Here is a 103,552-nt window from a genome sequence, read left to right as displayed (position 1 = left end):
CAAGGAGAAGGCAGAGGACTAATGCGGCAGTTAAGTCGTAAGCTTTGCACGAATCATAGTTCACCTCTGCTTTCCTTTGAATAAATTTAATACTTTTTTAGCAAACTCAAAGTAAAGGCACGAATCCCTTCGTGTGGCTTAAAAAAGAATTATTAAATCCAAAAAACAATCTAAAACCTTTTCATCTTATATGCAGAATTGTTTTCTTTCATTACAAAAAAATAAATGGATTGTTATTAATATTTTACTTCCAATTCAAATATAATAATTTATGTATTATGTGACCACTCAAAAGGATTCATAAGAAAACAAAAAATGCTCCAAATAGCGTTAACTTTTTGGAGCATTTTATCAATAAAGAGTATGTTTTACTTTACTTTTTTATTAATCTTTTAACAGAAGTAAGATTATTTTGAGTGGTAATTTCAATCATATACATTCCAGAAGTGAGTGGAGAAACATCTAAAGTATGAATCGGTGCTTCACTTGTTACTGACATGATTTGTTTGCCTAACAAGTCATAAACGTTCACTTTTTTAATGGTTTCATTTGCATCATATAACGATAATTGAACAGTTGAACTCGTTGGATTGGGATACATCTCAAAATTTCCATTGACAAAACTAGGGCTACTCAACAAAGGAATAAATTCGGTGTCAAACGTATTGGTAATAATCGGCGGATTAAAATCAAAAAAGATACTGGCAGTATTCGGTACAATATCACCTACCGAAATGCCGGGTTTTAATTTAACTTTAAACAATACAAATCCATTACTGGCTTCTTCATTGACGATTTTTGGTACCAAATTGATATTTCTAAATTCCCATTTTAAATCATTTTCAACACGAGTCATTATATAATTATGACTGGCATTCACCATTTCAATAGAAGTTTCATCAATTTGAGAGTGTAATTCATCTTCAATAATTACAAATTCAGCATTGGCTGTTCCTTCATTCTGAAAACGAATGGTATAAAATAAGTAATCGCTTGGTTCATATTCGGTAATTAAAATTTTACCACCATGTGATTCCATTTTGTCGTTTGGATCCCATGAGCCAACAATTATTTGTGCATTAGAGAAAGAATTGTTATCCAAATCAACATCATCAGCAGGAGCAGAAATAGAGACAACATTAGTCAAAACATCACCTAGAGCCACAGTTGGAATGGTAGGAACTGTCATGGTTACATAAAAAAAGCGGGTCTCATTTGGAGCTAAATTGGTAAATGAATAGGTAAAACCATTTTCATTCGCTACGGTTCCTTCTTGACTGATAGCTGTAATAGTTACCAATGGGTCTTTTGTAAAGGTTAAAGTACCGGATGTTGGTGTTAAACCTAAATTTTTATACACTATTTTTTCATTATACGTAAAGCCTGGTCTTGGTGGAGGATTTTGAGATACGATAGATGTGGTCACATCATTATATCCTTGTACTACAGTGATCGGAAAATAATATACTTGATAATTACTTCCTACCGGAATGGTTAAGTTACTGTAATTGGTGGTTCCGGCACTATAATAAGCACTATAATTGGGTTGAATTTGATAACTGATATCATAAGAATTCACAGGGTTTGTATCGTATAAAGAATACATTCCAACAGGAGAATAGGCCGAAGTTGGATTTCCGGCATCATTTAAATCAATCATAAAGGAACCATTTGAAAAAGTTGGTTCATTTTCATCTTTACTACCATTATTGTTTGTGTCTGTAAAAGCAATTAAGACAATTTTGTCGTTATCTGGAGCACAAGTTACATTGGCAGACCATCCGGCTCTAGTAATTGAAAAATCACTAATAAATCTAAAGGTTAAACAGCCATCAGGACTTGAGGAAGTAAAAGGTCCAGGACTCGTTGTTCCCCAAAAAGCTCCGGTAAAGTTTACCAATGCCAAAAGACCTGTACCGTTTGTACTTGAAATTTGTGGTGAGTTGGTTGAATTTCCATCATATACTAATAAGCCATCAAAGTTGGTTTCAACATCGAATTCTGTAAAAGTAACTGTTACCAATTCACCCGGATTATTAGGACAAATGGTTACTACATAATCTAAATTGTTGGCATAGTTAGCTGAAGGGCCCGAAAGATCATAAAAAGTATTACCACAGACCAGCGGAGCATTTAATGTGTTGATGGTAATTGGTCCGGCCCATGAACTTTTATCACTGTCAGAACATATGGAACGCACATAAACTTGATAACAAGTAAATGGATTTAAATTATCAACAGTTAATGAATTAGTGGCGGAAAGTGTTCCGTTAGAAGTAAGAGTAGGTGCCGGTGATCCGCATGGTTGTGCAATTACTTCCCATGAAGTGGCAGAACCGGTTTCAAACCAATCCAAAGTAAAGGAGTTAGTGGTAACGTTGGAAGCATTTACTTGTTGCGGACTAGGACACGTAACCAAAGTCGTGAAAGTTGACGCAACGGACCATTGGCTTGACTCTGTATCGGAACATATTGCTTTTACATATACATTATAACAGGTACCCGATGTTAAATTTTCTAATACATGTGGATTTGTATTTGTAATTACTCCGGCTGTATTTGGAGTAGGTGTGGTTCCGCAAGGTAACGCTACAATTTCCCAAGATGTTTCATTAGAGCCTGAAGTCCAACCAATCACAGCAGAGTTGGTTGTGATAGCAGTTGCCGCTACATTTGTTGGTCGTAAACAAGTGGTGGGTGTCGCACAAGTTACATTAGCAATCCAACCTGCTCTATTGACTGCATTATCACTTCTAAATCGGAAAGTCAAACAACCATCCGCACTGGTAGAAGTAAATGGACCAGGTATGGTTGTTCCCCAGAAAGCACCGGGAACTCCACCCGGAATGCTGTTCCCGGGATTACCACTGGAAATTTGCGGTGCATTGATTGAATTGCCATCAAATACATATAAACCATCCCAAATTGTTTCTATATCAAATGAGGTAAAGGTTACCGTTACAACTTCTCCGGGATTAGTTGGGCAAATCGTATAGGTATTATCGGAATTACTGACATAATTTGCATTTGGACCGCCATTATCGATGAATTGTTCGCCACAATTAGGCGAAACAACCGGGTTTTGAGCAGTTAAAAAGTAGGTTCCTGATGACCAATTGCTGTTATTTCCATTACAATTTGATCTTGTGAAAAAATTATAGGCTGTAGCCGCATTTAAACCTGTAGCAGTAAACGTTGGGGAAGTTACAGTTGTTCCAACCGAAGTTGGAGAGGGTAAACCTCCGGTTGAGGGTAAAACAATTACTTCCCAATTTGTTGCTGCATTATTGGCAAAATTTAAGGTTGCACCCGTATTGGTAACATTGGAAACTTGAAAATTAGTTGGAGGCAAACATCCATTTGATAAAGTAGTAAAAGTCATAAAATTAGACCAATTACTCACATCGCCCGGTACATCACTACAAATGGATCGGATATAAACCCTATACGTGGTACTTGCATTTAAACCCGTAGCTTGAAAAGTTGTACTGGTGGTAACTGTTCCTGTAGCATCAAATGTTGGAGCAGGTGAAGTTGACGGTAAAATGATGATTTCCCAATTGGTTGCGTTTCCGGTTTCAACCCAATTTATGGTAGCACTTGAAGTGGTAAAATTTGTGCCTGTAATGTTGTTTGGTGTTAAACATGTTCCGGGAGCACCACACGTTATATTTGCTATCCAACCGGGTTTATTTACGGAACTATCACTAATAAATCTAAAAGTTAAACTTCCATCCGAACTCGTTGAAGTAAAAGACCCCGGATTTGTGGTACCCCAAAAAGCACCTGGCAAAGTTAATGAACCTGTTCCTGTGTCATTTCCACTTGAAAATTGTGGGGCATTGGTACTATTACCATTGTATATGTATAATCCATCAAAATTTGGTTCAACATCAAATGAGGTAAAGGTTACAGTAACTACTTCATTTGGATTAGATGGAAATATGGTTACGGTATAATCCATATTATTAGCATAATTTGCATTTGCACCTTGTGGATCAGTAAATAAACCTCCACAGGTTGGATTTTGTGCAAATAATGAAATTGGGGCAAAAACTAGGGCAATGAATGCTAAAAGTAATTGTTTATTCATGTTTGTTTTTGTTAAAGGTTATATCAAATGTATATTGATTTTTAATAAGTTGTATAAAAAAATTAAAAATTTTTGTTTGTTATTACACAAAGTGCAATAAAACCGAATAACCAATAATAATGAACAAAAAAATTGCAGAAATTAATTACACCAAAAAAATAGTGAACAATTTTGAATTAATGCAATTGTATAATCTATAATTTGAATAAACTTTCAATAATTAATTTTTCATAGTAAAGAACTTTTTTTTCCTTTTTTCATGTTTTCTTCCGTACAAGTTGCACATTTGTTCGGAAAACACCCCCTTTTTCCGAAGCCCTTTCGAACAAGTACCGAACAAATACCGAATAAAACCCCTTTAAATTTCAAAAGAATTGTCAAACCTATTCAAACGCAATCAAAAGGATTCAAAACCGGTCAATGGATCAAATTTAAGTAGTACTTACTTAGCTTTTGGACTACTCTCTATTAGTAGGTGTTTAATTCATATTATCGTCATATCATCGTCATGTCAACGTTATGGTTGTGGTACCCATGAAGAACTAATTAGTATCAATTTTATTTATAAAAAACAAAAGCGTTTACAATCCAATCGATTATAAACGCTCTTAATACAGATAGGAAGTGAATTACTTTCTCTCCAACAAAACAATTCCCATCTGACTATCAATCACAACTTTTCCATCTTTTACAGTAGTTGAAATTCCTGAAAAAGCATCGTGAACTTCCGTTCCATCTTCAAAAATGGATGAAACATTGATTTCTTTTTTTCCGAATGGTAATTCCAAACCAATGACTACTTTATCCGTAAAATCACCTTTGGTAAAGGTTCTGCTGAATGTATAAAACGGAGCTTTTGAAATTTCTTTGTGGATTCCTGCTCCAACCGCCGGATGATTTTTTCTAAACTGCCCAATTTTTTGGAAATGCGTCAATACATTTTTGGTGTTTCCATTGGTTTTGAGGTCTTCCCAATTCATAAATGAACGCAAAGTAGCATCGCCTTGTGCTCCTTCAATTTCCAGAGAACGTGCGGTTTCATCACCATAATACACTTGCGAAATTCCTGGAGTTAGTAGTAATTTGGTTCCGGCATCAAAGGTTTTTTCTCTTTTTTTGTCAAATGGCCAGCCGTCATCGTGAGACGTCACATAATTCATCACACTTAACCCTTTCAAATCGGAATGTAAAATAGAAGCATAGTTACTGAAAAGTTCTTCATACGGCTTATTCGCATCGCCTTTAAAATCAAAATTGATAAGTGAAATAAAGCCGTTTTCAAAGTAGTTTACTTTTTTGTCGCCAAAATTATAGAATTGTTTGCCACTGATACCATAACCATAAACTTCTCCTACTATAAAAAATTCGTTGTTATCTAACACTTTATTCGGATTATCTTGTTTGAATTGTGCAAAAGCATCTTTACACACTTTAGCAAAATCTGACCAAACGTCTTCAGTAGTGTGTTTCACGGTATCTACACGATAGCCGTCAATGCCAAAATCGCTAATGTAATCCGACAACCATTTCATGATGTAATATTTCGGTGCTCTTGGGTAACCGGTACGTTTGAAAAATTCATCCAATTCGGCTACTTCTTGTTCGTAACGACCTTCTTTTTTCCATTTTTCTACTAAAGCGGGTGGCAATTCTACGTTTTCATTGCTTTCCGTTTTAACGTCCGGAAGGTTTTCTACCAATGTACAATCGATAAAGTTACGATACGTATCATACGAACATTTCGGTCCGGTTCGTACCCAACTTTCCGGCCAAACGGGGTCTAATTCGGTAACCGGTCCGGTATGATTAATCACGGCATCCAACACAATTCGGATACCTTTAGCGTGAGCTTTTTCAACCAATTCTTTCAAATCTTCGCGTGTGCCATAACTCGGGTCGATGTTCGTCCAATCTTTGGTCCAATAGCCATGAAAACCATAGGAGTTTCCGGTTCCTTCATCCACAGAACCGTGAATTTGTTCCACAACCGGTGTCATCCAAATGGCATTAATACCCAAGTCAGTAAAATACCCTTCGTCAATTTTTTGTGTAATTCCTTTGATATCGCCACCCATAAAATTCCGAAGTACTCCGGTTTCTTTGTCTCTTGGAATAATCTTGTCGTTATCCGGATTGCCATTGTTGAATCGGTCAATTAATAAAAAATATAAATTGGCTCCTTCCCAAACAAAAGGGGTTTCAGTATGTACGATTTCTTTTTTGGGTGAACATCCTAGAAACATAGTAGTTAGGATTATGGTGAAAAGTATCTTTTTCATTATAATTTTATTTTAATATTGGATTTGTTAGACGTCATTACATAGTTAAAAGTTAATTTTTTAGCTATTTTATCATATTGAAACTTAAGTTTTTTACCATCCATCAGTACAGATTTCGGTTTTTTAGATAACAAAAAAACATGAATCATACCTTTTTTACCTTTGGAAGGAAATACTTTGCTTTCCATTGAAATGAAGAGTGATTTTTTTTCGATTTCCGTTTCGCAAGTAAGCAACTCAGGATTGTTTTCTTTTGAATTATCACCTTCATCAAAATAGAATTGACGTTCGCTTGACGTTACTTTTTCATCAAAATAAAGTTGAAAATCTAAGTTGGAATTGTTATAATTTTGAGTGGTATGAACCACTTTTGTTATTGGAATCAAAACACCATTTCGCACAAATGTTGGAATGTGAGAAGTAACAACATTTATTTTTTCAGTTGAACCGCCACTATATTTTTTTGTGGAATAAATATCCGTCCAATTACTGTTTTTAGGAAAATAAATTTCTTTTGATTTCTGATTTGCTTCCATAATCGGATAAACCAGGTAATCTTTTCCCCATAAATAACCATCCGATTTAGTAAGCAAAGTTTCATTTTCCGGTTCTTCAAAAAACAATGGACGCATTAATGGTTTTCCCGATTGCGAATTTTCATAAGCCAAACTATAATTGTACGGTAGCATTGAATAACGCAATTCAATCGCATTTTTTGCTAAGCTTTTCGCCCAATCACTTCTAAAAACCGGCTCAGAAGCCACATCGGATTGAGCATGCGGACGAAAAATCGGATTGAAAACACCGTATTGCAACCAACGCACATACAATTCGTCATCTAAATTCGCTCCGGCAAATCCGCCTAAATCGGAATGCATGTACGCCAAACCTTGCATTCCCATTTGCAATGAAATTTCCACTTGACCGGAAAGTCCTCCCCATGTTCGGTTCACATCACCACTCCACGGAATCATTCCGTAACGCTGAGAACCTGAATAACCGGAACGCATCAAGATAAATGGTCTCTGAGTAGGGAAGTTATTCTGATAGCCTTCAAAAACAAGTTTTGCCCAATTATGTCCGTAAATGTTGTGCACTTCGTCAGCTGTTCCGCCAAAAGTTCGAGCAGCGGCCGGAAACACTTCGGGTTCACCCAAATCGCCCCAAACACCGCCAACGCCTTTGTTGGCCAATTCTTTATAAATGTTCCAAAACCATTTTTTGCCATCTATTTTAAAAATATCAATAATACCTGTATTTCCAAAATAAAAATCATATGTAAAAGGATTTCCGTTAGAATCGGTAGCTAGGATTTTTTTATCTACCGCTTCCTGCCATTTTTTGGAAGTGGTTAAAATAAACGGTTCCGTAATCGGAATGGTTTTGATGCCCATTTTATTAAAATCATCCACCATTTTTTCAAAAGTGGGAAAACTATCGCGATACACTTCCAAATTTCCCATCGTGCCTTGAACTTCTTTTCCAAACCAATACAAATCTAAAATAATAGCATCCACCGGAATGTTTTCTTCTTTGAATTTTTGAATGGTTCTGCGTGCTTCCGCTTCGGAATGATAACCAAAACGGGAGGAGAAATTACCCAAAGCCCAACGAGGAGGTAAAGGTTGTTTTCCGGTTAATTCGGTATAATTGTAAATTAAATCTTCCCACGTATTGCCCACAATCACTTGATAGGTTTTGCGGCCGGAAATGGTTTCATACTCTAAAATATTTTCTTTTTTACTGTCTAAATCCAAATAACCAATGGGAGCATTGTCAAAATGAACCATATATTTTTGGGAAGAAATGACTATTGGAATCGTAAAATTCATCAATTCCGATCGTGTTTCATAACCGTAATCGGCTCGGTTGTAAAGTGCCAATCGATTGCCGCGACGGTTCATTCCCAAAACTCTTGCCCCACCACCCAACAATTTTTCAGTTGCGTTGAGGTTGAATTGAATCACTTCGGTGGAATCATAAACGATATTTCCCTTAACTCGTTCTAATGGTTCGTGTTTGCGTTTGAAGTACCCTAATTTTTCGGAAAGAATGGGTTTGTTTTGATGAGAATAGGTAATTTGAAATGGCGACTTTATGATTTTTATGCCCAATTCATTGGTTTTCATTTCTATAAAATCGTCATTTTCCTGAATTTGAAAGGGATGGTTATTAGTTTTAAGCACCACGGCATGTGATTGCGAATTGAACTTTTCTCCTTTGGGAACAAACGAAGTTTCGGCTATTTTGTCATTGAAAAACTGAATAAAATAGGTTCCGTCTGTGGTTTTTAATTCTAATTTGTAACCCTTCCAAGAATGAGAAAAGTATTCTCTTTTAGTGTTTTGAGCAAAGCCAAAAGTAGTAAGGAATAAAAGAAAGATTAGTTTTTTCATTCGTTAATTCGTTTTTGTCGTAAAAAGATACGCTCCTTTTTGGTTTAAAATCCATTCGTTATCCCAAATAAATTCTTCTCCGGTGAGGATGTTTTTGAATTTTTTACCATTCAAATTCAGTTCTTTATAAATCGATAAATCTACTTTTGCCGATTCATTTTTGTTTAAAAAGAAAACAACAACTTCATCATTCAACATTCTAAACAGAGTATAAACACCATTGTTAGGAGCAAAATGCATGGTTTTACCTTCATGAATGGCTTTGCTGTTTTTTCTGTAATTTAAAATCTTTGCCAAATAACTTTGCATGTCTTTTTGGTCGGCAGTAAGTCCCTCTCCTGTAAAAGCATTTACTTTATCGCCTTTCCATCCGCCGGGAAAATCGGTTCTAATTAAGCCGTGATCACCGGGTTTGGCGGTGTTTTGCATCAAAATTTCTGTTCCGTAATAGAATTGTGGAATTCTTGGTAAAATCAAATAGGTTGCCAAAGCCATTTTAGTATTGACTACGTTTTCTTCCAATTGGGTAAAAATGCGATCCATGTCATGATTATCCGGAAAAATCATAATATCTTTTGGCGAAGCATAATGAAAATCATTGGCTAAACCATCGTAAAGTTTAGCTAATCCTTTGTCCCAACTTTCCGTTTCTTTCAGAGCTTGAGGAATAAGTGTTTGCATGGCGAAATCCATCGTCGAACGCAAATTGGATTGGTAACCATCTTTGTTATTGGCTCCTTGTTGCCAATAGCCAATCAGTAGCGGATTCGAACTCCATTCTTCGCCCACAATAGTAAAATTAGGATATTCAGACATAATTTCCCTCGCCCAATTGCTCATAAAAGCTTTATCCGGATAAGGATAGGTGTCTTGACGGATGCCACCCAATTGTAGCGTTTCAACCCACCAAATGCTGTTTTGAATGATATACCTGGCTAAAAAAGGATTACGTTGATTAATATCCGGCATGGTTGGTACAAACCAGCCATCGGCCATTTCTTTTTTGTCTTTTTCAGACGCATACAAATCTTGGTTGCTTGTTCGTCGGTGATTGGAAGTAGTATATTTTTTTTCTTTTTCAAATAATTCTTGATAATTCACCCAATCGGAAAAGGGTAAATCTTTCATCCACCAGTGTTCGCTACCGCAATGATTGGCTACTTGATCCATGATAAGTTTCATCCCATTTTGTTGTAATTTTTCGGACAGATTTTTATAATCCGTTAACGTTCCAAAACGAGGGTCAACTTGATAAAAATCGGTCATGGCATAGCCGTGATAAGAACCACTTTTCATGTCATTAGTCAAAACAGGAGTAGGCCAAATAGCAGTAAATCCTAAGTTTTTGATGTAATCAATATGATTGATAACACCTTGAATATCACCACCATGACGTTTGTAATCGTGCGTTCGGTCTAATTCGGTTTCGTTCATGGTTTTAACGATATCATTGGCTTCATTTCCGTTGGTAAAACGATCCGGAGTGATGAGATAAATGGCATCAGAACTATTGAATCCGATGAAGTCTTCAGAAGCTTTAGATTTCGGTTTTAATTCGTAAGCTTGTGTAATTTTTTTACCTTTCTCCGATTCAAAAATGATATTGAATTTTCCCGGTTTTGTAGATTGATCAATTTTTAAATCGATAAACAAGTAATTCGGACTTTTCGCTTGATGTACTTTTACAATTGAAATTCCCTCGTAAGAAATCTTTGGCGTTGCTTTTCCGATATTGGGATGCTGCACAAGCAATTGCAGATTTTCATTTTTAAAACCCGTCCACCAATTGGGTGGTTCAATGCGATTGACTTGAGCTGATAAAAATGAAAATGCGAGACAAAACAGTAGTAATGAAATTTTTTTCATAATTGATTGTTTTATCTCGCAAAGTCGCAAAGACGCTAAGCAAACCTTTGCGACTTAGCGTCTTTGCGAGAAATTATTATACCGTAACCAGACTATTCGGTTCCACCAAAACCTCTTTTCCGTTTACAAAAACAGTAATTGGTTTTTCGCCTTCCAACGAAAATTTGGTTTCATTGGCATGAACGGAAACTTTCAAGATTTGATTTCTGAAATTAATTTTAAACGAATAGCCTTTCCATTGAGCCGGTATTTTCGGTTCAAAGTGTAGCGTTTCATTTTTTACACGCATTCCACCAAAACCTTCCACTATACTCATCCAAGTTCCGGCCATCGAAGTGATATGTAAACCTTCGTGAACTTCTTTGTTGTAATCATCTAAATCCAAACGGGAAGTTCGAAGATAGAAAGTATACGCTTGTCCCATTCTACCCAAAACGGCCGCTTGAATCGAGTGAACGCAAGGTGAAAGTGAACTTTCATGAACGGTAAATGGCTCATAAAAATCGAAATGTTTTTCCAATTGTTCTTTACTGAAATGATCTTCAAAAAAGTAGAAACCTTGTAACGTATCGGCTTGTTTGATATAAGGTGAACGTAAAATTCTATCCCACGACCATTTTTGGTTAATCGGTCGCTGACTCTTATCTAAATCATGCACTTTTACTAACTCTTTATCCAAAAATCCATCTTGTTGCAAATACACGCCATGTTCTTCAGAATAAGGGAAATACATGTTATCTGCTACTTCTTTCCAATGGTTGATTTCTGTTGTTGAAAGTTTTACTTTATTTAAAATTCGGGTGTAATCTGATGAATATTCTTTTTCAATTTTTTGGATTTGTTCAATCGTATAATCAATACACCATTTTGCAATATAATTGGTGTAAAAATTATTATTCACGTTATTTTCATACTCATTCGGACCCGTTACACCTAAAATCACATATTGATTTCGATACGTAGAGTAGGTGGCTCTTTGATGCCAAAAACGAGCAATTCCGATTAATACTTCTAACCCTTTTTCGGGAATGTAGCTATAATCACCGGTGAATCGGTAATAATTAAAAATGGCAAAAGCGATTGCTCCGTTTCGGTGAATTTCTTCAAACGTAATTTCCCATTCGTTATGACATTCTTCACCATTCATGGTTACCATCGGATACAAAGCGGCACCGTTTTTAAAGCCAAGTTTTCCGGCATTTTCAATCGCTTTATCCAATTGATTGTAACGATAAGTCAATAGATTTCTCGCCACTTGTTGGTCTTTAGTTGCCATATAAAAAGGAATGCAATACGCCTCGGTATCCCAATACGTTGAACCGCCATATTTTTCGCCCGTAAATCCTTTCGGACCGATATTTAAGCGAGAATCTTTTCCTAAATACGTTTGGTTTAATTGGAAAATATTGAAACGAATCCCCTGTTGAGCTTTTACATCGCCATCAATAGTAATGTCGCTCATTTCCCAAATTTTTGACCAAGCTTCAATCTGATTGGCTAATAATTGGTCATAACCAATAGAAACGGCTTTTGAAACTACATTTTTAGCTGCCTCTTCTGTATTTTCATGGTTCATCGAAACTGTGTAACCACCTATTTTTTGAATGGTAGCCGATTGATTTTGGGCAACTGAAACTTCATACGAAAATTCAATTTTATCATTAGATGATGCAACGTTGGACGGAGAAGCATTCACATTTTTTCCACCCACCAAAATCGTATTGTGCATGAATGTAGTTGCGGTAAAATGTGTTTTGAATGTTCTTGCGGTTACAAAAGCTTCGTTTGCGTTGTTTCTTACGTTTAATGGTTCCCAGAATTTTTCTTCCCAGTTAGCATCTTCGTTGTGGACACCAGCATCAAGATAAGGTTTGAAAACAATCTTGGCATCCTGATTCAAAGGGGTAACTTGATAATTGATGACACCTACTTCATCCAAATCCAATGAAAGAAAACGACGCACTTGCACTTCAATTTCAGTACCGTTTTGAAGCGTTGCGATAAATGAACGATGGTACCAACCTTCTTTCATATTCAATTCTCTACGAAAATTCTTCACTGCTACACAATTAGCCAAATCCAAATTTTCACCGTTAATTTCGATGTTTATTCCAATCCAATTGGGAGCATTAAGTACTTTGGCAAAATACTCAGGATAACCGTTTTTCCACCAACCCACTTTGGTTTTATCGGGATAATAAATTCCGGCAATATAACTTCCTTGGAAGGTTTTTCCGGAGTAATATTCTTCAAAATTCGCACGTTGTCCCATCGCACCGTTTCCAATGCTGAACAAACTTTCGGAAGACTTAACCAGGTCTTGCTCAAATCCTTCTTCAATAATCGACCAGTTATCTGGTATGATATAATCTTGGTTCATTAATTTTAGTTTAAAAGTTTCAAGTTTAACGTTTCAAGTTTTGTTGATTTTTAAAACTTGAATCATTAAAATTTTACTATTTATTTATTAGGTTTTGTATAAAATTTAAATCGATGTGCGTAAAATCAGTGAATACGAATTGAGCTTCGTGCAAAATAGTAGCTTCTCCAATTCCCACACTCGTCATTCCGGCGATGTTTGCAGCCTGAATTCCGGCAACAGAATCTTCAAAAACGATGCATTTATCGTTTGAAAAATTCACTTTTTTGGCTCCCTGAAGAAATACTTCCGGATCCGGTTTGGCATTTGACACATCGTTTCCATCCACGATAGCATCAAAATAGTCAATAATTTTTGCCTTTTCTAAAATAGGCTTAGCATTTTTACTGGCAGAGCCTAAAACAATTTTTTGGTTATTTTCTTTCAAATAAATCAAGACCGATAAAACACCAGGCAAGATTTCACTTTCGTCCATGTTCACCAAATAGGAAAGATAGTCTTCGTTTTTTTGAACGAGCCATTTGTTTTTATCTTCTTGCGAAGCTTCCATATTTCCTAAAGCAAGAATAAGGTCGAGTGATCGAACACGACTCACACCTTTGAGTTCTTCATTGTGTTCGGGTGTAAATTCGATACCCAATTGGTTGGCAATCTTTTGCCACGCTAAATAGTGGTATTTAGCCGTGTCAACGATTACACCGTCGAGGTCGAATATGAAACATTTTTGATTCATTAGCTTTGTACTACATCATCTACATCTTGTACCTTGTAAACCAAAGCAGCAGCGATTAAAAAACTGACACCGCTGGTTACCAAAGCAAAAATGGCATGATCGTTATATAAATATTTAACCAATAATCCTCCAATGAGGGCATTAATAATCTGTGGAATTACGATAAAGAAATTGAAAATCCCCATGTAAACTCCCATTTTCTTGGGATGAATGGAACCTGCTAAAATAGCATAAGGCATAGCAAGAATGCTTGCCCAAGCTATACCAACACAAACCATTGAAAAAATTAGTGTTTCTTTATTTGGCATAAAATACATTGAAATCAAACCAATTCCTCCTATGACTAAGGAAATTGAATGCGTTTTTTTCCGGCCAATTTGTTTGGCAATGTAGGGTAAAGTAAAAGCGAATAGAGCGGAAACAAGATTGTAAACTCCAAAAATTACACCAACCCAATCGCCAGCACTTTGAAATGCAGCACTAGAACTGTCATTTACGGGTAAACCATAAATATGTTGTGCGATTGCCGGAGTTGTAAAAACCCACATTCCAAATAGACCAAACCATGAAAAAAATTGAACCCAGCTCAATTGACGCATGGTTTCAGGCATTTTTTTGAAATCATCAAGAATATCGATTAAACGAGATTCTTTTTCTTCGTAATCTTCAGCAATTGCTTCTTGATGTGCTATTTCATCTTCAAAATTCTTTAGTTCATCAGGAGAATACTCTTTGGTTGTAAATAAAGTAACTAAAATAGAGCCTACCAGTATGATTGCTCCAATAATGAAAGATAGAATTAGATTTAATGGTACTGTGCCGTTTTCTCCGCTATTAGAAATTCCAAACCAATTGGTCAACACATAAGGCAACCAAGAACCTATAACAGCACCAAAACCAATTAAGGCAGTTTGAACACTAAAACCTAATGTTCTTTGGTCAGTTCTTAAATTATCTCCAACCAAGGCTCGGAAAGGTTCCATTGCAATGTTGAAAGAGGCATCCATAATCATTAGCATTCCGGCACCCACCCAAAGGGCAGGTAAAATTGCAATAAAAATGTCAGCTTGCGGCATTAAAATTAATCCGATGGAAGCCAATACTGCACCAGCCAAGAAAAAAGGTTTTCTTCTTCCAAAACGGCCCCAAGTATTATCGCTGTAATGACCAATAATAGGTTGAACAATTAACCCCATCAAAGGAGCAATTATCCAAAACCATGAAAGTTCATGTACATCGGCACCAAAAATTTGAAGAATTCTACTGGCATTTGCATTTTGAAGGGCAAAACCCATTTGTATTCCCAAGAAACCGAAACTCATGTTCCAAATTTCCCAGAAACTTAACTTACGCTTTTCCATTATCGTAATTAGTTGATTAATAATACGATAAGCGGTTTATGGCTTATCAAAACTTTGGTTCGAAGTAAAAATACAAGCTTTGATAATGAGTACAAATATAGTTTTTTTTTAAAGCGAAATTATTTTTTTGAAATTTTTTTGAAAGTCATTTTTTGATTTAATGATTTCCAAAGTCAATAAAAACAATTGTTTACAACCACTACAACGTTGGCGTAGATTCTCGTTCTACTAAGTGGGTTTCAATAACTTCTGTTCTGTAATGTTCATCGTCTTCGTCTTCGCTTTCTAATCTTTCGATGAGCATTTTAGCCGCTTTTCCACCCATTTTAATTCCGTTCTGACTCACAGTGGTGATGCTTGGAGAGGAATATTTGGAAATAATTCCGTCTGTAAAACCAATAACGGCAATATCTTCCGGAATTTTTAATCCAATTTTTAAAGCAGATTTAATAGCTGTAACTGCAAAAAGTTCGTTTACGGCAAAAATGGCGTCAATTTTTTGACTGTTAATCAAATTGTCAATGGCTTCATCACAATGTTCAATATCTTCAATTTTAAGAATTAAATTTTCATCAATTTTAATATCATTTGATTTTAAAGCTTTCAAATAACCTTCGGTTCTTAATTTTCCCACACTCACATAATCAACAGTAGTAATAAGTGCAATTTTTTTAAATCCCTTATCTATTAAGGTTTGAACCGCTTGAATGGCGGATAAAAGATCATCAATAATTACTTTATCACATAAAATATCATTGGTCACACGATCAAACATCACAACAGGCATTCCTTGATTTATGACTTCAGTAATGTGATGAAAATCTCTCTTTTGTTGGGTCTCTTTTGATAAGGACATAATGAATCCATCAATGCTTCCATTGGCCAACATTTCCATGTTAATAACTTCTTTATCAAACGATTCATCCGATAAACAAACTATTACGTTGTAGCCGTGTTCGTTGGCTACATTTTCTACACCGCTGATTACAGTAGCAAAAAAATGGTGAACTATTTCGGGGATAATAATTCCGATGGTTTTTGTTTTTTTGTTTTTTAAACTAAGGGCAATATTGTTGGGTTTGTAGTTGTATAATTTAGCAAAGGCTTGTACTTTTTGGCGAGTATCTTCACTGATTTCAGCACTGTCTTTTAGCGATTTTGAAACGGTAGAAATGGAAACATCTAATTCTTTGGCAATTTGCTTTAATGTAACTTTTCTTTTCATGTTTTTTGGACTTATTAATGATTTGCGAATAAAGATAAATTTTATTTTTTAGAATCGGAATTTTTAGCTTAAAAATACTGTTTATTCCAAAAGTTTTCAACACGAAAACGTTTTCGGGGACTGTTTAACAAATGTTTATTCAAAAAGATAAATATTTTACTTAAATTTAACATTCGAAGTCAAAAATACAAGCAAAAAACACAATTTTTAACCTAAACAAACTGTATGAAAACAATTTCTAAAAAGTTGTTATTTTTATTGCTACTACTGCCACTTAGTGTGCTGGCTCAGAGCACTGTAAGCGGTGTTGTTTCCGACAAATCGTCAGGACAACCCCTCCCGGGAGTAAACGTAATTATCAAAGGTACCTCTAAAGGTACTACAACCGATTTTGATGGTAAGTATGTACTATCAAATGTTACTAGTGGTGAGGTGATTGAATTTTCTTATGTAGGTTTTACTACACAAGACGTTCCTTATGCTTCCCAAAAAACAATTAATGTTTCTCTAGAAGAGGAAACCGCCAAGTTAGATGAAGTAGTTTTGGTAGGTTATGGTGCTGTTAAAAAGAAAGATGCAACAGGATCTGTAACACAAGTTACTACGAAAGATTTTAACAAAGGAGCCAATGTGACCGCAGAGAGTTTGTTAAATGGTCGTGTTGCCGGGGTAACCATTAATCAAAGTGGTGCTCCTGGTTCAGGTTCTGAAATTAGAATTCGTGGGGGTTCTTCTTTGTTAGCATCCAATGATCCGTTGATTGTTATTGACGGCTTACCTGTTTCTAATTCGACAGGTGAAGGAGCAACATCCATCTTGTCTTCGATCAATCCAAATGATATTGAAAGTTTTACGGTACTTAAAGATGCTTCTGCAACAGCTATTTATGGTTCTAGAGCGTCGAATGGTGTAATCATTATTACAACCAAGAGAGCCGGAAAAAATCTACAAGTGGATTATAACTTTCAATACGGTTCTGGAAAAAAATTCAACCAAGTTGATGTGTATAATGCTGACCAATTTAGAACTGTTATTAATACAGAGTTTGAAGGAAATGCAGCAGTAATTGGAAAATTAGGGTCTGCAAATACCGACTGGCAAGATGAAATCTACAGAAGAACCGATTTTGTTGACAATAATTTATCAATCAAAGGAAATCTATTCAAAACAATTCCTGTTCGTCTTTCGGTGGGTAACACTTATCAAGAAGGTTTGCGTTTAACTAATAAATTTAACAGGAATTCTGTTTCTTTAAATTTATCTCCTGAATTTTTTGAAAATCACTTAAAATTCAGAATTGCAGCCAATTTTACTAATCAAAAGAACAGATTCGCTGCAGGTGTTGAAGGTGCGGCAATTCGTTTTGACCCTACGCAACCTGTTTACGATGCGGAATCACCTTATGACGGATTTTTTGAATATAGAAATGGTCAGCCAGGCACTGCTAACTTTTTAGCTCCTGCAACCCGCAATCCTGTAGCTCAACTTTTACAAACATATGATACGGGTGTAAATAATAGATTTTTTGGAAATTTTGAAATCGATTATAAACTCCATTTTTTACCTCAACTAAGAGCAGTTGTTAACATGGGTTATGATCAACAAAAAGGAAACAGAAATATTCAAGTTAGTCGCAATGCTTTAACAGGATTTATAAATGGTACAACCTTATTTGGCAATGATTCTTATTCTGAAAGTACTGTTACGAATAAATTGTTAGATTCTTATTTGGTATACAATAGTGAAGTTGGAAATTTGGTATACGAAGTAACAGGTGGTTATTCTTATCAAATATTCGAAAATGAAGGAAGTTTTACCAGAAACAGAAATAATCCTCAAGATGTTCCTGGATCTTATGTGAATGACGATATTGTTTTGATTGGTTTCTTCGGAAGAGCTAATTTAAATTTCAGTAATAAATATTTATTGACCTTAAACTACAGACGTGATGGAACTTCACGTTTTGGAGAAGAAAATCGTTGGGGTAACTTCCCATCGGTGGCATTTGCGTGGAAATTAAAAGAAGATTTCTTTGCTGAGAGCACCAAGCTTTCCGATTTAAAACTTCGTTTAGGTTGGGGTATAACCGGTCAACAAGATATTGCAGCGGGTACTTTCTATTTGCCTAAATACAATATTGGGGATCCATTTTCACAATATATTATTGGTGGTGCAATTTACCCTGTTGGAAGTCCTGAATCTTATGGACCTGTTAAATGGGAAGAAACTTATTCCTATAATGTAGGTTTAGATTTTGGATTTATGGGTAATAGATTAACCGGAGCTTTAGATTTATTCTATAAACAATCGTATGACTTATTTCAAACAGCTCCATTCCCTGATGGCGGTAACTTTAGCAACCAAGGTCCGCAAAACATTGGTGATATGAGTACTAAAGGTATAGAATTTTCGATTGCTTATGATGTTATTAAAAAAGAAGATATAACTTGGAATGTTTCTTTTAATGCTACAAAATATGAGAGAAGAATTGATGAATTAGCATTAGGACAACCATTGTTTACTGGGTTTACAGGTGCTGGAACAGGAGGAACTTCTCAAATTTTACAAGAAGGATTTACACCAAATTCATTCTTTGTTTATAAGCAGTTATACGATGTTAGTGGTTCTCCTATTGAAGGTGCTTTTGCTGATTTGGATGGAAATGGAATTATCAATGGTGAAGATCGTTACATTTATAAAAACCCGGATCCTGACTTTTTACTGGGTTTTGCAACAAATCTTAATTATAAAAACTTTGATTTAGGATTTAATTTAAGAGCAAGTGTTGGTAATCGCATTTTAAATACTACCAAATCAACTAGATCTTACAGCAGTACTTTACAAGAAGGACAGGCTTTAGAGAACATCTCTACTTTTTATGAGTTTACCGGATTCCAACAACAAAACGGAGAGAATGTTTTGTCAGATTTGTTTGTTGAAAACGGTTCTTTTTTACGAATGGATTATGCAACTTTAGGTTACACTTTCCCGAAATGGTTAGAAGGAAAAGCTTCAGTTAGATTGTTTGCTTCTGTTCAAAATCCGTTTATTATTACGGAATATGATGGTTTAGATCCTGAAATTACTGGTGGAATTGATGCGACAATATATCCAAGACAAAGACAATTTTTGTTTGGTGTAAATGTTAAATTTTAATTAAAATACTATGAAAAAAATGAATGTTAAATTTATCGCTTTACTTGGCTTTGCATTTTTAATGCAAGCTTGTATTGACGATTTAAACGTGACACCGGAAGATCCGCTGTCTACGACAGTCGACCAGTTTTATAGTCGACCAAACGCTTATGAAGAGGCAATTTCCGGAGTTTATGGTAATTTATCATTAACTGGTACGGATGGTGCAGGATCATCAAACATCGGTGGAATCGATGCTGGAACAAGTCAATATGGCCGTACTTTATGGTACATGCAGGTATTGGCAACAGATGAAGTAATTTGGAGTTACGAAAATGACCCGGGAACTCGCGAAATTCAAAGAAATATTTGGAATGCAGCAAATCCTATTTTTAGAGGAATGTTTAGTAGAGCAATGTTTCATGTTGCCTTAGTAAATGAATTTTTGAGAGAATCTACACCTGAAAAATTAGCATCAAGAGGAGTTTCTGATCCTCAGCGAGTTGCTAAAATTGAGGAGTATAGATTAGAGGCTCGTGCACACAGAGCGTTAGCCTATTATCACATGATGGATTTGTTTGGTAAGGCTCCATTTGTTACAGAAAACGACCCAATCAATACAGCAGGGCCGGAGTATAACAGACAACAATTATTTGATTTTGTAGAGTCAGAATTATTGGAAATTCTCCCAAATTTAAAAGCTCCAAGAACAAATGAAGCTGGTCGTTTAGATCAAGGATTCGCACGTATGATTTTAGCAAAAATTTATTTAAATGCTGAAGTATATGTTAACGAAAACAGATATGCAGATTGTTTAGAACAATGTAATGCAATCATTACGGGAGGCTATACTTTGAATCCAAATTATTTGAACAACTTTAAAGCAGATAACAACTTGTCGTCTGAAATGATTTTTGCAATTCAATCAGACGGTAATGTAACTCAAAATTTTGGGCCAACTACAGTAATGATTAATGGAAGTGTTGGTTCTATTGAACAAAACGGTGCATCTCTTGGCGTTGGTGCCGGAGGTTGGGGTGGTGCTCTTCGTTTGAGAAAACAATTTGTTCAAAAGTTTGACGGGACAGATTTTGAGAATGACGCCAGAAACACAATTATTGCAGGTTCAAGAATCATTGAAATTACAGATGTTGCAGACAGAGATTCAGGCTATATTTTAGCAAAGTTCTCCAATGTATCATCTACAGGAGTACCAGGTCCAAATTCTACATTTGTGGATACAGATTTTCCATTGTTCCGTTTAGCAGATGCGTATTTGATGTATGCTGAATGTGCTTTACGAGGTGCAGGAAGTGAATCTATTGCTCTTGGTTATGTAAATTCTTTGAGAGAACGAGCAAATAATGGGTCAAGTGCCGCTAACATTACTGCCTCTGAAATGACGTTAGATTTTATACTAGATGAAAGAGCAAGAGAATTACATTGGGAGTCTCACAGAAGACAAGATTTAATTCGTTTCAATAAATATACCGGCGGAATTTATAATTGGGCTTGGAAAGGTAATGGAGCGAACGGAATTTCAATACCTTCTCATTTGAAGTTATATCCTATCCCAGAAGCTTCACTAGCATCAAATCCTAACTTAACTCAAAATCCTGGATATTAATCCAAATTGTATAACTTAAATAATAATTAAAATGAAAAATAAATTTAAAATAGTATTAATTGCCCTTTTATCTATGGGTTTTTGGTCTTGTGAAGATGAACAAGAACTTTTATTTTCAACACCTTCTGCTGAATTTGCTATGTTGACACCTGATGCTGGGACAGCTGTTGTATTAACTCCTGAGCTAGGAACTAACCCTGCATTAACAGTAACATGGGAAGATGCCAATTATGGTACACCTACAGCTGTGACTTATACAGTAGAGATAGCAGAAACAGGAACAGATTTTTCTGATTTAATTGAAGCGGCAACAACTAATAACACCACCATTACTTGGTCTGTTTTAGAATTAAATGGTGCTGCTGTTGCTGCAGGTTTAATGCCTTTTGAGCAAGGAGGATTAGATATTAGAGTCCGTGCAAACACCGGAACAACAGGTTCACAGCCAACATATTCTGATGTACGTACAGTATTAATAACAACTTACTCTACGGAATCACCAAAACTAGCAGTTCCAGGAAACCACCAAGGATGGAATCCTCCAACTGCTCCAAGATTAGCTTCTTCTGGTTTTGGAGAAACAGATTATGAGGGATTTGTATGGTTAGATGGTGGTTATAAATTTGTTGGACCAGACGGTTCAGGTAATTTTAATTGGGGTAACACTGATTGGGGTGATGATGGTTCTTTTTCGGGAGTATTAGCTGAAACAGGAGAGTCTGATTGTACTGCTACTGCTGGTTATTATAGAGTTCAAGCGAACACTTCAACACTAACCTATTCTACTACTCCAACTTTTTGGGGAATTATTGGAGCGGCTACTCCAGGCGGTTGGGATAATAGCACTGCTTTGACCTATAATCCGACAACAATGAAATGGGAAGGAATTGTTACAATGACTGCAGGAGAATTTAAATTTAGAGCTAATAATGCTTGGACAATTAATTTAGGTGGAGATCCAGTTGAGATGAGTTATGATGGTTCAAACCTTTCTGTAGATGCAGGAGGTGATTATTTAGTTGAGTTAGACTTGTCTAATCCAAGAGAATATACTTACACGTTAACCGCACAATAAAGGTTATACTTTTAGAAAAGGGCTGTATTCCTACAGCCCTTTTTTATAATTAAAAAATTACTACTATGAGAAGAAATTATTTTTTTACCTTTTTTTTAGCTTTGATTTCATCATTATCCTTTGCTCAAGTGACCATTACACCGGCAACGTTTAATGTTGATGATCAAATTACTATTACAGTTTCTACAGCTGCTCAGTCTTGTAACCAAATTGGAACTAATCCTCCTAAAGTATACATGCATGCCGGAATAGGCGATGATGTGAATGCTTTTGGGTTTTCTGTAATAGGGAACTGGGGGCAAGACGATAGTATCGGATTAATGACTAATAATGGAAATGGTACATGGTCTATTACCTTAACACCGAGTACCTATTTTGGTATAAATGCTACGCAACAAGCTAATGCTACCAAGTTAGGAATGGTTTTTAGAAATGCTAATGGTTCTCAAACTTTAAAATTACCACCATCTTGTGGCGATTTTATTTTTAACGTTGGTACATTTCAAGTTAATTTATCCTCTCCAGTTAATAATAGTTCTACCATAATAAACTCGGGAGGAAATATTTCAGTAGCAGCCACTAACACAGGTGGTAACGCAAGTTACGTGTTAAAAGCAAATGGTGTAACGATTAATTCAAATGCTTCTACTTCAAGTTATGCTTTCAATCATACAAACATAACCTCTAATCAAAGTTATGAACTTCAAATTACACTTGGCTCATCAACAATCACAAGAAGATTTAGTGTTATTGTAAATCCCGGGACATTATCACAAACTATTCCATCAGGATTAGAAGATGGTATAAATTACAATCCTTCTGATCCAACTAAAGCAACATTAAAATTAAATGCTCCTGGAAAAGATTTTGTTTATGTAGCCGGAAGTTTTAATAACTATCAGCCTGATGGTTCTTATGCCATGAAAAAAGATCCTTCGACAAATATTTTTTGGTTGGAATTAACCGGTTTAACACCAGGTCAAATTTATACCTATCAATATTGGGTTGTCGATCAAACGCCAGTGGCCAATTCTCCTGTTTTAGTGAAAACAGCTGATATGTATTCCACATTGGTTTTGTCACCATTTGACGATCCATGGATTCCTTCAACATCATATCCAAATTTGCCCACATATCCTGCCGGGCAAGAAAGAGAGGTTACAGTACTGCAAACTGGTCAAGCCCCATATAATTGGAGTGATGCCACTTTAAATTTTGTTAAACCTAATAAAGATAATCTAGTAGTTTATGAAGTTTTAGTAAGAGATTTTGATGCAAATAGAAATTATCAAGACCTTATAAATAAGATTGATTATTTTAGAGATCTAGGTGTTAATGCAATTCAATTAATGCCCGTGATGGAGTTTGAGGGTAACGAAAGTTGGGGTTACAATACATCTTTTCACTTGGCATTGGATAAATTTTATGGAACTCCGGCCAAGTTTAAAGAATTAGTAGATGTTTGTCACCAGAATGGTATTGCCGTAATTTTGGATGTTGCCTTAAACCATTCTTTTGGAAGAAATCCAGGCATCAGAATGTGGATGAATGATCCTGATGGAGATGGATGGGGACTACCTTCAACTGATAATCCTTATTATAACACAACTGCAAGACATAGTTATAGTGTTGGTGAAGATTTTAATCATCAATCGGCGTTAACTCAGTATTATACAAGAAGAGTTGTTAAACAATGGATCGAAGAATTTAAAATTGATGGTTTCCGATGGGATTTAACCAAAGGGTTTACACAAAATTGTACTGGTGGTGATGACGGTTGTACGAATGGTTATCAAGCCGATAGAGTTCAAGTTCTAAAAGATTATGCCGATTATTCTTGGAGTTTAGATCCAAATCACATCGTAATTTTTGAACATTTAGGTTCTGATAATGAAGAGCAGCAATGGGCCAATTATAAACTAGGTGAAGGTAAAGGTATTTTAATGTGGGGAGAAATGTACACTCAATACAAAGAACTGGCCATGGGATTTGCCAATCAAAATATTACCCGAATGGGACATGTCAGTAGAGGTTTTACCGGTAAACGTTTAATTGGATACCCAGAAAGTCATGATAAAGATAGAATGATGTACGAAGCCATAACCTATGGAAATGGTGGAGGTTCTGCTCCTGTAAATGGTAATTTAACCAATGCTTTAGCCCGAATGGGAGCTATTGGAGCGACAAGTATTTTAGTGCCCGGTCCAAAAATGATCTGGCATTTTGGTGAGCTAGGTAGCAATCAATCAATTTTCACTTGTGCTAATGGCTCAGTAAATGATGAAGGTGCCAACCCACCGGGTGATTGCAAATTAGATACCAAACCACAAGTGCAATGGTCTGAAAATTGGCTAGCAGATCCAAGAAGAATAGCAATCTTTGACGATTGGTCAAGAATGATAAAACTTAAAATTAATGAACCAGTTTTTAACGGTGATTATGCTATAAGTCCAAACGGAAGCAATATCCGTCAGCGAATATATGTTTTCAATAATTCTTTACCTGCTTCTCAATTGAAAAATGTTGTCATATTAGCTAATTTTTCAGTAGCTGCACAAAATATTACTCCAGATTTTCCTTATACGGGAACTTGGTATAATTTGATGGATGATACACCAATTACGGTTACCAATACAACTACCGCAATCAATCTTCAGCCGGGAGAATTTAGAGTATATGGAAATCAACCTTCTACTTTGTCTACCAATAATTTTGAAATGAATTCAAATGTTACATTGGCACCAAACCCTGCATCCGGTTCGTTTACCATTTCAGTTGCTACAACGAAAGTAGAAGTTTACTCTGTAACCGGTCAATTAGTAAAATCTTTCAATAATTCGTTTAGTTCAGATTACTCTTTTGATGTAAGCGATTTAAATAAAGGTATATATTTTGTGAAAGCTGCCGATGTAAACGGAAGCGAAAAAACAATGAAGTTACTCAAAAATTAATATTTAGAGTTAGTTAATTATATTGTAATGCCATTAAACCCAGTTATTTGACTGGGTTTTTTGTTGTTACATAGACTATTGTAAATTCAGTCGGAAAGCTATAATTTCGTAGCATGAAAAAGTCCAAAAAAGAAATAGTTTTTAAAGTTTTAAAAATCACAGGAATCACTTTAGTAGTTTTAGTGCTTTTGCTTTTTTTGTTGCCCACACTTTTCCCGGAAACCATTACAAATAAAATTAAATCATTTGCAAATGAAAAACTGAATGGTGAGTTAAGTTTTAAAGAAACAGATCTTTCTTTTTTCACTCATTTTCCTTCGTTAACCTTGACGTTGGATGAGTTTTTGTTAAAAGGGTCTGCACCATTCGAAAAAGATACTTTAATTTCGGCCAAAGAAATTGCTTTCGGGATTAATTTAAAATCAATTTTTTTTGACGAAAAGATAAAAATTGATAAGATTTTTGTTTCCGAAGGTTTTATCAATGTAAAAGTAGACACAAAGGGACAGCCAAATTATAACGTCTATGTTTCTGAGAGTAAAGAAGTTCCCTCCGATTCTACTTCTGCATCCATTAAACTGGAACGAATTGATATCAAAAAGATGCGGTTATTATATGATGACAAATCTACCAAAATATTAATGAAAGCCAAAGATTTCAATTATTTAGGTAAAGGCGATCTTCATGAATCTATATTTGATTTAAAAACGAAAGCACAAATTGAAGGATTCGATTTCTCTTTTGACAACCAAGATTATTTAACAAATAAAAAGGTTAATGCCGAACTAATTACAAAAATTAACACCAATTCGCTTGCCTTAATTTTTGAGGAAAATAATCTGATGATTAATAAATTGCCAGTTGAATTTAAAGGCAAGTTTGATTTCTTAAAAAATGGTTACGATTTAGATTTTAATGTAAAATCGGAGAATAGTCAACTCAATGATTTTTTTACAGCCTTACCACCTCAATTTGTCACATGGTTGACTAAAACTACTATCAAAGGAAAAACAGATTTACTTTTTTCTTTAAAAGGAAAATACATTGCAGAAGAAAATAAAAAACCGGATATTCATTTCAATATGAAAATAAGAGATGGATTTATCTCTTATAATAAGACACCTCTTCCGGCAGAAAATATTTTTTTGAATTTCGACACCAAACTCCCTTCTTTAGATGCCGAAAAATTGGTTTTAAAAATTGACTCCATCTATTTTGATGTTGGAAAAGATTTTTTTAACGGAAATATAAAATGGAAAGGAATGGCTAATCCGGATATCGACGCAAGAATACGTTCGAAATTAGATTTAGCCAAATTAGATCAAGCAATAGGTATTGAGAATATGATACTTAAAGGAATATTTTCAGCTGATATTGTTTCAAAAGGAAAATACATAAAAGATAAAAATCAATTTCCGGTAACAAAAGGAGATTTAGAGCTCAAGAATGGTTTTATTCAATCAAGCTACTATCCAAACCCGATAACAAATATAAATTGTAAGGCTAAGGCAATCAATGAAACAGGAAAATTAAAAGATTTATCAATACAACTCTCTCCGGCCTCTTTTTCTTTTGAAAAGAAACCATTTGCTTTAGTCGCTTCTTTTAAAGATTTTGAAGATATTAATTATGACATTAAAGCAAATGGCGAATTAGACATTGAACGAATATATAAAGTTTTTTCTCATAAAGGATTAAATGTAACCGGTTATGCAAAAATGGATTTGTCTTTAAAAGGCAAACAAAGTGACGCCTCAAACGGCCGATATGCCAACCTTCAAAATAGTGGTGCTCTAACGTTGAAAAAGATAAAAATAAATAGTGAATTTCTTCCGTTACCTTTTGTAATAGAAGAAGGAGATTTCTCGTTTTATCAGGATAAAATGAATTTTACAAATTTTAAGGCTACTTACGGGAAATCCGATTTCAAAATGAATGGTTACATGGAAAATGTAATCAATTTTGCTTTATCGGAAAATCAAGTTTTGAAAGGGAATTTTAAAGTAGAATCTGATTTTATTCAGGTCAATGAATTTTTAACTTTATCAGGTAATACTAATATTGAAGAGCAATCTACTACTGAGTTTGGGGTAGTTGTTATTCCTTCTCAATTTGATTTTACTCTGAATGCAAATGCCAAGAAAATCAATTTCGATGAATTAAATATTGAAAATCTAGCAGGAAAAGTGAAAGTAAATCAAGGTAAATTAGCTTTACAAAACACCGTGTTTTCACTAATTGGTACACGAGTGGCTATGAATGCCCTTTACTTTCATGAAACGCCTACAAGAGCAAATTTTGATTACAAAATCAAAGCCACTGATTTTGATATTAAAAGAGCATATAATGAAATTCCATTATTTAGAGAAATGGCCTCAGCAGCTGAATATGCTGAAGGAATAGTATCATTAGATTATAAAATTGCCGGAAAGTTGGATGGCAATATGACACCGGTTTTTCCTTCATTATTAGGGGGCGGTACGCTTTCAGTGAAAAACGTGAAAATGAAGGGATTTAAATTATTTAATACTGTAAGTCAAAAAACGGAGACGGAAGCTCTAAAAGATCCGGATATTTCCAAAATTGACATTAAAACAACTGTAAAAAATAATATCATAAAAATTGAACGCTTCAAATTTAAAGTATCCGGTTTTAGACCCAGAATCGAAGGCGAAACCAGTTTTGACGGAAAAATAAATCTGAAAATGCGAATCGGACTTCCTCCGCTGGGAATTATTGGTATCCCAATTAAAGTGACCGGAACACAAGAAAATCCAATTATTGGATTAGGTAAAAAAACAGAGGATTTGGAGGAAACGGAATATGAAGAAGGAATGGAAAACTTACCCAAAACTCCAGAAGTCATTCCTACAACTGAATTACCGGTTGTTACACCAAAAGATAGTATCAAAAATTAGAAAACAAAAAACCCGAATAAAACTATTCGGGTTTAAGTGGTACCTCCAGGGATCGAACCAGGGACACACGGATTTTCAGTCCGTTGCTCTACCATCTGAGCTAAGGTACCTTTGCTGATGCGGGTGCAAATATAGAACGATTTTTATTTTATACAAAACAATTATTAAAAAAAATCTATTCGTACCTTCGTCGGCAGAAATGTAAAAAATGGTTTTAGTTGTTGATATAGGAAATACGCGAATTAAATGTGCTGTTTATGAGCTGGATACATTCAAGGTAGCATTTGTGTTTACTGAAAAGGAAGCCGAAAATAATTTTAAAAATATTTTATTTTCCTATCCTAATGTTACCGATTTAATCGTTTCCTCTGTAGCAAAAACGTTAACTTTTGATTTTCAAACAATTTCAAACGACTTAAACATACATTTTGTTTCCAATTTAGACTCGTTTCCTTTTGAAAATAAATATGCCACACCCAAAACATTAGGAGTAGATAGAATGATTTTGGCAGCAGGAGCAACCTTGTTGTATCCAAAACAAAATCGCTTAATTATTGATGCAGGAACTTGTGTTACCTATGATTTTGTGGATGAAAATGATAACTATTGGGGAGGAGCAATATCTCCCGGATTTAGACTCAGGTATGAGTCACTTCATCAATTTACAGCAAAATTACCGTTATTAACTTTAGAGGAACCCGAGGGACTCGTTGGAAGTTCAACCAATCAATCCATTCATTCGGGAGTTGTTAACGGATTAATTTGCGAAATAGACGGTTTTATAGAACGCTATAAACAGCAAAATGAAAACTTTACCATAATTTTAACGGGTGGGGATGCTGTTTTTTTGGCAAAAAGATTAAAAAATACCATATTTGCCAATTCAAATTTCCTTTTGGAAAGTTTGAACCAATTTTTTCAATATAAAATCAAAAATGATTAAAAAAATTCTGATAGGCTTTTGCTTATTTTTTTCAGCAGTAATCTGGGCTCAGGAAGGAACGGCTTCTCCTTATTCTTTTTATGGAATTGGTGATGTTAAATTTAAAGGTGCAGTTGAAAATCGTACAATGGGAGGTGTGAGTGTTTTTAGTGATTCCATTCATGTTAATTTGCAAAATCCGGCATCATTTTCACATTTAAAATTTACAACGTTTACGGTTGGGGCAAACTATAATAATGTAAATTTAAAAACCGAATCACAATCTGAAAATGCCACCAGAACCACAATTGATTATTTAGTGGTTGCTGTCCCGGTATCAAAAAAGTTTGGAGCTGCACTGGGTTTACTTCCTTTTTCTTCTGTAGGATACAAAATTGAAGATGTTAACGAAGATAGAACACAACCAAGTTCTAAGTATTTTGGAGAAGGTGGAGTTAATCGATTTTTTGGAGGATTAGCATATAAGTTTAATGACAATTTAAGTATCGGTGCTGATGTAAGTTATAATTTTGGAAACATTTCAACCAATTCCATCGAGTTTATTCCGGATATTCAATACGGGACAAGAGAATTGAATGCTAGTAGAGTAAATGGTGTGAGCTATAATTTTGGTGCGATGTATAACAGAAAAATAACCGAAAAGATGACACTTTTTGGTAGTTTGGCATATTCTCCCGAAAGTACTTTAAGTATTGATAATGAACGAAATATTACTACCGTTTTAGTGACTAATGATTTTAGTGTTATTCCACAAGAAGATGGAATTACACAAGAAAGCACTTCTAAACTAAAATTGCCTTCAAAATTTGTCTTTGGAGCAGGAATTGGAGAAGTAAGAAAATGGGTGATTGGTGCAGAATTAACAATGCAACAATCAAGTAATTTTGGTAATCGATTCAATGATATTGATAATGTTGAGTATGAAAATTCCACAAAGTTTAGTTTAGGAGGATACTATATTCCAAAGTATAATTCTTTTAACAGATATTTGGAAAGAGTAACCTACAGAGCCGGTTTCAACTATGAAAACACAGGTTTAATCATTAACAACGAGTCTATAAATAATTATGGCATAACTTTTGGATTAGGTTTGCCACTTGGAGGAAGTTTTTCTAACATTAACATCGGTTTTGAGTATGGAAAAAGAGGAACAACCAATGCCGGATTGGTAGAAGAAAACTACACCAATGTATTTATCAGTCTATCATTAAGTGATAGATGGTTTGTAAAAAGAAAATATGAATAATACAGAAATTTTATAACTATGAAAACTAAATTAATTATTGTATTTGCGTTTCTTATCGGAATGACTAATGTAAATGCCCAGAACGCCGCTGATTGTGCTGAAAAACTATCCATTTTTAATGAGCTTTGCAAAGCAAAAGATTTTGTAGCAGCCTATGAGCCATGGATGTATTCACGTAAAAATTGTGCTTCTTTTCATGAGGCCATCTACATCAGAGGAGAGCAAATATTAAATTACAGAATAGAAAATGCCAAATCTCCTGCAGAAAAAGAAACGGAAGTTCGTGATTTGATAAAAATGTATGGTGAGTATGACACTCATTTTCCTAACAATAACAAAGGGAATAAAGTGAGAAAATCAATGGCATTATTCGAAAACAATGTAGGTACACCAGAAGAAGTTTATCAATTAGTGGACGAAGCGTTCAAAAATGATAGAGCAAACTTTACCAATGCCAAAGCACTTTATGTGTATTTTGAAATTTATGTAAATGATTTTGAAGCCGGTAAAAAAGGGATTCAACTACAAGATTTATTTAATAAATATGACGAAATTTCAGATAAAATTGATGAAGAAGAGAAAAAACTATCTGACGAGTTGGACGTAATTTTACAAAAAGAAGAGGCTGGAACAGAATTAACTAAGAAAGAATCTAATGTTAAAAATGCTAATCAAATTAACTTAGATGCTTTTCAAACTATTAGAACAAGTATGGACACTAAAATTGCTCAGTTGTCAACTTGTGATCGTTTGATTCCATTCTTAGGAGGAAGTTTTGAAGAGAAAAAAGGAGATGCAGAGTGGTTAAGAAGAGCTGCAGATCGTTTAGACAAAAAAGGATGTTCTTCAGACCCATTGTTTTCTAAAATATCTGAGACATTACACCAGTTGAATCCTACAGCTAAGTCCGCCTACAACTTAGGCGTTTCTTACTACAACAAAAAGAATACAGCTAAAGCATTGGAGTATTTTAACCAATCCGCAGAATTACACAAAGACAGTGGAGAAAAAGCAAAAGTATATTACACAGTTGCCAGAAATATTTATGGTAGCAGCAATAAATCACAAGCGAGAGCATTTGCCGAGAAAGCAATTGCAGCAAAACCTTCATTTGGAGAAGCTCATGTGTTTATTGCTCAACTTTATGCCAATAGTGCTAATGAATGCGGAAGTGATCCATTTGAAAAAAGAGCAATTTATTGGTTAGCTGCTTCAACTGCAAGAAAAGCGGGAACTTCTGCCGGTAACGCTGCAGCAGCTTCGTATGATAAATTGGCTCCAACAAAAGCTGAAATTCATACATCAGGTAGAGCAGGCGAGTCAATCCGTTTTAACTGCTGGGTTGGAAGAAGTGTTACGGTTCCTAACTTATAAACAATGCTCAGCATTAATAAAATAATCAATTTCAGTGTCACAGTTTTTGCTGTGACATTGTTTTTTGGTTGCCAAAGCAATTTTAAAGACATTCAAAAAATAAATGTTTCAGAGTTTATGGCTTCCGGCGAAGCGGATTCCGTTAATCTGAAATACACCGATTCCGGTAAAATTAAAGCTATTTTGGTTAGTCCTAAAATGTTAGATTACGCTACCGTTCTTTATCCATTCACTGAATTTCCAAATGGAATTGAAGTGACTTTGTTTGACCAAAATGGCAAAAAAAACTTTATCAAATCAGATTATGCCATCACTTTCAAGGGTACAGATATTATAGACATGCAAGGAAATGTAAAAATGACTTCAGAAGGCGGACAGTATTTGGAAACAGAGCAACTTTATTACGACCAAAAAAACGAGTGGTTTTTTACCGAAAAAAAGTTTAAATTTACTGACCCTTATAAAGGTGAAACAAAAGGCGACGGACTTGATTTTAGCAAAGATTTTAAACGAATCAACTTTCAAAAAGTTTCAGGTGTAATCAACGAAGCAGAATAAATTAGTGGGCAGTAACAGTTCTCAGTGAACAGACAACCGATAACAGACAACAGTCATGACATATTTAAAATATATTCAATATTTTTATCTTTTTGCAGCCGGATTTTTTATTTATCAAGGTTTTTCCAATTTGAATTCAGAGGAAAAAAGCCCATGGTTAATGTTCTTTTTTGCAGCCATGGCTATTTTTATGTTCTTTTTTAGAAGACGATTTTTGAATAAAATGGATAACCGAAATAAGTAATTAGCAACGATGGAAATCAGTATCATTTTCATTTGTTTACTGCTTTCGGCATTTTTTTCCGGAATGGAAATTGCATTTGTTTCTTCCAATAAAGTTTACCTTGGAATCGAAAAAATGCAAGATGGTTTTGTAGCTAAGATTCTAACCAAAATCACGCAAAATCCCTCTAAATTCATTGCCTCGATGTTGGTGGGAAACAACATCACTTTAGTTGTCTACGGATTTACAATGGGTGATTTAATCATAAAAATGATTTACCCTGAGTTCATCGATAATGATGATTTGCCTTTTCAGGTTTTAATGATTCAAACGTTGATTTCTACAGCTATCATCTTGATTACGGCAGAGTTTCTTCCGAAAGTTTTTTTTCAAATTTACGCGAACACCTTTATCAAAATTTTTGCCGTTCCGGCTTATTTTTTTTATCAATTACTTTATTATATATCTTCTTTTGTCATTTGGATATCCGATTTTTTTCTTAGAAAACTGTTTAAAACAGAGGGTGACGAAGCTCAACTTTTTTTCAGTAAAGTTGAATTAGGGAATTTTATTACCGAACAAATGAATGCCGTGGAAGACCATGAAACGGTTGATTCTGAAATTCAAATTTTTCAAAACGCACTCGAGTTTTCTGGTGTAAAAGCCAGGGACATTATGATTCCTCGCACTGAAATCTCTGCGGTTGAAATTCATGATTCTGTGAAAGAATTGAAATCACTTTTTATTGAAACGGGATTTTCCAAAATAATGGTTTATCAATCATCTTTAGATGATATTATTGGTTATGTGCATTCATTTGAATTATTCCGTAAACCTAGAACAATCAAGTCCGTCATGATTCCGGTTGAATTTGTGCCGGAAACGATGTTTATCAAAGATGTGATGAATTTATTGACCAAAAAAAGAAAAAGTGTAGCTATCGTTTTGGATGAATACGGAGGAACTTCTGGAATGATTACCATTGAAGACATTGTAGAAGAACTTTTTGGTGAAATTGAAGACGAGCATGATTCAGATGAAACACTGATTGAAGAACAATTAAGTGAAAAAGAGTTCCGGTTCTCAACCCGGTTGGATGTGGAGTACATCAACGACGTATATAAATTAAATATTCCTGAAGAAGACTCCTATTCAACTTTGGGTGGATTTATTGTAAATCACGCCAAGGAAATTCCTCAAAAAGGAGAAGTTATCGAAATCAACAATTTCCAATTTATTATAGAAGAAGCTTCTACCAAGAAAATTGAGCAGGTTAAAATGATAATTGACCATTCTGATTAAAGAAAAACACTACAATTTTTTACATAAAACAGAATATAGTTCTGTTTACTACCAGATTATTTTTTTTGAGATAAAAAATCAACAAAATATCTTAAATTCTTTATAATTATTTCACAGATAATTGTATTTTCGCAAACTGAAATAAAATTAAACATAAATAGAAATGGCGATTTTAGGAAAAATTAGACAACGTTCATTTATTCTTATAGTGATTATTGCGTTGGCATTATTCTCTTTTGTATTAGCAGATGTAATTCAAAGTGGCGGTTTTAGCCAAACTTCAAACAATGTAGGAAGCATTAATGGAAAAGACATTCCGTTTGAAGAGTTTAGAATAAAAGTTGGAAATGCAGAAAAATCAGGTCAAGGGATGTCTAACATTCAAGCGGTTAATCAAGTTTGGAATCAAGAAATCAATTTGGCTTTATTGTCCGAAGAATTAGAGAAATTAGGTATCAGAATTGGTGAAAATCACTTGATTGAAACGTTAAAAGCGGATCCTAACTTTGGTCAGAATCCTTCTTTTCAAAATGAATTAAAACAATTTGATATCAACAAATACAGAGAGTATATTAAATCCAGCTCTAACCAAGACGAGGTTAAGTATTTTGAAAACGTTGAAGAAAATGCAAACATCAATGCAAAATATCAATTGTATAGTAGTTTGGTTAAATCAGGCTTTTTTACCACTCAAAATGATGCCAAATTCAAATACAACTTAGAAAACAAAAAAGTTACATTTGATTTTGTTGCGGTTCCTTATTCTTCAGTAAAAGATAGCGACGTAAAAGTTACTGATGCTGAAATTATTGAATACATGAAAAAGAATGAGAAAAAATACAAAGCTGATGAAACACGTGAGATTGAATACGTTGTTATCGAAGATCAACCTTCGGAAGCAGATAAAAACGAAATAAAAAATAAATTAAATTCATTTTTGTCTTCACGAGTTGTTTATAACAAAGAAACAAATGCAAACGATACACTTCCAAGTTTTTCAGCAACAACAGATGTTATTAAATTTGTAAATGAAAATTCTCAATTCCCTTACGATTCAACCTATATCGGAAAATCTGATTTACCTGCTGAGCATTCGGAAGCTATTTTCAATTTAGCTGATGGTCAAGTTTATGGTCCTTATCAATATGGAGATTATTTTGCTTTGAGCCGTTCAATGGGAAGAAAAGCGGGAGCAAAAGCCAGAGCAAGTCACATTTTGATTAGCTTCACCGGATCAAAAGCACAACCTAAAGAAGATAGAACAAAAGAAGAAGCAAAAGTAAAAGCGGAAGGGATTTTAGCAGAAGTTACTGCAAATCCTGATTCATTCACTATGCAAGCTTTTACAGCTTCGGAAGATCAAGGTTCTGCTCAAAGAGGTGGAGATTTAGATTTCTTCGGTCCCGGTCAAATGGTTCCTGCATTTAATGATTTCGTTTTCAACAATCCAATTGGAAAAGTTGGTTTAGTAGAAACTGAATTTGGTTACCACATTATTAAAGTAACCGATAAGCAAGACGCTATTCGTTTAGCAACCATTGCTCAAAAAATTGAAGCATCTGAAAAAACATCTGAAAATGCGTATACAAACGCAGTGAAATTTGAATTAGCAGCGAATGAAAAATCGTTTGAAACTGCTGCAAAAGAGGCTAAATTAACAGTTAATCCATCAGTTCGCGTTAAAGCATTAGATGAAATGTTGGGTCAGTACGGTTCACAAAGACAAGTAATCCGTTGGGCGTTTGAAAAAGATACGGATGTGAATGATGTAAAACGTTTCGAATTACCTAAAGTAGGTCATTTAATTGCAAAATTGAAAAAAGTTAATGAAGAAGGTTTATTAGCTATTGAAGATGCAAGAATTCAAGTAGAACCTATTCTAAAAAATAAGAAGAAAGCAGAAAAAATCATGGCCAAAATGAAGGCTACTTCCTTGGATGCGATTGCAAAAGCAAATGCTGTACAAGTGCAAACGGCTACAGATGTTACGTTAGAGAATCCTTCAGTAGCTTCTGCGGGTTACGAACCTAAAGTAGTTGGTACAGCTTTTGGTACGGCTGCTAATAAACTTTCTGCACCAATTGAAGGAAATGCGAGTGTGTTTGTTGTAAAAACTACCAAAGTAACAGAACCGTTACCTTCGAAAGATTTTACTACACAAGTGAATGCTTTAAAATCTCAAAATGCATCTGCAGTAGGTAGAGTGTTTGGTGCATTAAAAGAGAAAGCAGATATTAAAGATAATCGATTACAGTTTAATTATTAATTCAAACTGCATTGAATTTAAAAATCCCAACCTTTTAAAGAGTTGGGATTTTTTTATTTTAAAATCATTTCGTCATAACGAAGAATAGTTTCAAAACCTCGTTCGTTAAAATAGTGACTTGGATCATCTTTTGAGATGACAAGCACAAAATCCCCGCCCCAAGCTCCTAAACTCTTAATAACTCCTTTAAAATCGTCAAACAAGGCTTCTTTGATGGTAATGGTTTCCAACACTTCGCTCATAATACTTTCGTGTTTTTCCATTTCATATACAAATGATTTTAAATCGGAAGACGAAAGGATAGAATTCGTAATCTTATTGATTTTATCAATAGTTTTTCCAACGTTGTGTTGGTTGTTGATATAGTTAGCAATGGCCGATTTACTACTTTGTTTTCTGTTTAAATAGACAAAATACAAATGGTTTCTAAATTCAGGATAAAATTCAACCGTTTTAAATTGAGGTTGATTGTTGATTAATTGATATACGATGGGCGAATCTCTTTTTGCACAAGCAATATCATAACCACTCCCGCCAAAACTTCGGTTTAACAGTTCAAAAGCATCAATATTTAACCATTGACCTATATTGTTAATTAAGGTAGAAGATGTTCCCAAACCCCAATTTTTTGGAAATGTCAAATTGGTTTCGATGTTAAAACCATTTCTATCTAAAAAATCCGGATTCATTTGAAAAGCTTCATGCAAAATTTCCAATAACGTATTTTTTACTGAATTTTCTGCATCAAACTGTTTATTAATGATTTCGTCAAACGTAAAGGCATCTTCAAACCAAACACTTCCGTCTTGATCAAAACTTTTCCATAGAATTTGTTCAGACGGAATTGGTTTAACAATTAAATTCTGTCCAAATTTAGTCGGTAAAGCTAAAGCTAAGGCTCCGTCAAGAACTACATATTCTCCGGTTAGGAGTAATTTTCCGTTGCTGTAAAAGGTTTGTTTCAAGGTGATTTATTTTCTAATTTCCTCCAAAAATCCCGCCACAGATGCATGTGAAATCGTATTGTCTTTAAAATATTCCGCTACTTTTACTCTTTCTTCTGCAGTAGCATGATATTGATTTAAAATATTGTTGATGTGCATTTTCATGTGACCTTCCTGAATGCCTTTTGTCGTCAATGATCGTAAGGCGGAAAAATTTTGAGCCAATCCAACAGCGGCCACAATTTGCATTAATTCACGAGCCGATGGTTTTTCTAAAATCTCCAAATTTAATTTCACTAAAGGATGTAGCGAAGTTAAACCGCCCACAGTTCCTAACGCTAACGGAATTTCTAACCAAAATTTAAAAACACCATTTTCAATTGTAGCGTGTGATAAACTGCTGTATTTCCCATTGCGGGAAGCATAAGCATGTGCTCCGGCTTCCACGGCTCTAAAATCGTTTCCTGTAGCTAGCACAACTGAATCAATTCCGTTCATAATACCTTTGTTGTGTGTTACCGCACGATACGGTTCGATTTGAGCAATTTGAACAGCTCGAACAAACTTTTCGGCAAATTCTTTTGGGTTTTCGATTTGTTTTTCAGCTAATTCTTCAATTGAACAGGAAACTTCTGCTCGAACGATGCAATTTGTCACATAATTCGACAAAATACTCATCACTACTTCAATGTTTTTTTCTTCTTCCGAAAAAGATTCAAAAATGTTAGCTTCGTGTTTCAAGGTTTTTGCAAATTGCTCCAAACAAGAATTGATAAAATTCGCACCCATGCTGTCTTTGGTTTCAAAAGTAGAATGCAATTGATAATAATTGTCTAAATCAGCAGTTTTATCATTCAAAATGATATCCAAAATCCCACCACCACGTTTTTGCATATTTTTAGTGATGCTTTCCGTTTCTTCGTAGAATTTTGATTTCGTTTGATTAAAAAAATCAACTAATTTTGATTTATCTCCTTTATAAATAAAATGAACTTGTCCAATTTTTTCGGTATTCAAAACCGTTGTTTTAAATCCGCCACGTTTTGACCAAAATTTAGCCGATTTAGCTGCTGCTGCCACGACAGAACTTTCTTCAATCACCATCGGAACAGTATAATTTTTTCCGTTGATGTTGAAATTTGGTGCAATTCCCAAAGGTAAATAAAAATTGGAAATCGTATTTTCGATGAATTCGTCGTGCAATTGTTGCAGTTTTTCATCCGTATTCCAGTAGTTTTTGACTAAGGAAATAGCTTCTTCAGGTTGTGAAAAATACTGTTTGGCAATCCATTCAATTTTCTCGTTTTTGGATAGTTTTGAAAATCCGGAAATTTCGTGATTCATATTTGTGGCTTATTGAAGTGCAAAGATACTACTTAGGTAAATAAAACTTAAAGTGAATTTTTGTATTTTATTAAACCAAATACTATGATTTCGTTAGTTTCCATTTTTACTTTATAAACAACAGTATAACCTTTGAAAATATAATCTCTGATTGATTCATCTTCAAAATAAATTGATTTTCTGTAATGAAAAGGTTTTTTTAAATCTTTAGAAATACTTCTCAATAAATCTACTTTGAATTTTCGGGCTGCTTTTGGTTTGTCTTTAGAAATGTATTCAATAAGTTCAGAAAGTAAGTTGGTAAATTTTTCTGAAAAACTAATCTTCATATTTTGTAATTATTTTTTCCATAACCAAATCCAATTCCTCCATAGAAATACATTTAGATTTTCCATTTTCAATATCTTCTAATTCCTTTTCCAAAATGGCTTTGTTTTTCTCAAAATAAGGATCTTCTTGAATGATTTGAACTTCATCTTCAGGAAATGAGCGAAGTAATTCAAGAATTTTTGATTTTAAGTTGGTTTGAAATTGAATACGAATGGTTTCCATAGCCTATTGTTTTGTAAACAAATTTAATAAAAATATAAATCGAAATAATTTTATTCTCTTTTCTTTCAATCACAGAGAAACTAAAATCGCTATTTAACAGAAAAAAACTCGTTTTATTCCAATTTTTTCACTAAAATTGAATCTTTTTTTAACGCATTTATAATGAATCAATTTTCAAAACTCGTTTGTTTCTTACTTTTAGTATCCGCTACGGCTATTGGTCAGCAAAAAATTACCTTAGAAGACATCTGGTCTTCAGGTACTTTCAGGGCAAAAGGAATGGATGCCTTGCAAGCCTTAAAAAACACAAACCAATATACGGTATTAAATGTAGATAGAACTTCACGCACTTTTCAAATTGATTTGTATGATTTTGCGACGTTAAAAAAAGTAAATACATTGATAGACACAAAAAATCATTCAGAATTAAAGTCCATTGATAGTTACACATTTAATGCGGCAGAAACTCAGTTGTTAATCGCGATGAATTCAGATGCAATATACCGCCATTCCTCTGTTGCCGATTTTTATATCTACGATATCGCTTCTAAAAAATTACAAAAAATAGCCGATTATAAGATTCAAGAGCCTACCTTTTCTCCTGATGGAAAGAAAATCGCTTATGGTTATCAAAATAATTTATATGTGTATGATTTAGCTTCTGCAAAACATACTCAAATTACATCAGACGGAAAGAAAAATCATATTATCAACGGAATTACCGACTGGGTGTATGAAGAAGAATTTGCGTTCGTAAGAGCGTTTGATTGGAATAGTTCGAGTACACATTTGGCTTACATTAAATTTGATGAAACCAATGTTCCTGAATTTTCAATGGATGTTTTTGGTAAAGATTTATATCCGTCACAACAAGTATTTAAATACCCAAAAGCCGGTGAGAAAAATGCATTGGTTTCTTTACATACGTATGAAGTAGCTTCAAATCAAACACAAAACATCAATTTGAGTCAGTATAATGATTTTTACATTGCTCGAATGAAATGGACCAATGAGGCGAATGCGTTGAGTATTCAAGTCTTAAACCGTCATCAAAATAAGTTGGATTTACTTTTTGTGGATGCTAAAACCGGAACGACAAAAGTAGTTTTAAACGAAAAAGATGCTGCTTATGTGGACGTAACGGATAATTTGACCTTTTTGAAAGACAATAGTTTTATTTGGACTTCCGAAAAAGATGGATTTAATCACATCTATCATTATGATAAAAACGGAAAACTTCGCAACCAAATTACCAAAGGAAATTGGGAAGTAACTTCCTATTATGGTTTTGATGAGAAAAACGGTCAAGTTTATTATCAATCGGTTGAAAATGGTTCCATCAACCGTGATGTGTATAAAATTAAATTAGATGGAAAAAATAAAGTGCGTTTAACGAATAAAACCGGAACCAATAAGGCAACTTTCAGTCCTAATTTCCAATTTTTCATTAATTCTTTTTCAAGTTCAAGTGAACCAACTTCTTATACTTTACACAATTCTAAAGACGGAAAGCAAGTTCAATCCATAGTTGATAATAAAGAATTAGCTTCCAAACTAGAAAGTTACAATCTTCCTACCAAAGAATTCTTCGAATTAACGACCGAAAAAGGACATAAATTGAATGCCTACATCATCAAACCGAAAGATTTTGATGCGACAAAAAAATACCCGCTATTATTATTTCAATACAGCGGACCGGGTTCGCAACAAGTGGCGAATCAATGGTTGGGTGCGAATGATTATTGGCACATGCTTTTGGCTCAAGAGGGTTATTTAGTTGCTTGTGTAGATGGAAGAGGAACTGGATTCAAAGGAGCAGCTTTTAAAAAAGTAACCCAAAAAGAATTAGGTAAATACGAAGTCGAAGACCAAATTGATGCCACAAAAGTATTTGGAAATTACCCTTATATCGATAAAACCCGCATCGGAATTTGGGGTTGGAGTTACGGCGGTTTTATGTCGAGCAACTGTCTTTTAAAAGGGAATGATGTGTTTAAAATGGCTATTGCGGTGGCTCCGGTAACCAACTGGCGTTTTTATGACTCGATTTATACGGAAAGATACATGCAAACCCCACAAGAAAATGCGAGTGGTTATGATGATAATTCACCCATAAATCACGTGGATAAACTAAAAGGAAATTACCTAATTATTCATGGTACAGCCGATGATAATGTACATTTTCAAAACGCAACCCGCATGATTCGTGCGTTGCAATTGGCCAACAAACAGTTTGATCAAGCCATTTATCCCGATACGAATCACGGAATTTATGGTGGAAAAATACGATTACAATTATATACAAAAATGACTAACTATATTAAACAAAATCTTTAACTAACCAAAACAAATTTTATGAGTGAAGTAGCAGTTAAATCCGGACATCCAAAAGGATTATGGGTACTTTTCGGAACCGAAATGTGGGAGCGTTTCAATTTCTATGGAATGAGAGCCATCTTAACCTTATTTATGGTAAATGCCTTAATGATGAAAGAAGATGAGGCATCCATAATTTATGGTGGATTTCTCGGGTTGTGTTATTTGACCCCTATGTTAGGAGGATTTATAGCCGACCGGTTTTTAGGAAACCGAAATTGTATCATGATTGGTGGTGTGATGATGGCAATCGGACAAATTATGTTGTTTTTTAGTGCTAGTATTTTTGGTTCGAATTTAGGTTTAGCAAACGGTTTATTATGGGGAGCACTAGGAATTATTGTATTTGGTAACGGATTTTTTAAGCCAAATATTTCCTCAATGGTTGGAAGCTTGTATCCTAAACAAGAAAAATCAAAGTTAGATACCGCTTTTACAATCTTTTACATGGGAATAAACATCGGTGCATTTTTAGGACAATTTATTTGCCCTTGGGTTGGAGATGTGAAAAATGAAGTGGTTATGGCTGACGGGTCTTTAAATATGATTCGCGACGTTCATGCCTTCAAATATGGGTTTTTAGCTGCCGGTATAGCTATGATTTTAGGGACAATTATATTTTATATCTTAAAAAACAAATACGTTATAACTCCTGAGGGAAAACCAATTGGGGGATTGCCATCCGGTCACGATGCCTCTGATTATGAAGAAGGAGAATCCATGAAAGCTGAGTTCTCAATGGGTTCTATCATGATTACAATTGGTGTGTTTCTTGCAATTTTTGCCGCTTTTTATTTTAATACTGACGGTACCAATGTGGTGAAATTATATATCTACCCATTCATTTATGCAAGTGGTGTAGCCCTTGCTACCTTAATTTTGTTAGATAAAACATTGACAAAAGTGGAAACGCAAAGAATTTGGGTAATCTACATTATGTCGTTTTTTATCATTTTCTTTTGGGCAGCCTTCGAACAAGCGGGTTCTTCGCTAACGTTTATTGCAGATAATCAAACCGATAGAGATATTTTTGGTTGGAACATGCCGCCATCGATGGTACAAATTTTCAATGGAATTTTTGTGGTAATGTTAGCGTTTCCATTTAGTATGTTGTGGGACAAATTAAGAGCAAAAAACATTGAACCACTTTCAACGGTTAAACAATCATTAGGATTATTGTTGATTGCTGTGAGTTATTTTATTATCGCCAACAATGTTAAAGATCTAGGTAATTCAGGATTATTAGCAATCAAATGGTTGATTTTATTATACTTAATCCAAACAGTTGCTGAGTTATGTTTATCACCTATCGGATTATCATTAGTAGGTAAATTGGCACCAAAACGTTTTGCTTCTCTTGCTTATGGAGTATTCTTTATTTCGAGTGCAGCGGGCTACGCATTGTCAGGAACGTTAGGGTCAATTCTTCCGGCTACCGGCGATAAATTTAAAAAAGCAGAGGAACTAGGAATTGATTTGCAAGGGGTTTTAGATAAAACCATCACACCAACTCCGGAACAATTAAAACTTTTAACTGAAAATCAAATAAATGACCATTACAAATCTTTTGCAGGTTTTGAAATTCAAAATTTATATGATTTCTTTATGGTATTCGTCGTACTTTGTGGTATAGCAGCATTAATTTTGTTCTTATTAACACCAATGATTAAGAAGATGATGCACGGTGTTCGATAATAACGGCATCATTTTTGAAAATAAATTTTAAAATAATATTTTTATGAAAAAGATAATTTTGCTTTTTGCTTTAATAGTAGTTTCTTTCGCACAAGCACAAGAAATTAAGTGGATGACTTTTGATGAAGCAATGGCTTTGCAAAAGAAAAATCCAAAACCAATTTTTATGGATGTCTATACCGATTGGTGTGGACCATGTAAAATGTTGGATAAAAATACGTTTCAAACCAAAGAATTTGCTGACTATATCAATGCCAATTATTATGCTGTAAAATTCAACGGTGAAGGAAATAATGAAGTTAACTATAAAGGTAAAAAATATTCCAATCCGGGATATGATGCTAACCGAAAAGGGAGAAACAGCATGCATGAATTTACAAGCTTTTTAAAAGTAGAAGGCTATCCTTCGATGTATGTAATGGATAAAAAAGGAGAAATTGCCAAAGTAATTGTTGGTTATTATCAAGCAGATCAATTATTAGCTGAACTAAAAGAAGTTAAATAATGAAAAAAACATTTTTATTTTTGTTTTTTCTTGGTGTAGTTAATGGTGTTTCTGCACAAGAATTGACTTGGCATACAGACATCAATAAAGCCATTGGAATATCATCGCAAACAAACAAACCAATGCTTTTGTTTTTTACCGGAAGTGACTGGTGTGGATGGTGTATCAAATTACAAAAAGAAGTTTTTTTAAAACCGGAGTTTAAAGAATGGGCCAATAATGTTGTGTTAGTTGAACTGGATTTTCCCAGAAAAACAAAATTAGAACCTGCTTTGGCTCAACAAAATGCCCAGTTGCAACAAATTTTTCAAGTTTCCGGTTATCCAACAATTTGGTTTGTAACTCCACAGAAAATAGGTGAACAAATTAATCTTCAACAGCTTGGAAAAACAGGTTATGTTGGTGGCGGGCCATCAAAATGGATTGAAGTGGCAAATCAGTTTATTGCAAAAAAATAAATAGTTAGTCGAGACTAATTCGATAATATCCCTTTTCGCTGGTTGAGTGAAAAGGGATATTTTTTTGCCGACAGGTTCTTTCCCACTTTTCAATTAACGTTTTGTAATTACTACCGTCTGCAATAATAATTTTGGGATTTATTTCAGTAATTAATCGCTCAAAATTAATTTTTGGAGATTGTGTCAATAAAACAACTTCCGGTTTTTTAGGAAGTTTATAAATCCCTCTTTCATCAATCACTAGCAGTTTAGTCTGATGAATTAAGTATACATTTTGTAGTCGGGTAATACTATCAATTGTACCAAAATTATTTTGTATGTAATTTTTCACCACATAGTTTGAATTGACCAAGGAATCATTGCTATGCAAAGTGATTGAGTTGTTAACTTTACTTGCTAAAATAGTCTTTTTTGGGTATTGGAAAATGATAAATTCATTTTGGTTTTTATGAAACGCTAAGGAACCAATAATTGAAGTTTGGAAAATTAAAAGGGTAGTCAAAGTTATGATACTTCCTTTGAATGTTGGTTTTTTGATGTAAAGAATAATACAGATAATTGTCAAAAGCGAACAAAGTAAGATAGAAAAATTAAACGGTATATCTTTGATAATAAATTGTTCATATGAAGAAACATAACGCACATACCCATTCATAAATCCTATTAATCCTGAAAGAAATTCAACTAAAAGAGTAAAATAAATACCTAACGCAGAGAGAAGAATGCTTACCATTCCGGTAATTAAAATCAATGTTAGTGATGGAATAATTACCAAGTTGGTGATAAAAAATAAACCGGGAAATTGATGAAAATAGTAAATGCTCAAAGGTAAAACACCAATTTGAGCAGCAAAGGAAACCGTTAGAATATCATAAAAATAACCAATAATTTTATTTTTTGGAGTCCATAGTTTGCTGAGTAAAGGTTGTATGGTTACGATTGAAAAAACGGCACAATAACTCAATTGGAAACCTACATCAAAAATAAAATTGGGTTTAAACAGAAGCAAAATTAGAATAGACGAACCTAATGTATTGTAAATATTTGTCTCTCGATTCATATACATTCCAATACTCACAAAAGTAAACATAGTAACAGCTCGCACAACAGAAGCAGATAAACCGGAGAGCAGAGCAAACGACCATAAAATTATAATCAAAAGAAACGGTGTAATGACTCTGCCATAGCGAATATGTTCGATAGGTTTTAATAAAGCTTTAAAAAAGTAGAGTAAAATTCCAATATGTAATCCTGAAATTGCCAAGATGTGAATCGCTCCCGATTTGGAATAATTATCTAACGTTTCTTGCTCAATATTTTGGCGTTGTCCTAAAAATAAGGCTTTGATGATATTTATTCTTTCTGTGGTTATGTTTTCATTTTCAAAAAAAGCTACAACTTTGTTTCTGGTTTTTTCTAACTGAAAATTCAAGTTTTCTTGTTTGGCAATAACTTTATAGTTTTGGTTTTCTAAATACAATTGATCAAAAACATCCTTTTTTTCCAAATAAGCAGCATAGTCAAATTGATAGGGATTGTGTGGTCTAATGATGGGTTTAATGATTGCATTGGCTAAGATTTTATCACCAATTTCAAATTCTTTTTCCGCATCTTTTTTATTTAAAATAACTAGAAGTTTTCCTTTTGATGCTCTTTCATTGATGGATTCAACTTCCAAAAAATACTTAAAAGAATATTGATTAGGTTTTAGTTTTTCTGAAATAATACCGCTCACGAGATTTTTTTCTGCAGATTGATAAGCTGAATTCGAATAATGCGAAGCCTGATTTTTAGGATAGTGAATTGCAAAAAGAAATATTCCAATTGTGAAAGCTAAAGCATAAGAGGAAATTCCGAAACTAATTCGAAATTTCAAATTCTTTCGAATTAAAAAGTAAAAAACAAAAAAAGGAACTAACGCTACCAAAACTATGAGTAGTGCCAAATGAACATCCGGTTTGATTTTGTTGGAAATTAAAATCCCTAAAATCAAACAGATGGTAATAACTATAGTAGGAAATTTTATCACCTTCATAAAAACGAAAGTAATAAAAAAATTAATTAGTAAGAAAAATTATAGTAAAAGTTCAGGTTAAAAATGTTCATCAGACAAAACCCGATTGGCTTGAACAAAGGTTCGTTGGTAGTAAGGCTCTTTTGTAGAAGACACAATGACACCACGTTGCACAGAGGAGTGAATAAATAAAATTTCATCATCCCGCACTTCGGTTACTAAACCAACATGATTGATAACACCACGGCTACTGGTTTTAAAAAACACCAAATCACCTTTTTTAATGTCTTTCAGCTTAAGTTTTTGACCCACTTTAGACATGTCGTTGGAACTTCTGGGTAAAGAAATATCATAGGTTTTAAAAACGGTGCTTACTAAACCGGAGCAATCCATTCCTGCAGTGGTTGTTCCGCCACCACGATAACGAACGCCTTCGTATTGCATTGCAGAACTAATGAGTTGTTTTACAAAGTAGGAGGTATTGTCATCATCCGGAACAAAATCGTCATCGTCAGATTCAGTTATTCTTGATTTTTTGGAAGTTTTTGCAGTTTCAGTTACTTTCTTTTCTGTTGTATTTTTGGTGTTTTTAGCAATAGCCTTCGTGTTTTTTGGAGCTGTATAAATACCTTTTTTCTCGGCTTCGCTCTTACTGGTTACAATGCCGGAAGAGGTAGATTTACATCCTACCAAAAAGAGCAACAAAAATGTTATGATGACTGCGTTTTTCAAAAATTTTTAATTTTCACAAAGTTAAAAAATAGATTTTACAGAATCAAGAAATATCGGCTACAATTAATTTCGCAACTTTTTCGCTAGCTCCTTCGCCGCCTAATTTTTGTTCTAACTGATGGTATTTTTCAATTAATTTTTCACGGTGTTTTTCGTCTAAAATTTTCGTCAATTCGGATTTTATTTTTTTCGAATTACAATCATTTTGAATCAGTTCGGTTACTACTTCTTCATCCATAATTAAGTTGACAAGCGAAATATATTTCAAAGTAATGATGCGTTTGGCAATTTGATATGAAATCCAATTTCCTTTATAACAAACCACTTCCGGGACTTTAAACAAGGCAGTTTCCAAAGTAGCTGTTCCTGATGTAACCAAAGCTGCATGAGCAACACTCAACAAATCATATGTTTTATTCGAAATAAAATGAACGGCTTGGTTGGTCAAAAATTGATTGTAAAACGCATAATCTTGTCCAGGAGCTCCGGCAATTACAAATTGGTAATCCGGAAAATCATTCACAACAGCCAACATTTCATGTAAAAGTTTGCTGATTTCTTGTTTTCGGCTTCCGGGTAAAAGAGCAACAATAGGTCTATGATCTAAATTATTTTCTCTTCTAAAAGTAGATTCGTCCACTTTTGTTCGATGGTGGATCGCATCAATCAAGGGATGACCCACAAATTCAACTGGAAAATGATGTTTCTTTTCATAAAAATCTTTTTCAAAGGGAAGAATCACATACAATTTATCAAAATCGCGTTTGATGTTTTTGATTCGGTTTTCTTTCCATGCCCAAATTTGAGGCGAAATATAGTAATGAGTTGGAATTTTTTTCTTTTTGGCCCATTCGGCAATTCGCATATTAAAACCCGGATAATCTATAAAAATGATGACATCAGGTTGAAACTGCTCAATGTCTTTTTTGCAAAAAGCGATATTATTTAAAATTGTTTTTAGGTTAAAAAGTACTTCGGCAAAACCCATAAAAGCTAATTCTTTGTAATGTTTTACTAAAGTTCCTCCTGCTTTTTGCATCAAATCGCCTCCCCAAAACCGAATAGTAGCTTGAGCGTCTTCTTTGTGAAGAGCTTTTATTAAATTCGAACCGTGTAAATCGCCCGAAGCTTCCCCGGCTATGATGTAATACTTCATTTTATACAAATAAGGTAACAATAGTTAAAATAATTGTAGCAAAAACTACTCCACGAGCCATCAGTTCTTTATTAAATTTTAATAGAGCAAAAAATACGATTACATTAATTACAGCCCCAAGAGCAATTAGTTTTCCAAGCGAATTTTGAGATTTTAAAGCAATTACTCCGTCTGCAAATTCAAAATTTGTAAACAAAGTGATGAAAAGAAATACACCTATAAAAGCTCCAATAATTCCGATGATAAATCCGATGAGTAAATCTGTTTTTTGCATTATCAATTAAATTTATACGTGTTTAGTTTTTGTATGGCATGATGAGCCGTCAAGTCAAATTGAACGGGTACAATTGAAATATAACCATTAGCAAGTGCCCATTCATCAGTATCTTCACCTTTGTCTTGGTTGATGAATTCGCCTGTGAGCCAATAATAATCTTTTCCTTGTGGTGTTTTGCGTTTATCAAATTCTTCTTTCCAAAAAGCTTTTGCTTGTCGGCATACTTTAATGCCTTTTAACTCTTCTTCTTTTAATTTTGGAAAGTTAACGTTTAAAATAACACCCTCCGGCAAACCGTTCTCCAATACTTGCGAAGCAATGGTTTTAATTGCATTTTTTATAGGCTCAAAATCGGCATTCCAATCATAATCTAACAATGAGAAACCAATGGCAGGAATTCCTTCAATGCCGGCTTCCACAGCGGCACTCATCGTTCCTGAATAGATAACATTAATCGAGGAGTTAGAGCCATGATTCACACCTGAAACACACAAATCAGGCTTTTGTTTCAAGATTTCATTTACAGCTAATTTTACACAATCCACTGGTGTTCCGGAACAACTGTATTCTTCTTTTACATCCGAATCAAAATTTACTTTGTTAATAAAAAGCGTGTTATTGATAGTAATGGCATGACCCATTGCACTTTGAGGACTATCCGGTGCCACCACCACCACATCGCCCAATTGTTTCATTACGTCAATCAAAGCCCTGATGCCAGGAGCAGAAATCCCATCGTCATTTGTAACCAGAATAAGCGGTTTTTTACTCATTGTATATGTTTACTTTTGAATTTAGTTGGATTATAAACCACAAATTTAGTTTTATCGTATCCTAAAGAAAACAAAATTAACTCTTTTTAAGATTTTGAAGCGTAACAAATTTCATAACTTTGTTTGGTTAAGTAATTTTTTTGAAATTAATTTACTAAAAATTAAAAACGCTAAAAGAAGTGGCATAGTTTTTATGACTACTTAGAAAGAAAGATAATGAAAACCATATTGCTATTTATGAAAAGAAATTTCAAGTTGGTGTTATTGGCAGTTGTTCTGTCGGTTTCACTATTGGCATTTAATGCTATAGATTCTAAAAAGAGTGTAAGTTCTGATCCTGAAAAAGATAAACTTTTAATTGAGTTATTAACTTTTGTGATTGAACGCGGTCACTATGATCCTGCAGCAATTGATGATAATCTGTCAAAAGGAATTTATAAAGATTATATTGAAGCCTTAGATCCTTCTAAGCGATTTTTTCTGCAATCGGATATCGATGAATTTTCTAAATATGAAACTTTAATTGACGACCAAATCAAAAACAAAGATTTGTCTTTTTTTGATTTGACGTATAATCTCTATCTAAAAAGAATGCAGGAAAGTCAGAAATATTATAAAGATATTTTAGACAAACCATTTGATTATACAGTTGATGAAACCATCAACACTGAATATGAAAAGCTCCCCTATGCAAAAAATACTGATGAGTTAAAAGAACGTTGGAGAAAACAAATCAAACTTTCTACTTTATCATCCTTAACCGATAGAATTAAGTTACAGGAAGATCAAAAGAATGGCGTTGTTGATGAAAATAACAAAGAAACTAAAGAAAAAAAGAAAGAAGAAAAGCCCAAAACGTTTGAAGAACTTGAAAAAGAAACGAGAGAAAGTTCGTTAAAATCCTTAGATGATTATTTTACATTTATCAAAGAATTAGACAGAAACGATTGGTTTGGTGTGTTTGTCAATGCCATTGCATCACGTTTTGATCCACACACAAATTACATGGCACCCGACGATAAAGAGCGATTTGATGTAAGCATCAGTGGCAAATTTGAAGGAATAGGTGCTCGTTTACAAAAGAAAAACGATTTAACTGAAATCACTGAATTAATTTCAGGAGGTCCCGCTTGGAGAGGAAAAGAACTTGAACAAGGCGATATCATTTTAAAAGTTGCTCAAGGTAATGAAGAGCCTGTTGACATTGTTGGGATGCGATTGGACAATGTCGTTAAAAAAATAAAGGGACCAAAAGGGACTGAAGTTCGCCTAACCGTAAAAAAAGTAGACGGAACCATGAAAGTAATTTCCTTAATTCGTGACATGGTTGAAACCGAAGAAACCTACGCAAAATCAAGTGTGGTAGAAAGAAATGGAATGAAATATGGTATTATTTACTTACCTAAATTCTACATCGATTTTGAAAACCAAGACAGTCGTGATGCCGGAAAAGATGTAGCTATCGAAGTTGAACGATTAAAGGCTCAGGGGGTAAAAGGCATCATCATGGATGTTCGAGATAATGGAGGAGGCTCATTAAAAACAGCCGTTGATATTACCGGATTGTTTATTGAACAAGGACCGGTAGTTCAAATCAAATCGGCCGGAACAAAAAAAGAAGTTTTATACGATAGAGACCCAAAAATCCAATGGGATGGTCCTTTGGTTGTCATGGTTAATAATTTTTCAGCATCGGCATCAGAAATTTTAGCTGCTGCGATACAAGACTATAAAAGAGGTGTTGTAATTGGTAGTAAGCAAACCTACGGAAAAGGAACTGTTCAAAATGTGATTGATTTAAATCAATTTGTTCGCGGAAATACTGTAGGCGATTTAGGAGCTTTAAAAACTACTACTCAAAAATTCTACAGGATTAACGGAGGTTCAACACAATTAGAAGGGGTAACCAGCGATGTTGAAATGCCGGATCGTTATTCGTATATTGACATAGGTGAAAGAGATTTGGATAATGCCATGCCTTGGACAAAAATTGATCCAGCTCAATTTACCATTTGGGATAAGCAAACTAATTTTGATCGTGCCGTTGAAAACAGTAAAACCAGAATGGCTCAAGATGAACATTTTCAATTGATTGAAAAAAGTGCACGATGGACAAAAGAACGTAGAGATGCTTCAGTTTATAGTCTAAAATTAGATACTTTTACCGCAGAACAAAATAGTTTGGAAGAAAAAAGTAAACAATTCAAACCCATTTCAGATTATAAAAATGATTTGGTATTCAAACCAATTCCGCAAGATTTTGAATTGATGAATAAAGATGAATCCTTTAAAGAAAAAAGAGAGCGTTGGTTTGAGAGTCTTTCCAAAGATATTTATGTAGAAGAAGCATTAAATGTTTTAGATGATTTGCAATCAAAACCGGTAGTCAAAGGAAAAGTAGATTTAAAGAAAAAAATTGTAAAATCATAAACGGCAAATTGTATCTTTGAACACTAGTTGAAAAAGAAATTAATGTCCAAAAGTAATCAGTCGTTAACTAATATAGCACTTCAGAAATTCCGAAAGAATTTTTGGGGTGTTTTTAGTTTTGGTTACATCGTGCTGATGATTTTTTTGGCATTTTTTGCTTATGTTTTAGCACCCGATAATTCCGAAAATGCAAATCAAATGCATTTATCTATCCATTCAAAATCGCCTGGTTTTCAAGTTCAAATGTTAGCTGTTCCTTCTGAAAAAATGATTAGTAAAACCTTAAAAGGATATTTATTTGGTCATCCGAATCAAGTTACTGAAATTCCGATTTTAGAGTATAAAGTAGTAGGAAATGCCATTCAGTATATTGAGTATACAGAAGACATTGATTTAAAACAAACCAAAGAAATAAGTTTAGATAAGTTTATTGGTTTTTCCTCTATTCAAGAAGTTGAAAATGAATTAATCACTACAAAAAAATTCTACCTCGGAACTGATAAATACGGTCGAGATTTGTTAAGTAGAATGTTGGTTGGTTCACGGGTTTCTATTTCTATCGGATTTGTTGCCGTTTTAATTTCCGTAGTAGTCGGACTTTTTTTTGGAGCTCTCGGGGGCTATTATGGCGGAAAAGTTGATGCTCTGGTGATGTGGTTGGTGAATGTGATATGGTCAATTCCAACACTTTTATTAGTTATTGCCATTACACTTGCACTCGGAAAAGGATTTTGGCAGGTTTTTGTGGCGGTAGGATTAACCATGTGGGTGGAAGTAGCCCGTGTGGTCAGAGGTCAGATTATCAGTGTGAAAGAAATGCAGTATGTCACCGCTGCACGGGCGTTAGGGTTTTCGGATATGCGAATTATTTTAAATCACATCATTCCCAATATTATGGCACCGGTAATTGTGATTTCTGCAGCAAATTTTGCTTCTGCTATTTTAGTGGAAAGCGGTTTGAGTTTTTTAGGTTTGGGAGCACAACCACCTATTCCAAGTTGGGGGGGTATGATTAAAGACCATTACAGTTATATTATTTTAGGAAAACCTTATTTGGCATTGGTTCCCGGAACAGCTATTATGCTCATTACGCTAGCTTTTATGATGACAGGTAACTCCTTGCGAGATGCTCTGGATGTAAAGCAATAAAAAAACCACGCTTTCACGTGGTTTGATTGGTTAGTTTCTAACTTTTCCTAATTTTTTTTGAGCATCTTCAACATCTGCCTCAAGTTCTTTTATTTTAATTTGTTGTTTGCTAATCTTGATGTTTTCTTTTTCGATTTCAATATCTGTTAGTTTGCCTTTTCGCTTCTTTTTTTCAAGACTTTCTATGTTCTTTTGAAGTGATTTCTTTTCTTTTGCCAATCTATTTTGAGATTTCGAAACGCTTTTCTCGGCTGAGCTAACTCTTTTTTGTTGTTTTTCAAACTGTTTTACTTCTTTTTCGTGTTTCTTTTGATCACTGGTTAACTTCTTAGCTTCTTTTTCGGCCTGCTTTTGAGCTTTTTCAGCCTTTTTTGCTGCTTTTTCCTCTGCTTTTTGTGCCTTTTCTTTTTCTTTTAAAGCTTTCTCTTGGGCAATTTTAATTTCTTAAGCGGTTTTAGTTTCTTCAACAAGAATCCCTGTTTTGATTAGAGTGTCAGCGTTTGTTTTTGTTATTTGTGCTTGGCTCATAGACGAGATTAGCAAAACCAAAAGGATACTAATTTTAAATTTCATAATGGGGTATAAATTAAATTAAACAAATTAATGTATCTCAAAAGAGTAACTTTTTTAATACATTTACAAAGTTAGCAATAATCATTCCCGTTTTTTTAGAATTAATAAATTTTTAAATGTATAAATTAAGTTTTGTATCAACATTGATTCTTATTTTATTTTTATCTGTTTCATGTAGAGATAATTATGTTTTAAATGATGCTGGTTCTGATGCTTCAACCGACAGGACTGAATTGACGAAAATAAATTGGAATGAGTTCGATTTTTACCCCACCTCTACAACTGGACAAGTTATTCGCCACAATTTTTACGCACTTTCTTATCATGAAGAACACGAGCAGGCTGAATGGGTTGCCTATGAATTGAAATCCTCATATTCTTCTAAATATGATTACAAAAGGCCCTATTTTATTGAAGATCCTAAAGTGAAAACAGGTTCAGCAGATTGGCGGAATTATAAAAATTCTGGCTATGACAAAGGCCATTTGTGTCCGGCTGGCGACATGAAGTTTTCAAAACAAGCTTATAATGAAACGTTTTATACTTCTAATATTTCGCCACAAAAAGCTGATTTTAATGCTGGTGTTTGGAATCGTTTGGAACAAAAAGTTCGCTATTGGGCCGATAAATATGATGGGTTATATGTAATCACCGGTGGAATCTTGGATGCTAATTTGAAAACAATTGGTGAAGAAGATGTTTCTGTTCCGGATTATTTTTACAAAATTCTATTTGATGTTTCAAATGATAAACCACGAATAATTGCTTTTTTAGTTCCGCACAAAAACAGCGACCGACCACTTTATGAGTTTGTTGTTTCTGTTGATGAGTTGGAGGAGTTAACCGGAATTGATTTCTTTCATCATTTGCCGAATGAAATCGAAAACCAAATTGAAAAAAATGCGGATTACAAATCATGGAGTTTTAATTGATTATGAAGAACACATTATTATTTTTATTGATGATACTATCAAATGAAAATTTTGGTCAAGAGTTAAAAGTGATGACCTATAATATTCGATTAGACATTGACAGTGATGGAGAAAACAGTTGGCCAAATCGAAAAGAAAAAGTTTCTGATTTAATTCAATTTTATGAACCGGATATTTTTGGAATTCAAGAAGGATTGCCAAATCAAGTTCAATATTTAGATTCTGTTTTAACGGAGTATAAAGCGTTTGGAGCGGGAAGAGATGGAGTATTAAAAGGTGAACATAGTTCTATTTTTTACAAAAAAAACACATATGAATTAATCGAGTTTGATACGTTTTGGTTATCTGAAACTCCCTATGAAGTTTCAAAAGGATGGGATGCCGCTTTAAACAGAATTTGTACGTTTGGATTATTCAAGAATAAAGAAACAAAGCAATTTTTTTGGGTTTTTAATACACATTTTGATCATGTGGGAGAAATTGCCCGAGCTAAAAGTGCTCAGTTGATTCATCAGAAAGTTTCACAGGTAAACAAAAAAGATTATCCGATTGTCATTATGGGAGATTTTAACTTAGAACCGAATTCTGAGCCTATTTTATTTTTATCTAATCAATACATTCATTCAAAAAGTGTTTCCAAGTTGAGTTATAACTCCGGTGGAACTTTTAATGCGTTTGATTTTCATAAACCAATTAGTAAAGAAAGAGAAATTGATCATATTTTTGTTTCAAAAAAATCTTTTGAAGTCAAAAAATATGCAGTTTTAACGGATAGTTATTCTTGTAAATATCCCTCTGATCATTTTCCTGTATTTGTAGAGTTAGAGTTTTTAAAATAAACTACCACTCATTCACTTTATTAGCATCTAATTTTAAAAAGATAAACAATAAAATTGTAAACGACCAAAGGCTCGATCCTCCATAGGAAATGAAAGGTAGTGGAACTCCAATAGTTGGAAAAAGTTTGATTAGCATAGTAATGTTTACACAGTAGTGAGTAAATAAAATTGTGGCAACACAATACCCATAGACTCGACTGAATTTTGTCTTTTGTTGCTCTGCTAAATAGATTATTCGTAGAAAAAGCGTCACAAACAGTAAAATTATAACTGTTGAACCCACAAATCCCCATTCTTCGCCCACAGTTGTAAAAATATAATCAGAATGTTGCTCAGGGACAAAATCACCTTTTGTCTGCGTTCCCTCCATAAAACCTTTTCCAATTAATCCACCTGAACCGATGGCAATCATGGATTGGTTTAAGTTATATCCTTCATTTTTTAAATCAACGTCATCACTGAAGAGCACCTTAATTCTATCTTTTTGATGTGGTTCTAACACATTATCAAAAACAAAACCTACAGAAAGCACAAAAGAAGTCGCGGCAACAAAAACAATTAAATAAGCCAATGGATTTCTGTCAACCCTTCTTGCTCTCAAATAATGAAAAATCATAATCAAAACAATCCCAATTAAAATATACATGGGTTGAATGAGTAAGGCTACAAAAAAAAGTATGATAGCTAGAAAACCGGTCCACAGATACCATTCCGGTAAACCTTCACGATTTAAAACCAAGATCAATGACAAGAAAATCATAGCACTTCCTGCATCCGGTTGCAATAAAATTAAAAAAACCGGTAATAGAATAATTCCAAATGCAATTAATTGATGTCTTGTATTTTTTAAAAAAACCTGAGAATCGCTGAGAAATTTTGCTATTAATAAAGAAGTAGCTGTTTTAACAAATTCAGAAGGTTGCAAACTAAAAGAACCAATTCCATACCAATTGGTTTGACCCTTTACGGTTTTACCTAATACAAACAAACCGAGAAGCAAGACAATTCCAATAATATAAAATACAAAAGAGAATTTTTCGTATACTTTGGCATCAATCGTTAAAACAACAATAATTATTGGAATACTTAAAATGATAAAAAGAAGTTGTTTACCATAGAAATCACTAAAATCAAATTCTATAAATTCAACAGGAATTGAGGTGGAAAAAATATTTACCCATCCCATTATTACTAAAGTAAAATATAGTAAAACGGTAATCCAATCTAAATTTCCGGTTACACTTTGATTTTTCATTACAGATTAATTCTAAAGGGTTCACCACTTAAGACTTTTGCATATTCACTTTCTAAACTAGAGTTAAGAATTTTTTTCTCTAAATCAGTTCGAGTGATTTTTCCTTTAAGGTATTTTTCAATCATCAAACTGGCAATTGGACCTGCAATTCGAGCACCCCAATAACCATTTTCAACAAACACGGCAATAGCAATTTTCGGATTATCTTTTGGAGCAAAGGCCACAAAAATAGAGTGGTCGGTTAATTGCACGCGTTGACCATTTATTTTGGTAAAGTTCTCAGCAGTTCCAGTTTTTCCACAAATTTCAATTCCTTCTACTTGCAGTCGTGAAGCAGTTCCTTTATTATAAACGTCGAACAAACCTTGAATCACAGGCGGGAAATACTGTTTATCAATTGTTGTTTGATGTTTGGTAGTGAATTTTTTATCGATGGTATGATTTTTTATTTTCTTAATTACGTGAGGTGTATAGTAGTAGCCTTGATTTGCAACAGCACACATCACATTGCACAATTGAATTGGCGTCATTAAAACTTCGCCTTGACCAATTGAATTTGATATAATCGTAGTGCTTTTCCATCCGCCGGCAGAGTAATATTTATCGTATAATTTTGATGTTGGTACATTTCCTCTACGTCCCGGAGGTAAATCATAGCCCATAAAATTTCCTAAACCGAAACTTTTTAAATGATTACTCCAAGCATCCACACCATAAGCCGGTTTTGGATATTTTTCAATAATTTTTTTATAAGTATTTGCAAAATAGGTGTTGCATGAACTGTAAATTCCGGCATTCAAACTAAATCCTCCAGAATCGTGGCATTTCATAAATCGGTTTCCGTAGCTAAATCCTCGTCGGCAGAAAAAAGTTGTCTGTTCGTCAATTACTTCTTCTTGCAAACCAATAAGAGCAGTTAAGATTTTAAACGGAGAACCCGGCGGATATTCGGCTAATAATCCTCTGTCGTACAAAGGTTTTGCAATACTGTCGTTATACAAAGCAGTATAATTTTTAGAACGTTGTCTACCAACTAAAAGTGCAGGGTCATAGGTTGGAGCAGATATTAATGCTAAAATCTCACCTGTTCTTGGTTCAATCGCAACAATTCCACCTCGTTTGTTTTGCATGAGTTCTTCGCCATATTTTTGAATGTTGATATCCAAAGTAAGTGTGACATCGTCTCCTTGTTTAGATATAGTATCAAAAATCCCATCCTTATAAGGACCAATATCCCTGTTGAATTTATCTCGTTGGATATATTTTACACCTTTTCTTCCCCTTAAGAATTCTTCATATTGCTCTTCAACACCTTGTTTTCCTATCAAATCACCACTTTTGTAGTAAGGGTTTTTCTCAATTATTGCGGGATTAACTTGTGTGATAAAACCAAAAACATTGGCTCCTACACTTACTTGATAATCCCGTAAAGAACGTTTTTGAATATAAAAACCTTCGAATTTTCTAATTTTTTCTTGAAAAGCGGCATATTCTCTTTTGTTTAATTGGGGTAAAAAAACAGAAGGAAGTCGCGGACTATAGACAATGGCTTTTTTAAGTTTTTTATCGAATTCTTCTTTCGTAATATCAACTAATTCACAGAATTTTAAGGTATCAAGGTTTTTAATTTCCCTGGGAACAACCATAATGTCGTAGGATGGCTGATTGGCCACTAAAAGTTTTCCGTTGCGATCATAAATATATCCGCGTTCCGGATATTCATAAACAATTTTAATCGCGTTGTTTTCAGATTTTAATTTGTATTCGTCGTCAATTATCTGCAAATAAAATAGCCTTGCCAAAATGGCAATTGTTACAAAGATTATCAGAGATGGTAATATAGCTTTTCTCAATTTTTAGCGGGCTTAAACATATAGATGAGTAAAATACAAAGTATCAGTGTAAAGATAGTACTCAAAATGGTTCTAAGCAATATATCCCAGAAAAAACTAAATCGGAATATTTCCAGTAAAAAAAAGATGATGTGGTGTGTTAAAACGGATATTAACAAAAATGAAAATCGTTCAGGAGTGAGCCGTTCGTTAATTTTTACAGTTTGGTATTCATAACTCAAACCAAACGAAAATTTAAAAAAGGATGGTCTAAGATAAGCTAATGTTAAACAAGATGCTGCATGAACACCGCCGGAATTGTTAAACATATCCATAGTAGTTCCCAATAGAAAACTGGCTAGTAAAAGTCCGTTTTTGTTTCCGTTAACGGGATAAAGTAAAATGAATAGAATGTAGGGATAAGGATTGATGTATCCCAAAAAATTGATTTTACTAAAAATAGCAACCTGAGCCAAAATCAGCAATACAAAACGAATGATATTGAGGATTACCGTACTATTCATCTAGGTTTTGATTTTCTAATTCTAAAATTTCTTTACGGTCTTTGTTTTCAATAATATAAACATGACCCAAGCTCGTCATGTCGTTAAATAATTTTACATCAATAGTAAAATAGTTCGTTTTGTCGTCGGTATAAATTTTGTGAATGATTCCTATATTGACATTTTCCGGAAAAATAATCGATTGTGCACCGGTGACAATTGTATCTCCTTTTTTCACAGAAGCCAACCTTGGAACATCAATTAACTGAACATATCCGGTATTCTTTCCGTTCCAAGTTAAGGTTCCAAAATGATTAGTTTTTTTAATCTTGGCATTAATTTGCGATTTGATATTTAAAATACTAATTACAGTAGCATAATTTTTTGATGTATTTTCAACAATACCAATAATTCCTTTACTGTTTACAACGCCCATGTCAGGTTTAACACCTTTGGCAGTGCCGGAATTAATGGTTAAGAAATTTTCGTGAACATTATAGGAGTTATTGATGATTTTAGACTGAATCACTTTGTAGTTTCCAAAACTGCTCATTAATTCTTTATCAATGATTTTGGTAGTATCTTTTCTGTTATAAAGTAAGCTTTTTAAACGAGCATTTTCGTTGGCTAAACCTTCATTTTCCGTTTTTAAATTCAAATATTCATTTACGGAATTAATACGTTCATAAACACCACCGGTAATAAAATTAGCCGAATTTATTACCTTACTTCTATGGTATGAATGGGATTGAATAGTAAGCGATAACGAAATCACTAAAAGCAACAAAAACAGTAGTCGTGTACTGTTTTTTATGATAAAAGTAAATATCTGCTGCATGTTTCAGTGATTCAGATTCGTAATTCCGTTAGCGTAAATATCAGTAAAACTGATTATTTGATTAAAATACTTCTGAACTTGTTGATGTTTTTCAATGCAATTCCGGTACCACGAACAACTGCTCTCAAAGGATCTTCGGCAATATAAACCGGCAAATCAGTTTTAAGTGAGATTCGTTTGTCTAATCCGCGTAACATTGAACCACCTCCGGCAAGATAAATTCCGGTGTTGTAAATATCAGCTGCTAATTCTGGTGGAGTTTGCGATAAAGTTTCCATTACAGCATCTTCAATTCGTTGTATTGATTTGTCTAATGCTTTTGCAATTTCACGATAAGAAACATCAACTTGTTTAGGCTTACCTGTTAATAAGTCACGCCCTTGTACCGACATTTCATCTGGTGGTGTGTCTAGCTCTTCAATAGCGGCACCAATTTCAATTTTTATTTTTTCTGCGGTACTTTCTCCTACAAACAAGTTGTGTTGTGTACGCATGTAGTAAACAATATCATTTGTAAAAACGTCACCGGCAATTTTAACCGATTTGTCACACACGATTCCTCCCAAAGCGATTACGGCAATTTCAGTTGTTCCACCACCGATATCTACGATCATGTTTCCTTTTGGTTGCATAATATCAACACCGATACCGATTGCTGCTGCCATTGGTTCGTGAATCAAATACACTTCTTTACCATTTACACGTTCACACGATTCTTTTACGGCACGCATTTCTACTTCGGTAATCCCGGATGGAATACAGACCACCATACGTAAAGCAGGCGTGAACAAACGTTTTTTTAATGCCGGAATACTTTTGATAAACATACTGATCATTTTTTCAGAAGCATCAAAATCGGCAATTACACCATCTTTTAGTGGCCTAATTGTTTTTATGTTTTCATGCGTTTTACCTTGCATTAAGTTGGCTTCTTTTCCAACAGCGATAATTTTTCCCGATATTCTGTCACGAGCTACAATCGACGGAGAGTCAATCACTACTTTATCATTATGAATAATTAAGGTATTTGCGGTACCAAGGTCAATGGCGATGTCCTCGGTCATGAAATCAAAAAATCCCATACGTTTGTTTAGGGTTAATTAGGTTTATAAAATTGTAACGTACAAAGGTAAAAAAATTAATGTTTAAAATGACGTGTTCCTGTAAATACCATTGCAATTTTATTTTCGTTGCAATAGTTGATACTCAATTCATCTTTAATTGATCCACCAGGTTGAATAACAGCGGTTATTCCGGCATGATGAGCAATTTCTACACAGTCCGGAAAAGGAAAAAATGCATCACTTGCCATCACAGCACCTTTCAAATCAAAACCAAAAGTAGTTGCTTTTTCGATTGCTTGTTTTAAAGCATCCACACGAGAAGTCTGACCTGTTCCGGAAGCAATTAATTGTCCGTTTTTCGCGAACACAATTGTATTCGACTTTGTGTTTTTGCAAATTTTTGAGGCGAAAAGTAAATCTTCAATTTCTTGATGAGTAGGTGTTGTTAGGGTAACGGTTTTTAAACCTTCTTTATTGTCTGTAATGTTGTTTTTATCTTGAATTAATAATCCGTTCAAACATGTTCTAATTTGTCTGGCAGGTAATTCAACTTCATGCTGAACTAAAATGATGCGGTTTTTCTTTTCTTGTAAGATGATAACCGCTTCATCATCATAACTTGGAGCAATGACAACTTCGCAAAATAATTGATTGATTTCTAAAGCAGTTGCTTTGTCAATTTTTCCATTGGCAATTAAAACTCCGCCAAAAGCAGAAGTTGGGTCGCCTGCTAAAGCATCTAAATACGCTTGTTTCATAGAACTTCTTGTCGCTAAACCACAAGCATTGTTGTGTTTTAATATGGCAAAAGTTGGATCATTTTCTTTAAATTCCAAAATCAAATTTACTGCTGCATCAACATCTAATAAATTGTTGTATGACAATTCTTTTCCATGCAATTTGGTGAACATTTTATCAAAATCACCAAAGAAAAATCCTTTTTGATGTGGGTTTTCGCCATAACGAAGTACTTGACCATTTTCGATACTCTCTTTATAAACCGTTTCGTCGGTGTTAAAATAATTAAAAATAGCCGAATCATAATGCGATGAAACGTGAAAAGCTTTGGTTGCCAAATGACGTCTTTGTTCTAAAGTGGTAGCACCATTTTGTGACGAAATTAGATCTAACAAATAATTGTATTCATTCACAGAAGCCACAATAACAGTGTCTTTAAAATTTTTTGCAGCAGCACGAATTAATGAAATTCCGCCGATGTCAATTTTCTCGATGATGTCTGCTTCGGAAGCACCGGATGCCACAGTTTTTTCAAACGGATACAAATCCACAATCACTAAATCAATTTGTGGAATTTCAAAAGCTTTCATTTCTTCAATATCGCTTACATTGTCTTGACGATTCAAAATTCCTCCAAAAACTTTTGGGTGAAGTGTTTTTACTCTTCCTCCTAAAATCGAAGGATAAGAAGTGACTTCCTCAACCGGAACAACCGGAATGCCTAAGTTTTTAATAAATTCTTCGGTTCCACCCGTAGAATAAATAGTAACGTTATGGTTGTGTAATTTTTGAACAATTGGCTCTAATCCGGTTTTGTCAAACACTGAAATTAAAGCAGATTGAATGGTTTTTGTAGTTGTCATTGTGTTGTTGTTTTTTGAAGGTGCAAAAGTACTATTTGTCTGTTTAACTATCAAAGGAATACAAGATTACTTTTTTCTTTTTTTACTATTTTTTATTCGAAAATTATAAGAATTTTGTTTTTAGTTTTAGTGACGATTAACCACATAATTAATTTAGAAAGCAGAATACAAAAAACATCCGTTTTTAGTGTAACAAAACAGCAATTTAAACTACCAATCACTATATTTACAATAAAGAAAGAATTCTATGCTTTTGTACCTCCGTTTACTTAAAGAAAGTTTCAATTTTGCAATGAATGCGTTGCGAAACAATAAGTTGCGGACTTTTCTTTCTTTATTGGGTGTTACGATTGGTATTTTTTCTATCATAGCAGTTTTAGCAGCTGTGGATTCTTTAGACCAAAAGATAAAAGGCGATTTAGGTGACTTAGACAAAAATACAGTTTATTTATTACGATTTTCTTTTGGACCTACAGAAGTACCCGGTTGGAAGCGAGAACAGTTTCCCGATGTAACGTATGAGGAATTTGACTATTTGAAACGTTCGTTAAATGGCGTTGATAAAATAGCTTTTAATCTTTTTACCCGAAACGAAAACATAAAGTTTGAAGAAAGAACGGTGAGTTCAGTTCGTGTAACACCAACCACGAATGAGTTTGAAGGGATAGACGGAATAAAAATTGAACAAGGAAGATTTTTTAACGAATCGGAATCCAATTCAGGAACCGGAGTGATTATATTGGGTTTTGATGTTTGTAATGGTTTGTTTGATAGTCCGGAGCAAGCCATCGGAAAAAAGGTTCGAATGTATGGGCAACGTTTTAACGTGATTGGCGTTACTCAAAAGCAGGGATTTTCGACGTTTGGAGATAGTCGTGATAATGCAGTTTTTATTCCGATGAATTTTATTCGAAGACTTTATGGAGAAAACAGCGATATGCTTACACCGGCAATTTTGATAAAACCGGAAAAAGGTATCGATATGGAGGGTTTTAAAGGAGAAATTACACAAAAATTGAGGAATTTCAGAGGCTTAAAATCATCTGATATTGATAATTTTTTCATCAATGTGCTTTCCGGTTTCACCGATATGATTGATGAAATTGTAGGTGAATTGAATATTGTAGGTTGGATTATATCTGGTTTTTCACTTTTGGTTGGCGGTTTCGGAATTGCCAATATCATGTTTGTATCTGTTAAGGAAAGAACCAATTTAATTGGAATTCAAAAATCATTAGGAGCAAAAAATAAATTTATTTTGTTTCAGTTTTTATTTGAAGCAGTAATTTTATCTGTCATTGGTGGAATTATTGGTTTGGTTATGGTTTGGCTCATTGCAATGGTTTTATCCAAAGTATTGGATTTTGAATTTGTATTGAGCTTTTGGAATATGATGCTCGGTGCCGGATTAGCAGGAATTATAGGTTTGATTGCAGGAATTATTCCGGCGATTTCAGCTTCTAAATTAGATCCGGTGGAGGCGATTCGAAGTGGGATGTAATTACATACTTCATTGATTAATGTAATAGTTGTCATGAATATATCGTCTATTAGTTTAATTGCTTCTTTAGACTCCCATCAAACTATATGAAAAAAAGGAATAATATTTTTCACTTTTCAAAATTTTCTTAATTTCTTTTAAAGTTTTAACTTTTATATCAATTGTATATTTTTCTCCTAAATAGCCAAGTTTATCATACGAGATTAAGACAGGAATCAAATCTAAAAATACCTCAAAATTCTTTGAAATATAATCTCTAATTTCAAAATGTTCATGGTCTAAAATGGCTATTTCTTTTGTTGACTTTATCAAAATTAATAAATCACTCTCAAGATTTCCAATTTTATAAAACTCTTCATATTCTTCAAATTCGGTTAGCATCATACTTCCAAAAATTGAAAATCTTTTATATTTTACATTCAATTTAAATAATTCGAACAATTCAATTTCTGTTTCATTGCACTCTTTTTTAAATTCCAAAATATAATCACTAATAAATGCTTGAGCATAATCGTTATCAAAACCATTTTGTAGAAAGTCATCTAGTTTTGGAATTAATGAATTTATTTTAGCTATTTTTTGTTCTAAATGCTTGTGTTGCATAAATAAATATGTGTGGTTAATTTACTATAAAACTTTAAGATAAATTTACTAAAATAGTCAACATAAAAAAATCCCGATTCCTCGGGATTTCATTTTATCTAACATCTTCATTTAAAATTAAATCTAAATAGAGATTCACTTTGTCTTTTAATTCTTTTCGGTGGGTAATAAAATCTAAAAAACCGTGTTCTAACAAAAATTCTGAAGTTTGAAAACCTTCCGGTAAGTCTTTTCCGGTGGTGTCTTTCACAACACGAGGCCCTGCAAAACCGATTAATGCCCCCGGTTCACCAATATTAATATCGCCTAGCATGGCATAAGAAGCGGTTGTTCCTCCCGTGGTAGGATCGGTACATAATGAAATATACGGAATTTTCGCTTCTGCTAATTGTGCTAATTTGGCTGAGGTTTTGGCCAATTGCATCAAAGAATAGGCTGCTTCCATCATTCTGGCACCTCCGGATTTAGAAATCATCAGAAAAGGCACTTTGTTCTTGATGGAGTAATCGATTCCTCTGGCAATTTTTTCACCAACCACAGCTCCCATAGAACCTCCAATAAAGGCAAAGTCCATGCAACAAACCACCAAATCCTTACCTTTTGATTTTCCCACGGCTGTTCGAACCGCATCTTTCAATCCGGTTTTATCGTAGGCTTCCTTCAAGCGGTCAGAATATTTTTTTGTGTCCACAAAATGCAACGGATCTTTGGAAGTCATTTTGGCATCCAATTCTTTGAATTCATTATTGTCAAACAGTATTTCAAAATATTCTTTACTGCCAATTCGCACATGAAAATCATCATCGGGACTTACCCAAAGGTTTTTGGCTAATTCGTCCTGATCAATAATTTTTCCGGTTGGTGATTTGTACCAAAGTCCTTTCGGAACATCTTTTTTATCCTCCGTAGCGGTTTGAATTCCTTTTTCTGTTCTTTTAAACCATGCCATATAGTAAGTATTCAGTGTTCAGTATTCAGTATTCAGTTTTTATAGTGTATTCACATTGTTCAAATCAGCGAATGCTTGCTCTAAACGTGTGTTGAATGTAACTTCACCTTCGCGAATCCATTTTCTTGGGTCGTAATGTTTTTTGTTTGGAGAATCTGCTCCGTCCGGGCTTCCGATTTGTGTGCGTAAATAGTCAATTTTATTTACCATATAGTCACGAATTCCTTCTGTAAAAGCGAATTGTAAATCGGTGTCAATATTCATTTTTACTACACCATAGGAAATGGCTTCTCTAATTTCTTCAATCGTAGAACCGGATCCGCCATGAAATACAAAATCGATAGGATTTGAGTCTGTATTGAATTTTTTCTGAACATATTCCTGAGAATTTTTCAAAATCACAGGAGTTAATTTCACGTTTCCTGGTTTGTAAACACCATGCACATTACCAAATGCGGCAGCAATGGTAAATTTCGGACTCACTTTCATTAATTCTTCATAAGCATAGCTTACTTCTTCCGGTTGAGTATATAATTTTGAAGAATCAACATCTGAATTATCAACACCATCTTCTTCACCACCGGTAACGCCCAATTCTATTTCTAAGGTCATACCCATTTTACTCATACGAGCCAAATATTCTTTACAAATATGAATGTTTTCTTCGAGAGGTTCTTCAGACAAATCAATCATGTGTGAAGAAAACAATGGTTTTCCGGTTTCGGCAAAATGTTTTTCAGAAGCATCCAACAACCCATCAATCCAGGGCAATAAATTTTTTGCACAATGGTCGGTATGTAAAATTACAGTGGCTCCGTAGGCTTCAGCTAATGTGTGAATGTGTTTTGCTCCGGCAATTCCGCCTAAAATAGCAGCACGTTGACCTTCATTTGAAAGACCTTTTCCCGCATTGTATGATGCACCGCCATTCGAAAATTGAATAATCACCGGAGCTTTTAATTTTGCAGCAGTTTCTAAAACACCATTGATAGTACTGGATCCGATAACATTTACAGCCGGTAAAGCAAATCCTTTTTCTTTAGCATAGTTAAAAATCTCCTGAACTTGATCTCCGGTTGCAACGCCCGGTTTTATGTTGTGTGCCATTTTGCTTAAATATTAGTTAAGTTACAAAAATAAGAATTAATCGAGTGAACAAAAAATTATTGACTATAAAATCGATGTGTTTGGGATTGAATTTCTAAAAAAAATACGATAACGTTTTAGAAAGGGTAATTTATTCCCACATTGAAAACCGTATTGCTGAAGTTGTATTCTCTAAACCATCTTTTGCCTTCCTCGTGTGCCGGATTGTAGGTTTTGAATCCAAAATCGAAACGGGCTACCACAAATCCGAAATCATATCGAATACCAAAACCGGAACCTACCGCAATATCTTTTAAAGAATCTAAACCATCAAAAATAAAATCTTCATCTTCCACATTATCCAAAACGTTCCAAATGTTTCCGGCATCTACAAAAAGTGCACCTCGTAACTTTCCGAACATTTTAAAACGGAATTCAGCATTCACCAGAATTTTCATGTTGGCTTCGTTAAAATCATTTTGATTTCCACTGCTTCCCGGACCAAGCCCGTAGGGACGCCAAGCTCTATTGTCATTAGAGCCTCCACCGAAATAACTACGTGAAAACGGAATACTGTTTGAATTTCCGAAAGGAATGGCGATTCCGAAAAATGTTCTGGTTGCAAAAACCATGTTGTTCCTCAAATCAAAATGTTTGATAAATTCAAATTCACCTTTTAAATATTGCGAAAACTCAATGTCAAAAAAAGTTTTATTCCCATTCGGACCTGTAGGTTGATTGGATGCATCAGCAACAAGGGATAATATATTTCCGGCTGATTCGCCTTTAATCCTTAAAACATAAAAATTATTGTCTAACAGACTGGTTTTTGTAGTTTTAGAAAAGCTATAAGTTGATGCAATAATTAGGTTGTTTTCTGTTAGCCTGTTTTTTCGCTCATTTATACTTCTTATGGTATTAAAATCAGTTTCAGATGGATCAATGCCCGGCTCATTGATTAAAACATCATCGAGAAAACCGTTTGTTCCGAAAGGGATTTTTAAGTTACCATCGTCATTTAAATATTCCGGATCCAATGTATAATTTTGAGCAATATCATTCAACGCTTCATAAGAAGAACGGTAAACATTAAAATAATTATTTACGTTTATGTTTTTAATATATTGGATGTTGAGTAAATCAAATCGAACGGAGTTATATCGTTTAGGTGTCCAATTGTAGGTGAGTGAGCCGGTGAAATTTTCTTTATCCAAACCAATATTTTGTTGTTTGGCAAAACCTAAACTGATTTGAGTTGATGGAATCATTTCTTTTGAGATGATTTTATCTGTTTTTACAGGGAAGAAGAGCCTTGGAAAGTTTAAACGCATATCAGCACCGTATTCTGAAATGTTGAAAAAAGTATTATCCGGATTCGCCAAATCTTGTGAAGAGCCAATGTTTCCTCTAGCCGCTATTTCTAAAGTTTCTGCACCATTGAAAATATTTCGTATAGAAAATGATGTATTTCCTGCTAAACCGAAGTCCTGAATATTGGAGTGTAAAGCATCAAATGACGCACCAAAACTGTATTTTTTTCTCGGACTCAGGTAAATGTTAGCAATTAAGGAACCGGATAAACTATCGTTTGGGTCTAATTCATATTGAATGGAAGGATAGCTAAATACTTTAAAATTATTTAACGATCGAGAAGTTAAGTTGTTTCTGTAATCGGCATAAGTTCCACCTTTACTTATAAAGACAGCATCGGTAATTGCTTTTGGTCTGTATTTTAATTTGTCAATACTGTAAAGGTTGTAATTGTTGTAAACAACACTGTCGGCAATTTTTACTTTATTTTTTGAGGATGGATTGTCGGTATAAATATTTACCTCACTAATTTTATACACTTTAAATGGTGTGGTAACAATTGAGTCGCCATCGCGATAAGAATAATCACTTATTAATAAATCTATATTTGCTTTATTACCTGTTTTGATAGTATCGACATCAAAATTGATATAATTCTGTTGAAAATTATACACACCATTGTTGCGAAAATAATTTGTTAATCGGTTTCTTTCTTCTTCAAAATTATCAGATTTATATTGTTGTCCGGTTTTGATAACGGATAATTGTTCCGTTCGTTTGTATAATGAATCAATAACGGGAGAAGAAATTTTGCGATTTATACTGTCGAGAATATAAGGAGTTCCAAGATTAACTGTGTAAGTTGTTGATGCTTTCTTTTTACCAATCGTATCAATGCTTGCTGTTGCATTTACTTTAAAATAGCCTTCATTAAAATAATATGCTTTTAGTTTTGTAATCGATTTTTTTATTTTGGTCTCATCCAAGATTACCGGTGCTTCACCGGTGTTTTCCAGAAAATTATGAATGCCTGAGTACCAAAATGATTCGCCTAAGCGATAGACTTGTTTGGAAGATAAGAACTTTGAAGTTCTGTTAAATCGTATGGAATCTTTGATAAATTTTTCAGCAAATAACGAATCGTGATCCGGTTTGGCCCAATTGTAAAGATATAAACTGAAAGGTAAATTTAAAAACCGAGTGTTTGTTTTTTGAGATAACAATTCGGTAATGTCTTCGTTTTTAACTTTTTTTCCGTCAACAATTATCTCTGATTTGGCGAGTAAGTTTTTTCCCTCCGGAACTCTTTTGACAGAATTACAGGCATAAAAAAACAGTGCAATTAAAATTATTAATGATATTTTTGCGGAAATCTTTTTCAATTGAATTAGAAATTTAGTTCAAAAGTACATTATTTTATGGTTAGTAAAAACCAAATTAAACGAATTACGGCCTTGCAACAAAAAAAGTTTAGAACCGAACATGAACTTTTTATTGCCGAAGGCTTTAAAGTAATTCAAGAATTGTTCCAATCACATTATGAAATTCAGGAATTTTATTCCACAGATGCGACTTTACAATTGAATAATAAAGTTAGACCGGAGATAATTTCAGAAGCGGATTTAAAAAAAATAAGTTGTTTAAAAACACCTAATACTTGTTTGGCGGTTTTTAAAATATCTCCTTCGAAACCAATAAAATATGAAGGTTTAACTTTGCTTTTAGACGATATACGTGATCCCGGGAATTTGGGAACTATCATCCGATTATGCGATTGGTTTGGTATTGATCAATTGATTTGTTCCGAAGAAACTGTTGATGTATATAATCCAAAAGTAATTCAGGCGACCATGGGTTCAATAGGAAGAGTGAATGTGGTTTATACATCGCTTAAAAACTATTTAAAGAACACAAATCAGCCCATTTATGGAGCCTTTATGGATGGAGATGTTGTTTATGATTCTCCTTTACCAAATGACGCTGTTTTAATTATGGGTAATGAAGCCAACGGAATTAGTGCAGAGATTGATGTTTTGATTCAGCATAAAATTAGTATTCCACGTTTTGGAAAAACTCAAAAAGCAGAAAGCTTGAATGTAGCTACTGCTACTGCAATTCTCTTAAGTGAATTTCGGAGAAATCTTTAATGGAATGTGAAGTTCACAAAAAAACCTCTTGTTTTCATGGAGTCTACCGATGATGTCCATGGACTATTTGGGTCATTGTCCCGAATCAACTCATCGTTAAAACTAAATACACCTCTAATTGAAGGGGAGAATTTAAAATATTCTAAATAGATGTCAATTCCAAAGCCAACCTCATAAAAATTTGTCCATTTGGTCATTCGGAAACGATTATTAGAATTATCATCTTGAGCATTCGCGTTACTGGAAAGATTTAATGCCGTTGAAACACCACCAACCAAATATGGTCTGATATTTCCTAATCGTTGCGAAGAAAATTTCAAAAGCAGAGGAAAGTGAAGGTAAGTTGATTTTACTTCCCGCATGGCATCAAATTGATTTTCAAAATTGGGGAAAGTTAAATTTCGCTGTGTATAATATAAACCAGGTTCAAATCGTAAGTTTATATTTTGGTGTAAACGCAAATCACCCACCAATCCAACATTAAATCCGGTGGTGGTTTCAGACAAAATTTCTTCAGTGATGCGGTTTTGATCTATTTTAAAGTCATAGGAATTAAAGCCTAAAAAATAGCCCCAATGCACCCGTTGTTTATCAAAATTTTCAAGATGAATAATTGGATCTTTCCCAAAAATTCCACTAAACTGTGCATTCGAATGGATACTTAAAAAAAATAGTATGGCAAAAAAAACTGTTCTCATTTTACTTTTTTGATGCTGAATAAATAGTGGCAACACCAAATGTTTGTGGCATCGCTGCTACGTCTATAAACCCAACTTTTCTCAAAATATTGTTTAAAGCTTCTCCAAACGGAAAAACAGATGCTGATTCTGATAAATAAGAATAGGCAGAATTATCTTTAGAGAATAGTTTTCCGATTAATGGTAAAATATTTTTGGTATAAAAATAATAACCTTGTTTAAATGGGAAGTTCTTTGGAACAGAAGTTTCTAAAATGACAAAAATTCCATCTGGTTTTAAAACTCTCAGAATTTCTGCCAACCCTTTTTCCAAGGTTTCAAAGTTTCTAACACCAAAAGCAACTGTGATGGCATCAAAAGAATTGTCTTCAAAGGGAATGTTTTCAGAATCACCTAAAACCATTTCTATTTTATTTGAGAGTTTCTTTTGTTCGATTTTTTTTCTTCCTACATCGAGCATTCCAGCAGAAATATCTAAACCAACAATTTTTTTAGCATCGGTTTTTGTCATCAAAATAGCTAAATCACCGGTTCCTGTTGCAATGTCAAGAATTGTATCCGGTTTTTTTGCAGCTACCATAGCCAGCACTTTTTTACGCCATTTTACATCAGTGCCAAAAGAGATTACACGGTTTAGTCCATCATAATTGCCCGAAATGGTATCAAACATTTGTGCAACTTGCTCTTTTTTACCTAATGTGGAATCTTTATAAGGTGTTACTGGTTTCGACATACATTATTTTTAGGCAAATATAAACTATTCTGCTAGGATGACAATAGTTGAATGATTTAATTTGTTTAATTTATTTACATAAAGAGTAAACAAAATATCACTGTTTTTAGTGATATAAAAAAAATCACTAGAAGTGGGTATTGTATATGTGTTTGATAATGTGCAATTTTACCACATGAATCAAATGTTACACATCATGTTGTCAAAAATTATCAAGGCTGAACTGAAGTGGGTACTATTGGCACTAGTTATCACATTTTTTCTTGTTAGCAGTATCGACAGTGTTGCTTTAATGAGCAATACTGAAGTTGGGGTGCCACAAACGTTCTTAGGGTTAAATTTGTTTTTGGAAATTTTAGTTTTTTTCGCTTTTAGTACCTTTGTGGTATTTGGTATTAAAGGCTTCTTTGAGATGTATTCTCAAAGGTTTGCCAATGTCGTTATCTTCATTTCTGGAGTATTTCTGGCAGTGGTAATTTTTATATTAAGTTATCAGATACTGATGCTTGAATAGGCCAATTCAAACATGACGCATTGATTCTAAACATCCCTTTTGGGATGTTTTTTTATTTTCGAATGTAGGTTTGATAAGTAAAATCTACTAAATGTTTTTCATCCTTAGGATGATATTCTTCTTCTACTAATTGCCAATGATCAGGATTAATTTCTGGAAAAAAGGTATCTGCATCAAAAGAGCTGTGAACGCGAGTAAGTTCAATGACATCAGTATAGTCAAGCGATTGTTTGTAAATTTCTCCGCCACCAATAATAAATGCATCTTCATTTTCGGGAACAAATTCGAGAGCTTTTTCAATACTGTCAACTACAATACAATGTTCTGGTTGAAAGTTCTTCTGTCTTGTAACAATAATATGAGTTCGATTTGGAAGAAGTTTAGGAAAACTTTCAAATGTTTTTCTTCCCATTACGATATAATGACCGGAAGTCAGTTCTTTGAAACGTTTAAAGTCATCCGGTAAGTGCCAAACCAAATCATTATTTTTTCCTAAGGCATTGTTTTCTGCCGCAGCAGCAATCATTATAATCATGATTAAATTTCTTTTTTTAGAATTTAGTTTCTTTTTCTATTTTTTGTTCCAATTGTTTGATGCGTTGTTCTTGTTTGGCCATTAAACGCTCAATCTGTTCACGTTCCCATTCCTTATTCATAAACCTGTCAGTAATATAGACTTTAATAAAATGGAGTATAAAAAGAAAAAACCAAATGGTCACAGCCCATAAATACCATCCTTCAAAAGGTTGAATGTCAAAGAGTTTTTCAATCAATAGAAAGAACAAACTACCAATCAAAAACAAAACAAAATGATAGTACAATCTTTTTTTCTGTTTGATTCTCCGCCGAGCATATTCATATTGTTCGTGTTGCTCTGTGTTCATAATGGTCTTTTTTATTGTTTTTTTGGTTCTGAAAGGTATTATTTTTTTGAAAAATAAAAAAATGAAATTACATATAATGAAATACGAAACCGTTTTCCTATTTTAATAATTGCAAATGAAGTAGTTATAAATTAGCAAATTTACTTTTTTTGAGCAGGGTTATTAGCAATATGGTAAAAGTAGTGCTAACTATTTGATTTTCATTATTCTGTTTGTTTCTTTGTAGCATAATTCTAAAAATTAGATAGTTATGGCAATTAAGAAACAATTTATAAAAACTAAACCGGTTTGTAAAGTAACTTTTTCAATCGATGCAAAAGAAGCAACTACTGCTGCTGTTGTTGGTGACTTCAACAATTGGAATCCGAAAGAAGGAGAATTAAGCAAATTAAAAAACGGAACTTTCAAAGCTACATTTGAATTACCGGCTTCTAACTCCTATGAATTCCGTTATTTAGTTGATGGAGAATTCGTAAACGATGATCAAGCGGATGCTTACAAATGGAATGATTTTGCTGCTGCTGAAAATAGTGTTGTAGCGGTTTAATTTTAGTTTTTTAAAAAGATTTAATCCGTTTGATTTTAATCGAACGGATTTTTTTATTTTTATATAGCTACTGCACCCTTAATATGCGGATGCGGATCATATCCTTCCAACGTAAAATCGTCAAACGTAAAATCGAAAATATTTTTAATTTCCGGATTCAAAACCATTTTTGGTAACGGTCTTGGCTCACGTGAAAGTTGTAATTCCAATTGTTCTATGTGGTTGTTATAAATATGTACATCACCAAAAGTGTGAATGAAATCACCCGGTTGTAAATCACAAACTTGTGCGATCATCATGGTTAGTAAAGCATACGATGCAATATTGAAAGGAACACCTAAAAAGATGTCGGCACTGCGTTGATACAATTGACAACTTAATTTTCCATCGGCTACATAAAACTGAAAAAAGGCATGACAGGGTGGAAGTGCTGCTTTTCCATTGGCTACATTTTCTGCAAATGATTTAGAAGTATCCGGCAAAACTGAAGGATTCCAAGCGGAAACCAACATTCTTCTACTATTTGGATTTTTCTTTAACGTTTCTATTAATTCAGTAATTTGATCAATTTCTTCACTGTTCCAATTTCGCCATTGATAACCGTAAACAGGACCCAAATCACCATTTTCATCGGCCCATTCGTCCCAAATTTTTACTCCGTTTTCTTTTAAATAATTGATATTAGTATCGCCTTTCAAAAACCATAACAACTCATAAATAATCGATTTTAAATGTAGTTTTTTGGTTGTCACCATCGGAAAACCTTCACTTAAATCAAAACGCATTTGATAACCGAAAACACTGATGGTTCCTGTTCCTGTTCGATCGCCTTTTTGCGTTCCGTTTTCTAAAACGTGTTTGACTAGGTCGTGATACTGCTTCATTTTTTTCTGATTCTATAAACATTAAACGATTTAACTAAATTATTTTCGTAAAAAAACAATAGTGTAGGAATTCCTATAATTTCAGATGAAATGATTATAATATTTCTAAAAGTAAAAAATAAAATTACAGCAATTACAATACTTGTAAAAAAGCTAGATAATATTAAAGTTTTAGATACTTTACCAAAAATATCATTTATGTGTGTTTTTTCTTTTCTTAAACAATTAGAACAAGTAGTGTCTTTAAAATCACCATTTTGCATTTGATATGTTCCTCTATCGCTTTCACTGATAGAAATTTTATTTTCATGCCTGCAATGATTACAAATAAAATGATGTGTCATAATCTATCCAATTATCATCCCTGCAATAGTCGCCGACAACAAAGATGCAATACTTCCGCCAATCACCGCTTTTAAACCAAATTCAGAAAGTGTTTTACGTTGTCCGGGTGCTAATGAGCCAATTCCTCCAATTTGAATTCCGATCGATGCAAAATTGGCAAATCCACATAACATATAGGTTGCCATAATAACTGATTTATCATACGTAAAATGAATGGCATTGGCTGCATTTTTCAATTCTGCTAATTGAATGTAACCAACAAATTCCGAAGCTGCCAATTTAATTCCAAGCAATTGACCCATTAACATGACATCTTCTTGAGCAACCCCAATTAACCACATTAAGGGAGCAAAGACAATTCCTAAAATAGTTTCTAAGGAGAATTTTGAATAAGGTGTGTTTGCTGCGATAACATCATTTAATCCGGTTAAACTACCGATTTTGCCTAATCCGTAATTAATCATTGCAATAAAAGCAATAAATACTAACAACATCGCTGCAACATTGGCCGCTAGTTTTAAACCTTCAGTTGTTCCAGTAGCAATAGCATCAAGGATATTTGAACCAATTTTATCTTTGGAAACTTCTACATTGGTATCAATGGATTCTGTCTGAGGATATAAAATTTTAGAAACAACTATAGCTCCGGGAGCAGCCATAACAGATGCCGCAAGTAAATGCTTGGCAAATTCCAATCGTAAAACGGGATCATTTCCTCCTAAGAAACCTATGTAAGCGGCTAATACACCTCCTGCAACTGTGGCCATTCCGCCTACCATCACTAAAAGAATTTCACTTTTATTCATTTTCTCCAAATAGGCTTTAATCATTAGTGGAGCTTCGGTTTGTCCCAAAAAAATGTTACCGGCTACTGATAAACTCTCGGCACCCGAAATGTTCAAAATTTTGGTTAAAAGCATAGCTAGCCCTTTTACTACAATTTGTATTACTCCTAGATAGAATAATAAAGAAGTTAGTGCTGAAAAGAAAATGATGGTTGGCAAAACCTGAAACAAAAAGATAAACCCGAAATTATCTACATTCATCATTCCGCCTAATAAAAATTCACTTCCGGCTCTTGTAAAGTCTAATACTTTCACAAATAATCCACCAACAAATTCAAATATATTCTTAACAAAAGTAATTTTTAGTACTCCGATAGCTAAGATTAACTGAGCGAAAATCCCAATTCCAACCGTTTTCCAATTAATGCCCTTTCGATTTGAACTGAACACATAGGCTAAAGCTAAAAGGGATAGCATTCCTAATATTCCTTTCCATAAACTAGTCATTGAAAAACCTTCACTGGCAATGAGTTTTGCTTGACTTTGAACCGGTTTTATTTTATTGGATGAAAAAAAGGAATAGGCTTTGTCTTTTGATTTTAAAGTCAAAAGCGAATCTGATTTTGCAGTAATTGTGAATCGTTTCGTTGGAGCATCAGCACCGTTTTCAAATAAAAAAAGGTAGTTGTCTTGTACTAAATAATCTCCTTTCTGTGTAAGACTATCTGAACTGATTTTAAGTTCATAACTGCCCTGTTTTAATTCTAAGTAATCCGATTCAGAAGAGCTCAGTTGCCATTTTTTTTCTATTTCTTGAGCATTAAAACCAAGTGAAAACAACAAGGTTAGTGTAAGTACTATTATTTTTTTATACATATTTTATAAAAATGGGATTGTTTATTTAAGATTCCTTTTTCGAAATTTCGTCTCTAATCTTGGCAGCTTTTTCGTAGTCTTCGTTTTGCACCGCTTCGTTTAAAAGCTCATAAAGTTCTTGAACACTTTTTCCACTATAATTGTCTTTCGGTGTAGCTTCTTCAGAACCAAATGTTTCAGGCGAACTTAAAACGCCATCGTTGTCTTCGTTAGGATTATCTGGCTCCATAGAGTTGCCTTTTAGATAAACCCCTGCTTTATCTAAAATATTTTTGTATGTAAAAATGGGAGCATTAAAGCGTAAAGCCAATGCAATAGCATCGGAAGTACGAGCATCTATAATCTCTTCAATTTTATCACGTTCGCAAATGATACTGGAATAAAAAACACCATCCACTAATTTATGAATAATCACTTGCTTCACCACAATATCAAATCTGTCGGCAAAATTTTTAAACAAATCATGCGTGAGTGGGCGAGGAGGTTTTATTTCTTTTTCCAAAGCAATAGCAATCGATTGAGCTTCAAAAGCACCGATCACAATGGGTAATTTTCGCTCTCCATCTACTTCGTTTAGAATCAATGCGTAAGCACCGTTTTGGGTTTGGCTGTAAGAAATTCCTTTTATGGCTAGTTTAACAAGACTCATATTTGATGTTGTAATGCACTAAAAATAAGGCATTTATGCTTAATTAGTAATAAAAAAAAGGGCTATCTAAACAAAGATACAACTATCTCAATTTAGATAGCCCAATAAGGGCACAATTTATAAAAAATTATGAATTTTGAGCTTTAAAATCTTTTAATTTTTGAGTCAATTTAGGAACAATCTCAAAAGCGTCACCAACTACACCATAATCGGCTACTTTAAAGAATGGTGCTTCCGGATCAGAGTTGATTACTACTTTAACCTTTGATGAATTAATTCCGGCAATATGCTGAATAGCTCCAGAAATTCCAATGGCTATATATAAATTAGTCGCTACTGGTTTTCCGGTTTGTCCAACATGCTCGCTGTGAGGTCTCCAACCTAAATCAGATACCGGTTTTGAACAAGCAGTTGCAGCACCTAAAACAGTTGCTAAATCTTCCACTAAAGCCCAATTTTCAGGACCTTTCAAACCACGACCACCTGATACTACAACTTCTGCATCAGCTATGGTTACTTTTCCGGTTACTTTTTCTACGTTTTCAACTTTTACATTAAAATCAGCATCATTTAAATTGGGAGAAAAATCTTCTGTGGACAAAGTTGAATTACTTTCAACTAATCCATACGAGTTTTTAGCCAAACCTAGTACTTTTACATCTGTAGAAATTTCGGTGATATTGAATGCTTTGTTTGAAAAAGCATTTCTTTTTACTTGAAAAGGCGAAGTACTCAATGGCAATCCAACCACATTTGAAGCAAAACCTGCTTCTAATCCAACAGCAACAAATGGGGCTAAATAAATGCTATCTGTAGTTGAGGAAAGCACTATCACTTTTGCTCCCTCTTTTTGAGCAGCTTGTTTGATTACATCTGCATAAGCTTTTGCATTAAAAGTGGCTAATTTATCGTTTGTTACTTTCAATACTTTGTCTACTCCATATTTTGATAATTCTGAAACATCGCCAGGATTTACGGTAACTGCTGTTACAGTTGTTCCTAATGATTCAGCTACTTTTTTGGCATAGGAAGCTAATTCAAAAGCTACTTTCTTTAATTTTCCATCTGCCGATTCTGCATATATTAATAATGACATAATTTTTTGTTTTAAAGTTTAATAATGGTTTATGAGCTTAAGTGTCTGAACACTAAAAACTGAACACTGGCTACTAGATAACTTTAGCTTCGTTGTGTAACAAACTTACTAATTCATCCAAATTATCAGCACTTACTAATTTTACTGCTGATTTTGGAGCCGGTTTTTCAAATTTTACCGCTTTTGTGTTCACATTAGCTCCAATCGGTTCTAAAACGGTTAGAACTTTTGTACGTGCAGTCATAATTCCTCTCATGTTGGGGATTCTCAAATCTTTTTCTTCAACCAATCCTTTTTGACCACCAATTACTAAAGGTAAAGAAGCTGAAATAGTTTCTTTTCCACCATCAATTTCTCTGATTGCTTTGACTGAAGAACCATCAACTTTTACATCAATACATGAGTTTACAAAATTGTAACCCAATAGACCTGCAATCATTCCGGGAACCATTCCACCATTATAATCCAAAGATTCTTTACCGCAAATCACTAAATCATATTGACCTTGTTTGATTACATCCGCTAATTGTTTGGCAACAAAAAAACCGTCAGTTGGATTGGCATTTACACGAATTGCTTCATTTGCTCCAATTGCCAATGCTTTTCTCAAGGTAGGCTCTGTATCAGTCCCGCCAACATTAACAACAGTTACGTTTGCTCCTTGTTGCTCTTGAAACCAAATGGCTCTGGTTAAACCAAATTCATCATTCGGGTTGATAACAAATTGCACTCCGTTGCTGTCAAATTCAGCATCGCCGTTTGTAAAATTAATTTTTGAAGTAGTATCAGGTACATGACTGATGCAAACTAATATTTTCATATAATAGGTTTAAATTATTTTTCGGTACGAAAGTACAAATAAATTTTCGAATTTTAGTATGCGTGCATAATATTTTTTCAGTATTATATCGTTTTCGTAGGGTGTTATAATTGTTTTTTAATTTTTTTCTCTCAACTAATGCGAAATCTGAATTAAAATAACACAAAAAATTGTCAACTATTTTACTCTCAAAATATGCATTTAAGTGATTTTTAATTTTTATTTTTGCCTTTCGATAAAAAGACTTAAGAAAATATAAATATGAGAACAATTCAATTCAGAGAAGCAATTTGTGAGGCCATGAGCGAAGAAATGCGTCGTGACGAAAGCATTTATTTAATGGGTGAAGAAGTAGCAGAATATAATGGAGCTTACAAAGCTTCAAAAGGAATGTTGGATGAGTTTGGTCCAAAAAGAGTAATCGATACACCTATTGCAGAGCTTGGTTTTGCCGGTATTGCTGTAGGTTCAGCAATGAACGGCTGTCGTCCGATTGTAGAATTTATGACCTTTAATTTTTCTTTGGTTGGAATTGATCAAATTATAAACAATGCAGCTAAAATGCGTCAAATGTCAGCCGGACAATTTCCCATGCCGATGGTTTTCAGAGGACCAACTGCTTCTGCCGGACAATTAGCCGCTACGCACTCGCAAGCTTTTGAAAATTGGTTTGCTAATACACCTGGACTAAAAGTTGTCGTTCCATCCAATCCTTATGATGCAAAAGGATTATTAAAATCGGCAATTCGTGATAATGATCCTGTCATTTTCATGGAGTCTGAACAAATGTATGGTGACAAAATGGAAGTTCCGGAAGGAGAATATACTATTCCACTTGGTGTAGCAGATATAAAAAGAGAAGGTTCAGATGTAACCATTGTATCCTTTGGAAAAATCATTAAAGAGGCATACATAGCAGCTGATGAATTAGCAAAAGAAGGAATATCATGTGAAATCATCGACTTAAGAACGGTTCGTCCGATGGATTATGATGCCATTTTAAAATCGGTTAAAAAAACTAACCGTTTAGTTGTTTTAGAAGAGGCTTGGCCGTTTGCTAGCGTTGCTTCGGAGATTACTTATATGGTACAAGAAAGAGTTTTCGATTATTTAGATGCTCCTGTTCAACGTATTACAACAGCAGATACTCCGGCACCTTATTCGCCTTCGTTATTAAAAGAATGGTTGCCTAATTCAAATGATGTAATTAAAGCAGTAAAAAAGGTTTTGTATAAATAATCAAAATAAAAACTATATTTGAAACTTCATCAACGCGTTATTTGATGAAGTTTTTTTTACAAATTGCAATGAAAATTAAAAGCCTACTTTTTTTGTTTTTACTTTTTTCGGCCTCAATAATTGCTCAAACCAAAGTAAGTGGCATTGTTGTGGATGAAAACAATGACCCTATTCCATTTGCCAATGTTTATTTCAAAAATTCCACCGAGGGAGTAATTACAAATGAAAACGGGCGATTTTATTTAGAATCTCAAAAAAGTTATGGGATTTTAGTCGTATCATTTATTGGTTACACCGCTCAAGATGTAAAACTTGAAAAAGCAGTAACCTATAATATGAAAGTAACTTTAACGGAAGGGGAAACCCTCCGTGAAGTCGTCTTGGTCTCCGGAAAGTTGTCCAAAAAAAATAATCCGGCTATTGATATTCTTCGCAAAATTTGGGAAAGAAAACGGAAAAATGGTTTAAGACAATTCAACCAATACCAATATGATAAATACGAAAAAGTAGAGTTTGATCTCAATACCATCGATAGTGCTACCATGAAAAGTAGGGTTTTTAGAGGGATGGAATTCGTTTTTGAACAAATGGATACCTCTGCGATTACCGGAAAAACCTACTTACCGATATTTATAAATGAATCGCTTTCAGAAGTTTATGGAGATAATGTTTCCAATCGTGAAAAGGAAATTCTTAAAGCCAATAAAAATTCAGGTTTTAGCAATAATCAACAAATTATTGCCTTTGTAAAAGATTTATATGCCGATTATGATATTTACAATAATTATCTGAAGTTTTTTGATAAAGACTTTGTGAGTCCACTTTCTAGAACAGGGATTCATGTCTACAATTATGCTTTAACCGATAGTATGTATATCGATAATAAATGGTGTTATAACATAGTTTATTATCCTCGTAGAAAAGGTGAACTCACATTTAAAGGCGATTTTTGGGTGAATGATACGACGTTTGCTATCAAAAACATCAATATGGCCGTGACCAAAAGTGCGAACATCAACTGGGTCAAAGAAATTTACATTGAACAAGAATTTGAGGTGGTCAATGATTCAGTTTTTTTACTGAAAAGAGACCACATGATGTCTGATTTTGCTTTTAACAAAAAAGAAGAATCACAGGGTGTTTATGGTAAACGAACAACGTTGTTCAAAAACCATAAATTTAACGAAGAAAAGCCCAAAGAATTCTATAAAGAAGAAGTCAATTTTATTGATAATGAAGTCTACAGTCGCTCTGATGAATATTGGCATGAAAACCGATTTGAGAATTTGAGTAAAGACGAATTGGGGGTTTACAAAATGCTTGACACACTCAAAACCGTGAAAAAATTCAAGCAAATGTATGATTTGGTAGCCATTTTAGGAAGCGGGTACATTCAAAAAGGTAATTTTGACATTGGTCCGATTTTTTCAACTTTTGGTTACAATGAAGTGGAAGGTTTTCGATTACGTGCAGGCGGGAGAACCTATTTCGGTCAAAATGATCCATGGCGTTTGCAATTTTACACCGCTTACGGATTTGAAGATAACCAATTTAAATATGGTGTTTCCGGAAAGGTTTTACTGAACAAGCGAAATCGACTTATTCTCGAAGGTGGGAGTAGGCGTGATATTGAACAAATTGGAGCTAGTTTGACCACCACAAACAACGTACTCGGGAGAAGTTTTGCTTCCAACGGATTATTTATGGCCGGAGCCAATGACAACTTGACAAGCATCAATTTAAGTATGGTTTCTTTAAATATTGAACCCATTAAAAACCTAACTTTTGAAACCGGTTTTTCCTACCGAACTTTGAAACCTGCATGGGATAAATTTAGTTTAGCTTATTTTTCACCCGATTCACCAACAGGAATAAAAAGTGAAGTAGCTCAATCTGAGATTAACTTATCAGTAGATTATACACCCCGAAGAAAGACCGTTGGATATGGTGTTGAAAGAAGTATTGTAGATAGCCCATTCACAAGAATTTTTGTCAATTATAGCCAAGGTTTAAAAGGTGTTTTTGACAGTGATTTCGATTATCAAAAGCTACAATTATACATTAAGCAGCCCATTTTAGTGGGTGGTTTCGGACGATTAAATGTCATTACAGAAGCAGGAAAAACGTTTGGTGAAGTTCCGCTCGGTTTGATGAGCGTTGTTCCGGGAAATCAATCGTATTTTTTAATTGAAAACACTTTCAATAACTTAAATTTCTATGAGTTTGTAACGGATGAATATGCAACTTTGCAATTGGAACATCACTTTTTAGGTCGAATATTATCGAGAATTCCTGGATTAAGAGATTTAAATTTGCGAGAAATTGTAGGTGTAAAAGCTGTAGTTGGAACAGTGTCTGATGCAAACCGAGCTTTAAATGCTTCGGGATTGAACTATTTGTCACCGGATAAACCGTATTGGGAATACAGTGCCGGTATCGGAAATATATTTAAAGTCTTCCGAATTGATTGCTCTTGGAGAGGAAATTACAGAAATTTACCCGATGCAAATAATTTCACGATCAAAGGTTCGTTTGGGTTTTATTTCTAATAGTAGAGGTAAAAGTTAAATAAACTTGATAATTTGTTATCAATTCGATTCTGAATTGTGAAATTGAAGAATCTAGAAACATTAAAATAAAAAATGAGACAAAACTAAATTAGATTTTGCCTCATTTTTTTACTCTTTAATCACTTTTACACTAACACTTTCTCTTTCATTTGTTAACTTCACAATATAAACACCTTTTTCAAAACTTGATAAATTTAGCTTTTCATTAAAAATTGGCTCAAGATTTTTACTCAAAATTTCTTGTCCCAGATAATTAAATATACTGACTGTATTAAATTGCTTTACACTATTATCAAAAAAAACAGTTTCACTTGTGGGATTTGGAGCTAATTTAAAAGTTGTTGCTACAAAATCTTCATTGCTTAAAGTGCAATCAGTATAAATATTTATCGGTTGTGTAATGTTGCAATTAGCCAGAAAATTTTGCAAAGCAGTAACCTCATTTTCATCAACGCAAATGTTAGACAGATTTGGGTTTTCATTCCAGCAACTATTGAAAGGAGTTTGCGTAAAAATTTGAGGATAATTATTATTTATTTTTATAGTTGTTAAATTTGGATTTTCTGCACAAGCTAGTTGATCAAACAAAGGATTATTACTAAAATCTAATTCAGTAAATAAATTTTGAGTACAAATTGTAACCTCTAATGCAGTTAAAGTTGAAAAATCAAGTTGGGTGAGTTGATTGCCGCTACAAAGCAAAAAATACAAATTAGTCAAGCCATTTAAATTCAAGCTTGTTAATTGATTACCACCAATATGTAACAATGAAAGTTGACTTAAATCACTTAAATCAGCTGAGGTTAACAGATTATTTGCACAACTTAATTCTTCTAGATTAGTGAAATATTCTATTCCAGTTAGATCTGTTATGTTTCCTGGTGGTAATACTAAATAATATACCAATAAAGCTTCACTTTGTTCAATTTCCCCATTATTGTTCACATCAATTAGTATGCCTCCTGATATTGTATTAGTAGGACTAGATAATAACAAATTTTTGAAGGTTGGGTCAGGAATATTTATAATTTGCCCTAAGGAAATAAAATGTATAAAAAGAAATATAGTATAGATTTTTTTCATTTCGTTAATTTCTTCTTTTTTACTCTTTAACCACTTTTACACTAACACTTTCCCTTTCATTTGTAAACTTGACAATATAAACACCTTTTTCAAAACCAGATAAATCAAACTTTTCATTAAAAATTGGCTTAAGATTTTTAATCAAAATTTCTTGTCCCAGATAATTATAAACACTGACGGTATTATATTGTTTTACACTATTATCAAAAAAAACATTTCCTTCTGTTGGGTTTGGAGCTAATTTAAAAGTTGTTGCTATAAAATCTTCATTGCTCAAGGCACAATCGGTATAAATATTTATCGGTTGTGTAATAGTACAATTAGCTAGAAAATTTTGCAAAGGAGCAACCTCATTTTCATCAACGCAAATGTTTGCCAAATTAGGATTTTCATCCCAACAACCATTCCAAGCAGTTTGCGTAAAGATTTGCGGATGATTATTATTTATTTTTATTGTTGTTAAATTTGGACTTTCGGCTACACGAAGTTGACTAAAAATGGGATTATTACTAAAATCTAATTCGGTAAAAAGATTTTGACCACAAATCACTACTTCCAATCCAGTTAGAGTTGAGAAATCTAAATCAGTGAGTTGATTACCTCCACAATTAATAAAAAAAAGATTTGTTAACCCCGTTAAATTTAAACTTGTCAATACATTATTATCAACACCTATGGTAATTAATTGAGTTGAATTAGATAAATCTAATGTGGTGATTAAGTTACTAGAGCATTTAATATCTAATAAATTAGTGAAATATTCTATACCTGTAAGATCTGTTATGTTTCCCGGAGGTAAAAGAAGGTCATAAACTAATAATGCTTCACTTTGTTCAATTTCACCATTGTTGTTTACATCAATTTTCACCAATCCAGCAATATTGTTATCAGTATCTGCTTCTAATAACAAAGCCTTAAAATTAGGATCTGGGATATTGATAATTTGCCCCAAGGAAATAAAAGGTATAAAAAGAAATATAGTATAGATTTTTTTCATTTTATCCTAAATAATTAGTTTAAAAATATAAGAGTGATAGTTACTTTATCACAATATTTTTGTTTACAACCTCATCTCCTTGCTTGATTTTTAAAAGATAAATTCCTTTAGAAAAATTCTTTAAATTAAGTAAATGATTGTTAAAATCTAAAACTTCTTCATTGTAAATATTTTGTCCAAACCTATTATAAACTTCAAGTTTGACTTTTGTATTTTCATTATTCAAAGATAAAGTAAATATTCCCTCTGTAGAAGGGTTCGGAAAAATTTTGATATCTTTTTTTGTTAAAGAGTTAGCCGGTCTGTTAGCATTATAATAATGATTAATGGTTACTACTCCTGTTTCACAAAAAGATACGGCTCCGGTATTGTTAATACACATTTGATAGGTAAGAAAATAATTTCTTTCGGGTAATGTTGGTGCTGGCGGAGGATTGCTCTCGCTGTAGGGAGCTCTGAATAAAATTAAACCATTGGATGTATTAATTCTGTAATATGGGTTAATCGGTGTTGTGGTTTCAATTACGCTGACAGTGTTTGAAACAAAGGACTGATCTATTAAAGCAGGAATATACCCACATACTCCGGTAATTGAGGTATTTATTTGACTTGATACATCACCAAATAAAATTGAGGCACTTCCATTATCATACACTTCACTTGGTAGAGAATCTGCATCAAGAAAAATGATGGGATTAGCTGGTATTACTTTGGGAGATATTCCAAAACTGGCTCTAAAAATTTGAGAACCATTTGATGGAAACAAAGTTGAACTTAGTCGATAATAAAATTCATGATAAAAAGGTTGTGTTCCGGCTGGTATTGTGACAGTACCATTTGAATTAATGGTACAGCCAAATGGAAGCGGTTCTAAAGGGGTTATTATTACATTTGAAGCACTACAAGGAACGCCATCAACCAAACAAGGTATACCAGCACAATCACCATTCATGATATTGCCAATTTCATCAAATATAGAAAATGTTGTGGTCTGATTTTGAGTTGCATGATAGCAAAGCATATCTAAATATATTTTTGGGCAATTTGTTGGAGGCGGAGGAAAATTTATAATAAAGTTGCACGGATTTGCGGTTACCCAACCAGAACCAGAAGGGCCACCAATGTTGGTTAACGTTATTGTCGTAAATGGATTTGTTGAAGAAACGGTTAAAGTTACATTACCATATGTTCCGTTAGGATAATTACATGAAATTACGTCAGTTCCTATTATGTCTACACCACATGGATTGGATAATTCAACACCACTTAAATTATTAATTGATATTTGCCCAGTATCATTATCGTCTACAGCTGTATATCCAATTGTTACACTAGTTATTGGTTGACTGAAAGTATAGGTTATTATACCAGTACTAGAGCTACTTGTCCAATTTCCAAAACCAAAGAATAATCCATCAAAAACACAGCTATTATACTCAGGAAGTAATGGCGTAGAATAAAAAGCACTTGTGGTTCCACTTGTTGTGATACCTATCCCATCAACAGTACATGAAAGATTGTGAATTACTTTAGGATTAGGCCTCTGAATGAGTTGTCCATTTATTGGTCCAGGTATTAAATTTATACCCATTGTTTGTGAATAAATTGCAATTTGATTTACAAAAATAAAAAATGTGAAAAGAACTACTTTTTTCATAAAACTATGATTTAAGGTTTATCTTACCAAAGATAGTTAAAAAATATTTGAAATTATTTTTTTTCAATTCTAAATTATTTTAGGATATTAGTTCAAGCCTTTCAAAAAAAATGAGTGTATTTTCATTTTTTGCTAAAAATTCATCAATGAGTAAACTTTTGGGTTTTACAACCTACCTTTGTATCCTTGAAATTTTTATTTATTATAATTTATGAGTGCAGCCAAACAAAAGACTTTTGATGTATTAATCGAAATACCAAAAGGAAGTCGAAACAAATATGAATACGATTTTGAATTAAAAAAAATACGTTACGATAGAATGATTTTCTCTTCGATGATGTATCCAGCCGATTATGGATTCATTCCGGAAACACTTGCATTAGACGGAGATCCTTTGGATGTTTTGGTTTTAGTAACCGAACCAACTTTTCCTGGATGTGTGATGGAAGTAAAACCAATTGGAGTTTTCCACATGGCAGACGAAAAAGGGCCGGATGAAAAAGTGATTTGTGTGCCGGTTTCCGACCCTATTTGGAATAAATTAAACGATTTATCCGATGTAAATCCACATTTATTGAAAGAGATTGAACATTTTTTCCAAGTCTATAAAGATTTAGAACAGAAAAAAGTGGACGTAGAAGGTTGGGGAGATGTTCTCGAAGCCAAGGAAATCATTGAAAAATGTGTCGATCGCTTTGCAAATTTGGAAAACAAAACTGCCGGTTTGTTTAGTATTCGTTAAAGAATTTACTGTTTTAGTAAAAAAAGCAACATTCTAATTGGAATTGTTGCTTTTTTTTATTCCTATTTTGTTACTTTTGCAATCGTTAAAAAAATTATAAAATACATTTTTATGGATTCAATTATGATTTATGTGCCATTAATCATGGCATTAATTGGTTTAGCATTTATGTGGGCCAAAAGAGCATGGGTTTTAAAGCAAGATGCCGGTGATGGTAAAATGAAAGAGATTTCAGATTACATTTACGAAGGTGCTTTGGCCTTTCTTAAAGCGGAATATCGATTATTAACTTTCTTTGTTATTGGAGCAAGTATTGCCTTAGCAGGAATATCGTTTATCGTTCCAACCACACATATATTAATAGTAGTAGCGTTTATTTTCGGAGCAGTTTTCTCTGCTTTAGCCGGAAATATGGGTATGAAAATTGCTACCAAAACAAATGTTAGAACTACTCAAGCCGCTCGTACGAGTTTACCACAAGCTTTAAAAGTTTCTTTTGGTGGTGGAACAGTAATGGGATTAGGTGTTGCCGGTTTAGCCGTTTTAGGTTTAACAGGTTTCTTTATCATATTATTCCATTTCTTTATGAATGGAACTTGGACTTCAACAGAAGATATGACGATTGTTCTTGAAACATTAGCAGGATTCTCTCTAGGTGCTGAATCAATTGCATTATTTGCTCGTGTTGGTGGTGGTATTTATACTAAAGCTGCCGATGTGGGTGCCGATTTAGTTGGTAAAGTAGAAGCCGGAATCCCTGAAGATGATCCTCGTAATCCTGCAACAATTGCCGATAACGTTGGTGATAACGTAGGTGACGTTGCCGGAATGGGTGCCGATTTATTCGGTTCGTATGTTGCAACTGTTTTAGCTGCTATGGTTCTTGGTAACTATGTTATTAAAGATATGGGTGGAAATATAGTTGAAGCATATAATGGTGAACCGTCTTTCGACGGAATCGGTCCTATTTTATTACCAATGGCAATTGCCGGTTTTGGAATTTTATTCTCTATCATCGGAACAATGTTAGTAAAAATTAAAGATAACAACGCAAAAGAAAAAGAAGTACAAGGGGCTTTAAATATTGGAAACTGGGTTTCTATTGTTCTAACTGCGATTTCTTGTTTTGTTTTAGTAAAATATATGTTGCCTGAAACCATGAACATGCAGTTTTTTGGTGAAGGAGTAAAAGAAATTTCTTCAATGCGAGTATTCTATGCTACCATTGTTGGATTATTTGTTGGAGGTGTTATTTCATCTGTTACTGAATATTACACAGGATTAGGTACAAAACCGGTTTTAGCTATTGTGCAAAAATCATCTACCGGTGCGGGAACTAACGTAATTGCTGGTTTAGCAACGGGTATGATTTCTACTTTCCCAACGGTGTTAATTTTTGCCGGTGCAATTTGGGCTTCTTATGCATTAGCTGGTTTTTATGGTGTGGCTTTAGCTGCTTCGGCAATGATGGCTACAACTGCAATGCAATTAGCAATTGATGCATTCGGACCAATTTCTGATAATGCCGGTGGTATTGCCGAAATGAGTGAATTACCAAAAGAAGTTCGTACACGTACCGATATTTTAGATTCTGTTGGAAATACAACGGCTGCAACCGGAAAAGGTTTTGCTATTGCTTCTGCGGCCTTAACTTCATTAGCTTTATTTGCTGCTTATGTTACTTTTACAGGAATTGACGGAATCAACATTTTTAAAGCTCCGGTTTTAGCCATGTTGTTTGTGGGTGGAATGATTCCGGTTGTTTTCTCTGCTTTGGCAATGAATTCAGTTGGAAAAGCTGCGATGGACATGGTGTATGAAGTTCGTCGTCAGTTCAAAGAAATTCCAGGAATCATGGAAGGAGCAGGAAAACCGGAATACGGAAAATGTGTTGAAATTTCTACAAAAGCCGCTTTACGCGAAATGATGTTACCGGGGATTTTAACCATTGGTTTCCCAATTTTAATTGCAGTTTTACCAATGTTGATTGGATATGACAACAAATTAATCGCTGAAATGTTGGGTGGTTATATGGCTGGAGTTACCGTTTCGGGTGTTCTTTGGGCTGTGTTCCAAAACAATGCCGGTGGTGCTTGGGATAATGCGAAAAAATCATTTGAAGCTGGTGTAATGATTAATGGTGAGATGACATATAAAGGTTCCGATGCTCACAAAGCAGCCGTAACAGGAGATACTGTTGGAGATCCGTTTAAAGATACATCAGGTCCTTCAATGAACATCTTAATCAAATTAACCTGTTTAATCGGATTGGTAATTGCTCCAATTTTGGGTGGTCACGATGCGGTTATCGTTGCGGAAGAAGCGGAAGCTATTGAAGTTGTTGATGCAGTCGTGAAATCTGAAAATAAAGAAATTTCAATTAATAAAACAAAATCCACGGATGGTGTTGTAACTGCAAATGTTACAATTAGCACTACTGTTGATGGTGAAACAAAAACTTCTTCTCAAACTTTTGAAGGAACGGATGAGGAAGTTACTGCAAAAATTGAAGAATTTAAAAAGCAATAACGATAATTTTATCTACAAAAAATCCCGCTTCTGTTATGGAAGCGGGATTTTTTAGTTTTAAACAAAATTGTCGCCACCCTTTTAAGTAGTTTTAAACCAAAATCTCAAATTAATTTTTAGTTTAAAAATAGCTCTTCAATTCTTTGTAGCAAAAAATCATTTTTTAAAAAAATGCGTCAACTTAAGTAGCAAAATTTTCATTTTTAATAAAATGCTACATGTTTTGAAGCAAAATTTTCTTTTTTAAATAAATGCTTCAAAAGATCTTTTAATTACTTATTTATTTTCTCTTTTAAATATTGAATTTCTTCTTCGAGTTTTTGAATATATTTTCTCTGACTATCTAACAAGAATTCCGGAATTGTATAAATATGATTGTTACCTTGATAATTTCCAGTTGCATTATCTTTACAAATAAAAATCATACTTTCTTGACTTTCAAATATATCTTCAACAGGAACCTCTAATATTGAAGCTAATTTTTCCCACTCGTTAGCTGAAATTTTTGCTTGTCCTTTTTCTCTTCTATTATAATTTGAAACATCCATGAATAATTTTTCTGCAATTTGCTTTTGAGAAAGACCTTTGTTTTCACGAGTTTCTTTGAGTTTTATCTTTTCCATGGAATTAAAAAATATTGTATTGCGAAAATACGCAAAAAAAATCGCAATGTGTTTTTTTTGTTTTGATTTTTTTATTTAGGTATTTAGCTACACGAAATAGAAACAGTATATTTGGGAGAATTAAAATATATAAAATGGGTAGAATAGTTTTTTTGATGGTGTTGGTTTCTATTGGATTTGTTTCTTGTAAAAGTAATTATACAAGAATAGGAGATAAAGATGCGAATTACATACCTTATTATTTGAAGGTGTATGAAGCTGATAGCTTGTACTTGGTTGGTGATTATGAGCAAAGTTATCAAATTTTAGATAGTTTGTTTAAAAAGTATGAGCCTTTGGTGATGGATAACTATTCAGAGTATGGAACTTATCTTTCTACAGCAGCTTTAACAAACAAAACCAAAAATTTTAGAGCTAAAGTTAAACTAGGGTTTGTTAATTATGGAGGAATATATTCGTTACATCCAGATAAAGTTGAAATTTATAACAAAATTATTCAATTATCTAATCTCAATGACAGACAAATAATTAAACTCAAAAAAAAGTATAGTGATAAGTTGAATGCTAAATTAAGAGAGGAGATTTTGAATATTTATAATAGCGATCAAGAAGTTAGAAATAGAGAGCATTCAGATCATGAGATTAATAAAATAGATGAGTACAATACAATAAGGATAGCAAAAATATTAGAAGAACATGGCTTTCCACAAAAAAAAAATGTTGGGTCTTTAAACGCATTTGATTTGCCAGGGGGCTTTTTTTATTGGCCTACTTTGTTGTTACATCAGTCAACAGAGTCAAAAAAACAGTATTTACCTATGTTATATGAAAATGTAGTTAAAGGTAATTTTGAACCACATCACTATGCTTTGGTTTACGATAGAGTTATGATGGAATCAAATGGTAATCAATATTATGGTTCTACCTCTTGTTCTGGAACTTTTAACTGTGACTTGATTAATCCTATTAAAATAGATTCAATTAGAAGATCGATAGGATTACCTCATATAAATTATTACAATTGGAAAGTAAAAAAGCTTTAAATTATTATTAACTTAAATTTATTATTATGAAGAATTTAAAATCTTTAAAAGAGTTTGAAAATCAAACAAATGTTATGAAAATTGACGAAATGAAATTTGTTCAAGGAGGATGGAGACGAACATGGACTGAGGTAACTTGTAATAAGAGGACAAATTGTGAAGACAGAGCTACTATGCATCAGGATTACGCAACCCCAGGGACTTCACAGCCTATTGGAATAGCTTGGTGCTCTGCAGTAACTGACATATCTTCGGATTGTTAATTTTTAATTCCAAAGCAATTAACAAAGGTCGTTTTTAAAAACGACCTTTTAAATTTCCTATGTAAATGGTATTAATTATTTCAAGCAGAGATGATATTTCTACAAACATTGTACAAGATTGGTTAAATTTTTTAAATAAAGAATATTTTAGAATTGATGAAGAAGAAGAACTATACATAGAGTTCTCTTTAACTGATATTATTTTTAGAATAAATTCAAACAATGTCAGTATCAATGATATCAATTCTGTATGGTATAGAAGAGGAAACTTAACATTTAAAAATTTTGAATTTACAGATCATACCTCATTTGATATTTTAATTAAAGATGAAGTCGTGAAACTGAACGAATATATACATTATAAATTAATGAAAAAAAAGTGCCTCAATTCATTTCAAAATTTTGATGTTAATAAATTGATAGTAAATGATATAGCAAGGAGTTTAGGAATTGCAACTCCAAATGATTATTTAGTCTCAAACTCAAAACAACTACACAGATTTTTAAAACAATCAAAGAGTCTATTCATTACTAAAACTATAAGTGGTAATTGTATTCAAAAATTTCAAAAATATAGCCTATTCAACTACACAACAGTTTTAGATAATAAAAGTACCTATCCCGATTTTTTTTTTCCTTCTTTGGTTCAAAATTATGTTCCAAAAAAATATGAGTTAAGAATATTTTTTCTTGAAAATGAATTTTATTCTATGGCGATTTTCACTGAGAAAAATAGTAAATCCAAAATTGATTACAGAAATAATGATTTTAACTTACCTAATATTGAAGTTCCTTATGACTTACCATCCTATATACAGGATAAATTAAAGGTTTTAATGAAAAAAATTCAATTGAATTCAGGTTCAATTGATATGATTGTAACTCCAGAGAACGAGTATGTTTTTTTAGAGGTTAACCCAGTTGGACAGTTCGGGATGGTTTCATATCCTTGTAATTATAACATTGAAAAAAAAATTGCTGAATTTTTGTATGAATAAAAAAGAGTTGATTAAAATAGTTATAGATAACAAGAATAAGTTGCCACTATCATACACCAAAATTGAAATCCTTAAAATTAAAAAAGATTTTGTAAAGTATGATAAGAATTTTTACAAAGCAATTACAAGATTTTAATATGGAATATCAAAAATATTTTATAAAGATTTACTCGCATTTTAATGTAGTTAATGGTGTTGAAAGAAGCTTGATACTAGATTTACACAAAGATACATTTTTTGTTGTACCAAGTACACTAGGAGAAATAATTGAATTGTTTAACAAGAAAGTACCATTGAGTGATGTTTATAAAGAATATGGTAGCGAAAATAGGATTATTTTGGATGAATATGTTCAATTTATAACACTAAATAAAATAGGGTTTCTTTCTGATTCAATTGAATTCGACAAATTTTTAAAATTAGATAACAATCTGAATCAACCTTTTAAAATTACCAATTGTATTTTGGAAATTGGCAAAACGACAATTAAACATATAAATTCTATTTGTTCACAAATCGAAAAGCTAAGATTTAAAAGTATTCAAATTCTTTTCTATGAAAATATTAGAAAAGAATTGTTATTAGATTTAATCGCTAAATTCAATTTCAATGGAACACATTCTGTAGAATTAGTTTTAAAATATTCTAAAGAACTAGATGACTTTTTTAAAAATGGAAATAATTTTAAGTTTTTGTCGAATGTTTATTTTCATTCATCAGATAAAAATTATGAAAATCATAATCATTTTGGACTTTTGATTAATTATTTAATTGTACAGGTTAAAGATTTTTCATATTGTGGGGTTGTTAATCAATTTTATTTTAATGTTAACAAAAACAAAGTTTTAGAGTCAATAAACCACAACTCCTGCCTCCACAAAAAAATCTCCATCGACAAAGACGGCAACATTAAAAACTGTCCATCCATGCCACAAAGTTTTGGAAATATTAAAGACACCACGTTAGAAGAAGCTTTAAACCATCCGGACTTTAAAAAATACTGGAATGTAAATAAAGACATGATCCAAGTATGCAAAGATTGTGAGTTTCGTCACATTTGCACCGATTGTCGTGCTTATACAGAGCGAACACATTTTGAAGGAGAAATTGATTTGTCAAAACCCCTCAAGTGTGGCTATAATCCATATACTAACGAGTGGGCAGAATGGAGTACCAATCCATTAAAACAAAAAGCAATTGAGTTTTATGGCATGCAAGATTTAGTGAAAAAAGATGCTTAAAAAATCATTTCCTTTTTTCAAACAACCCGACTCCAAAGACTGCGGACCTACTTGCCTAAAAATAATCGCCAAGCATTACGGCAAAACACTTAATATCCAAACACTTCGCCAACTTTCTGAAACTACCAGAGAAGGAAGCAATTTATTTTCATTAAGTGAAGCAGCAGAACACATAGGTTTTAGAACGTTAGGTGTAAAAGTATCCTTAGAAAAACTTGAAGAAGCTCCATTACCTTGCATACTTCATTGGAATAACAATCATTATGTAGTACTTTACAAAATAAAAAAAACTAACTATTTTATTTCCGACCCCGCCCACGGATTAATTGAATATAGCCAAGAAGATTTTTTAAAATTTTGGATTGGTAATAATGCCGATAGTACCACAGAAGAAGGTATTGCATTACTGCTGGAAACCACCCCAACGTTTTACCAAGAAACGTTTGAAAAGGAAGAAAATAAATCCTTTGGATTTCAATTTTTATTCCAATATGTTTTTAAATACAAATCTTTTCTGATTCAATTGGCTATTGGATTATTCGCGGGTAGTTTGTTGCAACTTATTTTTCCGTTTCTTACGCAAAGTGTGGTAGATGTTGGAATTCAAAACCAAAATATACATTTTATTTATTTGATTTTAATCGCTCAATTAGTTTTATTTTTTGGTAAAACGGCTTTAGAATTTATTAGAAGTTGGATTTTGTTACATCTTTCTACACGCATCAATATTTCATTAATCTCAGATTTTTTTATCAAATTAATGAACTTACCGATTTCTTTTTTTGATGTGCGAATGACCGGAGATATTATGCAACGCATCAACGATCACAACCGAATAGAACGAATTCTAACCAATTCATCACTCAACGTTTTATTTTCGGTTGTAAATATGATTATCATGGGTGGCGTTTTAGCCTACTATAATTTAAAGATATTTGCTGTTTTTTTCATCGGAAGTTTTTTCTATTTTTTGTGGATTATTTTGTTTTTAAAAAGAAGAGAAACATTAGATTATAAACGTTTTGCAGAAGTAAGTCAAGAGCAAAGCAAAGTAATAGAACTCATCAACGGTATGCAAGAAATCAAACTTCACAATGCCGAAAAACAAAAACGGTGGGGCTGGGAATATGTTCAGGCAAGATTATTCAAAGTTTCGATGAAGAGTTTAGTGTTGGAACAAACGCAAAATATTGGTTCCAATTTTATCAATGAACTTAAAAATATCATGATCATCTTTCTATCTGCCAAATTGGTGATAGACGGTCAAATTACGTTAGGGATGATGATGGCCATTACAGCCATTGTCGGAAATCTAAACGGACCCATAGTGCAGCTAATCAATTTTATCCGTGAAATGCAAGATGCCAAAATATCACTTGCTCGATTGTCTGAGATACATGATAAAGAAGATGAAACGGCAAATACCGAAAAGCAAGTAACTGAAATTCCTGAAAATGCAGACATTGTTTTAAAGGATGTTACCTTTCGCTATACCGGTTCAGATACTCAAGTATTGGAAAATCTTAATCTAACCATTCCTGCTAACAAAGTCACAGCCATTGTTGGTGTAAGTGGCAGTGGTAAAACAACCCTCATGAAACTACTTTTGAAGTTTTATGAACCTATTTCAGGTGAAATAATTCTTCGCAATTCCGCTCCCCTCTCCTTTGGAGAGGGGCTGGGGGTGAGGTTAATTTCTCAAAAAACTTGGCGTAGCCACATTGGAACCGTAATGCAAGAAGGATATATTTTTAACGATACAATCGCTGGAAATATAGCTATTGGAGTTGACGTTATTGATAAAAAAAGATTGCAATATGCGAGTGATGTAGCCAATATAAAGTCGTTTATTGATAGTTTACCGTTAGGATATAACACAAAAATTGGTGCAGAAGGAATTGGAATGAGTACAGGTCAAAAACAACGATTGCTAATAGCCAGAGCCGTTTATAAAAATCCGGAAATGTTATTTTTTGATGAAGCTACAAGTGCTTTGGATGCCAATAATGAAAAGGAAATCATTGAAAAATTAGATTCATTTTTCAAAAACAAAACGGTTGTAATTATTGCTCACCGCTTAAGTACGGTCATGAATGCAGACCAAATTGTAGTTTTAGATAAAGGAAAAATCATTGAAACCGGAACACATAAGGAGTTGATTTCTCTTAAAGGAAATTATTACGAATTAGTTAAAAATCAACTTCAATTAGGAAATTAACATGCCTGACTATAAAGAAATAGAATTAAGAAGCGAGGAAGTGCAAGATATATTAACGCGAATTCCACATTGGATGATTCGATGGGGAAATCTTGTGATTTTTGCACTCCTTATTTCATTGTTTTTAGTATCATGGATGGTTAAATATCCGGATATTATACAAACAGAAATTATCGTTACTACAACACTTCCACCGGAAAAGTTAGTGGCAAATAGTTCAGGAAGACTAGAAAAAATTCTAATTGCTGACCGTCAAAAGATAGAAAGAAACACACCGCTTGCTGTTATTGAAAATACGGCTAATTATAAAGATGTTTTTTTATTGAAAGCTCATATTGATTCGGTAAAAATAAATGCTCACGGTCTTTCGTTTCCCTTTGAAAATCTTCCTCCTTTACAATTAGGAAATATCGAAACTGCTTTTGCTTTATTTGAAAAGGAGTATTTAAATTACAAACAATATAAAGACCTAAAGCCTTATTCTATAGACGGAAACGCTCAACAGTTTGAGTCCTATCAACTCAAAGAGCGTTTGCAATTGTTACTAGAACAAAAGGAAATTGGTCAAACCGAATTAAACCTTAAAAAGAAAGAATTAGAACGTTTTAAATTGCTACATCAAAAAGGTGTAATTTCAGCACAAGAATGGGAAACTAAGAATATTGATTATTTACAACAGGAGAAAAATATAAGAAATTTGTCTTCTCAAATTTCTCAAACACGATCATCTATCAATGATTTGAACAAAACCAGTCAAAACACGCAAGTAAATAAATCAAAAGACGATATTAACCTTTATCGGAATACGATTCAAGCCTTTAATCAACTTAAAAAGTCAATTTCAGATTGGGAACAAGCGTATGTGTTACGTTCCACAATTGCTGGTGAAGTAACTTATTTGCAAGTTTGGTCAGAAAATCAATTTATAAATGTGGGTGATAATGTATTTTCAATTATTCCTGTAAGCGAAAAAAATTTCGTAGGTAAAGTAAAAGCACTTGCTCAAAATTCAGGAAAATTAAAAATTGGGCAGGAAGTTCAAATCAGATTAGCCAATTATCCCGACAGAGAATTTGGAATTATAATAGGAAAAGTAAAATCAATTTCACTAATTCCTGATAAAGACGGTAATTTACTCCTTGATATTTCTTTACCGGATGGTTTGCAAACTTCATATCAAAAACAAATCAACTTCCAACAAGAGATGTCAGGAACGGCAGACATAGTCACAGAAGATTTAAGATTAATTGAAAGGCTGTTATATCAATTTAGGGATGTTTTTAGGAGGTAAATTAAAACAATCCGTTTATTTCAGCATCAATTCGGTTAATAATCATCCCTAAATCTTCTGGATTATCTACAAAGTTGATGTTGTCCACATCAATAATTAGCAATTTTCCTTTATCATAACTTTGAATCCAGGCCTCATAACGTTCATTCAGACGACTCAAATAATCAATTGAAATGGTGTTTTCATATTCACGACCTCTCTTGTGAATTTGACTTACTAAATTAGGAATAGAACTTCTCAAATAAATGAGTAAATCCGGTGCTTGAACCATACTTTCCATTAATTCAAACAACGATTTGTAATTATTAAAATCACGATTCGTCATCAAACCCATGGCATGCAAGTTAGGAGCAAAAATATGCGAATCTTCGTAGATTGTTCGATCTTGAATGATTTTTTTCCCACTTTCTCTAATTTGCAAAACCTGTCTGAATCGACTGTTTAAAAAGTAAATCTGTAAATTAAAAGACCATCGTTCCATCTGATGATAGAAATCGTCCAAATACGGATTGTCCACCACATCTTCAAAATGTGGTTCCCATTTAAAATGTTTGGCTAATAATCGAGTTAAAGTGGTTTTTCCGGCTCCAATGTTGCCTGCTACTGCTATGTGCATTATGGTAAACTAATTTGATACGTACTAATTTCGTTGTTGGTAAAAATAAACAAAAATTGGTCTTTAACCCGAAATTTTTCTACGATTTTTTCACCTAAATTAATTAATGAACTATTATTATCTTTAAAATAATGGTAATACAATTGATTTCCACTTTGATAAACGATTAATTGATTAGAAATAATTTGTGCCGAATCAAATTCAGGAATTTTACCTAACGTAGAAATTTTACCAAACACATCGCAATAAGAAACAAGTCCGTTTGAATCGATCCAATAAAATTGATTGTAATCGGTTTGATAAAACTCAATCGGTTTCTGAAAAGGCTGCGATAAGGGTTGAAAAACCTGCTTGTTAAAATCATACAATCCCAATTGCATTTGTAATGAATTAAAAATCCAAAGCCTGTTTTGAGATGCCAAACCTACTGCAGAAGTCACAATGGGGTTGTTTTGAATTTTGGAAAAGTTGATTGATGCCGTTTCATTTAATTGATTATCTAACGTAACAACCGAATTAAAGCCTTCATAAAAAAGCACAATTTTCAGCGGATTTTGTAAGTCAACTCGTTTAATTTTCCCTAATGAAAGATTTTTGTATTGAAATAATTCATTTTCTTTTTGTTTATAAAAAACATTTCCTTTGACATAATATAAATAACCAAATGAGTCCATTGTTATGAATTCATCGGCCACGAGTTGCTGTGTGGAAAGTAAAATCGGTGTAATTTTCTTTTCTTGCGAAAATGCTGTCGCAACAAACAACATCCAAAAAGAAATAATTGTTTTTTTCATCTTGGCTAAAATACAATTATAATGATAATTATTTTGTAAGAATACCTTAATTTTTAACAAAATCTTGGTAACAAAAACCCAAATAACTCGTCATATTTGTTCTGTCAACATAAAACGTTTTACGATGAAAACTATTGTAATTACTTTACTTACATTTTTTGCAGCTATTATTAGTGCTTTTGCACAAGATTTTCAGGGAATGGCTGTGTATGAATCAAAAACCAGCACTGCCGATGCTAAAGCAACTTTTGCCGGAAATAGAGAAATTACTCCTGAAATGCAGAAAATGTTTGAAGAGCGTATGAAAAAAATGTTTGAAAAAACGTTTATTTTAAATTTCGATAGAAACGCATCTATTTATAAAGAGGAAGAAAAATTAGATGCTCCGGGGCAAGGAGGCGGAATGCGTATGATGAGTAATATTATGGGTGGCGGTGGAACGCATTATAAAAATGTGAAAGAAAAAGTATTTACAGTTGATAAGGAGTTTTTTGGCAAAGAGTTTTTAGTGAAAGACACGCTCCCAAAATTAAATTGGAAACTAGAAGGTGAAACGAAACAAATTGGTAATTATTTATGTTTTAAAGCCACGGCAGTTAGGCCGGTTAGTCAATCTGATTTTAGAAATTTCAGAAGAAAAAAAGAGGAAGAAAAAAAGGATGATAAAGAAGTTGTAAAGGAGGTAAAGAAAGAAGAAACCAAAACTACAAATTTCATGGATGGTTGGGAAATGCCTTCCGAAGTACAAATTACAGCTTGGTATACCCCGGATATTCCAATTAATCAAGGGCCTGAAAATTATTGGGGATTACCGGGTTTAATTTTAGAAGTGACAGATGGAAAGACAGTGATTTTGTGTTCAAAAGTTGTCTTGAATACAAAAGATAAAAAAGAAATAAAAGCTCCGAAGAATGGGAAGGAAGTAACTCAGGCAGAATATGATAAAATTGTGATGGAAAAAATGGCCGAGATGAGAGAAATGAATCAAGGTCAAGGTGGCAGAGGCGGAACGCAATTCCGAATTGGAGGATAAGCGAGGGATTTTAACATTTAGGCACATTTTAACATGACAAAAAAATATTTTTTAGCTCTTTGCTTATTGGTTTCGTTTTTTTCCTTTTCACAGTCAGTTCGTTTAGAGGGTTTTGTTCAGGATTCTTTGCAAAAACCATTAGAAATGGCTAATGTAATGGCGGTAAACCAACTAACAAAAGCGATGGATTCCTATGCCATTACAAATGATAAGGGAAAATTCCAATTAAGTTTAAAACCAAATTCAACCTACAAAATCAAAGTGAGTTACATCGGTTATCAGCCACTAGATGTTTCGGTTGAAACCAAAGAAGATGATATTCAGAAAATACTAATTTTAAAAGAAGGTGGTTTTGACTTGGAGGGCGTTGAAATTGTTCAGGAAATGCCGGTTTCTATTAGTGGCGATACAATAATTTACAATGCCGATTCTTTTAAAACCGGAACCGAACGGAAATTAGAAGATGTTTTGAAACGACTTCCAGGTGTTGATGTAAATGCCGATGGTGAAATTGAAGTGGAAGGAAAAAAAGTATCTCAACTTTTGGTTGATGGGAAAAAGTTTTTTGAAGGCGATACGAAATTAGGTGCGAAAAATATTCCATCTGATGCGGTAGACAAGGTACAAGTGTTGCGAAATTACACCGAAGTAAGTCAGCTTCGTGGATTAGAAAATAACAACGATGATATCGCCATCAATATTAAACTCAAAAAAGGAAAGAATAAATTTTGGTTTGGCGATATTTCTGCCGGTGTTGGACCCGATGAACGTTACATCATCAATCCCAAATTGTTTTACTATAGTCCGAATACAAGTATAAATGTACTTTCAAATTTTAATAACATCGGTGATGTGCCTTTTTCTCTTCGAGATTATTTTAGGTTAACCGGAGGATCGAGAAATACTATTAGTCGCAGTGGGACAAACTTTAATGTATCTTCCAACGATTTAGGAATTTCAACACAACGAAATAATCGTGCCGCTGAAATTGACACAAAATTTGGAGCAGCAAATGTTACTCAGCAAATTTCGAAAACATGGAACATGAGTAGTTTTGCGGTTTTTACATCAGATAAAACGCAAACCAATACACAATCGCGTTATGAATATTTTCTTCCAAACTCGACACAAGTTGCTACACAAGAAAACAGAAGTGATGTATCGAATGTTACCAACAATTTATCCATCATAAAATTGGGTTCAAAATTTAAACCCAATACAAATTTTCAATTCGATTATGATGTTTCCTTAAAAAGATCCAACCAGGAAGAAGCTAATTTGGTAGAAACCAATGAAACCTCTTTCGACGGAAGTCAGAATTTTAATAGTATTAATTCTTTTAAAAAGCAGGATCCACTTACATTAAATCAAAGCGTGAACATGTTTTGGACTCAAGATGAAAAAAATACATGGGCATTAGAAATGCAACATCTTTATCAAGATGAAGATCCGCTTTATAATCCAAATTTATTAAACGAACCTTTTGAAGAATTGGGACTTTTTGATATCAATCAAAGTAGTTTTAATATCAATCAAACTCGTTTTGTGAAGACAAATAAGTTGGATGCCAAAATTGATTATTATTATTCGCTAACCTCAAAAAGTAATATTAACATCACATTAGGGAATACCAATTCTTACCAAAGCTATAATTCCGGAATTTTTCAAGCTTTGGATAACGGAACAAATTTTGTTCTAGAAGCAGATGATTATAATAATGATGTTCGTTATAGTTTTAATGATGCCTATTTAGGTGTTCACTATAAATTTATTACCGGTAAATTTACCTTCAATCCGGGGGTAAGTTTTCACTTGTATAACACATTCAATGATCAGTTAAATTCTAGAGTGAGAGACGATTTTTCAAGAATTTTACCGGATGTATTTGCTCAATATCAAATAAAAAAATCGGAATCGTTGACCTATAATTACCGAATGAGTAATGTTTTTAGCGATATAAATTCTTTTGTGCAAGGATTAACATTTAGTAATTTTAACTCGTTTAACAGAGGTAATCGTTTGTTAGAAAATGCATTGCAACAAACTCATTCCTTGCGTTATTTTAAGTATAATCTCTTTAATTATACAACCATTTTTGGTAATTTAGTTTATTCCAAAACTACTGATCCGATAGTGAATAGAGCGTTTTTTAATGGAATTTATCAATTGAATGAAAGAGTAAACCTAGATGTGGAAAATGAAAGCATAAACGGTACAGTCGGTTATCAGCGTACGTTTTTAAAATATTATAAAGCGAATGTGGGAGCCAACTTGAACTGGTCAAAATTTAATACCCTTAGAGTTTTTGAAGTAAATACTATTCAAGTGGAGAGATTACAGACAACCGAATCGTTTAGCCAGATTTACAGAGCTTCGTTAGGAACTCAGTTCAAACAATGGCCTAATATTGAAGTGGGTTACAGTATAACTCTGAATGATTATGAAAGTGCCACTTTTAAAACTCAACAACCATTTGCTCGCTTGGATTATTTCTTTTTGGATGGATTTTCATTTAATGCAGAATACGATTATTACAATTATTCAAATTCAAATGGTACAATCAACAATGAATACGATTTTTTAAATGCAAGTTTAAGCTATCGTAAAAAAGATGCAAAAATGGAGTATAGAGTAGGCGTTACCAATTTGTTAGATACGAAATCATTAAATGATGATAGTTTCAATCAGACATTTTATTCTACATCGCAATATGTTGTGCAACCTCGTTATTTAATTTTTACACTTAGGTATAATTTATAAAAATAAAAACCCTGATTTCAAAATGAGAATCAGGGTTTTTTTATGGTTGAGTTAGTTGATTATAATCCAAATGCCTTTTGAACAGGTTCGATAAAATCTAGTTTTTCCCAAGTAAACAGTTCCACTTCAACAGTTTTTGATAAACCTCCCGGAGCATTAAATGTTTTGGTCACAGTTTCAGGAGTTCTACCCATGTGTCCATAGGCTGCTGTTTCGCTGTAAATAGGATTTCTCAATTTCAAACGTTGCTCAATAAAATACGGACGCATATCAAAAATGCTTTCTACAATTTTACTAATTTCTCCGTCTGTCATATTAACTTTAGAAGTGCCATAAGTGTTTACATTAATAGAAGTTGGTTCTGCAACACCAATTGCATACGAAACTTGCACTAAAATTTCATCTGCAACACCTGCAGCAACTAAATTTTTAGCAATGTGACGTGTAGCATAAGCCGCACTTCTATCTACTTTAGAAGGGTCTTTTCCTGAAAAAGCACCGCCTCCATGAGCTCCTTTTCCGCCATAGGTATCTACAATAATTTTTCTTCCTGTTAAGCCGGTATCACCATGAGGTCCTCCAATCACGAATTTCCCTGTTGGATTGATGTGATATTTGATGTTTTCATTAAACAAATGAGCATATTGAGGATTTTTTGAAATAACCCTTGGAATTAATATACTAATGATGTCTTTTTTGATTTTAGCTAACATGGTTGGTTCATCTGCAAAGTCATCGTGTTGTGTAGAAACTACTATGGCATCAATACGAACCGGTTTGTTGTCATCAGAATATTCTAAAGTAACTTGTGATTTTGCATCCGGACGCAAATAGGTGATTTCGTTATTTTCTCTTCTTAAATCAGCTAATTCTTGTAATAATTGATGCGATAATTTCAACGCTAAAGGCATGTATTCTGCAGTTTCATTTGTGGCATAGCCAAACATCATCCCTTGGTCACCAGCACCTTGTTCTTCTTTACTAGCTCTGTCTACACCCTGATTAATATCTGCAGATTGTTCGTGAATAGCTGATAAAACTCCACATGAATTGGCTTCAAACATATATTCACTTTTGGTGTAACCAATTTTTTTAATTACTTCTCTCGCAATAGTTTGAACATCTAAATAAGTATTAGATTTTACCTCACCGGCAAGAATTACTTGTCCGGTTGTGACTAACGTTTCACAAGCCACTTTTGATTCAGGGTCAAACGCTAAAAAATTGTCGATTAAAGCATCACTGATTTGATCTGCTACTTTGTCTGGATGTCCTTCGCTTACAGACTCTGACGTAAATAAATAAGCCATAAATAAAATTTAATTTTAACTGAATTTCTTCAAAATTAGTACTAGGTTATAGCGGAAAAATTAAATTGCAAGGTAAAAACTAAAGAAGATTTCTGCTTTAGCATTTTTTTACGAGGTTGCAATCAGTACAAATTTTTCCTCCAAATTATCAGATTGCAAATGTATGGAGGTTTTTGTTAAAATAAAAATTTATATTTTTAAAAACCCGTTGGGTGTAATTAAATGATTTGATTTTTAATGTTATTAATTGGTCTGTCAAAGATAAATTTATTGATAAATTGAACTAAAGTTAGAGATGTTATTTTTGCTAATATTCTTGTTTTA

The 103,552-nt window shown here is 33.5% G+C and carries 81 protein-coding genes, 1 tRNA gene and 1 pseudogene; 36 read left to right on the top strand and 47 right to left on the bottom strand.

The features are described from left to right. Positions 1-373 precede the first annotated feature (373 nt). The 8 genes from ACIQ0M_RS01630 to ACIQ0M_RS01595 form a co-directional block, all read right to left on the bottom strand. Positions 374-4,093, bottom strand: coding sequence for a fibronectin type III domain-containing protein (locus ACIQ0M_RS01630; protein WP_396149053.1), 3,720 nt, complete (start codon positions 4,091-4,093; stop codon positions 374-376). Positions 4,094-4,722: 629 nt separating this feature from the next. After that, a complete protein-coding gene (locus tag ACIQ0M_RS01625; protein WP_396149051.1) occupies positions 4,723-6,372 on the bottom strand; it encodes an alpha-amylase family glycosyl hydrolase in 1,650 nt (549 codons plus the stop codon). Beyond that, positions 6,372-8,768, bottom strand: coding sequence for a TIM-barrel domain-containing protein (locus tag ACIQ0M_RS01620; protein ID WP_396149049.1), 2,397 nt, complete (start codon positions 8,766-8,768; stop codon positions 6,372-6,374). Before ACIQ0M_RS01620 ends, ACIQ0M_RS01625 begins: the two co-directional genes overlap by 1 nt. 3 nt (positions 8,769-8,771) lie before the next feature. After that, on the bottom strand, positions 8,772-10,634 hold the full coding sequence (locus ACIQ0M_RS01615; protein ID WP_396149047.1) for a glycoside hydrolase family 13 protein: 1,863 nt from the start codon (positions 10,632-10,634) through the stop codon (positions 8,772-8,774). Between the two features lie 76 nt (positions 10,635-10,710). Continuing rightward, a complete protein-coding gene (locus ACIQ0M_RS01610) occupies positions 10,711-13,014 on the bottom strand; it encodes a glycoside hydrolase family 65 protein (RefSeq protein ID WP_396149044.1) in 2,304 nt (767 codons plus the stop codon). A gap of 76 nt (positions 13,015-13,090) precedes the next feature. Continuing rightward, the gene (gene pgmB / locus ACIQ0M_RS01605; RefSeq protein ID WP_396149042.1) at positions 13,091-13,747 is read right to left on the bottom strand and encodes a beta-phosphoglucomutase; all 657 of its coding nucleotides are present in this window, start codon (positions 13,745-13,747) and stop codon (positions 13,091-13,093) included. Beyond that, positions 13,747-15,108, bottom strand: a complete 1,362-nt coding sequence (locus tag ACIQ0M_RS01600; RefSeq protein WP_396149040.1) for an MFS transporter — start codon at positions 15,106-15,108, stop codon at positions 13,747-13,749. Before ACIQ0M_RS01600 ends, pgmB begins: the two co-directional genes overlap by 1 nt. A 199-nt stretch (positions 15,109-15,307) precedes the next feature. Further along, positions 15,308-16,333 carry a LacI family DNA-binding transcriptional regulator gene (locus ACIQ0M_RS01595; protein WP_396149038.1) on the bottom strand — a complete coding sequence of 342 codons (1,026 nt, stop codon included), beginning with the start codon at positions 16,331-16,333 and terminating at the stop codon, positions 15,308-15,310. Positions 16,334-16,558: 225 nt separating this feature from the next. Here ACIQ0M_RS01595 and ACIQ0M_RS01590 point away from each other — a divergent pair, with 225 nt between their 5' ends. From ACIQ0M_RS01590 to ACIQ0M_RS01570, 5 genes are all read left to right on the top strand, one after another. Next, complete coding sequence (locus ACIQ0M_RS01590; protein ID WP_396149036.1) at positions 16,559-19,489, top strand: SusC/RagA family TonB-linked outer membrane protein; 2,931 nt, start codon at positions 16,559-16,561, stop codon at positions 19,487-19,489. 19 nt (positions 19,490-19,508) lie between these two features. Continuing rightward, positions 19,509-21,095: a RagB/SusD family nutrient uptake outer membrane protein gene (locus ACIQ0M_RS01585; RefSeq protein ID WP_396149034.1), complete on the top strand. Its 1,587-nt coding sequence runs from the start codon at positions 19,509-19,511 to the stop codon at positions 21,093-21,095. Between the two features lie 31 nt (positions 21,096-21,126). Further along, the gene (locus tag ACIQ0M_RS01580) at positions 21,127-22,170 is read left to right on the top strand and encodes a SusE domain-containing protein (RefSeq protein ID WP_396149032.1); all 1,044 of its coding nucleotides are present in this window, start codon (positions 21,127-21,129) and stop codon (positions 22,168-22,170) included. Between the two features lie 65 nt (positions 22,171-22,235). After that, entirely contained in the window at positions 22,236-25,121 is a 2,886-nt protein-coding gene (locus ACIQ0M_RS01575; protein ID WP_396149030.1) for an alpha-amylase family glycosyl hydrolase, read from the top strand. 113 nt (positions 25,122-25,234) lie between these two features. Next, positions 25,235-28,039 (top strand): AsmA family protein, encoded by a 2,805-nt coding sequence (locus tag ACIQ0M_RS01570; protein WP_396149028.1) that lies wholly within the window; start codon positions 25,235-25,237, stop codon positions 28,037-28,039. A 37-nt stretch (positions 28,040-28,076) separates the two neighbouring features. Here ACIQ0M_RS01570 and ACIQ0M_RS01565 read toward each other — a convergent pair. After that, positions 28,077-28,149: transfer RNA gene (locus ACIQ0M_RS01565), tRNA-Phe, on the bottom strand. Between the two features lie 98 nt (positions 28,150-28,247). Here ACIQ0M_RS01565 and ACIQ0M_RS01560 point away from each other — a divergent pair. From ACIQ0M_RS01560 to ACIQ0M_RS01530, 7 genes are all read left to right on the top strand, one after another. Then, entirely contained in the window at positions 28,248-28,982 is a 735-nt protein-coding gene (locus tag ACIQ0M_RS01560; RefSeq protein WP_396149026.1) for a type III pantothenate kinase, read from the top strand. Then, positions 28,975-30,228, top strand: coding sequence for an OmpP1/FadL family transporter (locus tag ACIQ0M_RS01555; protein WP_396149024.1), 1,254 nt, complete (start codon positions 28,975-28,977; stop codon positions 30,226-30,228). Before ACIQ0M_RS01560 ends, ACIQ0M_RS01555 begins: the two co-directional genes overlap by 8 nt. A gap of 18 nt (positions 30,229-30,246) precedes the next feature. After that, complete coding sequence (locus ACIQ0M_RS01550; protein ID WP_396149022.1) at positions 30,247-31,602, top strand: tetratricopeptide repeat protein; 1,356 nt, start codon at positions 30,247-30,249, stop codon at positions 31,600-31,602. Between the two features lie 3 nt (positions 31,603-31,605). Further along, positions 31,606-32,160, top strand: a complete 555-nt coding sequence (gene lptC, locus ACIQ0M_RS01545; protein ID WP_396149020.1) for an LPS export ABC transporter periplasmic protein LptC — start codon at positions 31,606-31,608, stop codon at positions 32,158-32,160. 55 nt (positions 32,161-32,215) lie between these two features. Beyond that, the gene (locus ACIQ0M_RS01540; RefSeq protein ID WP_396149018.1) at positions 32,216-32,404 is read left to right on the top strand and encodes a hypothetical protein; all 189 of its coding nucleotides are present in this window, start codon (positions 32,216-32,218) and stop codon (positions 32,402-32,404) included. A gap of 9 nt (positions 32,405-32,413) precedes the next feature. After that, entirely contained in the window at positions 32,414-33,685 is a 1,272-nt protein-coding gene (locus ACIQ0M_RS01535; RefSeq protein ID WP_396149016.1) for a hemolysin family protein, read from the top strand. Between the two features lie 163 nt (positions 33,686-33,848). Beyond that, positions 33,849-35,951 carry a peptidylprolyl isomerase gene (locus tag ACIQ0M_RS01530; protein WP_396149014.1) on the top strand — a complete coding sequence of 701 codons (2,103 nt, stop codon included), beginning with the start codon at positions 33,849-33,851 and terminating at the stop codon, positions 35,949-35,951. A 53-nt stretch (positions 35,952-36,004) separates the two neighbouring features. Here ACIQ0M_RS01530 and ACIQ0M_RS01525 read toward each other — a convergent pair whose 3' ends face one another. The 4 genes from ACIQ0M_RS01525 to ACIQ0M_RS01510 are packed head-to-tail and all read right to left on the bottom strand — an operon-like array spanning position 36,005 to position 38,791. Beyond that, on the bottom strand, positions 36,005-36,916 hold the full coding sequence (locus tag ACIQ0M_RS01525) for a GYDIA family GHMP kinase (RefSeq protein ID WP_396149012.1): 912 nt from the start codon (positions 36,914-36,916) through the stop codon (positions 36,005-36,007). 6 nt (positions 36,917-36,922) lie between these two features. Beyond that, a complete protein-coding gene (locus ACIQ0M_RS01520) occupies positions 36,923-38,239 on the bottom strand; it encodes a hydroxymethylglutaryl-CoA reductase, degradative (protein WP_396149010.1) in 1,317 nt (438 codons plus the stop codon). A 47-nt stretch (positions 38,240-38,286) separates the two neighbouring features. After that, complete coding sequence (locus tag ACIQ0M_RS01515; protein WP_396149008.1) at positions 38,287-38,568, bottom strand: type II toxin-antitoxin system RelE/ParE family toxin; 282 nt, start codon at positions 38,566-38,568, stop codon at positions 38,287-38,289. Next, a complete protein-coding gene (locus tag ACIQ0M_RS01510) occupies positions 38,558-38,791 on the bottom strand; it encodes a hypothetical protein (protein WP_396149006.1) in 234 nt (77 codons plus the stop codon). Before ACIQ0M_RS01510 ends, ACIQ0M_RS01515 begins: the two co-directional genes overlap by 11 nt. A gap of 162 nt (positions 38,792-38,953) precedes the next feature. Here ACIQ0M_RS01510 and ACIQ0M_RS01505 point away from each other — a divergent pair, with 162 nt between their 5' ends. Genes ACIQ0M_RS01505 through ACIQ0M_RS01490 form a run of 4 tightly spaced genes read left to right on the top strand, consistent with a single transcriptional unit; the run spans position 38,954 to position 43,825 of the window. Next, on the top strand, positions 38,954-41,128 hold the full coding sequence (locus tag ACIQ0M_RS01505) for a S9 family peptidase (protein ID WP_396149004.1): 2,175 nt from the start codon (positions 38,954-38,956) through the stop codon (positions 41,126-41,128). Between the two features lie 18 nt (positions 41,129-41,146). Next, entirely contained in the window at positions 41,147-42,862 is a 1,716-nt protein-coding gene (locus ACIQ0M_RS01500) for a peptide MFS transporter (protein ID WP_396149002.1), read from the top strand. A gap of 43 nt (positions 42,863-42,905) precedes the next feature. After that, positions 42,906-43,367: a thioredoxin family protein gene (locus ACIQ0M_RS01495; protein ID WP_396149000.1), complete on the top strand. Its 462-nt coding sequence runs from the start codon at positions 42,906-42,908 to the stop codon at positions 43,365-43,367. Beyond that, complete coding sequence (locus ACIQ0M_RS01490) at positions 43,367-43,825, top strand: thioredoxin family protein (protein ID WP_396148998.1); 459 nt, start codon at positions 43,367-43,369, stop codon at positions 43,823-43,825. The genes ACIQ0M_RS01495 and ACIQ0M_RS01490 overlap by 1 nt, the downstream gene beginning before the upstream one ends. A gap of 4 nt (positions 43,826-43,829) precedes the next feature. Here ACIQ0M_RS01490 and ACIQ0M_RS01485 read toward each other — a convergent pair whose 3' ends face one another. The 5 genes from ACIQ0M_RS01485 to surE are packed head-to-tail and all read right to left on the bottom strand — an operon-like array spanning position 43,830 to position 48,777. Then, positions 43,830-45,860 (bottom strand): ComEC/Rec2 family competence protein, encoded by a 2,031-nt coding sequence (locus tag ACIQ0M_RS01485; RefSeq protein WP_396148996.1) that lies wholly within the window; start codon positions 45,858-45,860, stop codon positions 43,830-43,832. 57 nt (positions 45,861-45,917) lie between these two features. Continuing rightward, complete coding sequence (locus ACIQ0M_RS01480) at positions 45,918-46,571, bottom strand: C40 family peptidase (protein ID WP_396148994.1); 654 nt, start codon at positions 46,569-46,571, stop codon at positions 45,918-45,920. A 43-nt stretch (positions 46,572-46,614) separates the two neighbouring features. Then, the gene (gene lpxB / locus ACIQ0M_RS01475) at positions 46,615-47,727 is read right to left on the bottom strand and encodes a lipid-A-disaccharide synthase (RefSeq protein WP_396148992.1); all 1,113 of its coding nucleotides are present in this window, start codon (positions 47,725-47,727) and stop codon (positions 46,615-46,617) included. A 1-nt stretch (position 47,728) separates the two neighbouring features. Further along, positions 47,729-48,001, bottom strand: coding sequence for a hypothetical protein (locus tag ACIQ0M_RS01470; RefSeq protein ID WP_396148990.1), 273 nt, complete (start codon positions 47,999-48,001; stop codon positions 47,729-47,731). Positions 48,002-48,003: 2 nt separating this feature from the next. After that, positions 48,004-48,777 carry a 5'/3'-nucleotidase SurE gene (gene surE / locus ACIQ0M_RS01465; protein WP_396148988.1) on the bottom strand — a complete coding sequence of 258 codons (774 nt, stop codon included), beginning with the start codon at positions 48,775-48,777 and terminating at the stop codon, positions 48,004-48,006. Positions 48,778-48,993: 216 nt separating this feature from the next. On the opposite strand from surE, the gene ACIQ0M_RS01460 reads away from it, so the two are divergent. Beyond that, positions 48,994-51,207: a carboxy terminal-processing peptidase gene (locus ACIQ0M_RS01460; protein ID WP_396148986.1), complete on the top strand. Its 2,214-nt coding sequence runs from the start codon at positions 48,994-48,996 to the stop codon at positions 51,205-51,207. A 42-nt stretch (positions 51,208-51,249) separates the two neighbouring features. Further along, the gene (locus ACIQ0M_RS01455) at positions 51,250-52,356 is read left to right on the top strand and encodes an ABC transporter permease (RefSeq protein ID WP_396148984.1); all 1,107 of its coding nucleotides are present in this window, start codon (positions 51,250-51,252) and stop codon (positions 52,354-52,356) included. A gap of 30 nt (positions 52,357-52,386) precedes the next feature. Here ACIQ0M_RS01455 and ACIQ0M_RS01450 read toward each other — a convergent pair whose 3' ends face one another. Continuing rightward, positions 52,387-52,575, bottom strand: coding sequence for a hypothetical protein (locus ACIQ0M_RS01450; RefSeq protein ID WP_396148982.1), 189 nt, complete (start codon positions 52,573-52,575; stop codon positions 52,387-52,389). A gap of 470 nt (positions 52,576-53,045) precedes the next feature. Here ACIQ0M_RS01450 and ACIQ0M_RS01445 point away from each other — a divergent pair, with 470 nt between their 5' ends. Then, the gene (locus ACIQ0M_RS01445) at positions 53,046-53,861 is read left to right on the top strand and encodes a DNA/RNA non-specific endonuclease (protein WP_396148980.1); all 816 of its coding nucleotides are present in this window, start codon (positions 53,046-53,048) and stop codon (positions 53,859-53,861) included. Positions 53,862-53,863: 2 nt separating this feature from the next. Then, positions 53,864-54,700: an endonuclease/exonuclease/phosphatase family protein gene (locus tag ACIQ0M_RS01440; protein ID WP_396148978.1), complete on the top strand. Its 837-nt coding sequence runs from the start codon at positions 53,864-53,866 to the stop codon at positions 54,698-54,700. A gap of 1 nt (position 54,701) precedes the next feature. Here the strand turns inward: ACIQ0M_RS01440 and rodA are convergent, their stop codons facing one another. The 6 genes from rodA to purH are packed head-to-tail and all read right to left on the bottom strand — an operon-like array spanning position 54,702 to position 61,793. Continuing rightward, complete coding sequence (gene rodA / locus ACIQ0M_RS01435) at positions 54,702-55,955, bottom strand: rod shape-determining protein RodA (RefSeq protein WP_396148976.1); 1,254 nt, start codon at positions 55,953-55,955, stop codon at positions 54,702-54,704. Continuing rightward, positions 55,955-57,808, bottom strand: coding sequence for a penicillin-binding protein 2 (gene mrdA, locus ACIQ0M_RS01430; protein WP_396148974.1), 1,854 nt, complete (start codon positions 57,806-57,808; stop codon positions 55,955-55,957). Before mrdA ends, rodA begins: the two co-directional genes overlap by 1 nt. After that, a complete protein-coding gene (locus ACIQ0M_RS01425) occupies positions 57,805-58,311 on the bottom strand; it encodes a rod shape-determining protein MreD (protein ID WP_396148972.1) in 507 nt (168 codons plus the stop codon). Before ACIQ0M_RS01425 ends, mrdA begins: the two co-directional genes overlap by 4 nt. After that, positions 58,304-59,128: a rod shape-determining protein MreC gene (gene mreC, locus ACIQ0M_RS01420; RefSeq protein WP_396148970.1), complete on the bottom strand. Its 825-nt coding sequence runs from the start codon at positions 59,126-59,128 to the stop codon at positions 58,304-58,306. Before mreC ends, ACIQ0M_RS01425 begins: the two co-directional genes overlap by 8 nt. 53 nt (positions 59,129-59,181) lie before the next feature. Then, positions 59,182-60,210 (bottom strand): rod shape-determining protein, encoded by a 1,029-nt coding sequence (locus ACIQ0M_RS01415; protein ID WP_112084823.1) that lies wholly within the window; start codon positions 60,208-60,210, stop codon positions 59,182-59,184. Positions 60,211-60,266: 56 nt separating this feature from the next. Next, on the bottom strand, positions 60,267-61,793 hold the full coding sequence (gene purH / locus ACIQ0M_RS01410; protein WP_396148968.1) for a bifunctional phosphoribosylaminoimidazolecarboxamide formyltransferase/IMP cyclohydrolase: 1,527 nt from the start codon (positions 61,791-61,793) through the stop codon (positions 60,267-60,269). Positions 61,794-62,040: 247 nt separating this feature from the next. Between purH and ACIQ0M_RS01405 the strand changes: the two genes are divergently transcribed. Next, positions 62,041-63,294, top strand: a complete 1,254-nt coding sequence (locus ACIQ0M_RS01405; RefSeq protein ID WP_396148966.1) for an ABC transporter permease — start codon at positions 62,041-62,043, stop codon at positions 63,292-63,294. 66 nt (positions 63,295-63,360) lie between these two features. On the opposite strand, the gene ACIQ0M_RS01400 is transcribed toward ACIQ0M_RS01405, so the two are convergent. From ACIQ0M_RS01400 to ACIQ0M_RS01385, 4 genes are all read right to left on the bottom strand, one after another. Beyond that, positions 63,361-63,897, bottom strand: coding sequence for a hypothetical protein (locus ACIQ0M_RS01400; RefSeq protein WP_396148964.1), 537 nt, complete (start codon positions 63,895-63,897; stop codon positions 63,361-63,363). Positions 63,898-63,991: 94 nt separating this feature from the next. After that, entirely contained in the window at positions 63,992-64,846 is an 855-nt protein-coding gene (gene accD / locus ACIQ0M_RS01395) for an acetyl-CoA carboxylase, carboxyltransferase subunit beta (RefSeq protein WP_396148962.1), read from the bottom strand. A 39-nt stretch (positions 64,847-64,885) separates the two neighbouring features. Then, entirely contained in the window at positions 64,886-65,953 is a 1,068-nt protein-coding gene (gene fbaA, locus ACIQ0M_RS01390) for a class II fructose-bisphosphate aldolase (protein ID WP_396148960.1), read from the bottom strand. A gap of 116 nt (positions 65,954-66,069) precedes the next feature. Next, positions 66,070-68,625 carry a BamA/TamA family outer membrane protein gene (locus tag ACIQ0M_RS01385; protein WP_396148958.1) on the bottom strand — a complete coding sequence of 852 codons (2,556 nt, stop codon included), beginning with the start codon at positions 68,623-68,625 and terminating at the stop codon, positions 66,070-66,072. A gap of 36 nt (positions 68,626-68,661) precedes the next feature. Here ACIQ0M_RS01385 and ACIQ0M_RS01380 point away from each other — a divergent pair, with 36 nt between their 5' ends. Then, a complete protein-coding gene (locus ACIQ0M_RS01380) occupies positions 68,662-69,390 on the top strand; it encodes a TrmH family RNA methyltransferase (protein WP_396148956.1) in 729 nt (242 codons plus the stop codon). Here ACIQ0M_RS01380 and ACIQ0M_RS01375 read toward each other — a convergent pair. Then, positions 69,387-70,088: a porin family protein gene (locus ACIQ0M_RS01375; RefSeq protein ID WP_396148954.1), complete on the bottom strand. Its 702-nt coding sequence runs from the start codon at positions 70,086-70,088 to the stop codon at positions 69,387-69,389. The genes ACIQ0M_RS01380 and ACIQ0M_RS01375 overlap by 4 nt on opposite strands. Before the next feature lies 1 nt (position 70,089). Continuing rightward, positions 70,090-70,821: a bifunctional demethylmenaquinone methyltransferase/2-methoxy-6-polyprenyl-1,4-benzoquinol methylase UbiE gene (gene ubiE / locus ACIQ0M_RS01370; RefSeq protein WP_396148952.1), complete on the bottom strand. Its 732-nt coding sequence runs from the start codon at positions 70,819-70,821 to the stop codon at positions 70,090-70,092. Between the two features lie 175 nt (positions 70,822-70,996). Here ubiE and ACIQ0M_RS01365 point away from each other — a divergent pair, with 175 nt between their 5' ends. Then, positions 70,997-71,335 carry a hypothetical protein gene (locus ACIQ0M_RS01365; RefSeq protein WP_396148950.1) on the top strand — a complete coding sequence of 113 codons (339 nt, stop codon included), beginning with the start codon at positions 70,997-70,999 and terminating at the stop codon, positions 71,333-71,335. Between the two features lie 52 nt (positions 71,336-71,387). On the opposite strand, the gene ACIQ0M_RS01360 is transcribed toward ACIQ0M_RS01365, so the two are convergent. Beyond that, the gene (locus ACIQ0M_RS01360) at positions 71,388-71,870 is read right to left on the bottom strand and encodes a dihydrofolate reductase (RefSeq protein ID WP_396148948.1); all 483 of its coding nucleotides are present in this window, start codon (positions 71,868-71,870) and stop codon (positions 71,388-71,390) included. Between the two features lie 16 nt (positions 71,871-71,886). Continuing rightward, positions 71,887-72,219 carry a 2TM domain-containing protein gene (locus ACIQ0M_RS01355; RefSeq protein WP_396148946.1) on the bottom strand — a complete coding sequence of 111 codons (333 nt, stop codon included), beginning with the start codon at positions 72,217-72,219 and terminating at the stop codon, positions 71,887-71,889. Positions 72,220-72,469: 250 nt separating this feature from the next. On the opposite strand from ACIQ0M_RS01355, the gene ACIQ0M_RS01350 reads away from it, so the two are divergent. Beyond that, positions 72,470-72,766, top strand: a complete 297-nt coding sequence (locus tag ACIQ0M_RS01350) for an isoamylase early set domain-containing protein (RefSeq protein ID WP_396148944.1) — start codon at positions 72,470-72,472, stop codon at positions 72,764-72,766. Between the two features lie 59 nt (positions 72,767-72,825). Here the strand turns inward: ACIQ0M_RS01350 and ACIQ0M_RS01345 are convergent, their stop codons facing one another. From ACIQ0M_RS01345 to ACIQ0M_RS01320, 6 genes are all read right to left on the bottom strand, one after another. Next, positions 72,826-73,650, bottom strand: a complete 825-nt coding sequence (locus tag ACIQ0M_RS01345) for a thymidylate synthase (protein ID WP_396148942.1) — start codon at positions 73,648-73,650, stop codon at positions 72,826-72,828. Then, the gene (locus ACIQ0M_RS01340) at positions 73,647-73,994 is read right to left on the bottom strand and encodes a hypothetical protein (RefSeq protein ID WP_396148940.1); all 348 of its coding nucleotides are present in this window, start codon (positions 73,992-73,994) and stop codon (positions 73,647-73,649) included. Before ACIQ0M_RS01340 ends, ACIQ0M_RS01345 begins: the two co-directional genes overlap by 4 nt. Before the next feature lie 3 nt (positions 73,995-73,997). Beyond that, complete coding sequence (locus ACIQ0M_RS01335; RefSeq protein ID WP_396148938.1) at positions 73,998-75,656, bottom strand: NupC/NupG family nucleoside CNT transporter; 1,659 nt, start codon at positions 75,654-75,656, stop codon at positions 73,998-74,000. Between the two features lie 25 nt (positions 75,657-75,681). Next, positions 75,682-76,305: a bifunctional nuclease domain-containing protein gene (locus ACIQ0M_RS01330; RefSeq protein ID WP_396148935.1), complete on the bottom strand. Its 624-nt coding sequence runs from the start codon at positions 76,303-76,305 to the stop codon at positions 75,682-75,684. Positions 76,306-76,432: 127 nt separating this feature from the next. Beyond that, on the bottom strand, positions 76,433-77,401 hold the full coding sequence (locus tag ACIQ0M_RS01325) for an electron transfer flavoprotein subunit alpha/FixB family protein (RefSeq protein WP_396148933.1): 969 nt from the start codon (positions 77,399-77,401) through the stop codon (positions 76,433-76,435). A gap of 73 nt (positions 77,402-77,474) precedes the next feature. Continuing rightward, complete coding sequence (locus ACIQ0M_RS01320) at positions 77,475-78,221, bottom strand: electron transfer flavoprotein subunit beta/FixA family protein (RefSeq protein ID WP_396148931.1); 747 nt, start codon at positions 78,219-78,221, stop codon at positions 77,475-77,477. Positions 78,222-78,482: 261 nt separating this feature from the next. Here ACIQ0M_RS01320 and ACIQ0M_RS01315 point away from each other — a divergent pair, with 261 nt between their 5' ends. Then, on the top strand, positions 78,483-79,460 hold the full coding sequence (locus ACIQ0M_RS01315; RefSeq protein WP_396148929.1) for a pyruvate dehydrogenase complex E1 component subunit beta: 978 nt from the start codon (positions 78,483-78,485) through the stop codon (positions 79,458-79,460). A 44-nt stretch (positions 79,461-79,504) separates the two neighbouring features. Beyond that, positions 79,505-82,009 carry a DUF5686 family protein gene (locus tag ACIQ0M_RS01310; RefSeq protein ID WP_396148927.1) on the top strand — a complete coding sequence of 835 codons (2,505 nt, stop codon included), beginning with the start codon at positions 79,505-79,507 and terminating at the stop codon, positions 82,007-82,009. 129 nt (positions 82,010-82,138) lie between these two features. Here the strand turns inward: ACIQ0M_RS01310 and ACIQ0M_RS01305 are convergent, their stop codons facing one another. The 3 genes from ACIQ0M_RS01305 to ACIQ0M_RS01295 are packed head-to-tail and all read right to left on the bottom strand — an operon-like array spanning position 82,139 to position 85,767. Then, positions 82,139-83,113, bottom strand: a complete 975-nt coding sequence (locus ACIQ0M_RS01305) for a T9SS type A sorting domain-containing protein (protein ID WP_396148925.1) — start codon at positions 83,111-83,113, stop codon at positions 82,139-82,141. Positions 83,114-83,132: 19 nt separating this feature from the next. After that, entirely contained in the window at positions 83,133-84,110 is a 978-nt protein-coding gene (locus tag ACIQ0M_RS01300; RefSeq protein WP_396148923.1) for a T9SS type A sorting domain-containing protein, read from the bottom strand. Positions 84,111-84,150: 40 nt separating this feature from the next. Beyond that, complete coding sequence (locus ACIQ0M_RS01295; protein WP_396148921.1) at positions 84,151-85,767, bottom strand: T9SS type A sorting domain-containing protein; 1,617 nt, start codon at positions 85,765-85,767, stop codon at positions 84,151-84,153. 211 nt (positions 85,768-85,978) lie between these two features. Between ACIQ0M_RS01295 and ACIQ0M_RS01290 the strand changes: the two genes are divergently transcribed. After that, complete coding sequence (locus ACIQ0M_RS01290; protein ID WP_396148919.1) at positions 85,979-86,509, top strand: inorganic diphosphatase; 531 nt, start codon at positions 85,979-85,981, stop codon at positions 86,507-86,509. A 111-nt stretch (positions 86,510-86,620) separates the two neighbouring features. Next, complete coding sequence (locus ACIQ0M_RS01285) at positions 86,621-89,038, top strand: sodium-translocating pyrophosphatase (RefSeq protein ID WP_396148917.1); 2,418 nt, start codon at positions 86,621-86,623, stop codon at positions 89,036-89,038. 272 nt (positions 89,039-89,310) lie between these two features. Here ACIQ0M_RS01285 and ACIQ0M_RS01280 read toward each other — a convergent pair whose 3' ends face one another. Continuing rightward, positions 89,311-89,661 carry a helix-turn-helix domain-containing protein gene (locus ACIQ0M_RS01280; protein ID WP_396148915.1) on the bottom strand — a complete coding sequence of 117 codons (351 nt, stop codon included), beginning with the start codon at positions 89,659-89,661 and terminating at the stop codon, positions 89,311-89,313. 134 nt (positions 89,662-89,795) lie between these two features. Here ACIQ0M_RS01280 and ACIQ0M_RS01275 point away from each other — a divergent pair, with 134 nt between their 5' ends. From ACIQ0M_RS01275 to ACIQ0M_RS01250, 6 genes are all read left to right on the top strand, one after another. Continuing rightward, on the top strand, positions 89,796-90,704 hold the full coding sequence (locus ACIQ0M_RS01275; RefSeq protein ID WP_396148913.1) for a hypothetical protein: 909 nt from the start codon (positions 89,796-89,798) through the stop codon (positions 90,702-90,704). A 26-nt stretch (positions 90,705-90,730) separates the two neighbouring features. After that, positions 90,731-90,967: a hypothetical protein gene (locus ACIQ0M_RS01270; RefSeq protein ID WP_396148911.1), complete on the top strand. Its 237-nt coding sequence runs from the start codon at positions 90,731-90,733 to the stop codon at positions 90,965-90,967. A 65-nt stretch (positions 90,968-91,032) separates the two neighbouring features. Next, positions 91,033-91,965, top strand: a complete 933-nt coding sequence (gene gwsG / locus ACIQ0M_RS01265) for a grasp-with-spasm system ATP-grasp peptide maturase (protein WP_396148910.1) — start codon at positions 91,033-91,035, stop codon at positions 91,963-91,965. Positions 91,966-92,063: 98 nt separating this feature from the next. After that, entirely contained in the window at positions 92,064-93,206 is a 1,143-nt protein-coding gene (gene gwsS / locus ACIQ0M_RS01260; protein WP_396148908.1) for a grasp-with-spasm system SPASM domain peptide maturase, read from the top strand. Beyond that, positions 93,199-95,424: a peptidase domain-containing ABC transporter gene (locus ACIQ0M_RS01255; protein WP_396148906.1), complete on the top strand. Its 2,226-nt coding sequence runs from the start codon at positions 93,199-93,201 to the stop codon at positions 95,422-95,424. Before gwsS ends, ACIQ0M_RS01255 begins: the two co-directional genes overlap by 8 nt. 1 nt (position 95,425) lies before the next feature. Further along, positions 95,426-96,715 carry an HlyD family secretion protein gene (locus ACIQ0M_RS01250; RefSeq protein ID WP_396148904.1) on the top strand — a complete coding sequence of 430 codons (1,290 nt, stop codon included), beginning with the start codon at positions 95,426-95,428 and terminating at the stop codon, positions 96,713-96,715. A gap of 1 nt (position 96,716) precedes the next feature. Here ACIQ0M_RS01250 and ACIQ0M_RS01245 read toward each other — a convergent pair whose 3' ends face one another. Together ACIQ0M_RS01245 and ACIQ0M_RS01240 are read right to left on the bottom strand one after the other, a co-directional pair. Then, entirely contained in the window at positions 96,717-97,331 is a 615-nt protein-coding gene (locus ACIQ0M_RS01245) for a deoxynucleoside kinase (RefSeq protein WP_248432786.1), read from the bottom strand. Continuing rightward, positions 97,331-98,125 carry a hypothetical protein gene (locus ACIQ0M_RS01240; RefSeq protein ID WP_396148902.1) on the bottom strand — a complete coding sequence of 265 codons (795 nt, stop codon included), beginning with the start codon at positions 98,123-98,125 and terminating at the stop codon, positions 97,331-97,333. The genes ACIQ0M_RS01245 and ACIQ0M_RS01240 overlap by 1 nt, the downstream gene beginning before the upstream one ends. A 124-nt stretch (positions 98,126-98,249) precedes the next feature. On the opposite strand from ACIQ0M_RS01240, the gene ACIQ0M_RS01235 reads away from it, so the two are divergent. Beyond that, on the top strand, positions 98,250-99,158 hold the full coding sequence (locus ACIQ0M_RS01235; protein ID WP_396148900.1) for a GLPGLI family protein: 909 nt from the start codon (positions 98,250-98,252) through the stop codon (positions 99,156-99,158). Positions 99,159-99,191: 33 nt separating this feature from the next. Continuing rightward, complete coding sequence (locus ACIQ0M_RS01230) at positions 99,192-101,918, top strand: carboxypeptidase-like regulatory domain-containing protein (protein ID WP_396148898.1); 2,727 nt, start codon at positions 99,192-99,194, stop codon at positions 101,916-101,918. 59 nt (positions 101,919-101,977) lie between these two features. On the opposite strand, the gene metK is transcribed toward ACIQ0M_RS01230, so the two are convergent. Then, positions 101,978-103,228: a methionine adenosyltransferase gene (gene metK, locus ACIQ0M_RS01225; protein WP_396148896.1), complete on the bottom strand. Its 1,251-nt coding sequence runs from the start codon at positions 103,226-103,228 to the stop codon at positions 101,978-101,980. Positions 103,229-103,446: 218 nt separating this feature from the next. Then, a pseudogene (locus tag ACIQ0M_RS01220) lies at positions 103,447-103,552 on the bottom strand (IS982 family transposase); the annotation flags it as partial.

It is taken from the genome of Flavobacterium sp., assembly GCF_044339515.1.
Classification (GTDB): domain Bacteria; phylum Bacteroidota; class Bacteroidia; order Flavobacteriales; family Flavobacteriaceae; genus Flavobacterium.
The sequence above is the reverse complement of the archived record's forward strand: the minus strand, read 5'-3'. Positions and strand labels throughout refer to the sequence as shown.

Coding starts and splice junctions, on each gene's coding strand:
- ACIQ0M_RS01630 (WP_396149053.1), bottom strand. CDS start 4,093: ATGAATAAACAATTACTTTTAGCATTCATTGCCCTAGTTTTTGCCCCA.
- ACIQ0M_RS01625 (WP_396149051.1), bottom strand. CDS start 6,372: ATGAAAAAGATACTTTTCACCATAATCCTAACTACTATGTTTCTAGGA.
- ACIQ0M_RS01620 (WP_396149049.1), bottom strand. CDS start 8,768: ATGAAAAAACTAATCTTTCTTTTATTCCTTACTACTTTTGGCTTTGCT.
- ACIQ0M_RS01615 (WP_396149047.1), bottom strand. CDS start 10,634: ATGAAAAAAATTTCATTACTACTGTTTTGTCTCGCATTTTCATTTTTA.
- ACIQ0M_RS01610 (WP_396149044.1), bottom strand. CDS start 13,014: ATGAACCAAGATTATATCATACCAGATAACTGGTCGATTATTGAAGAA.
- pgmB (WP_396149042.1), bottom strand. CDS start 13,747: ATGAATCAAAAATGTTTCATATTCGACCTCGACGGTGTAATCGTTGAC.
- ACIQ0M_RS01600 (WP_396149040.1), bottom strand. CDS start 15,108: ATGGAAAAGCGTAAGTTAAGTTTCTGGGAAATTTGGAACATGAGTTTC.
- ACIQ0M_RS01595 (WP_396149038.1), bottom strand. CDS start 16,333: ATGAAAAGAAAAGTTACATTAAAGCAAATTGCCAAAGAATTAGATGTT.
- ACIQ0M_RS01590 (WP_396149036.1), top strand. CDS start 16,559: ATGAAAACAATTTCTAAAAAGTTGTTATTTTTATTGCTACTACTGCCA.
- ACIQ0M_RS01585 (WP_396149034.1), top strand. CDS start 19,509: ATGAATGTTAAATTTATCGCTTTACTTGGCTTTGCATTTTTAATGCAA.
- ACIQ0M_RS01580 (WP_396149032.1), top strand. CDS start 21,127: ATGAAAAATAAATTTAAAATAGTATTAATTGCCCTTTTATCTATGGGT.
- ACIQ0M_RS01575 (WP_396149030.1), top strand. CDS start 22,236: ATGAGAAGAAATTATTTTTTTACCTTTTTTTTAGCTTTGATTTCATCA.
- ACIQ0M_RS01570 (WP_396149028.1), top strand. CDS start 25,235: ATGAAAAAGTCCAAAAAAGAAATAGTTTTTAAAGTTTTAAAAATCACA.
- ACIQ0M_RS01560 (WP_396149026.1), top strand. CDS start 28,248: ATGGTTTTAGTTGTTGATATAGGAAATACGCGAATTAAATGTGCTGTT.
- ACIQ0M_RS01555 (WP_396149024.1), top strand. CDS start 28,975: ATGATTAAAAAAATTCTGATAGGCTTTTGCTTATTTTTTTCAGCAGTA.
- ACIQ0M_RS01550 (WP_396149022.1), top strand. CDS start 30,247: ATGAAAACTAAATTAATTATTGTATTTGCGTTTCTTATCGGAATGACT.
- lptC (WP_396149020.1), top strand. CDS start 31,606: ATGCTCAGCATTAATAAAATAATCAATTTCAGTGTCACAGTTTTTGCT.
- ACIQ0M_RS01540 (WP_396149018.1), top strand. CDS start 32,216: ATGACATATTTAAAATATATTCAATATTTTTATCTTTTTGCAGCCGGA.
- ACIQ0M_RS01535 (WP_396149016.1), top strand. CDS start 32,414: ATGGAAATCAGTATCATTTTCATTTGTTTACTGCTTTCGGCATTTTTT.
- ACIQ0M_RS01530 (WP_396149014.1), top strand. CDS start 33,849: ATGGCGATTTTAGGAAAAATTAGACAACGTTCATTTATTCTTATAGTG.
- ACIQ0M_RS01520 (WP_396149010.1), bottom strand. CDS start 38,239: ATGAATCACGAAATTTCCGGATTTTCAAAACTATCCAAAAACGAGAAA.
- ACIQ0M_RS01515 (WP_396149008.1), bottom strand. CDS start 38,568: ATGAAGATTAGTTTTTCAGAAAAATTTACCAACTTACTTTCTGAACTT.
- ACIQ0M_RS01510 (WP_396149006.1), bottom strand. CDS start 38,791: ATGGAAACCATTCGTATTCAATTTCAAACCAACTTAAAATCAAAAATT.
- ACIQ0M_RS01505 (WP_396149004.1), top strand. CDS start 38,954: ATGAATCAATTTTCAAAACTCGTTTGTTTCTTACTTTTAGTATCCGCT.
- ACIQ0M_RS01500 (WP_396149002.1), top strand. CDS start 41,147: ATGAGTGAAGTAGCAGTTAAATCCGGACATCCAAAAGGATTATGGGTA.
- ACIQ0M_RS01495 (WP_396149000.1), top strand. CDS start 42,906: ATGAAAAAGATAATTTTGCTTTTTGCTTTAATAGTAGTTTCTTTCGCA.
- ACIQ0M_RS01490 (WP_396148998.1), top strand. CDS start 43,367: ATGAAAAAAACATTTTTATTTTTGTTTTTTCTTGGTGTAGTTAATGGT.
- ACIQ0M_RS01485 (WP_396148996.1), bottom strand. CDS start 45,860: ATGAAGGTGATAAAATTTCCTACTATAGTTATTACCATCTGTTTGATT.
- lpxB (WP_396148992.1), bottom strand. CDS start 47,727: ATGAAGTATTACATCATAGCCGGGGAAGCTTCGGGCGATTTACACGGT.
- ACIQ0M_RS01470 (WP_396148990.1), bottom strand. CDS start 48,001: ATGCAAAAAACAGATTTACTCATCGGATTTATCATCGGAATTATTGGA.
- surE (WP_396148988.1), bottom strand. CDS start 48,777: ATGAGTAAAAAACCGCTTATTCTGGTTACAAATGACGATGGGATTTCT.
- ACIQ0M_RS01460 (WP_396148986.1), top strand. CDS start 48,994: ATGAAAACCATATTGCTATTTATGAAAAGAAATTTCAAGTTGGTGTTA.
- ACIQ0M_RS01455 (WP_396148984.1), top strand. CDS start 51,250: ATGTCCAAAAGTAATCAGTCGTTAACTAATATAGCACTTCAGAAATTC.
- ACIQ0M_RS01445 (WP_396148980.1), top strand. CDS start 53,046: ATGTATAAATTAAGTTTTGTATCAACATTGATTCTTATTTTATTTTTA.
- ACIQ0M_RS01440 (WP_396148978.1), top strand. CDS start 53,864: ATGAAGAACACATTATTATTTTTATTGATGATACTATCAAATGAAAAT.
- rodA (WP_396148976.1), bottom strand. CDS start 55,955: ATGAAAAATCAAAGTGTAACCGGAAATTTAGATTGGATTACCGTTTTA.
- ACIQ0M_RS01425 (WP_396148972.1), bottom strand. CDS start 58,311: ATGAATAGTACGGTAATCCTCAATATCATTCGTTTTGTATTGCTGATT.
- mreC (WP_396148970.1), bottom strand. CDS start 59,128: ATGCAGCAGATATTTACTTTTATCATAAAAAACAGTACACGACTACTG.
- ACIQ0M_RS01415 (WP_112084823.1), bottom strand. CDS start 60,210: ATGGGATTTTTTGATTTCATGACCGAGGACATCGCCATTGACCTTGGT.
- purH (WP_396148968.1), bottom strand. CDS start 61,793: ATGACAACTACAAAAACCATTCAATCTGCTTTAATTTCAGTGTTTGAC.
- ACIQ0M_RS01405 (WP_396148966.1), top strand. CDS start 62,041: ATGCTTTTGTACCTCCGTTTACTTAAAGAAAGTTTCAATTTTGCAATG.
- ACIQ0M_RS01400 (WP_396148964.1), bottom strand. CDS start 63,897: ATGCAACACAAGCATTTAGAACAAAAAATAGCTAAAATAAATTCATTA.
- accD (WP_396148962.1), bottom strand. CDS start 64,846: ATGGCATGGTTTAAAAGAACAGAAAAAGGAATTCAAACCGCTACGGAG.
- fbaA (WP_396148960.1), bottom strand. CDS start 65,953: ATGGCACACAACATAAAACCGGGCGTTGCAACCGGAGATCAAGTTCAG.
- ACIQ0M_RS01380 (WP_396148956.1), top strand. CDS start 68,662: ATGGTTAGTAAAAACCAAATTAAACGAATTACGGCCTTGCAACAAAAA.
- ACIQ0M_RS01375 (WP_396148954.1), bottom strand. CDS start 70,088: ATGAGAACAGTTTTTTTTGCCATACTATTTTTTTTAAGTATCCATTCG.
- ubiE (WP_396148952.1), bottom strand. CDS start 70,821: ATGTCGAAACCAGTAACACCTTATAAAGATTCCACATTAGGTAAAAAA.
- ACIQ0M_RS01365 (WP_396148950.1), top strand. CDS start 70,997: ATGAATCAAATGTTACACATCATGTTGTCAAAAATTATCAAGGCTGAA.
- ACIQ0M_RS01360 (WP_396148948.1), bottom strand. CDS start 71,870: ATGATTATAATGATTGCTGCTGCGGCAGAAAACAATGCCTTAGGAAAA.
- ACIQ0M_RS01355 (WP_396148946.1), bottom strand. CDS start 72,219: ATGAACACAGAGCAACACGAACAATATGAATATGCTCGGCGGAGAATC.
- ACIQ0M_RS01350 (WP_396148944.1), top strand. CDS start 72,470: ATGGCAATTAAGAAACAATTTATAAAAACTAAACCGGTTTGTAAAGTA.
- ACIQ0M_RS01345 (WP_396148942.1), bottom strand. CDS start 73,650: ATGAAGCAGTATCACGACCTAGTCAAACACGTTTTAGAAAACGGAACG.
- ACIQ0M_RS01340 (WP_396148940.1), bottom strand. CDS start 73,994: ATGACACATCATTTTATTTGTAATCATTGCAGGCATGAAAATAAAATT.
- ACIQ0M_RS01335 (WP_396148938.1), bottom strand. CDS start 75,656: ATGTATAAAAAAATAATAGTACTTACACTAACCTTGTTGTTTTCACTT.
- ACIQ0M_RS01330 (WP_396148935.1), bottom strand. CDS start 76,305: ATGAGTCTTGTTAAACTAGCCATAAAAGGAATTTCTTACAGCCAAACC.
- ACIQ0M_RS01325 (WP_396148933.1), bottom strand. CDS start 77,401: ATGTCATTATTAATATATGCAGAATCGGCAGATGGAAAATTAAAGAAA.
- ACIQ0M_RS01320 (WP_396148931.1), bottom strand. CDS start 78,221: ATGAAAATATTAGTTTGCATCAGTCATGTACCTGATACTACTTCAAAA.
- ACIQ0M_RS01315 (WP_396148929.1), top strand. CDS start 78,483: ATGAGAACAATTCAATTCAGAGAAGCAATTTGTGAGGCCATGAGCGAA.
- ACIQ0M_RS01310 (WP_396148927.1), top strand. CDS start 79,505: ATGAAGTTTTTTTTACAAATTGCAATGAAAATTAAAAGCCTACTTTTT.
- ACIQ0M_RS01305 (WP_396148925.1), bottom strand. CDS start 83,113: ATGAAAAAAATCTATACTATATTTCTTTTTATACATTTTATTTCCTTA.
- ACIQ0M_RS01300 (WP_396148923.1), bottom strand. CDS start 84,110: ATGAAAAAAATCTATACTATATTTCTTTTTATACCTTTTATTTCCTTG.
- ACIQ0M_RS01295 (WP_396148921.1), bottom strand. CDS start 85,767: ATGAAAAAAGTAGTTCTTTTCACATTTTTTATTTTTGTAAATCAAATT.
- ACIQ0M_RS01290 (WP_396148919.1), top strand. CDS start 85,979: ATGAGTGCAGCCAAACAAAAGACTTTTGATGTATTAATCGAAATACCA.
- ACIQ0M_RS01285 (WP_396148917.1), top strand. CDS start 86,621: ATGGATTCAATTATGATTTATGTGCCATTAATCATGGCATTAATTGGT.
- ACIQ0M_RS01280 (WP_396148915.1), bottom strand. CDS start 89,661: ATGGAAAAGATAAAACTCAAAGAAACTCGTGAAAACAAAGGTCTTTCT.
- ACIQ0M_RS01275 (WP_396148913.1), top strand. CDS start 89,796: ATGGGTAGAATAGTTTTTTTGATGGTGTTGGTTTCTATTGGATTTGTT.
- ACIQ0M_RS01270 (WP_396148911.1), top strand. CDS start 90,731: ATGAAGAATTTAAAATCTTTAAAAGAGTTTGAAAATCAAACAAATGTT.
- gwsG (WP_396148910.1), top strand. CDS start 91,033: ATGGTATTAATTATTTCAAGCAGAGATGATATTTCTACAAACATTGTA.
- gwsS (WP_396148908.1), top strand. CDS start 92,064: ATGATAAGAATTTTTACAAAGCAATTACAAGATTTTAATATGGAATAT.
- ACIQ0M_RS01255 (WP_396148906.1), top strand. CDS start 93,199: ATGCTTAAAAAATCATTTCCTTTTTTCAAACAACCCGACTCCAAAGAC.
- ACIQ0M_RS01250 (WP_396148904.1), top strand. CDS start 95,426: ATGCCTGACTATAAAGAAATAGAATTAAGAAGCGAGGAAGTGCAAGAT.
- ACIQ0M_RS01245 (WP_248432786.1), bottom strand. CDS start 97,331: ATGCACATAGCAGTAGCAGGCAACATTGGAGCCGGAAAAACCACTTTA.
- ACIQ0M_RS01240 (WP_396148902.1), bottom strand. CDS start 98,125: ATGAAAAAAACAATTATTTCTTTTTGGATGTTGTTTGTTGCGACAGCA.
- ACIQ0M_RS01235 (WP_396148900.1), top strand. CDS start 98,250: ATGAAAACTATTGTAATTACTTTACTTACATTTTTTGCAGCTATTATT.
- ACIQ0M_RS01230 (WP_396148898.1), top strand. CDS start 99,192: ATGACAAAAAAATATTTTTTAGCTCTTTGCTTATTGGTTTCGTTTTTT.
- metK (WP_396148896.1), bottom strand. CDS start 103,228: ATGGCTTATTTATTTACGTCAGAGTCTGTAAGCGAAGGACATCCAGAC.